The following is a 115,343-nucleotide window of genomic DNA, read 5'->3' as shown; positions in this document are numbered from 1 at the left end:
GGATGAACCTACCAACCATTTAGATATAAAGTCTAAAAACGTTTTAAAACAAGCATTACAAAATTTTGAGGGTACACTAATACTTGTATCACACGATAGAGATTTTTTACAAGGTTTAACTAATAAAGTTTACGAGTTTAAAGATCAAAAAATAAGAGAATATTTAGGAGATATAGACTATTACTTAGACCAACGTAAAGCTGAAAATTTTAGAGCTATTGAAAAAAAGACTAAGGTTAAGCAAGCTGTAAAAAAAGAAGAAGATAAAAAAGTAGATTATAAAGATCAGAAAAAAATAAAGTCCCTTAAAAATAAACTAAGTAATGTAGAAAGTGAAATTTCTACTTTGGAGAGCGACATAAAAAAGATAGATCAGAAGCTTTTATTGGACTATGAAGCTACAATTGCAGAACCAGATTTTTTTGATAAATACGAGGCAAAAAAGAAAAAATTAAAAGAACTAATGTCTACTTGGGAAGAGCTAACCTTAAATTTAGAAGATTTGTAAGTAATGTAGGGTTTTGTAGGCTATTTTGCTAAACCACAGAAAATGCGTGTTTCACAACAAAAACACGCTAACCGCTTGTAGTTCATCTAATAATTTTGCCAGTTATCTATAATTAGCTTCTATTTGTATCGCAATACTTTGATAATCAGTATAGATATGAATAAGAATTTTACTTACACAATCATAGCTTTTTTAGCAGTAGCACTACAAACAGTTGTGGGGCAAATATCTTCTAAAGAAAAAGCAGTGCTTATAGACTTGTACAATGCTACAAACGGAAGCCAATGGACAACTCAGTGGAATTTAGATAAACCAGTTTCTACTTGGAAAGGTGTTAAAGTAGAAGACAATAAAGTTGTTGGACTAAATTTATTTAGAAACAACTTGGAGGGAACTTTGCCACAAACAATTTATAAGCTTAAAAGTTTGCAAGATTTAAACTTAGCGTTTAATAAGATCAGCGGAGAAATACCTGTGACTATTACTAAGTTAAAAGAGTTGAGAAATGTTCATTTAGAGATGAATTTACTAACAGGTGAAATACCTTCTAAAATAGGAGATTTAGCTAATTTAGAGAGTATTGTACTATTTAATAACCTAATGAAAGGAGAAATTCCTAAAAGCGTTGGTAAATTAAAAAAATTAAAAGTATTTAATGTGTCTAGTAACAAACTTTCAGGTATTATACCTGATGAGTTAGGAAGCTTATCTAAATTAGAAAGTTTAGGGCTTTTTGAAAATAATTTGGTTGGTTTTATCCCAAAAGAATTAGGGAACTTAGTAGAGCTTAGAGAGCTTGTAATTGCTAACAACCAGTTAATGGGAGATATACCACAAGAATTTGGACAACTGGTAAACCTACAAGTATTACAATTACAAAATAATAAATTCAATAGCTTTAAAAGTCTAGACTTTATGCAGTCTAAAGAGATTTTAGTTTTTGATTTTGATGGAAAAAAACCAAGCTTAAAGTTTAGAGATTTAAACACAGCTAAAACTGGAGTTGCAGAAACAGAGTTTGAAGAAGATAAAGAAAATTAATTACTATAATAAGTATTTAGTTGGTTAGTTAAAAAGAGTGTCCTAAGGGCACTCTTTTTTTATTTAAAATACTGTTAAGCATTAGGATTGGGGTAGTTGTCTGTCTGGTCTTCTACAGTTTCATCCATACAAACAAAATCTTTTTCAACTAAAATAAAAATTTCTTTACCGTTTTTAGTGATGAAATTATGACTAAAACCAACAGTGTTACTACTAAACCAATTGGTTGTGTAATCTTTAGGAACGTATATGGTTATAGTGTTATTAATGTAATCGGTTTCTAGATTAGTTATATCCTTTTTTGCGTGTATTCTATATGAAAATAAAGTTGATCCAAACTCTGTTTCTTGAGCAAAAGAACCTGTTTTGCAAAATGCCTCTACTTCACTCTTAGTAAGTCTGTATCTAATAGAATTTCCTCTAATTCTTATTTTCATAGCGTTGGTTTTATGGTTGTTTTATCTTTTTTTCGGGCTTGTAATTTATGGTAACTCTAGTTCCTTTTCCTGGAGTAGAGTTAATAAATAGTCTTCCGTTTATATAGTTTATGCGTTCTTTCATATAAAAAAGCCCCATACCGCCCTCACTATTGTTTTTTGGTGTCTTGTGTAAAATAGTATCATCAAAACCTTTACCATCATCATCAATTAAAATGCTTAGTATATTTTGGTCATAATTAATACTAAGTAAAATATAATTGGCATCTGCATACTTAATAGCGTTATTTATAGCCTCTTGTGTTACTCTATAAATATTAGTTTCTACTAAGGAAGAAAACCTAATGTTTTTATCGGTCTTATTTTCAAAAAGAATATTTTTCCCAGTTAGTTTAGCTAATTCTATTGTCATTTTTTGCAGAGCAGGAAAAATACCATGATCTTTTAACTCAGGAGGAGTAAGGTTAAACGTAGCAGTACGTACACCTTTTATTAGGTCTGAGCATAGTGTTTTTAAATATGCTATCTTCTCCTCTGTTTTTTCTTTATTCTCTAAGTTAATAGATTCTATGTTAAATTTAAGAGCAGTAAGCATTTGGCCAATTCCATCATGTATGTCTTTTGCAATACGTTTGCGCTCTTCTTCTTGTCCCTCTACAATTTGGCTTGCTTGTAATTTTCTTTGAAGTATTTTGTCTTCAAAATTTTGCTTTGTTAATTGCTCTAGTTTTTGCTGATTTTCTATTCGTTCTGTAATATCAGAACATAAAATTAAAACACTTTGTTTTTTAGACGATTGATGAAGTGGAATAATAGACATATCTAACCAAACATCCTGTTCTTTTTTAGTCCTTATTTTTATTTCTTCAGTTCTAATGTTTTTTCTACTATTTTTTAAAACTTCTTTAAGGTACTCTTGTTGGCCTTCGTTTGTTGTTAGTATCTCAGACAATGGTTTAGATAAGTCTTGAGTAGAACAACCTAAAAGTTCTTGAAATTTTTTACTGATAAAAACTACGCTTTCATTATTTTTAGTACTAGCAAATAAAGCTGCATTATCTATAACAAAATTTAATTCTTGTAGTTCTTGTAACGAGTTTTCTTTTTCTTGATATAGTTCCTCTATTTTAGCAGTGTTTTTCTCAGATTCTATTTTTCCTTTTAGAAGTTTAGCAATACTATTTCTAATTTGAATAGATAATGGTCTAAAAACAAATAAAATTTCTAAAAGAAGAATTAGTAAGGAAAGCGCAACTAATATGTGCTCTTTTTGTTTTAATTTTTGAAGTTGAGTTTTACTTATACTATCATATTTATTTACAATAGTATCCATCAAATTTAAAAATATGCGTTCGTTTTTAAGTAGAATAGTTATATCTTTTTCTAAACTTATGCTATCTCTTATATTGTTGCTTTTAAGATGAATGGTGTTATTTGCAGCGCTCATCATAGCGGTATGGTGTGGTGTAATTTTTTTTAATAGAGCTAGTATTTCTTTATTCTCTTCTTTAGGTAAACCCATAGAGTCATTACCAAACTGAAGCGCATTGTGCGATATGCGCCAAACATCTAAGGTGTTTTTTGTATTATGTAAAATTTGTTTTTTTTCTTCATTAGATGTGTGTCTATTTAGCAATAGAATATCTTTTACTAATTTTTGACTATAAGCACGTTGCCTACCTGCAACATTTATGACGCGAGAATCATCTAACTGAGAATTTAAATGCATTTGTACTAAAACCTGAGAAAAAACAATAGAAAAAGCAATAGCTAACAATGCTAGTAGGTACCATTTTCTTATTCTAAGAAATGTGGTGGTGTCTAAAGATTTTTCTAATTTATTACCGCTCATATTAGTAGCTTATTGTAAGCATTTTTAAGATAATGCTTTGCCTACTAGTTCTAAAGATGCTTTTGATAAAGGTAGCTTTAAAGCTGCATCTTGGCCTAAATTGGACATTTTGCGCCACGTTTTTTGCAAAATATCAATAAGTTTTTCTTCTGAGTATTTTTTAGCAAATGGCTCAAAATAAAACTCTAAAAATACCAGGCAAATAACATCTTCTAAGGTCTGTGTTTCTTCATTCTTTTTTAACTGTTTCTTCTCAAGTAAAAAAGCAACTTTACTAATTGTTTCTTGGTCATAACCAACAGATTCTAAAATTGAACTTGCTTTTTTTGCATGATATTTTTTAAGGTCTTGTCTCCAAGTTAAATATCCAGTCCTGTTCATTTCATAAGAGTCTCTTGGTATTTCCCATCTGCAAATGTGTTGGCAACGAGCAGTTAACTGTAATACTTCTGATGCATTTGGGGCAAAAGAGTTTAGTTTGTTTGTCATACGTATAGCGTATAGTACTTCTTTTGCGTACTCCTTACCTTGGTATAATTCTTTATTTGGGTCTTGGTTGTTTGCTTTATCAAAAAGATCAAAAGCTTGTTTTAGTTTATTTGTTGTTGCCATATGTGGTAAGGTTTGTTTCAAAGCTATTCAGAAAACCCAATATACACAAAACCATCTTCAATTTTTACAGGATAAGTTGCAATAGCATCTAAAGTGCCGTTTAAATTTTCTCCGGTTTCTAGAGAAAATGTGTTTTTATGCAGCGGACAAGCCACTTTAGGTATTCCCATATCTTCACCAATCATACCTCTAGAAAGTACCATTTCCATTTTATGCGGACATAAATTTTGGCAGGCGTACCATTTACCTTCTCTTGTAAAATTAAAAACAGCAATTTGTTTATTTTTATATTTTACGCAGGCACCACCATTTTTAGGGAACTTAGTAATTTCTGCAGCTTTGTACCAGGTTGTTACTTGTTCTAAAGCTGTTAATGAGTATTCTTTTAAAATTGAAGTTATCATCTTTAATTATTTTAATTAAACATATTCTATTATACCCAAGGAGCCGGCATTTTTTGATCTCTTAATGATACAAATTCTATATTTTCATCTTCCTCGGTAGAGTTTACAAAGTGTGTGTATTTAGCTCTTATTTCAGGGGTTTCAATAGCTTCTTTCCATTCGCATTTATAAGTATCAACCAATCTCTGCATTTCTACGTCTAATTGGTCTACAATACCTAAACAGTCGTTTATAACAACATCCTTAACATAATTTATACCGCCTTCTAGTTTATCTAACCAAGCAGCAGTACGCATTAGTGGTTGGGCTGTTTGTATGTAATACATTAAAAATCTGTCTACATACTTTATAGCAGTTTCTTTATCTACTTTTTCGGCTAATAACAAAGCGTGTTTTGGAGTTGCACCACCATTTCCTGCTATGTATACATTCCAACCTCCTTCTACAGCAATAAAGCCAAAATCTTTACCACGAGCTTCTGCACATTCTCTAATACAGCCAGATACACCACCTTTAAATTTATGAGGAGATCTTATGCCTTTGTATCTGTTTTCTATTTCTATTGCAAAACTCACACTTTCATCCATACCATATCTGCACCACGTAGAGCCAACGCAGCTTTTTACGGTACGTAAAGATTTTCCATAAGCTTGTCCGGTTTCAAAGCCTTCGGCAATTAATTCTCCCCAAATAAGAGGAAGTTCGTGTAATTGTGCGCCAAACATATCTATACGTTGTCCGCCTGTAATTTTGGTATATAAGTCATATTTTTGAGCAATTCTGCCCATAGCAATCATTTGTTTTGGAGATATTTCTCCGCCGGCAACACGTGGCACAACAGAATAGGTTCCGTTACGCTGAATGTTTGCCAAATACCTATCATTGGTATCTTGTATTGTATCTTGTCTGTTTGCTGTTTCATTAAATATACTAGCAAATAATGATGCTGCTAACGGTTTGCAAACTTCGCAGCCATTTCCTTTACCGTGAGTGTCTAGCAGTTCATCATAATCTTTAATGTGTTTCATTTTAACAATGTCATACAGCTCTTGCCTAGAGTAATCAAAATGCTCACAAATACGTTCCTTAACTACTTTACCTAGAGATTTTAAAGTTTCATTTACTAAATCTGTCACCATAGGTTTACAGCCACCACAACCGGTAGTTGCTTTGGTTGCTTTAGCAACATCTTTTACAGTTTCATTGCCATCATCTTTTACCGAGCAACAAACCTGCCCTTTAGTTACGGCTTCGCAAGAACAAACAACAGCAGTATCTGGTAAATCCATAGCACTGCCAAAAGAAGCAGCGCCATCACCAGCAGGCAATATTAACTGTGATGGATCTGAAGGAATAGGCATACCATTTAAATATATTTGATGTAGCATACTATAATCTGTAGCATCACCAACTAAAATTCCGCCTAAAAGTTTTTTTCCGTCCAGACTTACATTTATTCTTTTATACAAATGTTGTGTTTTGTTTTCAAAAATCACAGAATGTCCTTTTGTAGCAGGCATAAAAGGCTCTCCAAAGCTAGCAACATCAACACCAATTAACTTTAGTTTGGTAGACATATCAATCTCTTCTGCCATTTTATTTTCTAAATTCCCTGTAATCTGGTCAACAGCAACAGTAGCCATTTCATAACCAGGAGCAACCAAACCATAAATCATTTGGTTGTATAAGGCAATTTCTCCAATAGCGTATATGTGTTTATCAGAGGTTTGCATTTTGTTATCTACTACTATGCCGCCACGCACACCCATTTTTAAGCCACTAGATTTTCCTAGTTCATCTCGCGGACGTATACCGGCAGAAATAATTAGCATTTCTACATCCAGTACGTCATCTTCGCCAAATTCCATTCCTGTAATAGCTTTGTCTCCTAATATTTGATTTGTTGCTTTACTAAGGTGAATATGTAAACCTATAGATTCTAATTTTAGTTGAAGAACCTGACTGCTTCTAGAGTCTAACTGTCTTGGCATTAATTTAGGAGCAAACTCTACAATGTGTGGCTCTAAACCCATATCCATAACGGCTTTACCGGCTTCAAGACCTAAAAGTCCGCCTCCAAGAACAGCAGCTTTTGCATTAGGATTTTTTGTTTTAAGTAGAGCTGCATAAGCTAGCATACCTTCTAAATCTTCAATAGTTCGGTATACAAAAACCCCTTCTTTTTCTACTCCTTTAATAGGAGGTACAAATGCAGATGATCCTGTGGCTAGTACAAGATTATTATAAGAAAAATCACGGTTTTTAGAAGTTGTAATTGTTTTTTCATCACGATTAATATCTGTAACACGTTCATTAACCATTAATTCTATTCCGTTTTCAGTATACCATTCTGCAGGAGCCATTTCTAATGCCTTTGCATCTTGGTTTTCAAAAAACTCACTTAAATGTACACGGTCATAAGCAGGTCTTGGCTCATCGCCAAAAACAATAAGCTTAAAATCTTTATTTGTTTCTTTGGCCACAAATTTTTCGCAAAACTTATAGCCTACCATTCCATTTCCTACTACAATTACGGTTTTCATACGTACGTGTTTATCAGATTACTTAGCAAACTTACGTATTATTACGTATTTATTATCTGATTTTATCGAAATAAATACGTAGTTTTGTTATTGTATTAATAATTTTTCACTTTAATAATTGTATATTATGATGTTAGCAAGTATGCCAAAAGTTAGTTTAGTTGGCGCAGGACCTGGTAGTAGTGACCTTATTACACGTAGAGGCTTTAAGGTTTTGCAGCAGGCATCTGTAGTTTTGTATGATGCATTGGTAAGTATAGAATTACTTAATGAAATAGATACAGATATACCAAAAATATACGTAGGTAAGCGTTGCGGAGAACATTCTTTATTGCAAGATGATATTAATAAGCTTATAGTAGAAAGTGCATATACATATGGGCACGTAGTACGTTTAAAAGGTGGTGATCCGTTTGTGTTTGGTAGAGCAAGTGAAGAAATAGAATACGTAGAGTCTTTTGGTATACCAGTTGTTGTTATTCCGGGAGTTAGTAGTGCTATTGCTGTTCCGGCAAGTCAAGGTATACCAGTAACTCGTAGAGGTATAAGTAGTAGTTTTTGGGTAATGACAGCTACAAAAAAGGATGGGTCGTTCTCTCAAGATCTTAAATTGGCAGCAAAATCATCAGCAACACTTGTAATATTAATGGGTGTACGTAAGTTTAGAGAAATTGCAACAGAGATTTTAAAATACAGGAGTAAAACAACACCTTTTGCTATAATACAGAACGGAACTTTAGATAAAGAAACCTGTATAACAGGTACTTTATTAAATTATAAAACAGTTAATAAAGATATTAATACTGCGCTCCCTGGTATTATAGTTATTGGTGATGTGGTAGCGGAGCATCCTTCTTTTTTTGAAGAAGAGTTACAGCGTGTACTTAACTCAGGGATGTAAAATTATATATGAGTAACTACGTAGTTATTAAATAATTTAGTCATTTTTTCACCTTTTATTAAACTAATACATTGTGGTTTAGCTTGTTGTTTGTTTTTAAATTTCTTTAAAAATGTCAAATTCTACATTTTAATATTTCTTTTTTTTCATTTTGATTTTTTATAAATACAAATTCTATCATTTTAATAAAAATACGTATTCTGTGTATTGTTTTTATTTACACCTACGTACTTATACGTATTAATACTTATTTTTGAAGTGTAAATAGTTCACTATATAACCTTCTAAAATAATATGATATGATAAACAAGACATCTAACAAGGCTACAAAATTAAATCTACGAGATTTTAAAAGTATTCAAATGAAAACTTTTTGGATTACCTCACTGGCTTTTTTTCTTTGTTTTTTTGCTTGGTTTGGTATAGTTCCTTTTATGCCAGATGTGGTTAGAGATTTAGGATTAACTCCTTCTCAAAAATGGAATTCTATTATTTTAGCGGTTTCAGGAACTGTATTTGCACGTTTAGCAATAGGTAAATTATGTGATAAATATGGTCCACGATTGTGCTATACCTACTTACTAGTATTAGGAGCAATACCAGTAATATTGCTTGGTTTTGTACAAACACCATTACAGTTTTTAATTTGTAGGTTGCTTATTGGTTTTATAGGAGCTTCATTTGTAATTACGCAGTTTCATACTTCTATTATGTTTGCGCCAAATATTGTAGGTACGGCAAATGCTACTTCTGCAGGTTGGGGGAATCTAGGAGGTGGAGCTAACCGTTTGGGAATGCCTTTAATTGCTGCAGCAGTTGTAAGTTTTGGTGTTGCAGATGAAATTGCTTGGCGTTACTCTATGGTTATTGCTGGTGTACTATGTTTTTTAATGGGATTGGTATATTATTTCTTTACAAAAGATACTCCAGAGGGTAATTTTTCAGAATTAAAAGAAAGAGGTGAAATGCCTGTTCTTAAAAAGGACGAAGCATCTTTTGCTAGTGTTTTAAAAGATTATAGGGTTTGGATTTTATTTTTTGTTTATGCTGCTTGCTTTGGAATAGAACTTACGGTGTATGGCACTATGGATGATTATTTGCAAAATAGATTTGGTTTAGAAAGGTCTTTTGCTGGTAACTTGGTTTTGTCTTTTGCTTTAATGAACATTTTTGCCCGAACATTAGGTGGTTATTTTGGTGATAAATTTGGTAACTCTAAAGGCTTACGTGGTCGTGTTATTTTCTTGGCTGTTATTTTAGCTGCAGAGGGTTTAATGTTATCTTTCTTTTCAATGACAACAAGTATAGCAGTAGGAATGTTGTTTTTAATAGCATTTAGCTTAACAGTACAAATGGCAGAAGGAGCTACATTTTCTGTTGTACCGTTTATAAATAAAAAGGCAATTGGGTCTATCTCAGGTATTGTAGGTGCAGGTGGTAATGTAGGTGCATTTTTAGCAGCAATGCTATTAAAGTCTAAGTCTGCAGTAGCAGAAAGCGCAGCAATATCATCTAACAATGGGTTAGGAGAAGAGGCTATAAAAGCGGCACAAACTGTGGCTTCTGCTTCAGCAGTTTCATCTGGTTATTTTGTTATTGGTGGTTGTATTTTGGTAGCAGCATTACTGTCCTTAGCCATCAAATTTGCATCATCAGAAGAGAAAGTGTCTGCTAGACTACAGGTAGCAGATAAATAATATTAGTTCTATTATCAGAAAAAATAAATAATATAAACTTAAGGGAAAATGAAAAAAATACATTTTTTAATAGGTCTGGTATGTCTAATTTCTAATTATACCATAGCACAGTTTAAAATAGATGGCGAGTTTAGGCCAAGAACCGAATACCGTCACGGATACGGAAGTCCAATTGCAGAAGATGCAGATGCAGGTTTTGGTATATCTACTAGAGCACGTGTAAATTTTGGGTACGCAGATGAATCTTACAAGGTATATTTAAGTTTGCAAGATGTAATGACGTGGGGAGAAAATAGGCAACTTTTACCTGCAGATACTAATAATTCTTTTGCTGTTTTTGAAGCTTGGGGAGAACTAACTTTAGGAGAAGGTTTCTCTACAAAAATAGGAAGGCAGACATTAGATTATGACGATCAAAGAATTTTGGGGTCTGTAGGTTGGGCGCAACAAGCCCGTAACCATGATGCGGCTTTGTTACAGTATAAAAAAGATAAATTTTTATTAGATGTAGGTTTAGCATTTAATCAAGATAAAGCAAATTTATCTGGTTTTTCATCTGTAGGAACGGAATATAGTACAACGGGTTTCTTTTCTTATAAAACAATGCAGTACTTATATTTAAAACAAAATTGGGACACTTTTTCAGGTAGTTTGTTGGTGCTAAATAATGGTTTTCAGGAATATGAAGATGATGGTGTTACGGCAGATGGTACTAGTAGTTTGTTAACTCTTGGCACACACTTAGAGTATAAAAAAGGAAAACTGGGTGTTAGCAGTAATTTATTTTTACAAACAGGAAAAAGACAAGGAGAAGTAGATGTAAAAGGTGCTTATTTGGCAAGTTTAGATTTTAGTTTAAAAACATCAGATAAAATTACTTTAGGGGCAGGTATAGAGCTTATTAGTGGTAATGATGCAGATGCAGGTGAAACAGGAGCATTTTTTCCGTTGTACGGAACCAATCATAAATTTAATGGCTTTATGGATTATTTTTATGTAGGCAACCACGCTAATTCTGTTGGACTTTTAGATGTACATTTAAGCGCAAATTTTAAATTAAATGAAACGTCTAATCTTATGGTTAAGGCATTAAACTTTAGTGGTGAGCAAGAATTGCCAAGCGGAGAAAAATCTTTAGGGACAGAAATAGATCTAGTTTTTTCTAAAAAGTTTAAGGGCTACGGCTTGGCAATAGGATATTCACAAATGTTTGCAAATGATGGTATGTATGAGCTAAAAGAAACTACTAAAGATGCTTCTGCCGGAGGTCAAAATTGGGCTTGGGCAATGCTAACCATCAAACCAAAATTTTTAAATACAACAAAATAACAATCAATTTTATAGCCATTCCCCAGTCGCTACAGTATTATGTAGCGACTTTTTTTATAGTATTGCCTAAGTATATTACGTATGTAACTACGTATTTTTAAATTATATTTGTGTAAATATTTAGATGAATGAGTAGTACTATAAGTATTGTATTGGCAGATGATCATTCTTTAGTAAGAGACGGAATACGTTCTTTACTAGAAGAAGAAAAAGATTTAGTTGTAGTAGCAGAGGTAGCTAATGGGGAAGAAGCTATAGCTATTGTAGAAGAAAAAAAGCCAGATCTTTTAATTATAGATATTAGAATGCCAATTATGAATGGTATAGATGCAGTAGATGTTTTAAATAAAAAAGGAACAACTACCAAAACCATTATTTTATCTATGCATGACTCAGAGGAATATATTCTTAAATCTGTAAATGCAGGTGCAAACGGTTATTTGCTAAAAGATACAGGTAAAGTAGAGTTTATAAAAGCAATACACACTGTGCAACAAGGAGGAAAATATTTTAGTGGAGACATATCTAATGTTTTGGTAAATAATTTGCTTCACGGTAATAAATCTATTTCTGAAGCATCAAAGACAACAAAAACCAATAATCCTTTTGATCTTACCAGTAAAGAACTTCAGGTATTAGAGCTTGTACTAACAGGTTTAACAAATAAACAGATTTCAGAAAAACTAGAAAATAGTAAACGTACTGTAGAAACGCATAGGTTTAATTTAATGCGTAAAATGGAAGTTAAAAACCTTATAGACTTGTCTAAAAAAGCACAACAATATAATCTTGTTTAAGGGTATAAATAATACGCTTTTATATTAGTTTCCTAAAATTACCATTCTCTTTCTATAAGCTACCATATTAGATATTAAAAGCTACATAATTTTGTACGTATATTAATTTAATACAAAACAAAATGAAAAAAAGAGCCTTAATTATTGGAGGTAGTAGCGGAATTGGAAGAGCAACTGCAGAAAAATTATTACAAGAAGGGGTAGAAGTACACGTAGTAGGTACAAACCAAAATAAATTAGATGCATTTAAAAAAGAGGCACCTGAAGATTTATTTTGTCACAAAGTAGATATTACAAATTCATCAGAAATAGATAGTTTAAACACAACAATTGGTGGTTGGGATAATCTAGATTATTTGGTAAATGCATCAGGTATATTTGGGCCAAAAGCTTTTTTAGATCATACTTTAGAAGATTACAACTCTTACCAAGATTTAAACCGTGGTTTCTTTTTTATTACACAGAATGTAGCTAAAAAAATGGCATCTACAGGTGGCGGTTCTATTGTAAACGTAGGTTCTATGTGGGCAAAACAAGCGGTAAAGGCAACACCTTCTTCTGCATATTCTATGCAAAAAGCAGGTTTACATTCTTTAACTCAGCATTTGGCTATGGAGCTTGCAGATAAAAAAATTAGAGTAAATGCAGTTTCTCCAGCAGTAGTGCAAACACCAGTTTATGATAGTGTTTTTGGAGATAATGATAAGGCAACCGAAGCCTTAAAAGGTTTTAATGGTTTTCATCCAATAGGGAGAATAGGACAACCAAGTGATATAGCAAAAACCATACACTTTCTGTTGTCTGATAGTGCTTCATGGGTAACAGGTGCTATTTGGGATACAGATGGTGGTGTAATGTCTGGAAGAAATTAATTTTTTAATCTAAATATAATAGTCTTATGTATGATATGAGCAACCTTAAGAAATTAGGGAAATTAGGTAAAAATGCATCTCCGGCAATGCAAGCTTTTCAGGTTTTTGATGAAGCAGCTTTAGCAGATGGTGTAATACCAAAAAAGTATAAAGAATTGATAGCAGTTGCAGTAGCATTAACTACACAGTGCCCTTATTGTTTAGAAATACATAAAAAACAAGCGGAAAATGCAGGGGCAACACAAGAAGAGTTAGCAGAAGTTACATTTGTTGCAGCAGCATTACGTGCAGGAGCCGCAGTTGTTCATGGCACACACTTAATGAATAAATAAAAATGATTAATACTACTAAATATATTATAATTGGTGCCGGACTTTCTGGGCTAACATCTGCATATGAATTGCATAAGTCTGGAGAAAAAGATTTTTTAGTTTTAGATTCCAGAGCCAAAATTGGAGGCAGAATAGTTACTAAAAATCATATAGATTTAGGAGCTACTTGGTTCCAAAGTCACCATACAAATGTAAATGCTATATTGAGGGAATTAAACATTAATAAATTCCCTCAATATACTAGTGGTAATAGTGTTTTGGTTTACAGTTCTATGGCTCCGGCTCATTATTTTAAAAGTGATCCTGATGCACCTTCTGCATCTAGAATTTCTGGTGGGTCTAGTGCTTTAATAACCAAATTAGCACAAGGTTTTACAGGTAAAATAATAACAGATGCTACAGTTTTACAAATTGAAGAAGAAGGTAATTACATAAAAGTTAGTACTAAAGACAAAACTTATATAGCAGAAAAAGTGGTGCTAACTGTTCCGCCACGTATAATTTCTAGAATTAATTTTTTTCCAGAACTACCGACTAACTTAATTGGTACAATGAAAAATACACATACTTGGATGAGTAATGCTATAAAAGTTGGACTAAAATTTAAAGAACCTTTTTGGAAGCAAAAAGACTTATCAGGTACTGTTATAGGTCAAGTTGGTTCGGTTACAGAGTTGTATGATCATTGTAATTCTGATAATAATGATTATAGTTTAATGGGTTTTGTAAATGAAGCATTACGAGATTTAACAGCAAAAGAACGTAAAAACAAAATTCTGTCTTATCTTTCTAAATATTTGGGAGAAGAAATAATGGATTATACGTTTTATTATGAAAAAGACTGGTCTAAAGACGTAAACACATCTTGCAAAACAATTAAGTCTATTTATATGAGTCCAACCTACGGAGATTCTCTTTTTGCCGATACATACTTTAATGGTAAGTTAATTTTTTCGGGAACAGAAACATCTCCTGTTTATGGAGGCTATATGGATGGAGCTATTTACAGTGGAAAATTAGCAGCTAAAAAATTATTAGATAGTTGAAAAATTTTAATAAAATAGAACAATATCATTTACATAAGGCGTACCCAAACAAGCTACAGTTTCAGGTGTACGACTTAAAAGAATACCGTAAAAAAAATCCTGAAAAAGCAGCAATACCGCATTCACATAGTTATTATCAAATAATTTGGTTTTTTAATGAAGGTGGTACACATACTATAGACTTTAAAACGTATGATATAAAAGAAAATAGTGTGCTTTTTACCAATAAAGATCAAATACATTCTTTTGATGATAATTTGGAGGTAGAAGGTTGGTTAATTCATTTTAACGAAAGTTTTTTTATGCATTCTGATGTAGATATATTTTTAAAGTATACTATTTTTAATGTAGAACAAAACTCTTGCTACCACATAGATAAAGAAACAGCAGAAATAGCAGAGCACCATATTAAATTAATACAAAAAGAACTGCCTAAAGAGTTAAAGTTTGGTCACGAGGATACTGTGCGTTTTTTATTAAAATCATTATTAATAAACTTAGAAAGGGTACATCATTTAAATGATGATAAAAAGTTAAGAATTAACAATACATACGAGCGGCAGCTGTTCAATTTTAAAGATCTTATAGAGGTTAACTACAACAAAGGATTATCTATTACTGCGTATGCAGACATTTTAAATATTTCTTCAAGAACATTAACAAGTATAACCAAAACGTTGTTAGGTAAATCACCTTCTCAATTGCTAAAAGAGCGCATTATTTTAGAAGCAAAACGTTTGCTAAAATTTACATCACTGCAGAGTAATGAAATTGCTTTTCGTCTGGGTTTTGAAGACGACTCTTATTTTGTAAAATACTTTAAAAAAAGCGTTGGTATTTTACCAAGTGCATACCGTAGTGGTATTAAGTAAATTAAAATTTATATTAAGCTGTTGTTTTTAAGTAGTTTATTTATAAATATAACAAAATGTTCCCCTTATTATTATGAAATCATCACTACGTATTTATACGTAATTATCTATCTTTCCATAGTAAAAAAATAGTGTTATTATACCTATTATTTAGAGCTATGCAAAAGAATACATCACATAAAACAATTTGTTCCTATTGCGGGGTAGGTTGCGGAATAGTAGTAAGTAAAGATGCTAAAGGAGTTTTAACTGTAGAAGGAGATAAGGAGTACCCAGTTAATAAAGGTATGCTTTGTTCTAAAGGGAAAAATTTAAACTACGTAGCTCAAGATACTACAGATCGTATTTTGTATCCAGAAATGCGTTGGAGTAGAAACCACCCATTACAAAGAGTATCTTGGAATGATGCGTTTAAAAGGGCAGCAGCAGTTTTTAAAAGTATTATAGATAAGCACGGACCCAATAGTGTTGGTTTTTATGTGTCTGGACAATGCTTAACAGAAGAATATTACTTGGCTAATAAATTAATAAAAGGCTTTATTGGTAGTAATAACATAGATACCAACTCGCGCTTATGTATGAGTTCTGCTGTAGTAGGTTACAAAAAAACTGTGGGAGAGGACTCTGTGCCAATTGCCTATGCAGATATAGAGTTGGCAGATTGTTTTTTAATAGCAGGTGCTAACCCAGCGTGGTGTCATCCAATACTATTTAGGCGTCTAGAAAAGCATAAAGAGGAAAACCCTAATGTAAAAATAATAGTAGTAGACCCAAGAAAAACTCAGACTTGTGCTTCTGCAGATTTGCATTTGCAAATTTTACCAGGTACAGATGTAATTCTTTTTAATGCTATTGCACGTGTGCTTATAGAAAAAAAGAAAATAGATAAAAGTTTTATAAAAAAACACACCGTTAATTTTGAAGAATGCAAAGCAAGTGCTTTTCAACTAACGCTAAATGCTGCTGCCAAAAAATGCGGAATAAAAGCAGAGGATATAAAAAAAGCAGCGCTTTATATTGGTAATGCAAAAGGCTTTATTAGTATGTGGACAATGGGGCTTAACCAAAGTATAATTGGTGTTTCTAAAAATGTAGCACTGCTAAATATATCACTACTTACAGGGCAAATAGGCAAACCTGGTGCTGGTCCGTTTTCTTTAACAGGCCAACCAAACGCAATGGGAGGTCGTGAGGTTGGCGGTATGGCAAATTTGTTGGCTGTACATAAAGATCTAAATAATCCTGAACACAGAAAAGAGGTGTCAGATTTTTGGGGAGGAACAGAAATACAAGCCAAACCGGGTTATACAGCAACTGAAATGTTTAACGCTTTAGATGAAGGAAAATTAAAGGCTATTTGGGTTATTTGCACCAATCCTGCGGTGAGTATGCCAAATGTAAATAAAGTAGAACGTGCCTTAAAAAAAGCAAGTTTTGTTGTAGTACAAGATATATCGCACAATTCAGAAACCACAAAGTTTGCAGATTTACTTTTGCCTGCCGCTGGTTGGTTAGAGAAAGAAGGTACAATGACAAATTCTGAAAGACGAATTAGTTACCTGCCTAAAGTTATAGATGCACCAGGAGAGGCTTTGCCAGATGCAGAAATATTATGGCGTTTTGCACAAGAAATGGGGTATTCTGGTTTCAATTATAACAGTGCAAGTGAGGTTTATGATGAGTATTGTTTGTTAACAAAAGGCACAAGTATAGATGTCTCTGGCTTGTCCTACAACAGACTAAAAAACGAAGGAAGTTTTCAATGGCCAGTACCACATAACAATCACCCTGGAACCCAACGTTTATTTAACGACTTTATTTTTAATACTCCAGATACCAAAGCACATTTTAATGCTCCTTCAGAAACATATAATCAATCAGAAGAAACAAATGTAGACTATCCTTTAATTTTAAATACAGGTAGAGTAAGAGACCAATGGCACACTAGAACCAAAACAGGTAAAGTAAAAAGATTACTAACTCATATACCTACGCCTTATTTAGAAATGAATAAAGTAGATGCTTTTTTAAGAAAATTAAAAGAAGGGGATATTGCAGTTGTTAAAAGTAGAAGAGGAGAAGTACAGGTTAAGGTAACTATAAATTTTGATATTAGAGAGCAGGTGGTTTTTTTACCAATGCATTGGGGTAAAATATTAAATAACGATTTTGGTAGGGCTAATAACTTAACTAATGATATTGTAGATCCTGTGTCTAAAGAACCAGATTTTAAATATTGTGCCGTTGAGGTTAAAAAGTATGTAAAGCCTAAGCAAAAGGTAATTGTGGTAGGTGCAGGTGCAGCTGCTTACAGGTTTATACAAACCTACAGAGAAAAAAATACAGTAGATGAGTTGCACGTTTTTTCTAAAGAAAAAGATCCGTTTTATAACAGGGTTTTGTTGCCAGAATATGTTAGTAATGAGCTGTCTTGGCAAGCATTAGAAAAACTTAAAAAAGGCGAATTAAAAAAATTAAATGTGCAACTGTATTCTGGTGTTGGAGTAATTAATGTAAATGATGAAGCTAAAGAAATTGTAGATGCAAATGGCGTTACACATAGTTATAATTTGTTAATTATGGCAACTGGTAGCAGGGCTTTTGTGCCTAGTGACGTGCCTATAAACTTACCAGGCAGATTTACAATGAGGGAACGTGGAGATGCAGATAAATTGAAAAAGTATTTACAAGAAACAGGATTGCCTAATAACGAACAACATGTGGTTATAGTAGGCGGCGGACTTTTAGGCTTAGAGTTAGCGGCTGCATTAAAAAAGATAAACGTAAATATTAGTATTATACAAAGAGCACCAAGATTAATGGAGCGCCAATTAGATAATGTGGCAAGCAGGTTGTTGGCACAAGATGTTTTAGAAAGAGATATAAACTTATATTTTGATAATGAAGTAAGTACTGTTTTTGATGAAAAGACAAGTAGTCATAGTATTTTGGTGAACCTAAAAACAGGAAAAACTATAAAATGTAATGCTATAGTTTACGCCATTGGTACCAGACCAAACATAGAGTTAGCAAAACAAACAAAGTTAAAAACTAGGCGTGGTGTTGTGGTAAATTCTTATATGCAAACAAGCAACTCTTCTATTTTTGCTTTGGGTGAAATAGCAGAGTTTAACAATTCACTTTTTGGTATTACATCGGCAGCAGAACAGCAAGCAGATATAGCAGCTAATTATATTTTAGGAGACTTTAGTAGTATTTATAATGGGTCTGTTTTAATGAATATTTTAAAGTTTGAAAATCTAGATCTGTGCAGTATAGGTATGGTAAACTCTCCTGCAAATGACTCTAGTTATGAAGAAATTATTTTAATGGATGTAAGCAAGCGTTTTTATAAAAAATGTATTGTAAAAGATGATACATTAAAAGGGGCTATTTTAATGGGTGATAAAAATGAATTTGCAGAATTTAAACGTTTAATTGAAGAGGAAATAGAGCTGTCTGAAAAACGAAATGAGCTGTTAAGAGGCGCGTCTAGTTCGGTACCTTTAAAAGGGAAATTAGTGTGCTCATGTAGTCAAGTTGGAGAAGGAAATATTATAGAAACAGTACAAGGTGGCTGTACAGATTTTACAAAATTATGCTCACAAACAGGAGCAGGTTTAGGCTGTGGTAGTTGCAAGCCAGAAATTAAAGAAATACTAAATAGTCAGCTTCAATTAGCAAATTAATAGTTTTATTATGAATGATGATTTACATAGAATTTTAATTAAAGGTGGCGTTACCTCTCCAGGAGAATTAAAAGACAGTATAACAATGTTAGAGGCAGCTGGCCTTAAAGAAGTTTATTTTGGCTCTAGGCAAGATTTGTTATTTCCGTTAGAAAATACCAAAGAAGAACAGTTAGAGCGTATATCAGAATACAACACAGATATTGTAGGTACACGAGCTTATCAAAACATAGTGTCATCTTATGTATGTGCAGATATTTTTGATATGACTTTTTGGTTAAAAGGGTCTACTTTTTTATACATTTTAGAACGTTTTAATTATCTGCCTAAATTAAAAATAAACATAACCGACCCTAAACAACGTCTGGTTCCTATTTTTAGTGGTAATTTAAATTTTATAGCATCAAAGAGTGAAGATTATTGGTATTTAAATGTAAAACTGCCACATTGGAAAAAAGGAGACTATTACCCAGTATTAGTGTATAGTTGGGATATTAATATTATCTCTAAAGCTATTGAAGATATTTATGAAGATGTAGAAAATGTTGAAGAATTATTTTTTGTCCTGAGTAAAAAGTTAGACACCAATAATAAAAGTATAGAAAAAGATTTAGAGGTGCCGTACTTAACTTTTCCGTATTATGAAGGGATGAACCGTATGGGGCTAGACCAATATTGGCTTGGGTTGTATTGGAGAAATAATAAATATGATCTAAAATTTTTAAAAGAGTTTTGTGGCTTTTGTTTAGACAACGGAATAGGTAAAATATGTATTACACCTTGGAAATCTTTTATAGTAAAAGGTATTAAAAAACAAAGTAGACCAAACTTAGAACGCTTTTTAGGGCAAAGAGGAATAAATATTAGGCACTCGCAGTTAGAAATGAATTGGCATTTGCCAGTAGATGACTTAGAAGCTTTAGAGTTAAAAAACTTTTTGGTTTTGAGTTTAAATCAGAATGATATTAGTACTTACGGTTTAACTTTTGGGCTAAGTAATGAGTCTGGTAAAAGATCTCATTTTGCATCAGTAATTATAGAAAAAAATACAACACCAACAATAGCAAAAGACTTTGTAATTAGGCCAACATATAATGTGCTTCATTTTAAAAATTTTGATCCTAATACACATATTTACAAGGCATATGCATTAGATGTAGATAAGATAGAGCTACCCGGACTTTTAATGGAGTTAAGTAAAAAGTATTTTAAACAACTAGGCCGTGCAGATGTAGTTGCTCCAGAGGATAGCAGTAAAGCAGAGCAACTGGTAAAAGCGGTACACCAATGTGTTTCTTGTTTTACGGTTTATGATGAAGAGTACGGAGACACTACTTTTAATATCTCTCCAAATACCGCTTTTGCAGACTTGCCAGAAAACTATAAATGCTCGGTTTGTGATGCTCCAAAATCTAATTACAAGAGTGTAGAATTAACAATTTTATAAGAACGCTAGTTCACTTTTAGGTATATAAATTATGATACAATGCTTATCTTTATAAAGTAAAAGAGGATTTCTTTTTTTAATTCTTTTTTAGTTATTGATAAACAAGTTATTATAAATGAAGGAGAGTAAAAAACCAGACAATGTAGTTTTTAATGTAGAAAACCAAAAGTATGATGCGGCACTTAAGCCATACGCAACATCTGTTGGTGCACCAGTAATTACCACTACAGATAATATAGCCTGGAAAAATAGGAGTATAAATAAAGTAAACCACAAGTTAGAGGCAAGGTATTTAGAGCTTAAAGCACAGTATGATGCTATGCTAGAGCAATACGAGTACAACAAATTAATTTTTGACGCTAAGTTTACTTTTGAGCCTATTGTTGGGCAAACTTATCATTTATACAAAAGAGAAAATAACGAAACTTTTTTATCTATTATAAAACCTAACGAATGTAACTTTAATTATATGGGTAGTTTTTATTTAAATGTAGAGCTAATCTGGGAAAAAATATAAGTAAAGGCTAGCTATGAGCTCATTAATAAATAATACACCAGATGTATTCCCTACAGGTATAAAAGAAATTTACCAACGCGTAAACCAAGTTAATCCTGTAAAATATGCATCTACAAGAAATTATATTAACGGAGCAGTAACCCATTTGTCTCCCTATATTTCTAGAGGTGTAATTTCTACTAAATTTGTATTAAAAGAGGTTTTAGCTAAAGGATACACACCAGCACAAATTGAAAAATTTATACAAGAATTAGCTTGGAGAGATTATTGGCAGCAGGTTTGGATTGCAAAAGGAGAAGAAATTAATTCAGACTTAAAACACAAACAAACACATGTGTCTAACACGCAAATGCCAAAGTCAATTGCAGATGCAAATACGGGAGTAACAGCTGTAGATGATGCAATACGTAAATTGAGGAAAACAGGTTATATACATAATCACTTACGTATGTATGTAGCATCTTTAGTTTGTAATATAGGGCAAAGCCATTGGTTGTTACCTGCCAAATGGATGTATTATAATTTATTAGATGCAGATTGGGCTAGTAATGCGCTAAGTTGGCAATGGGTAGCTGGGGCTAATGCCAATAAAAAATATTATGCAAACCAAGAAAATATTAATAAGTATTGTTTTACAGAACAAAATAATACTTTTTTAGATGTTCCTTATAGTGCTTTTGAGTCTTTAAAAATACCTGAAGAACTAGAAGAAAACATAGATGTAGATTTAACAACTACACTTCCTAAACCTCTGCAAATAAAACTAAATGAGGAATTGCCAACCTGTGTTTATAATTTTTACAATCTAGATCCTAATTGGAGAAAAGAAGAAATTGTAAATAGAGTTTTGTTATTAGAGCCTTCTCATTTTAAAAAGTATCCGGTATCTAAAAAAAGCATAGATTTTATGCTAAAATTAGTAAAAGATAATATTAGTAATGTACAGGTCTACGTAGGAGAATTTTCAGATTTAGTTGCTGAGCATCAGTTAAAAAAAATCTATTTTAAAGAACACCCAACGGTAATACATTACCAAGGAGAGCAAGATGCAAGAGATTGGATGTTTACTGTAAATGGTTACTATCCATCTTTTTTTTCATTCTGGAAAAAATGTAAAAAAGAGCTTAGTTTTTGAAAAAGCAAACCATAAATATAGTTTGGTTAAAAAGAGACATCCGTTCTCAGGATCATAGACCTTTTCAAAAAGCAGAACAGGCTAATGTTCCTTATATAATTATTTATTTGTTTGAGCCAAAATTCATCAATTATCCAGATACTAGTTTAAGGCATTTACAGTTTGTTTATCACTCTTTAAAAACACTAAACAATACTTTAGAGCCATTTAACAAAAAAGTAACTGTGTTATATACTAATGCTGTTACTGCATTTAATTTTTTGAGTGATACTTATGAAATTAAAAATGTTTTTAGTTATCAAGAAAGTGGAGTTTTGGCTACTTGGCAAAGAGATAAAAAGGTAAAGCAAATTTGTAAAATAAATAATATTAATTGGCAAGAGTACCAAAGAGACGGTATTTTACGAGGTATTAAAAACAGACAAGATTGGAGTACGCAATGGCATAAAACAATGCACCAACCTGTAATTAAAAATACATTTACTAACACAGAGAAAGTAGAGGTTTTAGAGCATAAATATTTGTTGCCAAAAGAATTAGAAAGTAAGTTAAAAGTTTACCCCAAACAGTACCAGCCAGCAGGTGAAATTAATACGTGGCGTTATTTAAAATCTTTTGCGGCCAAAAGAGGTTTTAAGTATCAAAAACATATTTCTAAACCAACAGAAAGTAGAATGTCTTGTAGTAGGCTTTCTCCTTATTTAGCTTGGGGTAATATTAGTGTAAAGCAAGCTTTTCAGTTTATAGGGACACACCCAAATGGCACAAAAAATAGTAATGCGTTTTCTGCAATGTTAACAAGGCTACATTGGCACTGTCATTTTATTCAAAAGTTTGAGGTAGAATGTGTTTATGAGACTCATTGTGTAAATAAAGGGTATGAGCTTTTAGAACACCCTATAAATGAAGATTACATTAAGGCTTGGAAAACAGGTACAACTGGCTATCCTTTAATAGATGCTTGTATGCGAGCTGTAACAGAAACTGGTTGGATTAATTTTAGAATGCGTGCTATGTTAGTTTCATTTTTAACTTTAAATCTAGACCAAGATTGGAGAGAAGGTACATACCATTTGGCTCGTTTATTTTTAGATTATGAGCCTGGTATACATTATCCTCAGTTTCAAATGCAAGCTGGTACAACAGGTGTTAATACAGTACGCTTGTACAACCCAGTAAAAAACTCACTAGAGCACGACCCAGAAGGTTTGTTTATAAAAAAGTGGATTCCAGAATTAGCTAACGTACCTGTAAGTTATATTCACGAGCCCTGGAAAATGAGTTTAATGGAGCAAACATTTTGTGGTGTAATTATAGGTGAAGACTATCCGTTGCCTATTGTAGATTTACAAACAAGTGCTAAGGCTGCCAGAGATAAAATTTGGGGACATAAAAAGCACCCTGCTGTAGAGAATGAAAAAGATCGTATATTAAATACACACGTAAAGCCCAGAAAAAAATAATAAAAATGAAAAAGCAGCATCTGCCACAGAAAATATGTATTGTTTGTGAACGGCCATTTACTTGGCGTAAAAAGTGGGAGAAAAATTGGGAAGAGGTTAAGTATTGTAGTCAACGTTGTAAAAGAAATAAATGAAAAGTATAAGTATAGTTTTTCCGCATCAATTATTTAAAAAATCTCCTATGTTAGGTAATGGGGAAACCATTTATTTAATAGAAGAATATTTATTTTTTAAACAGTACTCTTTTCACAAGCAAAAAATTGCTTTTCATAGAGCAACTATGATGAGGTACAGAGATTTTTTAATTGATGAACATAATAGTGACGTTACCTACATAGCATCAACAGATAAAAAATCTGATATTAGAATATTTCTACAAGAGTTAAAAAAGGATAATGTTGAGGATATAAATTATATAGACCCAACAGATAATTGGTTAAAAAAACGAATTGAAGAAAGTGCAGAAAAAGCAGGAATAAAAACCACAGTACACACTTCACCTTTATTTTTAAATTCTGGAGAAGATTTAGCATCATTTTTTACCACAGACAAAAAAAAATACCACCAAACTACTTTTTACAAAGAACAACGTAAAAAATTAGATATTCTTATTGATGAAAACGGAGAACCAGAAGGAGGTAAATGGACTTATGATGCGGAGAATCGTAAAAAATATCCGGCAAAAAAAACACCTCCATCTATTCAGTTTCCAGATGTAGATAAATACTATAAGGAAGCAAAGGAATATGTAAATAAGAATTTTGAAGATAATTTAGGGTCACTAACAGAACATAGTCTATACCCAACTAATTTTAAAGAAACTGAAGATTGGTTACAGCAATTTTTTGAACAAAGATTTATGGGGTTTGGTGTGTATGAAGATGCCATAGTAGCAGAAAACTCTATATTAAACCATAGTGTATTAACACCTATGTTAAATGTGGGGTTAATTACACCAAAAGAAATTGTAGACAGGGCTTTAGATTACGCTAAGGCAAACAACGTGCCTATAAATTCTACAGAGGGGTTTGTACGGCAAATTATTGGTTGGCGAGAGTTTATTAGAGGTATGTATATTACTAAAGGAACAGAGGAGCGTACTACTAATTATTGGAAGTTTACACGTAAAATACCAGCTTCTTTTTATACAGGAACAACAGGTATACCACCAATAGACCAAACTATTAAAAAACTATTACAAACAGGATATAGCCACCATATAGAGCGTTTAATGGTATTAAGTAATTTTATGTTGTTGTGCGAGTTTCATCCGGATGAGGTATACCAATGGTTTATGGAGTTGTTTATAGATTCTTATGATTGGGTTATGGTACCTAATGTGTATGGTATGAGTCAGTTTGCAGATGGCGGTTTAATGGCGACCAAACCCTATATAAGCGGCAGTAATTATTTAATGAAAATGAGTAATTACAAAAAAGGAGAGTGGCAAGACGTTTGGGACGGACTCTTTTGGAGGTTTATGCATACACAAAGAGATTTTTTCTTGTCTAACCCAAGGTTAGGAATGCTTATACGTATGTATGATAAAATGGATAGAGAAAAACAACAAGCTCACTTAACTAATGCAGAAGAGTATTTAGCTACATTAGACTAATTTATTTTAACTATGCCATACCAATTATTAAAGAAAAACTTAAACGGTAATTTAGATCTTTCTAGCAAAGAGCTAGAGAAAATATGCTCTTATTTTACAACAAAAGAGATAAAGAAAAAAGAGTTTTTATTAACTCAAGGAAGCATTTGTAAATTTGAGGGGTTTGTGGTACAGGGATGTTTTAGAGTGTTTTCTTTAGATAAAAACGGTAATGATAATACCTTGTATTTTGCTGCAAAAGACTGGTGGTTAATGGATATAGATAGTTTTATGAACCAAACACCATCAGAACTAAATATACAGGCTTTAGAAGATAGTAAGGTGCTATTAATTAATAAAGAAGATAAAGAACAACTATGTAATTTGCTTCCAATTGTAGAAAAGCTTTTTAAAATAATGTTTCAAAAAGCTGTTGTGTCTTGGCAAAGAAGATTAATACGTAATCATTGTTTAACAGCTAAAGAAAGGTATTTGTATTTTATAAAAACATATCCAGACATTTCTTTAAAACTAACAGATAAACAAATTGCAGGTTATTTGGGTATTAGACACGAGTTTTTAAGCAAGATTAAAAAAAACGAAAAATAATTTTTTACAGTTGAACTTGTTCAACTTTTTTTTCATTTTCATTATAGAGATTTGCATTACATTAATATGTAACAACCAATAATGATGAATTTATATACACCTAAAATTACCTTTAAACCAAAGGGAAAAACTTTAAAACGCAATAGACTTTTATTTGTACTGCTAATTTTTACTTCAACTTTTTTAGTAGCACAAAACACAACAGATATTACAGACAAGGATGCTTTAAGTGCAATTTTAAAGGCAAAGCAAAAAGCAGAAAGTATGGGGGTTTTGGTAAATATTGCTGTGGTAGATGCAGGAGCAAATTTAAAAGCTTTTATACGTATGGACGATTCTTTTTTAGGTAGTATAGATGTAGCTATAAAAAAGGCAAAAACCTCTCGTTATTTTAATATTGCAACTGGCGATTTAGGTAAACTTACCCAGCCAGGTGGTATTATTTACAATATAGAACTCTCTAATAATGGATTGATTAGTTTTCCAGGAGGAGTTCCTATAAAAAACAATGAAGGGAAAATAATAGGAGCCATAGGAGTAAGTGGTGGTACAATAGAAGAAGATCATAAAATAGCGACTTACGGAGCAAAATCTATATTAAAAGAGCAAAAAACAAAGTAAAATGAATTGGATTAAAAGTATATTTTTTATCGTATTTAGTTGTAGTTGCTTCCTTGGTTATACTCAACTTACAAAAAGTAATTATACAGTATTACAACAAACAGATTTTAAAACTACCAAGTACAACACGGTTACAGCTACTACTTACAGTAAAAACGGAGTTAATTATGTATTCTCTGGAGGAGATGGTGCATTTATAAATGTATTTAAACTAAGCGCTACCGGAGAATTAATTCCAGTTGGTGCTTATGAGTTGCAGAACAAAAAAGGACCAGCAAGAGGTTTGGTAGCTCATAATATAAAGGGAACAGATTATTTATTTGTAGGTAATAAAGGAGGCAATAGTGTAGAGGTTTATAGTATAGAAGATAATGGAAGCTTAAAAAGGGTATTTGTATTAAACGATACGCTAAAGACTTATTTAGGTACAGTTATTACTCTTAAAGTTATTCCTATAAAAAACAATTTTTACCTTTTTGTTGGTGGACTAGAGAGCACACCGGGTTTAAGCTGTTTTAAAATACATAAAAACGGAAAACTTAGTCATATACAATCGCTTGCAGATGATGATTTTATACATACAGACGGTATAATTGGTATGTATTCGCATAAAATAAATGGCAAAACATTTCTTATTACAGGTGGTTTTCAAGACAATGGCATTAGTAGTTTTGAGGTTTTTAACAATGGCACTTTTAAAAATATAAATAACATTGCAGACAATACAACCAACCGTTACTTAACAGGCGCATACCCTGTAAACGGAGTTACTTTAGGAGCTAACCATTATATTGTTGTAGGGCATAGACATCATAAATATTATAAAAGAGGTAATTTTATTAAAAAGAAAGATTTTGTTTTTCATGGTGATGGTGTAAGCGTTTTTAAGGTTAATGAGTCAGGAGAACTTATTCCTCATTCTGTTTTAGTTAATAATGCTACCACAAAATTAGCAGGACAAACACGTATTGAAATATTAAAAATTGACGAATCTGAAGCATTAGTTGCAATAGGTACGCGTGATGATAATAGCATACAATTATGTAAATTAAATGCTAATGGCACCTTAAAACCTTCTGGAGTATTAGATACTAGTTACCCTATTTATTATGGGTTAGCATCAATAAAAATTAATAAAAATTTCTTTTTTTTAGCAGGTTCCGTAGATCCTAAAGTAAAAAAGATGTTTGCTTATAAAGTAAGTTTTAAGTCTAAAAATGGCAAAAAACTTAGACATGTTGTAAATTTAAAATATAAAGATGCTGCTACACCAAAAGAGGTGAATAGGGCAGTAGAGAATTTTGTAGCGCTAAAAAATAAAATTCCTGAAATTTTAGATTTTGAATGGGGAATTAACAACAGTAAAGAAGGAAAAAGTAAAGGGTTTACCCATAGCTTTATGCTTACTTTTAAAGACGAAAAAGCGCTAGAGGTGTATTTGGTTCACAAAGAACATTTAGCACTTATAAAAAATATAGGTTCGTTAATAGATGATGTTTTTGTTATGGATTATTATACCACAGAATAAAACAGAATTTCTTGCTAATTTTAGAGTTAAATATAAATAATTGAAGATGAAAAAAACAGCATATATAACAGGTGGTTCTAAAGGAATAGGATTAGGAATAGCAGAAGCATTGCTAAAAGAAGGAGTTAATGTAGCTATTACAGCAAGAACGCAGAATGATTTAGATGAGGCAGAAAAACACTTAAAAACAATTGGGGATGCAGAGGTTTTAGTAATTAAATCTGATGTAAGAAACCTAGCAGATGAAGAAAATGCCATACAACATGTTGTAGACAAGTGGGGACAATTAGATTATTGTATAGCTAACGCAGGCGTAGGAAGATTTTCTCCTGTTGATGAAATGAGTGCAGAGGATTGGAATGCCGTTATAGATATAAATGTAACAGGAGTTTTTAATACCGTAAAGTCTGCAATACCTACCCTTAAAAAGTCTAAAGGTTATATTATTACTATTGCAAGTTTGGCTGGTACTAATTATTTTGAAAAAGGAGCAGCTTATAACGCTAGTAAATTTGCTGTGGTAGGTTTTTCACAAGCTATTATGCTAGACTTAAGACCTTACGATATTAAAGTAACTACTATTATGCCAGGATCTGTAGCCACTTATTTTAACGGACACACACCTACAGATGCAGATGCTTGGAAAATTCAGCCAGAAGATATAGGACAAATGGTGGTAGACTTAACGCAAATGAATCCAAGAACTTTACCAAGTAAAGTAGAGGTAAGGCCAGCTGTACCGCCTTCTGCAAAAAAATAATTTTTATGTAAAAAACTTTTTTAAATTTAAACCCCGTAACTTAAACGGGGTTTTTCTTTTTAGCTATTTTTCTAGTTTAGATTCCGTTTTAATTTTTAGATTGCCACTATATGTTTTATACCATAGGATTTACCTTTTTAATAGCTTTTGCTATTTATGCATTTATAATTACTAGAAATAAAAAAGTAGAAAAATTTCCTTCTAATTGGCACACGTTGTTGGTTTCTAAAGTAAGGTTTTACAAAAAATTGTCATCAAGTGAACAACAAAGATTTCAAAAACGAATAATGCTATTTTTAAGCGAGGTGCATATAGAAAGTGTTGGCTTTAGTGTAGATGATATTGATAAAATTTTAATAGCCTCTAGTGCAGTAATTCCAGTATTTAATTTTACAGAGTGGCATTACAAACATTTAAGTACAGTACTTATTTATCCAGAGCATTTTAATGAAGACCTAAGTTTTACTAAAAAAGATAAAGACAGAAATATTGCAGGTATGGTGGGTAACGGACAGTTTAAAAACCAGATGCTTTTATCTAGAAAAGCGCTGCACAATGGGTTTAAAAATAAGTCTCGTATTCACAATACAGGAATACATGAGTTTATACATTTAATAGATAAACAAGACGGTGTAATAGATGGTATACCAGAACGTTTGCTAAATGAGCCATATATTATTCCCTGGTTAAAAACCATACATAAAAAGATGGAAGATATAAATGATAACAAATCAGATATTAGAAATTATGGAGGTACAAATGAAGCCGAGTTTTTAGCAGTAGCTTCAGAATATTTTTTTGAAAAACCAGAAGTAATGAAAAAAAAGCATCCAGATTTATACCAGATGCTTAAGTCTTGTTTTCAGGCAAAAGATTAATTTTTTTGTAAAAGTTCTGCATTCAACAAAACCTTTGTATAGTAAGTTATTATTTTGATGTTTGGTTTTTTTTAAGGTTATTAACCTGTGCTTGTTCTACTTTTTAATTTTCTTAAATAATAATAATTTTTGAAAATAGGACTTGCAAAATGTAATAATAAGTTGCTTATGGTAACCATTTCTGTTCTTTCTCTGTAGCATCTAAAATATCTAACTTTAAAGTATTTTTAATATCTGTTGCTACTTTAAAAGCATTGTCTTTGTTTTTAGATTGATAAAAAGTAATGTGTTTATTTTTTGAATAAAATAAATTGATAATAAAAATTTGATTTGAAAATGACGCAGATGCACCAAGTGAATTTATACGTTGTGATTGTTTGCCTTTAAAAACAGATATATACTCAAACTCTGGATTTTTATGCCAATTGCCAAAATGAATTGAAAAAATAGACCAAATTTCTCTATAGGTATTGTTGCTTAAATTAATTTGTGAACCTGTGGTAGCACTTAAAAAAATACCCAGCGCACACATAAAAAAACCAAATAAAATGTTGTTAAATAGTACAACGTAAATAGAAAGTAAAATTAAAAGAGCACCAAAAATTCTTTTTAAGATAGAAACTGGCTTTATGTATGTAATAATGTTGTTCAAAATTTTAGCTGGTTTAATTGTTTTGTAATGTTTTGGTTAATTGGCTTTAACTATTTCAAAATATAAATTAAAAGCATCATTAACCTCATATTCTAGTTTAATGTCTTTGTAAGCGTACTTTTTTGTTTTAAGGTTGTAGGTTACAAAATAGTTTTTTGTTAAAAATGTTAGTTCGCCATTTGAAATAAAAATATTAGATAGTATCTTCTCCTTAGGCTGACTAATTTTTAACTGCTTACCATCTGCAGCGTTTAGCATAAAAAATGCATTAGCATCAGCCTTTGTAAAACCATAAATATAGTTGTTGTATTTACTAAAGTACCTAACATCATCACCATCAATATTTAGACTGGTTTTCCATAGTAATTCCCCATTATCACTATTTAAAGCAATAGCATCTAAGGTATCATTATCTGTTTCAGATGTAAAATAATACGTTCCACCGTCTAGTATAGTGTTGCTGTCTATATTGGCATATGTATGTTCGGTTTGGTATTCCCAAGCTATAGACGCCATATCGTCAATATTTAAAGCATATACTTTATTATATTCGTTAGCTACGTAAGCTTTTTTATCATCCATCTGCATTAAAGAATACATAGGGGTATTACCAAAACCTCTTTGCCAAATTGCTTGTCCTGTTTGTGATTTAAAAGAGTACACATAAGGCGCGTTAGATATTACAAGGTTGTCTTTGTTTAAAACAGGCGTATAGTTATTGAAAGGAAAATGTAGCTTGTAGTTCCATACTTTGTCTCCTGTATATTTGTTAAAAGCGTATAGTTGTTTGTTGTTAGATGCTAAAAAAATTAAATTTCCTTGTATTGGTAAATGCTGACCACTAATTACATACCTTTTATCTACGCCAGAATGCATACCAATTTCTGTTTTCCAATACAGACTGCCATCATTTACATTAGCAGCAATAATTTCTTTTTGTGTGCTTGTAGCATATAAAATAGAGTTTTCAATTTTAAACTGATTCCTCATTTTATTGTAAGAGCTATCTGTAAACTTAATATTCCATTTTTGATCTAAACTTTCTAAATCATAAGACGTTATTTCTCCATCGTTTTTTAAAACAATAATAAGGTCTTTTTCTACTTTTTCATTACCTAAAATATCCTTGTTATTTGTTGTGCTTAGGATCTCTTTAATAGATGTAGCAATTTTGTCATTACTATACTGGTTTGTTTCGAGCTCATCACTGCCAAGGCTTATTGTTTGCCCTAATGCAAAAGCACTAATAAGCAGTGTACATATTGTTGTTAGTAAATATCTATTTTTCATTTTTATATAAAAATTAATTCTGTATTGTAGTTATATAGGCTAAGTAATGTAGTTTTTAAGAGTGATGAAATACTCAGTTTTTTTTCGCCCTGTATCAGTATATATTCGTGTCATAAAAAGTAAAAAGCCACAAGTTTATAAATAAACTTGTGGCTTTTTATATCGTTTGTAATTTTAATAAAGTAGCCTTACAAACCGCCAATATAAGCAACAATCTCCTTTACAGTTTGCTTTAGTTATTTTGCTATTTCAATAGCTTTTTCCAATACTTCATCAATACCATTTTTTATTCCTTTAATAGTAGGCTTAACTTCAATATCTGGAACTATACCTATTCTTTGTGTTTCTCTTCCATCAGGGTAAAAAATGCCTATGCCAGAAAAGTAGGTATAAAAATCTCCCGGAAGAGTTACATGATTTACATTGCCATCTGCACCAGCTGTTTGGCTACCTATAATTACTGCTTTTTTAGCTGTTTGTAATACCATTGTAGTAAATTCTCCATGGCTTTGAGTATCTTCATTTACTAAAATAATTACTTTTCCTTTGTAAGCTTTTGGATTATTTGTTCCGCAACTTATAGTTGGCATCCACTTAAATTTTCCGGGGTAACTAAGATCTGGCACTAATGCTTTTACAAACTCTTTAGGTTTTTCTAATAAGAAGTTTGCAATAGTATACATTGTTCCTCTGGGGTAGTTTCTAATGTCAAATATAATAGCCTTAGTATTTATTAAGGTATCCAATACTTTTTGAACATCATTTTTAGTAATTTCACCCATATTTATATAGCCAATATTACTATCAATTATTTTCCATTTTTCTTTTTTGTAAGCAGCTTTATTAAATTGCTTGTATTTTATTTTTTTGATACTTGTTTTACCGTTTCTCTCAAATTTAATTTTTAAAGAGTCGCCTTCTCCATTATAAATTTTACTGGCAGCATTTCTTAATTTTGCAGATGAATTAGAACCATGTATATACTTATCAATATTCTTTAAAATAGATTTTATTTTTTTTCCATTTACTTCTAAAATAACATCACCTATTTTCCATTCATTATTAGTTTCAGGCTCGTTATTCCAAAGCTGAGTAAGTACTACTTTGTTATTTATTATTTTGCTTTTTGCAGGTATTGCATAAGATTTAAAGTATTTATTTGTAAGGTTTGTGTAAAAAAGTGCGTGAGTATCATTAGTATTTCTAAATAGCTCCAATAATGCCAAGTGGTAAGCTGTTTCTGTGTTAGGGTTTAAGAAATTTAAAACTGATTCTTCTAAAACAGTATCCCAGTCTTTATCCATTTGATATTTGTATGGAAAAAAGTACTCTATATAATTCCAATACCTAAATAGTGTTAGTAATCTTAGATTTTGATCTTCCCAATTGTAGCTTGGGTATTCTTTTTCATTATTAATAATTAGGTTTCCTATTCCTTCAATTGCATATATATAATGGTGATCACCTTGGAATCTATTTTTTTCAATAAACTTAAGTTTTTCAATTAATTCTTGAGAAAATTGGTTTGTATCTTCAATCCAATCTAGATCAAAGTTTTTACCAAAGTAATTTTCATTATCTACTGAAGTACAATTTTCACATATTTCAACTTCACCTAATGATGTAATCCAATTTATATAAATTGTAGAAAGTTCTTTTTTGTTTTTACTACTTTGTACTAGTGGTAATATATCTAAAAGTTCTTTATCCCAATCTATTTCTCCTTTTGCTATTTTTGGATGATAATATTTTAAAAATCCCCATATTTTAGCTGTAGTGCTTAGTTTGCTTATATTATTTTGTTTAGTTTGAGAACTACATAGTATAGTAAAACTAGTAACAAATAAGAGTAAAAAATGTTTCATATTAATTTATAGGGTAGCATATTTTTTAGATTTACGTATGTAAAATCTCTTTTAAAAAGCTTATTTTCTTACAATCTAAGATAGAGGTAAAAATAAAATAAGAGAAGTAATTAGCTAATAATTAACATTATAAAACTTAAGATGTTGTTTTACAAACCGCCAACATAAGCAACAATCTCCTTTACAGTTTGTTTAGCAGTTTTTCCAACGCCATAAATAGTAGCAGAGGCAAAACCCGTCCAATTGCCATAGCCAACCAACCACAAGCCATTTATATCTGTAGCTTTTGTACCTGTTGTGTTTATTTTACTGTTTTGGGTAATTTGCAATGCAGACAAATGTTCTAAATTAGCTCTAAAGCCAGTACACCAAATAACTACATCTACAGGTTCTTTAGTGTTGTCTTCCCAGATAACACCATTTTCATAAAAGGATGTAAAAGGCCTATAATCTTTAAAAACACCTCTTTTTAAGGCTTCTTGTACGCTTTTAATTTGTACAATATCACTTAATGATACTTTCTCTGTATAGCTTTTTGTGTCGTTATTAACATAACTTTCTGTGGCCTGTTTAAACAAATAACGACCATCTATCTCCTTAGGTAAAAAATTAGGTTCTTTTAGGGTAACCCATTTTGCTTTAGAAACTTTAGATACTTCTGCTAAAATTTGAGCACCAGAGTTACCGCCGCCAACAACAATAACATTTTTATCTTTTAAATTACTAGCGTTTTTATAATTTACAGAATGTATTTGTTCTCCTTTAAAAATGTCTGCTTTTGGATATGTTGGAATAAAAGGATTTTTAGCAGTACCCGTAGCACTTACTAGTGTTTTGCTATAAAAAACACCTTTGTTTGTAGTTACTTTATAAAAATTATTTTCTTTAACTACCTGCTGCACAGTTGTACTATAGTTTACAGGAAAATTGTATCTTTTTTTATAAGCAGTAATATACTTAATAAACTCGTTTTTAGTAGGGTATTCTTCATCTGTATTGGGCATTTGCCAACCAGATAATGAGCTGTATGCAGCAGTCGAAAATAGCTTTAAACTGTCCCAAGTTTTTAGCCAAGCACCACCAGCGGTATCTTGTTCATCTAAAATAAGATACTCTAATTTAGTTCTTCTAAAAAAATAACCAACAGACAAACCTGCTTGTCCGCCACCAATAATAATACAGTCGTATATTTTATGTTCAGAGTTACTTTTCATTGCTACTAAATTTAGTAATTACAGACTAAAGTTACTCTTATTTTTTAAGCGGAAAAAGAACATAAATCATATTTAAAAACAGCTGTGTAATTAAAATAATAGAGTAGAAGCACCAACTTAAATTTAGCGTATAAAAAAAGCTCATAGAACTTGTTTTTAGAGTTTATGAGCTTACTATAATAAAGCCTTAAAATAACGAAGAATTTGTTTGTTTTTCACCTCAGTTATTTGTAATGACTAGTTTTTTGTTTCGTTCTTTTTGCAATCGGGTGTTCGGGATTTAACTCCAGTAAATCCCATAAATTTCCATATAAATCCTTAAAAACAGCAACAGTTCCGTAATCCGCTTTTTTCGGTTCTCTTATGAATTCAATTCCTCTTGATTTCATTTCATTATAATCTCTCCAAAAATCATCAGAATTTAAGAATAGAAATACTCTTCCTCCTTTTTCGATGCTCTAGCTAATAATATTGTTGTTCCAACAGAGTTTGGTGGTGATATTATAACCCATCTTTTATCTTGTTCTGGTTGATAAATATCTTCTATTAATTCAAAATTCAACTTTTTTGTATAAAATTCAATCGCTTCATCATAATCTTTTACGACTAATGCGATATGCACTATGGATTGTTTGATTGGAAATGGTTTTTAATTGGTTACAACGTTCATTGTAAGAAACACAAGGCTGTTGATAAGCACTTTCGTTTCGGTTTATTACTTAGCTAAATATAAATATTTTTGCTTTTATCTTTTCTACTATAAAAGCCATATTTTATATTTAGCTGACTTTGTTTCTATACACAGACCTCTCAGTTTAACACAAACGCCTTCTATTTTCTTATACATTTTTAGCCACTGGCTTTCTTCGTTAAACTCGGATTGTACACATATAAGTCCATATAACAAACAAGACTTGTAATGGGATTCGAAACCATAAATAGGCAAGACCATTTCCATCAAATGTTCCTTTTTGGTAGTTTACATTATGTATAGAAGCATAAATATTTGCGGGTAACATTAAAAGAAGGAAAATAATTAATGTCCATCCTGATATAACTTTAAGTTTAGGAATTAAAAGGCTTATTGCAAGTAAAATCTCAAAGATTCCTGTTAGGTAAACAAAACTATTTTTAAAAGGAATAAATTGAGGTACCATCATTGACATTCCTTTTGTAAATATAAAATGCCCAATTGCTGTAAACACTAGCATTATAGACATTGCAATCCTAGCAGATCGAGTAAAGTCATATTCTTTCCTCATAAACCCAATTACAAAAAGAGAGATTATAAAAGCTACTAACAGAATAATTAACGGTTTCATATTTTTCTAAATTAGTGAAGCACAAAGGTTAGAAAAGAATAAATAAAACGAATGAACCCAAGTTAATTAATGCGCTTTCTTATTCTACTAAGTGCTTGCGGCGTAATCCCAATATATGAGGCAATATATTTTAGAGGAATTTGCTGTAATAATTTCGGTCTATCAGTGAACAAGTCCAAATATCTCTGTTCTGCCGTTTTATTTAATAAAGAAAGTTCCCTTTTAGATTTTATTAGAAACATTTTCTCTGCCATTTTTTTTCCGATAATATTTCCATTATTTGTGTTGTCATAGACTTCTTGTAAATCTTTTTCCGAAATTTTCCATAAAGTTGTTTCGGTCAACGTTTCTATTTCATACTCGGATGGACTTTGTGTTAAAAAAGAATCATAAGCAGTAACAAATTCATTAGCAAATAAAAAGCCAAAAGTTAAATCAGAAGCCTCTCTAGGAATATACAGTCTAATTATTCCTTTGGAAATAAATGATACATAATTTTCAATTTTACCCATTTCTAATATAGTCGTGTGTTTTTTTAATTTTACTTCTTGTAGTTTAGAAGAGAAAAATTCCCAGTCAGAATCATTCATTGGAGAAATAGTATCAATAAACTTTTTGATTTCGTTCATTTGTGTATTTTTTTGATTGCAGGTAACTTGAGTATGTTCGGAACTTTTTATTCTATATCTTCATTGAATCCACGATTTAGCTCAATTTTTAGTATCAAATGGGTATCAGTAGGATGCTGTAAATTGTGTTTTAGTTGCTTCAAATTGCCAACAGTTTTATATATGAAAGCAGCTGATTTGTATACCTCTATTTTCAGTTTAAAAACAAAGGTAGCAGAAAAGAAATTAACTTTAAATTGGTTCTTAATTACTCTCTTATTATATACATCTTATGCTGTATTGTGAAAATAAAAATTCTTGCAAGCCATATGATGAAACTTACATTTCCATATTGCAGAAATAAATACAATAAAAAAAGCTCAAAGAACTTGTTTTAGAGTTTATGAGCTTACTATAGTAAAGTCTTTAAATAACTAAGAATTTGTTTTAATTTGATTTTTTGTTGGCTACGGTTTTTTAAATTCCATTATAATTTTTCATTCAAATCTTGTCTTCCAATTATTGTCACTATTTCAACAATATTTTCATTGACCTTATAAGAAATACTATCAACGCCACACGTGCAACGTCTGTATCCTTTTTTTATATAGTCAACAGATTCAAAGGAAAAAGGACGTTTAGCGATAATGTCAAAATATTCAAAAAAAGACTCAAAATATTTGTCTGCTTGGGTTATTCCGAATTTTTTAACTCCGTAATGGTGAATCCGAATTAAGTCATTTTTTGCTTCATTTGTAAGTTTGTATTTAGCCATTAAGCATAGACTTTGATTGAGCTAAAATACTTTCTTTACTATCACTCGTAAATCCACTATTTTCAGCTTTTTCAATTTTAGCTCTAACCCAATCAATTTGAACTTGTTGTTTTCGTGCTTGTCTAATTAAATCGTTAACTAATTCGCTTTTGCTAGAATATTCTTTATTGTCTACTTGGGCTTTTAACCATTCATCGTTTGGCTTTGTAAATGATATACTTTGTCTCGACATAATTTATTTATTTGATGTAAAAATACACCAAAAACGAATCACATCCAAATTTTAGCTAGCAGTCTCGACTATGAGTAGTTGCTTGGTTTAGCATTTAACTTTGTAAGTGTGCGAGAACAAGCACAAACTTAAATTTAGCGCATAAAAAAACTCATAGAACTTGTTTTGGAGTCTATGAGCTTACTATAATAATGACTTAAATTAAAAACCGTGAGTAATTGCGAAAGTTTATGACTTTCAGCGTTGGCAATTCCGCTATGCAATTAAATTGTAACTTTCACTTGGCGGAAACAGTAATTCAATTCCTTTCGGTTTAATTTTAAACAATGGACCTTTTTCGACAACTTTACCTTTTGAATTTCGTTTAATTAAATGGTCAAGCGTTATAATGCCTTGTTCAATTAGCAAGTCAAATTGCGATGTAATTGGCTTTTTAGTATGTTCTACCAACTTATATTGAAAATGTTCTCGGTCATTTATTCTGGTACTTTCGGCTTCTACCCAAAAGGTTTCTTTATGTTTTGACTTTAGTCGATTATGAAGTTTGTCTAACGTCCAAACCACAAAATCGCCAACCTCTGGTTTATCAGAGTTTTCAATCAGTTGTTTAATGTCGCTATCGATTCTTAAATTCAAGCCTTGCGAGTTTCTCGTAATTGCCGAAACTGTGCAATAGAGCTTAAAATCCTCTTCTCGTTCATAACCGAAGTTATTAAGAATTTCTGCCGAACTTTTAAATTTACTCAATTTCCAATCTGGAACTTGTGCAAATAGGTTTTTTCGATTTGTTCTGCTGTTTCTAAATGATTTAAGCTCAATTCCTTTGTAGTCTGGTTGTTTAGAGGAATTAATGTCAATTCCGAGTGCTGTTTCAAGTGTTCTTCCAACCGAAGTGTCAGCGTCAACCATTGAAGGAATTGGGCCAGCATTTGCTATTTTTCTTAACATAGCCAAAAGCTCAAAAGCGACTTCGTTCTCAGTTGTGTTAATTGCATTAATTAGCTCTTGAAATGGATTCAGAATTGAAGAATTAATCAATTCTCTGATATCTAATTTTGTTAAGTTGAAAACTTGAAATCGGTTATCAAAGTAAGTTATTCCAATAATATCGTTTGGGTCAGCAACCTTTGTTAGGCTATAAAACCAAATCCTTGGGTCTCCCTTTTTGGTTGAAGGACGATATAAAGATGCTTTTGATTCTATAGTCTTAAAACCAGTATGAATAATTGCTGGAATCATTACTTTACTCTCCGTTCCCTGACTTTGTAATTCGTAATCGTGTATATTCTCACTTTTTAAATAGCTACGAACAGAACCTGTCGCATCCATTATAGATTTTTTTAATCCTGTTTCGGTTGGTTCAATTAAAGTAAGAGAAACTTGGTTTTTAGTCAGTAATTTTATCTTTTCTTGTTCTGCGGTTGTAAGTTTTCTCACTTGATATGTTTTAAAATTTCACTTGCTACTGCTCTTGCTAATAATGGTGGAACAGCATTACCCACTAAAGTGTATTGTGGGACTTCTGTCTTTCTATTATTTCCACCTGTTGAGCGTTTGCCTTGGAATACAAAAGAGTCGTCAAAAGATTGTAAGCGTGCCATTTCTCTAACAGTTAAAGACCTTGGAGAATTGTAATGAATGTAATCATCTGCAATAGTCATTATGGTAGAGCTTTGTTCGTCTGGCTTTAAAACATTGTAATTTCTCTTGTTTGTAGAAAGATTTAATTTTTCAAGCTCTGGTTGTGCTTTTCTGTAGTTTCCATTTTTTAAAATGACACCAAGTCTTTCAATAACGGTTTCGTTTTGGTTACTTGTTTTGTGATTGTTTAGTATGTCAAAATACTTTTCTCCATTTTCAAGTGCTTCGCTATTTCTAACATAAAACGGCTTAGTTTGTGGTTTGAAACGTTCAATCAATCGACCTTTTTTTGACCACTCAGCAAATGATTTTCCACCTTTTGAAATTGGCTTTCCATCAATTCTACGCTTCTTTAAAAGTTTGGCCATTTTTTTGGCTGTTCCATTGTATTGAGCTGAAATGTCAACCAATTCGTAACGGTGAGCTTCTTGATTATTACCTATGAAATCCAAGTCATACAGAGCTTCAAAAATGGTGACTTTTTCTTCTTCTGAAACTGTTGCTGGAATTTCAGAAATATACTTTTGGTCTTTGCGGCAACCTATAAAAAGTACTCTTTCTCTATTTTGTGGAACACCATAATTTGATGCGTTAGCAACAAATGGCTGTTCTATTTTATAAAGCCTAATGCTTTCAAGAATAGTTTCTAACTCTTTATTTTGTTTTGTATTACAATGCGATTTTAATATTTCAATGGATTCATCAAAAGACGTTGTGTAGATTTTTAAGGATGTAATAATGTCTTCGCAATCTTTTTTATAAGTACTTGGTACTTTTAGAATTTTGAAAGCGTCTTCAATTTTTGAAATCACATTTTCAGAACTAATTTCTGTAAGGAAATCTGTGAAAGCATTTGCGAAATTGTCGCTGTCAATATTGCAAAAATCTTTTTCCTTTATAATATCACGTTTTAGCTTTTCCCATTCTTTTGTTCTAGCTAAAAGGTTAAAACCGTGGCGAATTGTATTTATATTTTCGTCAGTTTTACTCGTTTTGTAATCAGCAATTTTAGGCGTTAATTTTCTAAATCTATTTTCTACAAAAGTGATGAAATCAGCTTTTCCAGTTTCTTTATCTTTTTCAAGTAATTTTTCTAGTTCTACTCGCTTTATAATACTGTCAAAAAGAAACGAATTAGATTCTTTTCGTGTTTTTTTAATAAATGAAATTAGTAATGGAATTTCTTTTGTGTCAATAATAGAGTTAATCTCTTTGATGATTAGTTCTTTTATTTTGCCTTTTTCTTTTGTCAAAATTCCCTTGACATTTTCCATAACGAAGTATTTTGGTTGTAAAACCTTTATTACTTCTAGATAATGAGAGAATAAATCATCTTTTTTATCAAACTTTTTTCTTTTCCCTGCAAGACTGAAACTTTGACAAGGTGGTCCACCACAGACAACATCAATTTTTTTACCATCTATTTTCTCTAATAAGTTGTCTAAAAAATCTGGTTCAGTAATATCTTGTTTAAGAAATTCTGCATCCAAACCTAATTGGTGATTATATCGTACTAAGTGAGTTAATTCACAGTTTTCGTTTATATCATTAGCAACAACAAAATCAAAGAACTTATTGTTATGTTCAGCTTGTAAAAATCCTTCGCTAAAACCACCTGCTCCAGCAAATAAATCTACAAAAGTGAACGGTTTACCGTAAAGCGAAACTTGTTCTTTTACAATATTTATGTTATTATTTTCTTTATAATTTTCTATGTGTTCGTTTAAAATTCTTTTAACATCATCTTGAATAAAAGTCTTTTTATTAGAATGGTGTAAAAGTTCATCAGTTCTTTCTCTTAAGAAATCTAAATAATGATTGATTTCGTTTGATTCCACACTTGAACCTATCGCTTTCTGTTCAGACTTGTCAAATTTTTCAGGTTCAATTTTCTGTCCTGTTGAAACTTTAACTTGACTTCCGTTGCAGTTAATTCGAAGGTGAATTGGTGCAAAACCTTTTTTATCAGTTTTATCTAAGTAAAAATTTATTGTTGCCATAATTATTTGCGGACGTTTTTGCGTACACGGACAAATTTACGGACATTTTATTAAATTCCAATTTAATTCGTTTTTTTATTCAGGTAAGGTGTTGGTGAAAAGGCAAGCTCTTTTATTATTATTTTTTTTTTTACTTTGGATTTTGGCCTTGGCAAAAATAATATGATTGACCGTGCAGTGGACTTTTTTTAGTTTGCAGGTAATTAATCAGCTAAAAGTTATTGCTACAATATGGCTAAATAAACGAAAATATTCTGTTATGGTTATTTTTAGCGCTTAATTTTTTTACAATGTAAAACTATTTTGTTTATTGTAATTACGGATATTTGTAAATGGGCATCAATTTTTTATAAATAGTATAAAATTAATGGTGAGTAATTTTTCTATTATAAGTGTAAATAGATAGAATATGTAAACCAAAATAATAGAGTAGAAGCGCCTACTTAAGTTTAGCGTATAAAAAAAGCTTCACATTTCTGTGAAGCTTTTATACTTTGTAGCGGGAACTGGACTCGAACCAGTGACCTTCGGGTTATGAGCCCGACGAGCTACCTACTGCTCTATCCCGCGATTTGCGTTTCCAAAATAAACATCTTAGCTTTTAACTCTCAGATCATAACTGCTGACCGTTATATTTCGGACTGCAAATATACAACCTTTTTTCTATCCGGCAAGCCAAAATCAAAATAATTCTAAAAAATATTTATTTAGCATTTTTTACGTGTGTTTTTTGACGCTTAAAACAGCTAGTATTCTATAAAATCTTACTATTTTGTAACGTTTTATAAAACCTTTACTAAACCTATTTTTTTATGGATAATTACGGCTGGCTATCAATATTACCTCCAATAATTGCAATTGTACTAGCATTACGTACCAAACAAGTATACATAGCTTTGCTTTTTGGTATATGGTTTTCGTGGATTATCATAAACGATTGGAACTTTTTAACGGGTACTTTAAGCGCCATAGAAGGTATGGTTAACGTATTTAAGTCAGAGGGCAATACAAGAACCATAATGTTTAGTGCCTTGGTGGGGGCGTTGCTCTTATTTATTCAGTACTCAAAAGGTGTAGAGGGCTTTATAAATCAGCTTAACAAAGTAATTGTATATTTCGAGAAAAAACAAAAAGGCTACAGCAGAGTAATTGTACAGTTACTAGCATTACTTACAGGTATTTTGTTATTTGTAGAAACCAGTATAAGCTCATTAACAGTAGGTACGTTGTACAGACCTGTTTTTGATAAATTAAAAATACCAAGAGAAAAACTAGCGTATATAGCAGATTCTAGTTCTGCGCCATCATCTATATTAATCCCTTTTAATGCGTGGGGAGCTTTTATTATGGGCTTGTTGGTGACACAAGGATTAGACAATCCGTTTGGATTAATGCTGTCATCCATAGCGTATAATTTTTATCCCATTTTAGCCATTGCAATAGTAATAATTGTAATTGTGTTTAAAAAAGATATTGGTCCTATGGCCAAAGCAGAAAAACGAACACGAGAAACAGGTAAGCTTTTAAACGACAATTCTAAACCTATGCTATCTAGTGAGGTTACTTCGTTAGCACCTAAAGAAGGTATTAAAGCAAAGGCGTATAATATGATTATTCCTTTGGCTACAATGGTGTTTATGATGCCAATAAACTTGGTATACACTGGTTGGGGTAATGTTACAGATGCTGTATCAACATCAGACCATATTTTTAAAGCAATTGGTCAGGGTTCTGGGTCTTCTTCTGTATTATACGCTGTATTAACCGCTATTTTGGTGGCAATGGTGTTGTACAGGTCTCAAAAAATAATGAAAACCAAAGAAATGATAGACTTGGTTTTAAAAGGTATTAGTGAGCTTATGCCATTAGCATTACTTATGTTATTAGCGTTTGCAATTGGCGATGCTTGTAACGAGTTGGGTACAGGTAAATTTGTAGCAGAATGGTCTAAAGACTGGTTGTCTCCAGAGTTTTTACCAGCCATAATATTTGTAATTAGCTCTTTTATAGCATTTTCTACAGGTACATCATGGGGTACATTTGCAATAATGATGGCTATAGCAATACCAATGGCAGAGGTACACCAAGCACCAATAACGTTAGTAATTGCAGCAACTTTAGGTGGTGGTATTTTTGGTGATCATTGTTCACCAATATCAGACACCTCTATAATATCGTCAATGTCTTCTGCAAGTGACCATATAGATCACGTAAATACACAGTTGCCTTATGCCTTAATTGGTGGTATTGCAACCATTATATTATACTTAATTTTAGGGTTTGCATTGTAGTAAAGCCGTACAATAGTGTACCTTTGCATTTTAAATGATAAAATAGTAAAATGACTCATAAAGCCGGATTTGTAAATATTATAGGAAACCCAAATGTGGGTAAATCTACTTTAATGAACGCCTTTGTGGGCGAAAAACTGTCTATTATTACCTCTAAAGCGCAAACTACAAGGCATCGTATTTTGGGTATTGTTAATGGTGATGATTTTCAGGTAATACTTTCTGATACTCCAGGAATTATAAAACCAGCTTATGAATTACAAAGTTCTATGATGGATTTTGTAAAGACTGCTTTTGAAGATGCTGATATTCTTATTTATATGGTAGAAATAGGAGAAAAAGCATTAAAAGATGAAGCGTTTTTTAATAAGTTGAAAAATAGTAAAATACCGGTACTATTATTATTAAATAAAATTGATGCCTCTGAGCAAGAAAAACTAGAGGAGCAAGTACAATATTGGCAAGAGCAATTGCCAACAGCAGAAATACACCCAATCTCTGCCTTAATGAACTTTAATGTAAAAGAGGTTTTTCTTAGAATTATAGAGTTATTGCCACTGTCTCCTGCGTACTACCCTAAAGACCAGTTAACAGATAAGCCAGAACGTTTTTTTGTAAACGAAACTATTAGAGAAAAAATACTTCAATTTTATAAAAAAGAAGTTCCTTACGCTGTAGAAATAGATACAGAAGAATTTTTTGAAGACGAAGATATTATTAGAATGCGTGCCGTAATTATGGTAGAAAGAGATTCGCAAAAAGGTATTATTATTGGTCATAAAGGTTCTGCTTTAAAAAGAGTAGGTGTAGAGGCACGTAAAGACTTAGAAAAGTTTTTTGACAAGCAAGTACACTTAGAGCTTTATGTTAAGGTAAATAAAAATTGGCGTAGCAATGCAAACCAATTAAAACGTTTTGGTTACAATAAAGGCTAAAAGCTAACCTTTCTTTGTTTTTAAGTTTACAATAAAGTTATATTACATCATCATTTTTGGGAGAACTATATAATCAACCTGAAAATGAAAAAATATGTATTAAGCGCTGCATTAGTTGTAGCGCTGTTTGTTTCTTGTGATAAAGACGATAACAGTGGCGGTGAAACTCCTATAGACACATCTGCCTTAACGTTTAATAGAGTTGGTGGTTTTACCAACGGAACCGGAGATGAAGGTTTTGCAGAAATTAGTGCTTATGACAAGGTTTCTAAAAAACTATTTGTGGTTAACCCTAATAATAACGAAGTTTCGGTTTGGGATTTATCTTCACCAGAATCGCCATCTAAACTAACTCCTATAGCGTTAACAGGTACACCAAACAGTGTGGCAACCTATAATGGATTGCTTGCGGTTGCAGTAGAAAATGCAAACAAACAAGCAAATGGTAAAATTGTAACCTATAATACAGATACACAAGTTTTAGAGCAATCTTATGCTGCTGGTGCTTTGCCAGATATGGTAACTTTTAGTCCAGATGGTAAATACATTATTTCTGCTAATGAAGGCGAGCCAAATGATGATTACACTATAGACCCAGAGGGTTCTATAACAGTAGTAGACTTAACTAAAAAAGAAGTTGTACAGTTAAGCTTTGCAGGTTTTAATGGTCAGGATATAGACAATAATTTTAGAGTATTTGGTCCTGGTGCAACTGTTGCGCAAGATATAGAGCCAGAGTATGTAGCGGTTTCTAAAGATAGTAGGTTTGCTTATGTTTCTTTACAAGAGAACAACGGTATGGCTGTAGTTAACTTAAACTCTAAAAGTATTACTCAGGTTTTTGGTTTAGGTGTTAAAGACCATATGCTAACAGATAATATGTTAGATGCTAGTAATAAAGATGATATTGTTGGTAATTTTAAAAACTGGCCAGTAAAAGGTTTTTATATGCCAGATGCTATAACGTATGCATCTATAAACGGAACAGGTTATATTATTTCTGCAAACGAGGGAGACTCTAGAGATTATGATGGCTATTCTGAAGAAGAACGTGTTAAAGATGTAACATTAGACCCTACAGTTTTTCCTAACGCTGCAGACCTTCAATTAAATGAAAACTTAGGTAGACTTAAAATTACTACGGCAAATGGTGACACAGACAATGATGGTGATTTTGACGAGCTGTATTCATACGGAGCAAGATCTTTTACAATTTGGAATACAGACGGATCTTTAGTTTATGACAGCGGAGATGCTATTGGCAAAAAAACATTAGAAGTTAATCCTGCTTATTTTAATGCAGATGAGGGTGAAGCAGATGGCAGAAGTGATGATAAAGGTACAGAACCAGAGTCTGTAGCTACTTTAAAAATAGGAGATGCAACATTATTGTTTGTAGGCTTAGAACGTACAGGTGGTGTAATGGTTTATGATATTACAAACCCTGCAGCTCCAGAATATGTACATTGGATTTTTAATGGTAGTGATGTGGCTCCTGAGGGCTTACTAACTGTATCTGCAGAAGATAGTCCGTCTGGAGAAAATTTAGTTATAATAACTAACGAGGTTTCTAACACTGTATCTATTTACGAAATAAAATAAGTTGTAATTTATATTCTAAAAAAATTCTTAATAGCTACTTATGGTAGTTGTTAGGGATTTTTTTATGCAGTACACTCAGCAATAGTTTGCTGCATAAAAGCATAAAGTTCATTCATTTGTGGCTTTCCTTTTTGTTTTCCTATACGACCAAAAATGTATAAAGACACCCAAATAATACTCATAAAAATTATACTAGTTAGTTGTAAAAAGTAAGATTTGTTTAAAGACCAGTTTGTGTATCCCCAAATGGCAAAAATTAGAAAAGCAATTGCTATAGCAAAATGAATAAACATAAAAAAGGTCCATAATGAAGGGTTGGGACCAAAAACACCATAAATTTTGCAACTTTCTTTATTAATACTATCTAGTTCTAAATGAAGTTGTGGAGACCAAAAATGAATGTTTTTAGGTTTAATTTTTAAAAAGAGATGCTCATCTAATCGTTTGCAAGTAATATCGTTACTGTTTGTGTTTTCAAACTGATGAAGAATTATACTGCTTGGATGGTCTAATTTTAGCTGAAATCTAGGCCTTAAAACAATGTCGTTAGGTAATGTTTTCATTATGTAAATAGATAGTAAACAAAAAGATACTGTTTTTCTTCAGATATTAATAGTACTTTTGCAAAAAAATAAAAGAATGAGTGCTATTGTTGCCATCGTAGGAAGACCAAATGTAGGGAAGTCCACTTTTTTTAATAGATTAATTCAACGTAGAGAAGCAATTGTAGATGCTGTTAGTGGTGTTACAAGAGATCGTCACTACGGTAAAAGTGATTGGAATGGAGTTGAGTTTTCTCTAATAGACACTGGTGGGTACGTATTAGGAAGTGAAGATGTTTTTGAAGCAGAGATTGATAAGCAAGTAGAATTAGCTATAGATGAGGCAGATGCTATTATCTTTATGGTAGACGTAGAGTCTGGCGTAACAGGTATGGATGAAGATGTAGCTAAATTGTTGCGTAGAGTAGATAAGCCAACTTTTTTAGTCGTAAATAAGGTAGATAACTCTAAAAGAGCAGAAGATGCTGTAGAGTTTTATTCACTTGGTTTAGGAGAGTATTATACTATTGCCAGTATTAATGGTAGTGGAACAGGAGATTTGTTAGATGCTGTTGTAAAGGTACTTCCAGAAAAAGAACAAGAAAATGATGATTTACCTAGGTTTGCTGTAGTAGGTAGGCCAAATGCTGGTAAGTCTTCATTTATAAACGCCTTAATTGGTGAAGAAAGATACATTGTAACAGATGTTGCTGGTACTACCAGAGACAGTATAGATACAAAGTACAACAGATTTGGTTTTGAGTTTAACTTGGTAGATACAGCTGGTATCCGTAGAAAAGCTAAAGTAAAAGAAGACTTAGAATTTTATTCTGTAATGCGTTCTGTTAGAGCTATAGAGCACGCAGATGTTTGTATTTTAATGTTAGATGCTACTCGTGGTTTTGATGGTCAGGTAGAGAATATTTTTTGGTTAGCACAACGTAACAATAAAGGTGTTGTTATTTTGGTAAACAAATGGGATTTGGTAGAAGATAAAGAAACCAATTCTATAAAAGAATATACTACACGTATTAAGCAAGCTATAGAGCCTTTTACAGATGTGCCAATTATATTTGTATCTGTACTTACCAAACAACGTATTTTTAAAGCTATAGAAACAGCTGTAGAGGTTTATAATAATAGAGCTAGAAAAATACAGACACGTAAGTTTAATGACGTTATGTTACCTATTATAGAAAACTATCCGCCACCAGCGTATAAAGGTAAGTTTGTTAAAATTAAGTTTTGTACACAATTACCAACTCCTTATCCGCAGTTTGCATTTTTCTGTAATTTACCACAGTATGTACGTGATCCTTATAAGCGTTTCTTAGAAAATAAATTAAGAGAAAATTTTAATTTTGAAGGAGTGCCTATTTCTGTATTTATGCGTAAAAAATAAATATAAGTACAAGTATATTTAAGTTTAGTTGTTAGCGGTTTACCCCTTAAAGGTAGATTCTCTAACAACTAAATTTGTTTTTACCTCTATGGTTTTGGTTTGCATAGTTTCTTTTGGGTTTAATATTTCGTGTAATAAATAATTAACAGCAGTTGCGCCAATTTTACTTCCTGGTTGGTTTATGGTTGTTAAACTTGGAGATATTATAGTAGATTTAACAGAGTTACTAAAACCAACAACCGCAATTTCATTAGGAATATTAATGTTTAAGGTTTTTAGGGTTTGTATAGCTCCAATTGCTGCATTGTCTGTAATGGCAAAAATAGCATCTGGTCTATTTTTCATACTAGCAATTTGTCTTGTTATTCTTTTTCCGCTTTCTAATGATACTCCTTCTGCGCTAAAAATTAAATCTTCATTAATTGGTAAGTTGTTACTAGTTAATGCACGCTTATAGCCAGCTAATCTTGTTCTTGAGTTATAAGAGTTTTCTGTTTCTTTTAAAATAGCAATTCTCTTTTTGCCTAAACCAATTAAATGCTCTACTGCATTAAAAGATGCTTCTTCATCATCTATTACAATTTGTGAGCAAGGTATTTTATCAGAAACTTTATCAAACAAAACAAGTGGTATACGTTCTAATATACTTAATATAGAGTCTACAGATTTTGTTTTTCTGGCTAAAGACATAAGTACGCCGTCTACTCCAAACTGTATCATAGTTTGCAGCATTTCAAACTGTTTCTCTTCGTTGTTTTTAGATTCAGATATAATTACTCTGTATCCTAAAGTTTCTGCTTGGGTTAAAATGCCTTTTAAAATAGTAGCAGTAAAGCTGTGGCAAATATTAGGAACAACAACACCTAATGTATTTGTTTTTTTTGCTCTAAATCCTTTGGCAAAAAGATTGGGAATGTAGTTGAGCTCTTTTGCTAAATCTTTAACTTTTTTAATTGTAGCCGGACTAATATCAGGATGATTGTTTAAAGCTCTGGAAACTGTTGATACAGATACATTTAGTCTTTTTGATAGCTCTTTTAGCGTGATATTTACTTTTTTAGCCATTTACTTTGGGGTTTGTAAGTTAATATACTCAAAAAAAAGTGTTTATGCAATCGATTGCACAAACGTTTGCGTTATTTTATTGCAATAAAACTATTGATTTGTTGAGAATCACCTTATAAATTTACTTCACAATTGTACATTTTATAAATAACTGACAACAAACTTAAACTTATTAAAACTCAACAAAATGAAAAATTTAATTATTGCATTCGCATTAATTTTTAGCATTACAGGAGTGTTTGGACAAACAGATATCTCTGGTACGGTTAAAGATTCAGATGGAGTTCCGGTAGATGGAGCTAATATTATTATAAAAGGAACAAGTGAAGGGACAACATCAGATTTTGATGGTAATTACACATTTAACACTAGTTTAAGTGGCTCGCAAATAATAAGAGTTACTTATATAGGGTATACTACTATAGAAAAAACTGTTAACTTATCTGGTTCTTCAGTTACATTAAATTTTGTTTTAAATGCAGACGGACAACAGTTAGATGAGGTTTTACTAACAGCAACATCAACCAGAAGGTCCCAAAAAGAAACACCTTTATCTGTAACCTCTTTAGGGGCAAAACAATTAGCAAAAGTAAATACAAGTAGCCAGGCAGACGTATTGCGTAGTGTGCCAGGTATCACCGCAGAAGGTGGTGGTGGTGAGGTAGCATCTAACATTTTTGTAAGAGGTTTGCCTTCTGGTGGTCAATACCAGTTTAATCCATTACAAATAGATGGTATGCCAGTATTAAGCACATTTGGTTTAAACTCATCTGCTCATGATGTATATTTTAGGAATGATATAGGCATAAAAAGTTTAGAATTTGTGCGTGGTGGTTCTTCAATTTTATACGGAGTTGGTTCTGTTGCGGGTATTATAAATTATACCAGTATTACAGGAACGGTTCAACAAAAAACAACATTAAGAACCGAGTTTGGTAGCAACTCTAGGTACAAAGCAGATTTTGTTACTAGTGGTCCTTTAGGCGGAGAAGATTCTAAAACCTTTTACGCACTATCTGGATTTTATAGATATGATGAAGGGCCAATTATTACAGGTTTACCAACAGAAGGTTTTCAGTTAAGAGGTAATATTAAGCACGTAACAGAAAAAGGTTCTATTACAATATCTGGTCAGTATATAGATGATCAGGTGCAATTTTTCTTGCCTTACCCATTAGAGGGTGGTTCTAGAGAAAGACCAAATGGAAATAACGGAGATGAAATTTTTACACTGCAAACTGCAGATGCACAAGACATATCTTACAGAACTCCAGATGGTATATACACGTCTCCAATACAAGACGGAGTATCTACAAAGGGGTCTTACATTATGGCAGATTTTAAACATAGGTTTGATGATAGTTTTAAGTTAGATGCAAAATTACGTTACTCTAAATACGCACATCAGTTTAACTTATTTTTAGATGGTAGCGGTGTAGGCGGAGCAAAAGTTGTAGAAACACAACAAGAGTATTTAGATGCAAGAGGCTTAGCAAGCGGAGATTTTACATACTTAAACGGGCAACCTTTAGATGCAGATGCATTACTTTTTGAAAACAGAATTTTAGACAGAGATAGACCGCTACGTGAGTTAATGGCAGACATTAAATTAACAAAGTCTGTAGATATACACAATATTACTTTTGGTACATTCTTTTCTAGATCAGAAGCAGGAGATTTTAATGTTATTACTAGGTATTTAGGAGAATACAACAACAGGCCAAGTTTGGTTAATGTATCAGATTACAGTGTAAACGGTGTTACAAACAGAGGTTTAGCGTATACAAATCGTAATATTTCTAGTAATAAAATAGCTGCATTTATAGCAGATGAAATTAAACTAGATCGTTGGAACTTAGATTTTGGTATTAGATATGAGAGAGCTTCTGGTGATATTGAAAACGAAGGCACAGCATCTTACCTTGTAGATAATACAGGTATTGCTGGTTTAGATAATGTAACCTGGGGAGATGGTAGCTATACTAGAGGTCATGTATACGCAGATGATTTTGCTGTTGCTTTAGCAGCTTTGTATAAAGTAAATGATAACTTAAGTGTATATGGTAACTTTTCTAGAGGATACTTTTTTCCAGAGTTAAGAGGTACAAAGTTTGATGCTTTAGGAAATCCTTCATCATACGACACAGAGAAAATTCTTCAAGGAGAATTAGGTGTTAAATATGGTGTTCCTGGTTTTTCTGCAACTGCAGCGTTATATAATGTTAGTTTAAAAGACAGGCGCTCTGTAAGTTTTGTTAATGCTCCAGGAGGTGGTTTTTTAGAAGAAGTAGATAAGCAAGACTCTAATACATATGGTTTTGAAGGTACTTGGAACTGGAGTTTTGCAGATAACTTTGCTTTTACAGGTTCTTTTACATACCAAGATCATGAGATTACAAAGTCAGAGAACGACCCAACTATAGAAGGTAACGAGTTAAGAAGACAACCAAATGTTATTAGTGCTTTGGGCCTTAGTTATGATGATGCTAAGCTAGATGCTAGTTTTGATTTTAACTACACAGGTAAAAAGTTTACTAATGAAACAAATACAATAGAATTAGACGCAATAGGTATTTCTAATCTTAATTTAGGATATACTTTTAGTTTAAGTGAAGAAGGAGAAACATTAAGAGTAGGTACGCAAGTATTTAATTTGTTTAATTCAGATGGCGTAACAGAAGGCTCACCAAGGTTAGGTAATAACCAAACAGATGAAGAGTTTTTTGTAGGTCGTCCAGTGTTGCCAACAAGAGTATTTTTAAACGCAACATTCAATTTCTAAGTTAGTAGTTTTTTGTTTATAATTATTAAAAACACATTGGCGGCAGTCAGTGCCGCCAGTGTGTTTAATTCAACATTTTTTTATGAAAGAGAGGTTAATATCACAAGCCATTAATGTATTAGAGGAGAATTTTCAACCAGGAGGGTTTACAATTCCGTGTAAAGGATTGTATCCTTTTCAATGGAAATGGGATAGCGGTTTTATAGCCATTGGTCAGGCTTATTATGATGTGTCTAAAGCAAAGCAAGAAATTTCTACTTTGTTAGATGCGCAATGGGATAATGGTTTTATACCACACATTGTTTTTCATAACGAGAGTGATACCTACTTTCCAGGAGCAGATGTGCACAGATCAGATTTAAGTCCTGTGTCATCTAAAAAGTACAAGTCAACAGGAATGACACAACCTCCTGTTACTGGTTTTGTGCTAGAAGAAATGTATAGAATAGCAAAAGACAAAGAAGATATGTTTGGCTATATAAAAAGTCAAATAGACAAGGTTTATGATAACCATAAGTATTTTTATCAAAACAGAGATGTAAATGATGAAGGGTTGGTCTTTATTTACCACAATTGGGAATCTGGAACAGATAACTCTCCTATTTGGGATGATATTTGGAAAACAATGAACCCTCCAGATTATACTTTTGAACGTAGAGACACTACACACGTAGATGCATCACAAAGACCAAGTAAAAGAGAGTATGATCATTATTTATATATCATAGAAATAGCTAAAGAGCATAATTATAACGATGCTAAAATAGCAGAGTTATCTCCTTTTTTAGTAATAGACCCATTATTTAATGCTATGTTAATAAAGTCTAATCAAGCATTAATTAACTTGTATACACTTATTGGTGATAATGATGCTAAAATAGCACAACTTGTAAAATGGCAAGGAAAAAGTATAAAAGGCTTTAACAAAAAGTTGTGGGATAAAGATTTAGGTGCTTATGTACACTATGATTTAAGAAAGGATAAACCAATAAGTTTTGTAACATCATCATCTTTTTCTCCTTTGTTTGCAAACATACCAAGTAAAGAGAGAGCAGATATTTTGGTAAATACAATGATGACAAAATTTGGAGGAGAAGATAAGTACTTATGTGCTTCTTTTGATCCAGAAAGTGATCGTTTTGACCCTAAAAAATACTGGAGAGGTCCTGTTTGGATTAATATGAACTGGATTTTGTTCTACGGATTAAAAAATTACGAGTACAATAATATTGCAGATCGCATAAAAGAAGATTCTATAGAGCTTATTGAAAAATTTGGCTTTTACGAGTATTTTAACTGTAAAAAAGGAACAGAGGATGCTGGTTATGGCGGAGATAATTTTTCATGGAGTGCAGCATTGCTTATAGATTTTTTAAATAATTAATTAAACCAGAGTATGAACTATATAGACTATGCAATTGTTGGGCTTTACCTTTTTGGGTTCTTGGCAATGGGCTATTTTTTTAAGGAAAATAAAGACTCTAAAGACTACTTTTTAGGAGGTAAAAGTCTTGGGTGGTTTCCTTTAAGCCTATCTACCATGGCAACACAATTGTCTGCTATTAGTTTTATTTCTGCACCAGCATTTGTTGGGTTAAAATTAGGAGGAGGGATGAAATGGCTAACGTTTGAGTTTGCCGTTCCATTAGCAATGATATTTATAATGGTCATTATAGTTCCTCCTTTGTTTAGATCTGGAGTTGTTAGTATTTATGAGTTTGTAGAAAGACGTTTTCATTCATCTACACGTATGCTTTTAAGCGTGGTTTTTTTAATAAGCAGAGCTTTAGCAACGGGAGTAATGGTATACACTATTTCTATAATATTGCAAGCTGTTTTAGATATAGATTATGTGTATACAGTATTAATTATAAGTGTTATAACTATAATTTATTCTTGGCAAGGAGGTATGAAAGCCGTTGTTTGGGGAGATGCAATACAAATGATAATACTTTTTGTAGGCTTAATAATATGTTTGTTTTATGGTTGGTCTTTACTAGATAGTCATGGAGGTATAGGACAAGGTTTTGCTCCAGAAAGATTACAGGTAATAGACTTTAATTGGGGAATAGGAGAAGGCCAAGAATATGGTTTATGGCCAATGTTAATTGGTGGTTTCTTTTTATATGTTTCTTATTATGGTTGTGACCAAACACAAGCACAAAGATTGCTGTCTGCAAAAAATGAAAGTACCATACGCAAGTTGTTATTAGCAAACGGACTGTTGCGTTTTCCTGTTGTATTACTGTATTGTACTATAGGTTTGGTTGTAGGTACTTTGGTTATAAAAGCCCCCGATTTTTTAAATGATATTGCTGTAATGACAGAAAAGTATTTTCCTGCAGAATATGCCGCTACTGGCGCTAAAGCAGATTTAATGATACCTATTTTTATTACCAAATATTTACCCCACGGGTTAATTGGTCTGTTAATGGTAGGAATACTTTCTGCAGCAATGTCTACTTTAAGCTCAACAGTAAATTCACTATCTGCAGTTACGGTTGAAGATTTTTTTAATAGAGGAGGTAAAAAAATATCAACAAAAAAATACATGATGGTCTCTAAAATCTCAGTGGTTTTTTGGGGTCTTGTGTGTATGGCTAGCTCGTTTTTGTTTGGTGGCAGTAAAAGTGCAGTAATAGAAATTATAAATGCAATTGGTTCTGTTTTTTATGGGCCAGTTTTAGTAACCTTTTTACTAGCTATGTTTTCAAAAAAGGTAAACTATAAAGGTATAAATGCAGGTATTTTAATAGGTGTTTTGGTTAATCTTATTTTTTCTAAAACAATGCAAAATATTGTAGGCATAGATTTAGGAATACATATTTTTTGGATATGGTTAAACTTTACAGGTGTGCTATTAACTTTGGCTATTAGTTATTTAGTAAGTTATTTAACAGGTTGGCAAAAAGACACTAGTAATTTATTGATAAATGTATTTCCTAAAAAATCAGATTTTTTAATAAAAGAAGTTTATATATTATTAGGCTTTTTTGTTGTTATACTTATTCTAAGTTTTCTAATTCCCCAAATATATAGTTAGCATGAATTATTTAGTTATTCCAGATAAGTTTAAGGGCTCATTAACTGCTAATGAAGTAATACAATCAATTACTAGTGGTTTACAAAGAGCGGACAAATCACCTTCTGTAAAGTCAATTTTAGCATCAGATGGTGGTGACGGTTTTTTAGACGCTGTTGCTTGTAAAATTATGGTGCAAAAAGTATATGTAGATACTATAAATCCAATAGGAGATAAGCTAAGAACATATTACTTACTTAATAAAGATACTAAAACGGCTTACGTAGAGCTTGCTAAAGCATCTGGTTTAGAGTTGTTAAAAGCCAAAGAACGTAGTGCTAAAAAAACATCTACATTTGGTACAGGTCTTTTAATTAAAGATGCCATTAAAAAAGGCGCAACAAGTATTTATTTAGGTCTTGGCGGTAGCGCAACTAATGATGCTGGTATGGGATTGGCTGCGGCTTTAGGGTATTCTTTTTTTAATGAAGACGGTATGGCATTAAACCCAATTGGAGAAAATTTGTCTAAAGTTTTTAAAATAGAGCGCAATGCTACGGTTACTATTTTAAATAGGATAAAATTTTATGCAGTTAATGATGTAGATAACCCTTTGTTTGGTGAAAATGGAGCTGCAAAAGTTTATGCAAAGCAAAAAGGAGCAACTGCAAAAGATATAGAGATTTTAGATAAAGGATTAGAGTACTTTAGTTCTGTTATAAAACACTCTATGTTGTTAGATCATTCATTTTTGCCAGGAGCTGGTGCTGCTGGAGGAACAGCTTTTGGTTTAAAAACTTTTTTTAATGCCGAATTTATTAGCGGTGTAAAATTTTTACTAGAACTAACAGAGGTTCCAAAAATGCTAAAGACTAAAAAAATTGATTGTATAATTACTGGTGAAGGTAAAATAGACAGTCAAACTAATAATGGAAAGCTAGTAAAAGGTGTTGTAGATTTAGCTAGGCATTATAATATTCCTGTAATTGCCATTTGTGGTAAATTAGACGCAGATGAGGAACAGTTAAGTAAAATTGGTTTAAATGAAGCATTAGAAATTTACGATCCTAAAAAAGGAGTAGATTATAGCATAAAAAATGCAGCTATGCTTGTGGAAGAAATTATATATCAGTTTTTTAAAAATGGTAGGCGTAAAGCACAAAAAAAAGTTAACGTAAGTAAAATTCTTTCAAAATTTAATATATTTTAAGATAAACTGTAGGTTTTTTAAGGTTTCTTTAAGAGGTATCGTTTAGGATAAAATTACATTTGCTTGGAACGAACTAAGCAAAACCCAAAATGAAATTATTTTTATCGCTAGTACTAATGCTAACCACATTAGCTAGCTTTTCTCAATCTAAACAGAAACCCTTTAATGTTTCTGGGATTATTATTACAGCAGACGACAACCAACCATTAGAGTCTGCAACTGTTTATTTGCAAAGAGTAAAAGACAGTTCTTTAGTAACATATACAATTACAGATCAGGACGGAGCTTTTACCTTAGAGGGTAAAACCTATGATGCAAGTTTAAATATGTTTATCTCATACATAGGCTATAAAACTTACACTAAAAAAATACAAATATCAAAAGACAAAATTAATTTAGGTCAGGTTAATTTACAAGTAGATGAAAATTTACTAGATGAGGTTGTGGTTAAGGCTACAGCGCCAGTAACTGTAAAAAAAGACACATTAGAGTTTAATGTTAATTCTTTTAAGACTAAAAAAGATGCAAATGTAGAAGATTTGCTAAAAAAGTTACCAGGTGTAGAGGTAGATGAAAATGGAAAAATTACTATAAACGGTAATGATGTTAGTAATATTTACGTAAACGGGAAACCTTTTTTTGGTGACGATCCTACAATTACTACGCGTAATTTAACTAAAGATCTTATAGAAAAAGTACAAATTACAGACACTAAAACAAAATCACAAGCTTTTACAGGTGAGGAGTCTGAGTCTGAAGCTAAAACAATTAACCTTACTATAAAAGAAGAAAAAAACAAAGGTGTTTTTGGTAAAGCCTCTGCCGGTGGTGGTACAGATGAACGGTATGAAGCAGCTGCAATGGTAAACCTTTTTGATAACGACCAAAGATTAAGCTTACTCTTTGGTGGTAATAATATTAATTCTGCTGGCTTTAGTTTTGGAGATTTAAGTAATATGTTTAGCGTTGTTGGTGGCGGAGGTGCTGGCAGTGGAATAACAACTTCTAAAAATGCCGGATTAAATTATACAGATAAGCTAAATGATAAAGTAGATATTTCTGCAGATTACTTTTATAAAGAAAGTAATACAGAGAATGATAATGCAAGTCAGCGAGAAAATATTTTACCAGACTCAAGGTATTTTACAAACTCAAGATCCAATTCTCTTGCAGATAATTTTGAGCACGAAGCAAACTTAGAATTAGAAATAGAGCTAGATTCTACATTGCGTATAGATTTTGAACCAACTTTTACTTATGGAAAAAATATAAGTTCATACACAAGTATGGAGGAGTCTAGAAATGAGGAAAATTTTGTTACCAATGAATCTGCGTCTAATTCTTTTTCTGAAGGTACATCTAGTAATTTTAGAAACGATATAGATATTACTAAAAAAATAGGGTCTAAAGGTTCTTTTTTACGTGTAAGTATTACTAATGGAATTAGAGAATCTAACACAGAAAACTTTCTTAATTCACAAACAGAAATATACGGTGATAATGCAGAGTCTATTAGTAGAGATCAGTTTACAGATGGAGAGCAAAAAACTACAACTTTAAATACAGGACTTACATATAGAATTCCATTAGTTAAAGATGCACTTTCTTTAGATCTTAAATATGATTATAGGTCAGATAAAGATGAAGATGTAAAAAGTACTTTTGACTTAGATAACACATCACAAGAATTTACTAATTTTAATAAAGCTTTAAGTACAGATTTTGAATATAAAAACGATAGAAGCACTCCAGGACTTCGTTTAAATTACAAAAAAGATAAATTAAGTCTAAATTTTAGAGGTAGTTATATTTATAGAACGCTAGAGAATAAAGATGCGTTAAGGCCAGAGCTTAACTTAAAACGTAATTTTGAGGCCTTAGAGTTGTCTTCTAGGTTTACTTATAGGTTTAGTCCTAAGGCTAGAATTTTTGCGCGTTATTCTTTAGACAATAATACACCAAGTTTAAACCAGTTACAACCTTTTGAAAATGTTAACGACCCATTAAATACCGTAGTTGGTAACCCTGGTTTAGAGCCAACCACTACTCATAGGCTAAATTTAGGTTATGGCAAACATAATTTTCAGAAAGGATTAACTATTTGGTCTTATGCAGGTTTTAATATTGATAAAAACCAAATAGTTGCTAAAACTACTATTAATGATGACTTTGTTAGAAGTACAACGTACGCTAACGTAAATGGCGGTTACAGCGCAAGAGGTAATATTTTTGTAAGCAAAACTAAAAGGTTAGATACTTTAAGAACATTAAAATTTGGAGTAGGATTTTTTGGTAACGTTAATAAGTCTATCAATTTTAATAATAATATTAAATATAGCGCAACAAATACTTCTTTAAATCCATCTTTAGAGCTTACGTTTAATTGGAAAGATGTTATGGAAATTATACCTAGGTATTCTGTATCATTTACTAAAAATACTTTTGATTTAGATCAATTCAATAATCAAGATTTTAAATATCAAACTTTAGGTGTAAGAACAGCTACTTTTGTTCCTAAAAAATTAGAGTGGCGTAATGATGTTAACTATACATACAACCCAAATGTAGGGCCAGGTTTTCAAAAAAGTGCTTGGTTTTGGAACACAACTTTAGCGTATTCTATTTTAAAAAATAATGGTACAGTTTCTTTAAAAGCATATGATTTGCTTAACCAAAATACAAATGCAAGGCGTATAGCAACGGGGAACTACATACAAGATAGTCAAAGCACGGTGTTGCAGCGTTATTTTATGTTAAGCTTTAGTTGGAAATTTAATAGCCTTGGAAGTGGTAAAATGCCACAACAAAGAGGCAGAAGAGGATCTTACCGTCACTACGGATAAATATTTTAAAAGAATAGTAGAGCATAAAAAAAACTCCCTTAACTACATTAAAAGTTAAGGGAGTTTTTTGTTTTTTTAATGTTGTTTACCAACCACCAGAAGCGCCACCGCCACCAAAGCCGCCACCACCAAAGCCGCCACCAAAACCTCCTGTGCTGCCTCCGCCAAAGCTACCGCCTCCGCCAAAACCACCAGAAGAACCTCCGCGACCAAGGTTGCTTAATATTATAATGTCTAACAAATCTATTCCTGTAGATCTGTTGCCACCGTTATTATCGCCATTGTTTCTCTTTTTGTTTATCAATATTAAAATTATAATAAAGAAAACAATAAAAGGTAAAAAAGATTCTAAACGAAGCTTAGTAAGATTTCTGTCTTCTTTAAATTCACCTTTTAACGCGCTAAAAATAGCATCTGTACCGTAGTTTAAGCCGCTGTAATAATCTCCGCTTTTAAATTGAGGTATAATTACGTTGTTTATTATTTGGTGGGCTGTAATGTCTGGTAATCTTCCTTCAACTCCGTAACCAGTATTTATGGCAATTTTTCTATCATTCTTAGCTAATAGAATTAAAATACCGTTGTCTTTTCCTTTTTGACCAAGCTCCCATTTTTGTCCCCATTGTGCACCCAAAAAGTTAATGTTTTCACCTTCTGTACTTGGTATAACAGCAATAACTATTTGTGTAGATGTGCTGTCAGAATAACTTATAAGTTTGCGTTCTAAACTACTTTTATCAGTAGGAGATAAAAGATTGGCATAGTCATATACACTAGTTTCTAACTTGGGTTTTTCAGGAATTTTATATTGTGCAAAACTTAAATTTGCTACAACAAAAAATAAGAGTAATAAGTTAACCTTTAGATATTTCATTACTAAGTTCATTGGCATCAGTATGTAACCAAGGAAAATGAGTTTCTAACTCTTTCCCGGCTTTTAAAACACCATTAATAATTCCTTGTTTAAAATTTCCTTTGGTAAATTCAGCTTGAATAGCATCTTTGGTTGTATTCCAAAAATCTTTAGGCACAGCATTATTTATGCCTTTATCACCATAAATAACAAACTTTTTATCAAGTACAGCAATGTAAAGTAATACGCCATTTTCTGCCTTAGTGTTGTCCATTTTTAAATAATGAAAAACTTCTTGAGCTCTTTTGTAGTGTTCAATATTGCTTTTTGCTTCAATATGCACTCTAATTTCACCAGAAGTATTTTTCTCTGCAGCTACAATGGCAGCTACAATTTCTTGTTCTTCAGTAGCAGTTAAAAACTCTTCAACCTTAGACATAGGACTATTATTTAAAGTCAAAACTTGCGTCTGGTGCTTTTTCTGAACCTTCATCAGCACTAAATAAAGCCATTGGTTCAAAATTAGCTATAGAGGCAATAATGTTTGTAGGTATCTTTTTTATATGAATATTATAGTCTCCTGCAATATCATTAAATCTATTACGCTCTACGTTTATTCTGTTTTCTGTGCCTTCTATTTGTGTCTGTAACTCTAAAAAGTTTTTGTTAGATTTAAGATCAGGATAACGTTCTACAGATACCAATAATTTGCTAAGTGCGCCAGTTAACCCACTTTGCACTTTGCTAAATTGCGCTATTTGTTCTGGTGTCATATTAGATGGGTCTATGTTTATAGACGTTGCTTTAGCTCTTGCATTTATAACACCAGTTAAAGTGCTTTTTTCAAAATCTGCTGCACCTTGTACTGTTTTTACTAAGTTACCAATAAGGTCATTTCTTCTTTGGTAAGAGCTTTCTACATTTGCCCATTGCTTAACAGCTTGTCCTTTCATTTCTACTAAGGTATTATTTGCGCTAACATACCAGCCGCCAAGAGCTAGTAGCAGCACAACAAAAAAGGCAAGTACAATTAATAATTTTTTCATAGTTATGTTTTTAGTGTTTAGTTTATATGTAATTAATGGTTATAATTGATCTTTTATTTTTAGAAGCTCTGACTTAACATTCTCTAGTTTTGTAATAATATCAAAATTAGAAAGTGTTTTTTTCTTTTCTTCTTTTAAATGAGTTTTGGCACCATCTAGTGTAAAGCCTCTTTCTTTTACAAGGTGGTAAATTAACTGTAAATTTTTTATGTCTTGCGGAGTAAATTTACGGTTGCCCTTCGCATTTTTTTTTGGTTTTAAAACATCAAACTCCTTTTCCCAAAAACGTATTAAAGACGTATTTACGTTAAAAGCCTTGGCTACTTCGCCAATACCATAATATCTTTTTTCTGGAAGTTGTATATGCATTAATCCAATGATTGATTTTCTTGTGATGCGTGTTTCAGTAAATTTTCAAACTCTATAGCAGAAAGGTTACCGTAGTAGAAATTAATAGGATTAATTCTGTCACCATCTTTCCAAACCTCGTAGTGCAAGTGTGGAGCTTCAGATCTACCAGTACTACCTACAAAACCAATAATATCTCCTCTTTTTACTCTTTGCCCGGCAGTAACATTGTACTTGCTCATATGCGCATAAAGTGACAGGTAGCCATAACCGTGGTCTATGCGTACGTGTTTACCATAACCTGTAGAGCTTGCATCTGCTCTAGTAACTTTACCGTTACCAGATGCGTAAATTGGTGTTCCTCTAGGAGATGTAAAATCCATTCCCCAGTGCATTTTACGTACTTTGGTAAATGGGTCAGATCGCCAACCAAAACCAGATGCCATACGTGTTAAGTCTTCGTTGCTAACTGGTTGTATAGCAGGTATTGCTTCTAAAAATTTTTCTTTTTCTTCGGCAAGTTTGGTAATTTCATCTAAAGATTTAGACTGTATTACCATTTGTTTTTGTATAATTTCTAATCGTTTAGTGGCATCAATAATCATTTCAGAATTGTTAAAGCCTTCTAGAGATTTGTATCTGTTTACACCACCAAAACCTGCACGTCTTTGTTCTTCTGGTATTGGGTTAGCTTCAAAATATAAACGATATATGTTATTATCTCTGTCTTCTATATTAACCAATACTTGTTCCATTTGCTCCATTTTTTTGTTAAGCAATTCAAACTGAAACTCATAATTATGTAGTTCTCTTTGTAAAGAAAGTTCTTTGGGAGTATTAATTAAATTGGTATTTAATAGAAGTAACAACCCTAAAAAACCCAATATTGCAGCACCCATAAACATTAGCGCTACGTTGCGAAATTTTTTAGACTTTTTATGCTCTATCTTTCTGTAAGATAGAGTGTCTGGATCATAATAATATTTAACTTGAGACATAAAGGGAATTTATCCTATTTTTGCACTTTTAATTTATCAAAACAAACAAATATAAAAATTGTTTTGCAGAAATAGTTAATTTTATAAAAAGCTTACCATTTTAGGGTGGTATAAGCTTTGTAATTTAATGTTATTTGCGTTAAATATAACGTTTTTTAACAAACTAGAGCAGCCAATTAAATTTACAAACATAGCAACAGATGAAATCTCAAGAAATAAGATCTCAGTTTTTAGAATTTTTTCAGAATAAAACACACAAAATTGTTTCTTCTGCCCCAATGGTCATTAAAGATGATCCTACTTTAATGTTTACCAATGCTGGGATGGTACAGTTTAAAGAGTTTTTTCTTGGAAATACTGAAGCCAAAAATACTAGAGTTGTAGATACTCAAAAATGTTTGCGTGTTAGTGGTAAGCATAACGATTTAGAGGAAGTTGGTAAAGATACCTACCACCATACAATGTTTGAAATGTTGGGTAACTGGAGCTTTGGAGATTACTTTAAAGAAGAGGCTATTGCTTGGGCTTGGGAATTGCTAACCGAAGTTTTTAAAATTGATAAAACAAGTCTTTATGTTACTGTTTTTGAAGGAAGCAAAGACAGAGATAATTTAGATATGGACCAGGAAGCGTTAGATTTATGGAAAAAAATTATTCCAGAATCTCAAATTCTTTATGGTAATAAAAAAGATAACTTTTGGGAAATGGGAGATCAAGGACCTTGCGGACCTTGTTCAGAAATACACGTAGATATTAGATCTGCAGAAGAAAAAGCAAAAGTTTCTGGTGCAGACTTGGTAAATATGGATCATCCTGAGGTTGTAGAAATATGGAACCTTGTATTTATGCAATACAACCGTAAAGCAAACGGAGAATTAGAAAACTTACCTGCAAAGCACGTAGATACAGGTATGGGATTTGAGCGTTTGTGTATGGTAATGCAAGGTGTGCAGTCTAATTATGATACAGATGTTTTTACGCCTATCATTAGAGAAATAGAGACTATTACCAATGCAGAATATAACAAAAACGAAGAAATAAATATAGCAATACGCGTTATTGCAGATCATATTAGAGCTGTTGCTTTTTCTATAGCAGACGGTCAGTTGCCAAGTAATACAGGTGCTGGTTATGTTATACGTAGAATTTTAAGAAGAGCAATACGTTACGGTTTTACTTTTTTAAATACTAAAGAGCCTTTTATGTATAGGTTGGTAAATGTGCTAACTAATACTATGGGTGATGCTTTCCCAGAACTTAAAGAGCAAAAGCAATTAATAGAGAATGTTGTTAAAGAGGAGGAGCACTCTTTCTTAAAAACATTAGACCAAGGCTTGGTATTGTTAGATAGTGTTATTAACAACGCATCATCTAAAAATATAGATGGTAGAAAAGCATTTGAACTGTATGATACATATGGTTTTCCTATAGATTTAACTGCTCTTATTTTAAGCGAGCGCGGGTATACTTTAGATGAAAAAGGGTTTGAAGCAGCAATGCAAGAACAAAAAAAGCGTTCTAGGTCTGCGTCTGAAGTATCTAAAGAAGATTGGGAAGTTTTATTGCAAGATGCAGAACAAGAATTTGTTGGGTATGATGCTTTAGAAACAAATGTACGTTTGGTAAAATACAGAAAAGTAACGTCTAAAAAAGATGGTGAGCAGTATCAGTTGGTATTTAATATAACTCCTTTTTACGCAGAGGGAGGCGGACAAGTAGGAGATAAAGGGTATTTAGAAGCACAAAACGGAGATGTTGTGTATATAGTAGATACTAAAAAAGAGAATAACGAAATTATTCACTTTGCTAAAAATTTACCTAAAAATACTACAGATACTTTTAAGGCTGTTGTAGATGTTAAACAGCGTCAAAGAACAGCAAGTAACCATACAGCTACACACTTATTGCACCAAGCATTAAGAGAAGTTCTGGGTACACACGTGGAGCAAAAAGGTTCTGCTGTACACTCTAAATACTTACGTTTTGATTTTTCTCACTTTTCTAAAGTTACTGCAGAGCAGTTAAAAGAGGTAGAAGATTTTGTAAACGCAAGAATAGAAGGTAACTTACCTTTAGAAGAAAAACGTAATATACCAATGCAAGAGGCTTTAGATGCTGGTGCAATGGCATTGTTTGGAGAAAAATACGGAGATACGGTTAGACTTATACGTTTTGGGCAGTCAGTAGAACTTTGCGGAGGTACACACGTACAAAACACAGGAGATATTTGGCACTTTAAAATTAAGTCAGAAGGTGCAGTTGCTTCAGGAATACGTAGAATAGAAGCTATTACTTCTGATGCTGTTAAAGATTTTTATGCAGCTAATAGTGAAGTTTTAACAGGTATTAAAGAGGTATTAAATAATGCTAAAGATCCTGTAAAAGCTGTAACTTCTTTGCAAGAAGAAAACAGCAAGCTTAAAAAAGAAATAGAGCAATTATTAAAAGATAAAGCTAAGAACTTAAAAGGCGATTTATTAAACGAGTTACAAGATGTAAATGGCGTGCAATTTTTAGCTAAAAAAGTAGATTTAGATCCTGCAGGGATTAAAGATCTAAGTTTTAATATGGGTGCAAACGCTACTAATATGTTCTTGCTTTTTGGAGCAGAGAACAATGGTAAAGCTACCTTATCTTGTTATATATCTAAAGAATTAGCAGGCGAGAAAGATTTAAACGCGGGTACCATTGTACGCGAACTTGGTAAATACATTCAAGGAGGTGGCGGTGGCCAACCATTTTTTGCAACTGCAGGCGGTAAAAACCCTGGCGGAATTACAGAAGCTTTAGAAAAGGCAGTATCTTATATAAATTAAAATAGTGTATGAAACTACAAACTAAAGTACCACTTAAGCCAAGTACGTTTCAAATAGACTATTCTAGTAAGCTATTGTTATTGGGTTCTTGCTTTGCAGAGCATATTGGCAATAAGTTTGCGTATTATAAAATGCAAACTGCAACCAATCCGTTTGGTATTTTGTTTCATCCGCAAGCAATAACACAGTTGGTAAAAAATGCAGTTTTACAAGAAAAATACACAGAGGAAGATATATTTAAACAGAATGAGCGTTGGCATAGTTTCAACGCTCATTCTAGTTTAAGTACGCCATTAAAACAAGAACTACTACAAAATTTAAATACAGCATTAGTAAAAACTAAGTCTACTTTAGATACCGCTACACACGTGGTAATTACCTTAGGAACTGCTTGGGTGTACAAACATTTGGAGTTAAGTAAAGTAGTTGCAAATTGTCATAAAGTGCCACAAAAAGCCTTTAAAAAGCAATTGTTAACCGTGGCAGAGATAGATAATAGTTTACAAGAGCTTATTACATTGGTAAAAAGTGTAAATGCTAATGCTAAATTTATTTTTACGGTTTCTCCTGTTAGGCATATAAAAGATGGTTTTATAGAAAATCAGCGTAGTAAATCTCATTTGCTAACCGCTGTACATAACACCATAGAATTAGAAAAAAATAGAGGTACTACTTTTTATTTTCCTAGTTATGAAATTATGATGGATGAGTTGCGTGATTATCGATTTTATAAAGAAGATATGGTGCACCCAAGCAAATTAGCTGTAGATTATATTTGGGAGAAGTTCTCTAGTGTCTGGTTAACTAAAAAGGCCTTGGAAACTACTGAAAAAGTAGGCGCTGTACAAAGAGGATTAGAGCATAGACCTTTTAATTCGCAATCAGAGGAGCATCAGAAATTTTTAAAAAATATTCAAGAAAAAATTACGTATCTTCAAAAAGAATATCCTTTTATTTCGTTTTAATTATGAAGAGAATCCTTGTAGGAATTATTATTGTTTTAGTGGCTTTACTTGTATTTAAAACTTGTTCAGATAAAAAAGAAGAACAATCTATTTTACAAGAAAACTCAATGTTAATACAGCAGCAAATACAAAATGTATCTAAGCTTGTGGTAACCGAAGGTCACTTTGCAGAGGTGTATAATTACAAAGATTCTCAGCAGCTTTTTGGACCGTTAATTACAGCAGAAAAAAAAGCATTGGTTGTAGTAAATGCAGATGTTACTGTAGCTTATGATTTAAGTAAAATTGTTTTTAATGTTGATGAAGAAAACAAGGTGTTGCAAATAACAAGCATACCAGAACCAGAAATAAAAATAAGTCCAGATTACGAATATTATGATGTTACAGCTGACTTTTTAAATCAGTTTGATGCTAATGATTATAATAAAATAAAGAAAAACGTAAAAGCATCATTATTTAAAAAAGTTGAAAAATCTACCTTAAAAACAAATGCTAAAAATAGACTTTTAAGTGAGCTGTCTAAGTTTTATGTATTAACAAATTCTTTGGGGTGGACATTACAATACAATGACAACCCAATTAATAAAATTGAAGAGTTAAATTACATTAAAGAGTTAGAGTTACAATAACTTATACAACCAAACTTTTATCTACCAGTTCCAGTCCGTCATCTATTAAATGTCCAACCTTAGGATTGTTTTGTTTTACAGTTTCTAAGTGCTGTATAATTTCGGAAGCAAAATCCTCGTCATTATTAGATTTGGCTAATTCATACAATTCTACAGGCAACAACCAATCTGTTGGGTAGTTGTTTTTTACTTCCTGAAAAACTTTGTTTCTAGAGATTGTAATATTAGTGCCTTCTCTAAACTCACGTACTTGTTTGTATAAATTTTCAAGCAGTGTTTTTGCTTCTGTTTGTTTAGGCTTAATAGTTTCTTCAGTAATACTATGTGTAATTAAATCAAAACTATGCAAATCTGCTGGTCCGTTAAATGCAGAAACAATGTTTTCGCCCACTGCCATATGGTATAATCCCCATTCTGGTTTAAACAGTATAGTTTCTCCTTGTGTAACAGTACAGTTTTCAAAAGTAATAAGAACAATTTCCCCTTTTAGGTTTCGTGTTCCAGTTATAATACTTCCTTTAACTTTAATGCCGCCAACAAATTCTAAGGTAATGGTTTGTCCTTCAAAAATATTATAAGCTTTTAAGTCGCGCGGACTCATATCTTCAATGGCTAAATTAATGCCTTTTAGTTTGCCAATAGGAGAGCCAAAGCCATCTGCGTGGTGTTTTGTACTGTGGCCAACCAATTCTTTTTCTCTGTAAGACAAAGCTGTTTTACCAGTAGTTTGTATGTAGCTAGGTTTTCCTTTATGAGTAATTACATTTGTAAATACACCAGATATTTGCAAGCCTGTACTAAGCTCTACAGTTCCTAAAGCATTAGAGTCTATAAGTTTGTTAACGCCATCTAAACCACCAGTACGTAATGCCATTGTGTTGGCAAACTCTTCTAAAACCTGACTTAAAAAAGCAAAGTCTGGTGTTACAAAAAGCTGAGGTTGAGGTTGTGTTATGTCAAAAGATTTATGAGCAGCTTCACTAGAGTATTCTAGTTTTTTAACTTGGTCTGTCATACACCAAGCACTTTCTCCTATAGAAGAAAGTAAACCAGCACCGTAAATTTTAGGATTTTCAGTAGTGCCTATTAATCCGTACTCTACGGTCCACCAGTGTAAATTACGAATTAACGCCATTTCACTAGGTTCGCCCATATTTTGTTGTAAATCTTCTACGTGTTTCTCTGCTTTTTCTATTTCTTTTTCATCAGATCCAGCAGCTTCCTTTATAATAGATAAATGTCTAACAGCTTCATACAGCTCATAATCTTTTCCGCTAGATATTGCTTTGCATCCTATTTCTCCAAATCGTCTTAAATACTCTGCGTATTCAGGATTTGCAATAATGGGAGCGTGGCCAGCACCTTCATGAATAATATCTGGAGCAGGTGTATATTCTATGTTTTCTAATTGTCTAATATCAGACGCAATAACCAATACATTGTAAGCTTGGAACTCCATAAAAGCAGAAGGAGGTATAAAACCATCTACTGCAACAGCAGCCCACCCTATTTCTTGTAAAATACGGTTCATACCGTACATATTAGGAATTTTTTCTATAGAAATACCTGTCTTTTTTAAACCTTCTAAATAAGATTTATGGGCAACTTTACTTAAATAATCTACATTTTTACGCATAACATAACGCCAAACAGCTTGGTTTACGGGAGTGTAATCCTCATAATTTTGCGGTTTTATATACTGTTTTAAATGCGTTGGTAGTTTATCTAATATGTAATTGCTTGTGTAAGACATTGCACTTTATGTTAGGTATTAACTTAATGGCAATAAAGATACAAAATTGGAAAATGATTTTAGTTTTATTTAGTTGAAATAAGCATTAATAACGAAGAATAAGTTTTGAGTTTTAAGCAAAAAAAACCGCTATAAATAGCGGTTGTAATTTTTATTTAGATGCTAACTCTGGCGGATAAGCTTCTAGTATCTGAGAAACAAACTCTTTAATACGTTGTTCTTTTTTTTCTATGTTACTAGTGTTGTTTAAGGTTCCAATACCACGGCCTTGCCAAACTAGCTCTTTATTTTTAGCGTCAATTAAGTCTATATATAAAGATCCTTCTGTACTTGTAGAAACATTACTTCTGTTAAACCCGTTACCAAAATAATAAGGATTCCAGCCCCAGCCAAAGCCTCCGCCCCAGTAGTTGTTGTAAATATCTACACGTTCTTTTTCTTTGGTAAAAATACTTACTAGAATATCTGGTGTTGCAGATTTTACAAAGCCTCTAGAGCTCATTTCAGCATCAATAGCTTTTAGAATTCTTTTTTTATCTAGGTCAGATATTTGAGCCTTATCTATGCCTGTTTTATAAAAAGCATATGTTTTGTAAGTGTTAAAACTTGCTTCCTTATCGTAGTCAGACAATACGCGTACAGACGTACAAGAGCTAAAAAGAACCAGAGCAAGTACTGGTACTAATGCTAACTTTAATGCTTTCATATTTTTGATGTTTTTAGTTTGTATTAATAGCACAAAAACTGTGCCGTTACTTTATAAACGCCTAATAATAAGCTATTTTAATTTATTTTTGAGTATTTGTTTTAGCATTGTAACCATAAGGACAGTGTCTGCAACCGCTTTCGCAACAGTATCCTCTTCTTTTGTGGTATTGCTCTGTAAATACTCTGTAACCCTCTTCAGATAAATAATAGTCACCTTCTATAGGTTGAAGATTTTTTTTCATATCGGTAAAATTACGAGTTTTTGCGTTAAGTATGTAAAACCGTAATTGTTAAAAGTTAAAAATAGTTGGTAGTCGGTGTTTTCAGTTATTAATCGTTTTAAGTCTTAAAAATGGTATAGTTTCTGTACTAAGTTGTTAAATTTGACAATGTTAATTAATAAGTACGTATGATTTTAGTTTCAAAACTCTTCTTTAGAAAAAATTATGTAGGCCTATCTTTATGGCCTTTTATAATTTTAAAGAGTGATGCGCTAAGGGATGATGACTCTTTAATTAATCACGAAAAAATACACTTAAGGCAGCAATTAGAACTTTTAGTTTTGCCTTTTTATATATTGTATTTGCTAGAGTTTTTAATTCGTTGTTTGTTTTATTGGGATAGTTATAAGGCTTATCAGAATCTTAGTTTTGAAAGAGAGGCTTATTATAATGAGGATAACCCTAATTATTTAAATGAACGTAAACCCTTCAGTTTTATTAAATATCTTTGGCGCTGAAAATTATAAAACGTGAAAGTTTTAAATCAGCAAGTACGACTTCCTATTTTATCAGAAAAAAAGATATCACTCTGTATTAAGAGAGAAGATACGCTACACCCTTTTATCTCCGGTAATAAGTTTAGAAAATTAAAGTATAATTTACTGCACGCTAAAGAAATAAAAGCAACAACACTTTTAACGTTTGGTGGGGCATTTTCTAATCATATTGCAGCAACAGCCTATGCAGGAAAAGAAAACGGTATAAAAACCGTTGGTATAATTAGGGGAGAAGAATTGGTAAGTAAATGGCAACATAACCCAACTTTGGCTTTTGCTAAAGAAAACGGAATGGAGTTTAAATTTATAAGTAGAGAAGCTTACAGACAAAAAAATAATTCTGAATTTTTAACCAATTTGCAGTTAGAGTTTCCTGATAGTTTTGTGTTACCAGAAGGTGGTGCTAATGACTTTGCTGTAAAAGGTTGCGAAGAAATATTGACAGAAAGAGATGCTGATTTTAATGTGGTGTGTAGTGCTGTTGGTACAGGTGGTACAATAGCAGGTATTATAAATTCTGCAAATAAGAATCAATTGGTTTTGGGTTTTCCGGCGTTAAAAGGTGATTTTTTAAAAGAAGATATTTGTAAATTTGCTAATAACACAAATTGGGAGCTTATAAATAGCTATAATTTTGGTGGTTATGCAAAGGTAACATCAGAATTAATAAATTTTATAAACTCTTTTAAAGATGAAACCAGTATACCTTTAGATCCTGTGTATACGGGTAAAATGGTTTATGGTATTTTAGATCTAGTACGTAAAAATTATTTTGCACCTGGCACTAAAATTGTAGCAATACACACTGGCGGATTACAAGGAATAAAAGGAATGAATAGTTTATTACTAAAGAAAAAATTACCTCTTATAAATGAATAATAAGACACAAAAAAATAGTTTAAGGTTAATTTATAAAGCAGGAATAATAGTGTTGCTTGTTTTTTTTGCAAGTTGTAAAGCTAAAAGAAGTGTTACCAAAAGGTCTCATAAAAAAGTATCTACAGTTACGCCTAAAAGTAATTCTAACAATGGTAACGCTCTTTATGGTTTGCCAAAAGATGAAGGTAAATTTGTAAGTTTTGCTATAGAAAATACAGACGATTATATAAATACATTTGCTGCAATAGCTCAAGATGAAATGAAAACTTATGGAATACCCGCAAGTATAACTATTGCACAAGGTATTTTAGAAAGTGGATCTGGAAAAGGAGAGTTGGCACGTAAAACCAACAACCATTTTGGTATAAAATGTCATACTGGTTGGGAAGGAGATTTTGATTATCATGATGATGATGAAAAAGGGGAGTGTTTTAGAAAATACAACCACCCAATGTATTCTTTTAGAGATCATAGCTTGTTTTTAACAACAAGAGGTAGGTATTCTTCTTTGTTTGATTTACGCGCTAATGATTACAAAGGATGGGCTAAGGGATTAAGAAAAGCTGGTTACGCAACAGATCCTAAATACCCGCAAAAGTTAATTTACTTAATTGAAAAATATGACCTTCATAAATATGATGGTAAGCATAAAGCAGTGCGTACAGCTCCAAAAGAATATGTTGTAAAAAAGCATAAGGTAGAGGCAGGTGAAACACTGTATGCAATATCTAGAATGTATTTTATGGGAGTGCCAGAGTTAATGAAACTAAATAATTTAAAAAATACAAACCTAAGCGTAGGTCAAGAACTTATTGTAAAATATACTAAAAATTAAATCTTAAAAATGATTTATAAAAGAAGCAGTGAACTTTTTAACGAAGCTAAAAAATACATTCCAGGTGGTGTAAATTCTCCTGTAAGAGCTTTTAATGCAGTTGGTGGTGAACCAATTTTTGTAAAGGAAGCAAAAGGAGCATATTTGTATGATGAAGACGGAAATAAAATTATAGATTATATAGCATCTTGGGGACCATTAATTTTAGGTCACGCTTATGATCCTGTAATAAATGCAGTAATAGAAAAAGCAAAAAAAGGGACCTCTTTTGGTATGCCAACAGAGATAGAAACAGAGTTAGCAAAACTAGCAGTTTCTATGGTTCCTAATATTGATAAAATTAGATTTGTAAATAGTGGTACAGAAGCTTGTATGAGTGCCGTACGCTTGGCAAGAGGTTTTACTGGTAAGGATAAAATTATAAAGTTTGCAGGTTGTTATCACGGACATTCAGATTCGTTTTTAATACAAGCGGGTAGTGGAGCTGTAACTTTTGGCAGTCCTAATAGCCCTGGAGTAACAGCTGGTACAGCTAAAGATACTCTATTGGCAACGTATAATGATTTGGCAAATGTTGCCTCTTTAGTAGCAGCTAATAAAGGAGAAATAGCAGCAATAATAATAGAGCCAGTGGCAGGTAATATGGGCTGTATAATTCCGTCTAAAGAATTTATTACTGGTTTAAGAGAACTTTGTACAAAAGAAGGTATTTTATTAATTTTTGATGAAGTAATGACGGGCTTTAGACTGGGTAGAGGCGGAGCTCAAGAAGTACTGGGTATAGATGCAGATATTGTAACTTTTGGTAAAGTTATAGGTGGTGGTTTACCTGTTGGTGCATTTGCGGCTCGTAATGAAATTATGGATTATTTAGCGCCTAATGGACCTGTATACCAAGCAGGTACTTTAAGTGGTAATCCTTTAGCAATGAGTGCTGGTTTGGCTATGTTAACAGAGTTAAATAATAATCCTGATATTTTTAGAAGTTTAGCAGACAAAACAGAATATTTACACAAAGGATTAAAAAAAGCTTTGGATAAAAAAGGAATAGCATACCAAATAAATAGGTTTGGAAGTATGATTTCTGTACATTTTACAGATGAACCTGTTGTAGATTTTGCTTCTTCGGCAAAAGGAAATAATGATACGTTTAAAAAGTATTTTCACGGAATGCTAGATAGAGGTGTTTATTTGCCCCCAAGTGCTTTTGAAAGTTATTTTTTAAATGATGCATTATCGTATAAAGATCTAGATGATACTATTGCTGCTCTTGAAGACTTAGAGTTGTAATAAAATAATTATATAATAAAAAAAGGAGCCAATATTGGCTCCTTTTTTTTATTAAGACCTAATGGTCTTATTTCGCTTTAGCATCATTTGTCTTCTGTTTACTTTTCTTTTTTCAGGAGAATGATGTCTTTTTTTATACACTTTATTCCACTGTGCATATTGGTCTTTAGATAAAATTTTCTTCAATGCCTTTTTTTGAGCTATTTGCAGGTCTAACTTTTCGTTAGTCATTGCAAATTTTTCATTAGAAGTTAATTTTTTGTCAGCTTCTTTTCTTGCTTTTCTTTTTTCTGCTTTTTGATGAAATAATTCAGCATTTTTTAAATTTAGCTTTTCAATTTTTGATTGTTGTTCTTCTGATAAATCTAGGGCAAGTGTCATTTTTTTAGTTTGCAAAATAGCTCTTTGTTCAGGAGTAAATTTTGCCATTTTATGCATAGCTCTTTTACCGTCTTTTCTCTTATGCATTTTGTGTTTTGCATCTTTAGTTTTTTTCTTGCTTTCTTGTGCCGATATAGTTAAAATGCCTAGCATTAAAACCATTACAAATGTTATTTTTTTCATATTACTATTTTTTAATGTTTAGTATTTTGACTTTCAATTTTTAAAATAGTTTAATCTAAAATTTGTTTTTGGCAGCATTTTAACATTGGGTTAGGTGTAAAAAAAAAGTCTGAAACCATATGGTTTCAGACTTTTTTTGTATTAAAAATAATACGTTTACTCTTCTTCAGTTAACTGTACAATTAAGTCGTTACTGTTTGTGTTCTCTTCAATATTTTGAAGCTCTACCGTGTTGTTATTTTCTTCTAAAACGTTTTCGTTGTCAACTTGTACATAGGCAAAAATTGCTACAACTAAACAAGAAAAATAAACTAAGCTTTTAAGTTTGTATGACATAAGATTTGGGGTTTTTATATCGGTTCTATAACAAAGATACCTAGGTTAATGAATTAATTATAACTCTTGTTGTATAACAACCGCTTTTTGGTTGTGAAACAATTGTTTTTTGTTGTTTGTCTCTTGCAATATATTAAAAAAAATGGATAAACAAGATAAAGTACATCATTTTATAGATGAAATACACGTTTAATTGTGATTTTTGCTTTATTTGTTGTGTAACTGTTTTTTTAGTGTAGTGTGTTGCTATTAAGTATGTTGCATAAAAAAGGCTGTAATGTAAATTACACTACAGCCCTTTAATAATAAAGATGATTTATTCTTATTTAGGATCTAAAATAGATTCTATTCTCTCTTGTATATCTTTTAAGTGAGCTCTTCTAATACCGCTAGAATTTGAAGCAGCAGATTTTACAGAACGTTGCAGCGTTTGTAATTCAGCTCTTACTACAGCTCTAATATCAGACTGACTGACATTTACAGCTGTACCAAATCTAGATGATTTAGGGTTTGCTGTCATTAGGTACTCCATACGATCTACATAAGCACGTTGTAAATTACGTCTGTATGTATCTATAGATCTTCCTGTGCTTAACTCTTTCCAAATGCCTTTTCTTACGTCAGCCATCATTGTAGTTAAGTTGTAGGCTTTAGATCCGTTTAAAGCTTCGTTTTCTATTATACGAGCCATTCTACCGGTATCTAAAAGATTATTTAACGTTCTAGACTGTGTATTTCTAATACGTTCAACAGCACCAGCATTTTCAATTTTGTTTAAAATATTGTTGTCTAACAACCAAGTAGGTGTAGCAAACAATTGTTTATGTAAAAACTGAATTGCTCTTTTTTGTTTTTCTTTAGCTACGTGAGAGTACACATCGCCTTCTTGATCATATGTTTTGTAATCTTCATATACGCCACCTACGTTGTTAGATACGTGACCCATATATCTGTTATATTGTCCTAAAACTTGTCCATATAATTCATCTAAATCATCATAAGACTTGCCATCTTCTGCTGTCCATTTAATTAAGTTAGGTACAATTCTTTTTAGGTTAGCAATACCATAACTACTAGCTTTCATTGCATCATCACCTAAATCTTCGGTTTGTGAACTTGGATCTATAACCCCAAATTGTTGTCTTCCAAAACGATAAAGAGGATCACCAGCGTGCTTTAAAATCCAGCTATCTAAAGTTTTCTTTTCATCTTTAGCAGATTTGTCTAAAATAGGACGGTAACCCCAACTAATAGAATATTTGTCATAAATACCAATATTTGGCATTAAAGCTACACCTTCATCTCCTGGTTGTGCTATGTAATTAAAACGTGCATAATCCATAATTGATGGTGCAGTACCATATTTTTTTGTGAAAGATGCAGAGCGTAAAGAATCTACAGGGTACGCAGCACTACTTCCCATGTTATGAGGTAAGCCTAAGGTGTGGCCAACTTCATGAGAAGATACAAAGCGTATTAACCTACCCATAACTTCAGTTTTAAACTCAACACCTCTTGCATCTGGATTAATAGCTGCGGTTTGAATAAAAAACCAGTTACGTAATAATGTCATTACGTTGTGGTACCAATTAATATCAGATTCTAAAATTTCACCAGTTCTTGGGTCACTTACGTGAGGACCATTTGCATTTGGAATTGGAGAAGCTAAATACCTTACAACAGAATACCTAACATCTTCTGCAGACCATTCTGGATCTTCTTCTGGAGTAGGTGGTGTTTTTGCAACTATAGCATTTTTAAAACCAGCAGCTTCAAAAGCAACTTGCCAATCTTCTATACCTTGCTTAATAAAAGGTACCCATTCTTCTGGAGTAGCCCTGTCTATGTAATAAACTATTTGCTTTTTAGGCTCTACAAGTTCACCTCTTTTAAATTTTTCTAAATCTTCATCCTTAACTTCTAATCTCCAACGATCTAAATAAGTTACAGATTTACTTTTTTGAGCATCCAAACCATAATCTACTTGACTACGAGCAAACCAGCCTACACGTTCGTCAAAATAACGTCTTTTCATTGGGTTGCTTGGAAGCAAAATCATAGAGTTATTAATCTCTAATGTAATAGACCCTAACGCAGAGTTAGATGGTGGGTTGCCAGCAAAGTATGTTTTTACGTGTCTAGCCTCAATATTTAAAGGGTAACTTTTAACACTTTCAATATAACTTCTGCTATCATCTAAACGACTAACCTTGTATTGTTTTCTGTTACGCTCTGGTAAACCTAATGTTTTTACATCTTTCTGAAAAAAGTCATTAATTTGTATAACAGTTGTAGGGTTTAGAGAATCTTTTTTTATCGCTTTAATATCAAAAGAATATAAAACAGGCTCTAAGTTAGAGTTCATTACAGCTTCATGTACAGGTAGTTTTTCATCTGCAACAATGTTTGTAGACATAATGCGTAGAAGAACTTTTTTGTCTTTTTTCTCCCAACGTAACATTTGAGTGTTAATTTTTCCGCCGCCAAAACCTAATCCGGTTGCTGTTTTTGCTATTCTGCTAACCATTAACATTTCTTTGTTAAACAAAGAATCTGGAATTTCATAATAACGTTTGTCATCTACAGTGTGTACATTAAACAAACCAGTGTCTGTTTTAGCATCTTTGGTAATTACCTTGCTGTAAGGTAAAATAGCTCCTTTTTTTGGTTTTGAAGCTGGAGCTTCTGTTTTAGCTTTTTTCTTGCTTTTCTTGTTCTTCTTTTTAGATTGAGCTTCTAAATTGGTAAGAGAACCAAATAGAAAAACAGCTAATAGAAGTTTGGTGAGTAAACTTTTAATCATTGTTAGTTTGAGTTAATTTTTTTGAATAAAAACAAATAACCGCAAAAAAATCCTAATTCTATGTTAATAATATCATAACAATATAATAGGTAGAGTAAACTTATTTTTATTTTAAGTCAATGATAATCAATTGTTTATGTGATATATTAACATAACTTAACATTTGTTAATTAAATTACGATTTAATGATTATTATGTTAAAATTTTACATTTATTGTAACTTTTGAAGATTTTTTTCGTCTATTTATATAACAATCAACAACAAATAGGAATTACAATATCTCTTTGTAGGATTGAATTAGTCGATTGAATAGCCTTTGCTTTGCAGAGGCTATTCTATTTTTAAAAAAGTATTGGTAGTATAAATTGATAAAGTAAAATTAATAAGCCTACAGCAATTAAATTTAAAATAATACCTACTCTTGCCATTTGTTTAACTTTAATATAACCGCTAGCAAAAACTATAGCATTTGGTGGTGTAGCCATTGGTAACATAAAAGCACAGCTACTGGCCATTGTAACAGGTATAAGTATATTTAGCATTGGAATGTTTAACCCAATTGCAATACCAGCAACAATTGGTGCTAAAACTGTTATTAAAGCTACGTTGCTCATAAGCTCTGTCATAAATAACATTAATAATATTAAAAGCGATACAGTAAAAAAGATATTTATATTACTACTAGATATAGCCTCTGTTACTGTGGTTACAATACCTGTGGTAGCCATACCATTTGCAAGAGCTAAGCCTCCACCAAATAATACTAAAATTCCCCAAGCAAGTTTTTCTGTGTCTTTCCAATTTAAAATAAAATCTCCTTTTTTTAAATTATAGGGTACTGCAAATAAAGATACGGCAGCTATCATACTAATTCCAGTATCAGACAATCCTAAATTGGGAAAAATGGAGTTTATTAATGTTCTAAAAATCCATAGAAAAACAGTAACGCCAAATATTATAAGAACCATTTTTTCTCTTTTATTAATAGATCCAAGTTTTTCTAATTCTAAATTAATAACATCTTTAGATGCAGAAAACTCTAGTTGCTTGTTAGGAAACATCCATTTTACAAGCACAAAGTAGATCACGGTTAGTAATACAATTGAAAATGGCAAGCCAATAATCATCCATTTTAAAAATGATATTTCTATATTATATTGTTCTTCTAACAACCCTATTAAAACCGAATTTGGAGGTGTGCCAATAATGGTTGCAATACCACCGGCATTGGCAGAAAAAGCAATGCCAAGCATTACACTTAGGGCAAAGTTTTTATCACTTTTTGTAAAACCATCTTCATCATTAACAAGTAATTTTATAACAGATACTGCTATGGGGAGCATTACAACTGTACTAGCGGTATTGCTAATCCACATACTTAATGTAGCAGTAGCAATCATAAAACCTAAAACAACTTTATTAGGTGTTGTACCTGTAATTTTAATAATATTTAAAGCAATACGTTTATGTAGGTTTACTTTTTCTAACGCAAGCGCTAAAATAAAACCACCAAAGAATAAAAAAATAATTTTATTGCCATAGTTAGCACCTACTGTGTTTAATGGCATTACATTAAGTATAGGAAATAAAATTAAAGGTAATAGTGCAGTTACAGAAATAGATACCGCTTCTGTAATCCACCAAATAACCATCCAGGCAGCAACTGCTAATACAGCATCTGCTTTTATAGATAGTATTGTTATTGGAAAAAAAAGAATACAGATAAATACCAAAGGACCTGCTATAAGTCCTATTTTTTTGCTAATTGCCATAGTTTACCATACTTATAAGTATACAAATATAGAGTTTGAGAACAAACCTGAAAGAAAAGTGAGTACTAGCTGATACATTATCAATATAAAATTAATTTTCTTTAGCTAATTGCACCATTTCTAAAGTTGTTTGGTAAAGTGGTTTTTTTTCCATTTTACTCTTTAACCAAGCGTAAAAACTCATTACAAAAATGTCTTCTTTTTCTTTTCCTACCCACTCAAAAGAACTTTGCACTTTTTCTTTAAACTTATCTGTTAATAATTGTGATGGGTCTTTATAATACAGTTCTATAAAAGATAAATATGTAATTGCTCGGTGCTGATTTATTTGTTTTAAATATTTAAAGTAATTTCTTTTAAAGCTAAGCAATCTAGATTCTACTAGGTTAATGTTATTTAGCTCTATGTGTAAAATAATTTCTATTAAATTCTTTTTAATAACCCAGTCTTTACCAGCCTTACTCTCGTAATAATTATCTGTATGGTAAAATTTAGAAAAAATTTGTTGAGCCTCTTTAAGTTTTTCTGCTTGTATGTAAAATGTACTTAACCCTAAATGAATTTTAAGCAATGAGTCTAAATCACTGTGTTTACTATTTATATGCTGCTCTAAAATGCTAATGGCTTTATTTTGTTGGTTGGTATAATTGGTATTTAGGGCAAGTAAAAATTGATATTTTAATTTAAAAGCATTGTAATATTTTTTTTTATTGGCTAACATTTGTGTTTCCATCAGCTTTAAATAGTGTAATGAGTCGTTAAACTTTTTGTTTCTAAACAAGGTGTTAGCAATTAAAAATAATACTTCTATATGGTAATACAGTTGTTTGCTAGCGCTTTTGTGTGTTTTTAAAATAGCGTAGGTTTTTATGATAAAGGGTTCTGTTTTTAAATAATCATTAGTAACAAAAGCAGGTATGCTAACTAAGGTTATTAATTGGTATAAAGATTTAAAAGATAAAGACTCAGTTATAGTTATTTGGTGATCTTGCAGTGTATTTTTTAATAAGGTTTCAATATCTATAACATCTCCTTTATAAGTGATGTTGTTTAATGTTTGCCTCATTTTGGCATACACTATATTTAATTGGTCCTCTAGCAATAGGTTTTTTTGGTTGATTTTAAATTTAGTGATTAAGCTATCAATATTTAGATCTGGTATTGCATAAGCATATTGGATTTTAGTATGATATATTTCGTTTAAAATTGCAAACAAATAATGAGTCTCTGCTAAAACCTCTGCTTTGTGCAATATTTTATAGGCAAGCTTGTATTGCTTGTTATGTAAAAAAGACCTAGACGCCAATATGTATTTAATAATTTGCATATCAACAGAGTTTTCTTCTTCTAAATTAATATTAGCTATAAAATCTATTAAAGAGTTGTATAAGCGTTTTCTTAAAGCGTGATAGGCATTTTTTTTATTTGTTTGGTATAACTGCAAGCAAATTTCTGTAGAGGATAAGTTGTTTTGCTGAAGAAGCTTAAATAACTGAATGTTTTTAATGTCGCTACGTTTGTTCTTTTTTTTCAAATAAAGTACAAATTGTTGTTGCTCTTCTGCAGTTAATGTAGTTATTATTAAATTTAAATCTGTCATTTAATCGTCATTAAAAATATATATGTATACAATAAATATAGTCTATTTAATTGTTTTAATATAAAATATATCGTCAGTTTTTTGTGTAAGTTGTGTTGTTGTAGGTTTTAAACCGTCACATATTTGTACCGTAATCAAAACACAAAAATTATGGATTATCAAACAAATGTTTCAGTAGAAAAAGAATTAAAATTAAAAAAGAAGAAAGATAAAAAAGTGTATGACCAAAAACCAACCTCTGCTTTTATAGGAGCCGCTTGGACATCTTTACTTGTTGGTATGGTTGCCTTTTGTATAGGTTTATGGAACGCAGATATGCTTTTAAATGAAAAAGGATACTACTTTACAATTTTACTTTTTGGATTATTCTCTGTTATATCTGTGCAAAAAGCAGTGAGAGATAAGTTAGAAGACGTACCAGTAACAGATATTTATTATGGAATTAGTTGGTTTGCAGCAGTGGCATCTATAGTATTATTAGTTGTAGGTTTATGGAACGCAGATTTGCAATTAAGTGAAAAAGGATTTTACGGAATGTCTTTTTTATTAAGTTTATTTTCTGCCATTGCAGTGCAAAAAAATACAAGAGATGTGCAGTATATAAACCGTAATGATAAAAATGAAGACTAATTAAACAATACTTAAAAATTAAAACAAACAAGGTTATTTGTTTTGATGACGGTTATTATTTAACCAAAAACAGCGTTACTGTAAAAGTAACGCTGTTTTAAATTTATAGGTAAATGGATTTTAAGCTATTTCTACAAATAAACCATCATCTGTTTTGTTGACTTTAGCAACACCATTTTTGGTTAATTCTTTAATAGTTTTATCCCATTTTTTATTACTTAAACCAGAAGTAGACTTTAATTCTTCTAACGGTAATTTTTCGGCTTTTTTAAGAACAGCTAAAACTGCTTTTCCTTCATCACTTAAAGCAACAGCTTTGCGCTCTGGCTTCATTTGAGGAAAAAACAATACCTCTTGTATAGATTGGTTGTTGGTTAAAAACATAATTAACCTATCCATTCCTATTCCCATACCAGATGTAGGAGGCATACCGTATTCTAATGCACGTAAAAAGTCCTCGTCAATAAACTCAGTAGCTTCATCATCACCTTTTGCAGCAAGTTTTAATTGGTGCTCAAAACGCTCTCTTTGGTCTATTGGGTCGTTAAGTTCAGAATAAGCATTTGCAATTTCTTTACCACAAACCATAAGCTCAAAACGCTCTGTAAGTTCTGGGTTATCTCTATGCTCTTTACATAACGGACTCATTTCTTTAGGATAGTCAGTAATAAATGTAGGTTGTATGTAGTTGCCTTCACATTTTTCACCAAAAATTTCATCAATAAGTTTTCCTTTACCCATTGTAGCATCAACCTCTATTCCCATACCTTTAGCGGCTTCAAAAATTTCGGTTTCAGTTTTGCCAGTAATATCAAAACCAGTAAAATGCTTAATAGAGTCTGCCATTGTTACACGTGCATAAGGAGCTTTAAAATTAATTTTATGCTCGCCAAATGTAGCTTCGCTTGTACCGTTAACGGCAATTGCACAATGTTCTAGCAATTTCTCGCAAAAATCCATCATCCAATTATAATCCTTGTAAGACACATAAATTTCCATAGCTGTAAACTCAGGATTATGTGTTTTGTCCATTCCTTCGTTTCTAAAGTTTTTAGAAAATTCATAAACACCATCAAAACCACCAACAATTAATCGCTTTAAATAAAGCTCGTTAGCAATTCTCATATACAACGGAATGTCTAAACTGTTGTGGTGTGTAATAAATGGTCTTGCCGCAGCACCACCAGGAATAGGCTGTAAAATTGGAGTTTCCACTTCAAAATAACCAGACTCATTAAAAAAGCTACGCATTGCGTTAAACAATTTGGTACGCTTAACAAAAACCTCTTTAACGTGTGGGTTTACAACTAAATCTGCATATCTACGACGGTAACGTAATTCTGGGTCGTTAAACTCATCAAAAACTTTACCTTCAGAATCTACCTTTGGTAATGGTAATGGTCTTAAAGACTTACTAAGTAGTGTAAATTTTTTAACCATTACTGTTTTTTCTCCAACTTGTGTTGTAAACAAATCGCCTTCTATACCAATAATATCCCCAATGTCTAGTAATTTTTTGTATACATCATTATACAAAGTTTTGTCATCACCAGTACAAATTTCATCTCTGTTAAAATATACTTGTATTCTGCCTTCACCATCTTGTAGCTCTGCAAAAGAAGCTTTTCCTTGAATCCTACGAGACATTAATCTACCAGAAATTACCACCTGTTTACCCTCTTCAAAATTCTCTTTAACTTGTTTAGAGGTAGTGTTTACTGGGTATAAGTCTGCAGGATATGGGTTAATGCCCATTTCTCTAAGCTTGCCTAATTTTTCCCTTCTGATGATTTCTTGTTCCGAAAGCTGCATATATCTATAATTAAGGCTGCAAATATAGTTACAAACTAGTAATCTATCAAAGTAGAAAGTACATTAGCATACAAAGGTTTTTAATTTTTTACATTTTGATGTTAGTATATTGTAAATCATTAGTAATAAATGTGTTGTTTTAGGTTGATGAGCATTAGGTTATCAACCTAAAAACTAACTTTAAATAGTGTTTTATAATAAAATTGAAGAAAAACAGTAACAAATAGTGTTTTGATGCGTCTTATAAATACATCAATCAAAATATTAATAAATGAGTTTTTGGAGAGTTTTATTGGCTATTTTATGTCCGCCTTTGTCTGTAATTGGTAAAGGATGCGGGTCTATAGTTATTGTATTTTTACTGTGGTTATGTGGTTGGGTTCCTGGCACAATTGCAGCACTTATAATCTTGAATAATCCGGACAGATAATTGTATCTTTGTAGAATGAATAAAGAAGTATTTCTACAAGATTTAGGACAAAAGGATTATAAAGAAACTTGGGACTACCAAGAAGATCTTTTTAAAGAAACTTTAGATATAAAGATTAAAAACAGGCGAGAAGATGCAGGTTTAAAAACACCTAATCACTTTTTGTTTGTAGAGCATCCGCATGTGTATACCTTAGGAAAAAGTGGGGATATGGCTAATTTGCTAATAGATGAAGAGCAACTGGCTAAAAAAAACGCTACTTTTTATAAAATAAATAGGGGGGGAGATATTACGTATCACGGTCCTGGACAAATAGTTGGTTACCCAATTTTAGATTTGGATAACTTTTTTACAGATATACATAAGTATTTACGCCTACTAGAAGAAATGGTAATTTTAACCTTAGCGGAGTATGGACTAAAAGCAGAGCGCTCTAACGGAGAAACAGGAGTTTGGTTAGATGTAGGAACGCCTTTTGCGCGTAAAATTTGTGCAATGGGTGTGCGCGCTAGTAGATGGGTAACAATGCACGGTTTTGCTTTAAATGTAAATGCAGATTTAGGGTATTTTGATCTTATGATTCCGTGTGGAATAAAAGACAAAGCAGTAACATCTTTAAATGTAGAGCTAGGTAAAACTACAATTGACGAAGCAGAAGTAAAAAGTAAATTACTAAAGCATTTTACAGCATTGTTTGAGGCAGAAATGATTGCAAAGTAAGCAACTAATTTATTTTATACACAATTAAAGAGTTGTCTAAGTCTTTAGCAACCAGTTCTAGCTTTTTATCATTGTCTATATCGGCTAAGTCAATTAATGAACTCCCATAAACCGGAAAGTTCTGTATAGTTGCTGCATTGCTGTCAAACAAATATATTTTCTGGTTCTGTAAATCTGTAACGCTAACGTATATTTTATTGTTAATGTAAAATATTTTTGGTTTACTGTACATACCTAGGTCTAGGGTTACTTTTTTACCTTTTATAGTAATTGTATTTTGGTCCATTAGTACCAATGTATTTGTGGTAGCATCTAAGCCGTGTTCTTTAATTAGATTAAATTTAGAAGCAGAAGTTTTGCCGTTAGTTGCTATTTGGTGTAAAACAGCAGTAGTATCTGTAACTGTAAATTTGTTTTTAAATAAAACTACATCGTTGTTAGAAAATGGAATTTTATTATTTGTTTTAACTCGGACTTTACCAACTCGGTTTAAAATTTTAAGAGAACCATCTTCAAGCATAAAAACGAGGTAATCTTTATTGCCAACAACAAAGTGGTTTGGCTTTTTTATAATAGAACTACTTGCTTCTGTGTATTTAAAACCTGTTACAATTTCTGCTTTGGCATTGTACATAAATACTTTTTTGTCTTGGGTAACAACAAATCTGTAATTTTTGTTGTTTTCATAATCAAATACAGCAAGGGCATTTAAATTTCCACCATCATAAGTTATAGAAAATGGCTCTACCGTTTCTCCATTTCTATCTAAAATTAAAAACTGATTACTTGTCGTAAATGCAAATTGTAAACGTCCATTTTTGTACAGGTCTACTTGTGCTATTTTTCCTTGTATTTTACCTTCCAATTGTTTTTTCCACAATACTTTTCCGTCTGTAGAAATTAGATATAAATTATTTTCTATATCCTGTACTATAATTTCTTTTTTATTATTTCTGTGGTTTTCTACAAATTGTGGTTCTGTTGCTAAATCATTATCTAATTGTACTGTAAAAATAGGAACAGTAGTATTAGCCTTAGTTGCTTTATTTATTTTTTGAATAGTTATGTTGGTGTGGTAAAAGTTAGCGTCTGCAACCAACTGACGAGCATAAAAGTAATTGTCTAAATTAGGTTTATTATTGCCTTTTGAAAATTTTGAAATAATAGTTTTCTCTAGCTTTTTAGAATTACCAATTTCTAAAATTGAAGATTGTTTTGCCATAGTTTCTGTAGCAGATGTGTAAAGAGGTGTTTTGTTAAACGTAGTGCCTGCTTTGTAATTGCTAATAATGTCTTGTAGAGTTTCAATTTCTTCAGTAAAAATAAAAGCATTGCCTAAAATTGTGTAATAATTGGCGCTAAACTCCTGTATTAAAGGATTAAAAATATCTATTAAAACAGTGTTGTTATTTAATGTAATTATAGGATTGTCTTTGTTGCTAGCTTTTTTATAGGTACTTAGGTATTCATCAATATTATCAGCACCAAAAGTTTGTAATAAAATAGCTTTTTTAGATTTTATGGTAATAATGGCTATTTCTTCTACTGTATTAAAAACAGAATCTATTTTAATGTCCTTGCTTAGGTAGTTTTTTCTGTTTTTAGCAAATATGTTATAGTTTGTAAAAGTATAAGATGTAATAGCCTCTGTTTGCTGCGGAGCGTATTCTTGTGCTCTGTTGGCAACAGCGGTTGTGTTTTTAAATAGGCTTAAAAAATTTAAAATTGAATCGTTAGACATTGTAACACCTGCTAAATTTAACTGGTCTTGTTTAGCGTTAATATCTAAAGATACCCAAGTAGTATTTTTTCTTTCTTTTAAGCTATCTTTTTGTATTGTGTTTTTTAGAAAAGGACTATTTTTTTGTTGTAAAAATAAGGTAGCAGTTTTGTTATTATTGGAAGCTTGGTATAGCTTGCGAACATCTTTGTTTTTGTTGGTGTTACTTTTGTTTAAGGTACTTTCTATTAGATTTTTATCTGAAGAGAAAATAGTAAATTTATTATCCTTAACACTATAATAAGGTATACTATCTAATTTATACTCTTTATATGTTCTGTTATTTGCAGAAATGTTGGTACTTGTAGAGATGCTATCTAAACTGGCTAAGTTTATAGAATCTTTAGTAACAAAATAAAAGTCTGTAGTTGTACTGTCATTTGTTATAAACGCTAAAAGACCTTTTGTATTTGGTTTTATATGGTTTAAGACGTTAGTAGCTCTTTTAAAACCTTTTAATTGGTTAGAATTGGTAAAAAAACTTAGAAGCTCATTGTTTTTAATGTTGCTAGTTAAGCTGTTATAGTCGTTAATTTTTAACACAGTGTTTGTGTTAGCTGGTAAATAGTCTAAAATAGAGGTTTTAGTTTGTTGTATGTTGGTACAGCCAATACAACATATAATTAGGAATAGAGCAGCAATTTTTAACTTCATACAAATACGACTTATAATAACAAAGTTAAATTAATTTACTTACAGCGGAAATTTTAATTGTTCCGGTAATTGTTTAAAGCTTTTACGGTGGTATTTGGTGAGTCCAAATTCTCTAATAGCTTCTCTATGTTCTTTAGTTGGGTATCCTTTATTTTTTTTCCAATTATACATAGGGAATTCCTTATGTATTTTTTCCATATACGCATCTCTGTATGTTTTGGCTAAAACAGAAGCAGCAGCAATACTCATATATTTAGAGTCACCTTTAACAATACACTCGTGCTCAATTTTTTTATACTGTTTAAACCGGTTACCATCTACAATTATAAACTCTGGTTTAGTAGTTAGTTTGCCAATGCTTTTATGCATAGCAAGTATAGATGCGTTTAAAATATTTATTTCATCAATTTTTTTAGGATAAATATGAGCAACGCCAAAGCAAATGACTTGTTCTTCTATAATTGGCTTTAAAAGTTCTCTTTTCTTTTCAGAAAGGAGTTTAGAGTCGTTTAATATCTCATTCTTAAAATCTTCAGGTAAAATAATTGCAGCAGCAGTAACAGGGCCGGCTAAGCATCCACGGCCAGCTTCATCGGTACCGGCTTCATTTATTAATTTGTAATAAGCTTTTAGCATAAAAGATCTAAATATTGAGAAGGTAAAATTAAGAATTTTTCACAGTTAGGCCTTAAATGCTTAATTATAGAGTGGTTTTAATTGAGTTAAATATATCTTTAACATTTAAAAGTTACTTAAAGTGTATATTTTGTTAATTTTTAAAATATTTTAAATACGTAATAAGTGAACATCTGATATTTTTTGTGTTTTTTTTTGTTCTTTTTGTAGGATTTTATTCTCATTTTTTATGAAATAAATTTTATATTTTTCTTATGAATCAGCTGTTATTTGATATTAAAATTAAATTTTTGTTTATTTATTTATCATTTTTTTATTTATTATTCATTTTTAATCTTTTTTTTAACATAAGTAGGCTCCGTTAACGGTAATTTCTTGGAATCTTAACCATTAATTAAGAGTTTTGTTGGGTACTAACTCAAAAAATAATAATAAATGAGAACGAAAGTAACGTGGATTTTAACACCCTTGTTGGTGTTATTGATGAGCTTTTCTTATGGACAAGAAAAGACAATTACAGGTATTGTTACAGATCATGAAGGTCTAACATTGCCAGGGGTAACTGTTTTAGTTGTGGGTACAACGACAGGTACTCAAACAGACTTTGATGGTAACTATACTATTAAAGCAAAAGTAGGGCAGGTATTGCGTTACAGCTACGTTGGTCAAAAAACAACGGAGCGAAAAGTAGGTGCTTCAAGTACTATTAGTCTTCAGATGGAAGAAGATGCAGAAGCTTTGGATGAAGTTGTAGTAGTTGCATACGGTTCTCAAAAAAAGAAGTCTATAGTTGGTTCTGTAACTTCTTTAGGAGTTGAGGAAATAGGAAACCAGCAATTAACTACTGTAACTAGTGCTATACAAGGTACTGTTGCAGGTGTAAACGTAATTACATCAGGTGGTCAGCCAGGATCTAACCCAACAATTAGAATTCGTGGTGTGGGTTCCATTAATGCTAGTGCTGATCCACTAATTATATTAGACGGTGTTCCTTTTAACGGAAATATTAATAGTATTAGTGGGGATCAGATTGAATCTATGAACATTCTTAAAGATGCATCTTCTACTGCATTATACGGTTCTAGGGCGGCTAATGGTGTTGTTTTAATAACTACAAAAAAAGGTAGTTATAATTCAGAAGCTAAAATTACTGTATCTGCTGTTTCTGGTTTTTCTACTCCAGCTGTAGCTTTACATGATCGTATTGGTAATGATGACATGATGAGGTATTCATGGGAAGCAGAAAGAAATAAAAATATATATGTTGCAGGTCAATCTGCTGCAGATGCTGGTGCAAATGCATCTAGAGATTTAATTTTAAATTTGGGTTATAACCCTTATAATGTCGCGCAACCTGTAGATCAGAATGGAAACCTAGTAGCCGGAGCTAATTCTCTTTGGGAAACTGACTGGGAAGATGCAATGTTAAGAAGTGCTGCTCAGCGTAATGAGTATACAGTAAGTATTTCTGGAGGAGGAGAGTCATCAAGATATTTTTTATCTGCTAATTACTTAAATCAAGAAGGGGCAGTTAGAGAATCTGATTTTGAAAGATTTACTACGCGTTTAAATTTAGAGTCTAGTGTTAAAGATTGGTTAACTGTTGGTTTAAATACTTCATTATCTACATCTAAGCAACAATTTCCAACCCAGTCGGGTAGTACTTTTGCTAGTACTTACCAGTGGATATATAGTATGTCTTCAATTTATCCATTGTACAGAAGAGGTAATAATGGAGGTTTAGTTTTAGATAACTTTGGTAACCCTATTTATGATTACGGTTCTACAACTGGGCAGACAGTAAACGGTAGTAGACCTTTATTGGCTAATGAAAATGCGGTGGGTACATTATATAACAATGATGATGTAAATAAAAGAACAAGTGCTATAATAAATGGTTTTGCTAAAATTAAGTTGTCTGACAACTTATCTTTTAAGACAAACTTATCTTATGAAAATTACCTATATGATAGTAATTCATATAGTGCATATAATGTTGGTGCAGCTTCAGGTGTTGGTGGTCGTGTAGACCAAGATAGGGATATTACTACAACTTTTAACTTTACAAATTCTCTTAATTACGATAAAAATTTTGGAGATCATAATATTCAAGCAACCGCAATTTTTGAAGCTTATAAGCTTAAGGTAGATGCGTTAGGTGCGCAAGCAACAGGTTTTTTACCAGGCGTAAAAGTTTTAAATGGTAGTACGCTTCCTGAAAGTGTTAGAGGGTTTATAAATGAAAATAGGTTAACTTCTTACTTAGGTCGTTTGGCTTATAGCTACAAGGATAGATATTTTATTGAAGGGTCTTACCGTAGAGATGGTTCTTCAAGGTTTTCTGAGGACACGAGATGGGGTAACTTTTTCTCTATTGGTGGTTCGTGGGTTATATCTGATGAGAACTTTTTAGCAGGCAATAATACTATAAACTTATTAAAGTTAAGGTCTTCTTATGGAGAATTAGGGAACCAAGGTACTACATCATACTTTCCTTATGTACAGGGATTTGAGACAGGATTTAATGAGTTAGGTAATACGGGTGTTATATTAGGCAATGTAACTGACCCTCAATTAACTTGGGAAAATCAAGCAATTTTTAATGTTGGTTTAGATTTTTCTTTGCTTAATGATAGATTGGATGGTAGTGTTGAGTACTACAGTAAAGAGTCAATAGATTTAATTTATACTCAGCCATTACCAATTTCTACAGGTAATGATGGTATTACAACAAATGTTGGTTCTATAAAAAACTCTGGTTATGAGTTTTCTTTAGCAGGAAGAGTTATACAAACTAATAATGTTACTTGGTCTGTTGGGGTTAATGCTGCAATTAACAAGAATGAAATTACAGAGTTAACTCAAGATGAATTCATTAATGGAACAAAGAAATGGAAAGAAGGAAAATCTTTATATGATTTCTTTATTCAAGACTGGGCAGGAGTAGATTCTGCAGACGGTTATGGTATGTGGTATAAAGACGTATTGGATGTAGATGGTAACCCAACAGGAGAGAGAGAAACTACAAAGGATTATTCGGAAGCAACTAGATATTACAAAGGTTCATCTTTACCAGATGTTACAGGTGGTTTGACAACAGATCTTAAGGTTGGTGGTTTTGACTTTAATATGTTGTTTAACTTTAGTTTTGGATCTCAAGTATATGATAGTTCTTATGCAGGTTTAATGGATGGTTTTTCTAGACCAGGTTACAATGCTTCTCCAGATGTTGCTAACAGATGGACTCAACCAGGAGACATTACTGATGTACCACTTTTATTAAACTCTCAAAATGATTTTAATGGTACGTCAACAAGATTCTTATTTGATAACGATTACCTTAGATTAAGAGCTATTACTTTAGGGTATACTTTACCAAAAGATATAACAAACAAAATGACATTGGATAATGTTAGAATCTATTTAAGAGGTGATAACTTATTTACATGGCAAAGTCATAAAGGTATAGATCCAGAACAAAGTTTGGCAGGTACTACAGATAGTAGATCTTCTTTGTTAAAAACGATTAGTTTAGGTCTTAATGTTCAATTTTAATATTTATTATAAATGAAAAATTATATAAAAACAGGATTTTTATCCTTAATGATAATAACTTCTTTCATATTTGTTGGTTGTTCAGAGGATTATTTAAGTGATCCAGAACCAACAGAAGTTGTTGCGGAAAGCGTTATTTTTGGAACAAGAGAAGGTGTTGAAGCCTTTTTGTCAGGAATAAATAGAAGAGCAAGAGGTCAATTTACCAGAACAGATTCAGGAGGTTTAAATTCAATGTATTTTGCACGAACTGTAAAAGGAAATGATTTAATTCATGCGCGTTCTTGGTTTAGTTTTGATTACGATAATGACAATAGGGAGCCAACGTATACTAGAACTGTATTTAGTTGGGAGTTTCCTTATTACATGATTAATCAACTTAATTCATGTATAAATGGAGTTGAGGCTTCTGCTTTGTCTGAAATAGATAAAACAGAGTTAATTGGTCAAGCAAAAGCGTTAAGAGGTTTTTATTACTTTCAGTTAGCTTTGGAGTTTCAAGAAGGATATACTGCTTCGAATAGAGATTTGCCTGCACCTCCAATTTATACAGAACTTTCATTAGAGGGTAAGCCAATGGGTACATTGGGTGAACTTTATGACTTTATAGTTGATGATTTGACTACGGCTGTTTCCACTTTGCCAAAAGATAGGTTAGGAAAGTCTTACATAAATGTAGATGTAGCTAATGGTATACTAGCAAGAGTTTACTTAACTATGGGGAACTGGAAAGGTGCTGAAGATGCTGCAAATGCTGCTTATGGTGGTGATGTAGCTTCTGTGTTGGATTCTAAAAGTTATGGTAATGGTTTTGATGACATCAACAATAAAGAATGGATATGGGGATTGCCTCAGACGGGTGATCAAACTAATTATTATTATAATGCACCATCTGCATTTATAGATAATGTTAATGATGCATATAATAATATGTATATTAATGAATTCTTTTCAAATGAATTTACAGCTACAGATGCACGTAACACTTTTGTTGTTGGTACAGCTCCTAATTACACTAAAGTTACTAGTACTAAGTTTATTTTTGCTTTCTCTAGTGATATAGTTATTATGAGAACGGCAGAGATGATTTTGATTGAGGCTGAAGCTAAATTTAGGCAAGGAGATGAAATTGGAGCAAGAGATTTGATGTATGAATTACAAAGTGATAGAGATCCGTTGGCTGTTAAGTCTACTAATACTGGTTCTGCTTTAGAGGAAGAAATTCTTTTAGAAAGAAGAAAAGAATTGTACGGTGAAATAGGTGTTGAATGGTTTGATGCAAAGAGACTTCAAAGAGGAATTGTTAGAACTCCAAACCATAGAATTGTAAAAACCTTGGAACCTAACGATAAAAGATTTTATTTAAAGATTCCACAAGTAGAAATAGATGCTAATGAAAACATAGATGATTCTGTGAATTCAGGTAGATAATCATAGAATAAATATTTTTTATTTAACCGCTATGAGCAATTGCTCATAGCGGTTTTTTCGTTTTATAAAATTAACAATTAAGAGTATCAAATTACTTAAATACTAATTCTAGAGGTTACTTTATACCCATAATAACTCTTTTTATTATTGATTTTATGTTTTCAACTTTATATAATTCTCTATACTTTATTAATTGTTTCTAAGTAATACTTTTCTTAACAATTGACACTCAAAATTAATGAACGGTTGTTTTTATAAAATTAACAATTAAGTAGGTATTTACTTATAATGTACACTTTTTGGTTTTTAACTGTTAATTTAATTAACAATTAATGTTTGTTTCTTTAACTTAAATTTAAGAGTTTTGTTGAACTAACTCAAAAATTGAAAATAAATGAGAGCAAAAGTAACTTGGATTTTAACACCCTTGTTGGTGTTATTAATGAGTTTCTCTTACGGACAAGAGAAAACAATTACAGGTAATGTTACAGATCAAGATGGTCTTCCATTACCAGGAGTTTCTGTTTTAGTTGTTGGAACAACAACAGGGACCCAATCAGACTTTGATGGTAATTATACTATTAAAGCAAAAGTAGGGCAAACTTTGCGTTACACTTATATTGGTCAAAAAGCAACTGATAGAAAAGTTGGATCAAGTAACACAATTAACATTCAAATGGAGCAGGATGCTGAGGCATTGGACGAGGTAATTGTTACTGGATTTGGTAATGTTTCTAAAACATCTTTTGCTGGTTCTGCAAAAGTAGTGGCAGGAGAAAACATTTCTCAAAAGTCTTTCACAAACGTATCTCAAGCATTAGCAGGTGAGGCAGCAGGTGTTTCTGTTTTTAATACCAGTGGTCAACCAGGTAGTACTTCTACAGTAAGGATTAGAGGTTTTGGTTCTGTAAATGGTAGTCAAGCTCCGTTATACATCGTAGATGATGCGCCATTTAGAGGTAGTTTAAATGATATCAATCCAAATGATATTAAATCTGTAACTGTTCTTAAAGATGCATCTGCAACATCTTTGTACGGTGCAAGAGGTGCTAATGGTGTAATTGTTATTACAACAAAAAGAGGTTCTGATACTGGTAATGAAATAAGTGTATCTATTAAAACTGGTGCCAATTTTCAAGGTATTGGTAGATACGAGACTATTGATTCTCCAGAAGAGTATATTGGTATTGCTTGGGAAGGTACTTACCAAAGAGGTTTATTGGAAAATAATGGAGATCAAGTAGCAGCAGTAGATTATGCTAATGCAAACTTATTTGAAGGTGCAAATGCAGATGTTTCAGATATTTCTCCAGTATACAATATGTGGAACACTAGTGATAGTGGAGCTATTGGAGTGTCAGAATTAATAGACCCTGCAACAGGTATGGTTAGACCAGGTGTAACTAGAAAGTATTCGCCAGAAGATTGGGAAGATTTTGCTTTTCAAAGTGCAAATAGAATTGAAGGAAATGTTTCTTTAGCTAACACAGGAGAAAACTCTTCAGTATATACTTCAGTAGGTTTCATAGATGATCAAGGTTATGCAAGTAATACAGATTATCAAAGATTAAATGCTCGTATCTCAGCAACAAATAAGTATAAAGATTTCATAAAAATGAATACTTCTTTAAACTATGCGCAGAGTGAGACTAATAACAATGGTACAGGAAGTTCTTCTTCTTCACAGTTTTGGTGGATAGACAACATTCCATCAATTTACCCATTATTTACTAGAGATGCTAATGGAAATAAAATTGACGATCCTATATATGGTGGTTCTCTTTATGACTATGGTTTAGAAGATGGTCGTGGTTTTGGTTTTGCTACAAATGGTGTTGCAGATTCTCAAATTAACATTAGTAGATCTAAAGACAACTCGGTAAACTTTACAAATGACTTAAAAATTACATTGGTAGAAGGTTTAACTTTAGATAACAACTTTTCATATCAATACTTTATGAGTGATGATATAGATTTAAATGAGCCTTTTTATAGTCCTGCTAAAGGTCAAGGTGGGGTAATTAACAGATCTAGATCTGAAGTTAAAAACTATTCATTAAGAACAGGTCTTAGATATAATAAATCTTTTGGAGCAACAAATTTATCAGCTTTTGTATCTCACGTAGCTACATCTTATAAGTTTAACTATTTAGAAGCAGAGCGTTCTAAGTTAGTAACACCTTTTGGAACTGATATTTCTAACGGTGTTGTAAATGCACCTAGTGATGGTTTTACTAGAGATGAAACAACAGAAAGTTATATAGCAAACGCTACTTTAGATTTTTCTAGTAAGTATTTTTTAAACGCTACATTTAACAGAGATGCCTCTTCAAGATTTTTGAATGAAAAATGGGGTAATTTTTATTCTGTTGGTGCAGCATGGGTGTTATCTCAAGAAGATTTTATGTCTGGCTCAAACTTTGTAGATTTCTTAAAAGTCAAGGGTAGCTATGGTGTTCTAGGTAATTCTGGTGTATTAACAGGTACTGCTAACAACTATTATCCAGGGTACAACTTATATTCTGTAAATAATTTAAATGATAACATATCATTAGCTTTTGCTACTAAAGGAAATCCAGACCTTACTTGGGAAAGTTCTAATCAGTTTAATGTTGGTGTAGAGTTTGAGCTTGGTGGTTTTGTAGATGGTTCTGTAGAAGCATATAGTAAATCTACTACAGATATGTTTTTTGATAGAAGAGTTGGTCCTTCTGTAGGCTATGCTTTAATTTCTGTTAATGATGGTGAGATGGTTAATTCAGGTGTAGAATTTGATTTAGATTTTAAATTGGTTCAAAATGATAAATTTAGCCTGTCATTAGGTATTAACGGTTCTACTTTTAAAAATGAATTAAAAGCAATGCCAATAGATCCATCAACAGGTGAACAACAAAAGCTTGATATAAGTGGAAATTACGGTCGTACAGTTGGTCGTTCTTTATATGATTACTATATGCCAGTGTATGCAGGTGTTAATGTAGATACAGGTGCAGCACAATGGGAGCGTAGCTTTAATGATTTAGATGGTGATGGTGTTTTTGGAACAGGTGACGAGATCATAACAAATTTAACATCTTATACTAACGATAATCCTGATGCTAATGTAGTTCAAGATATTACTGAGGTATATTCTGAAGCTGCTGATAAATTTATCAATAAAACTGCTATACCAGATGTAACTGGTTCTTTTAGATTAAATGCTAGATATGGTAACTTTACATTAAGTACCTTGTTTAATTACTCTTTAGGTGGATATGCTTATGATACTGCTTATGCCAACTTAATGGATAACGATTATGCAGGTACAAATAATTTTCACGTAGACATTAGAGATCGTTGGATGCAACCTGGTGATGTTACAGATATTCCAAGGCAAGATGCTAGATTTCAAATACAGCAAAGTGCTACATCTACTAGATTTTTAGTTAAATCTGATTATTTAGCATTAAACAATGTTAGACTAGGGTATACATTACCAAGTGACATTAGTAAGCAAATTGGACTTAAAAACTTAGATTTTTACATAACAGGAGATAATCTTGCATTTTTCTCTAAAAGACAAGGTTTTAACCCATCTACATCTATAACTGGTGGATCTTCAATTTACCGTTACAATCCATTATCAACTGTTGTTTTAGGTGTTAATTTAAAATTATAAAACTATGAAAACTTTAAATAAAATAATATACGCAGCAGGAGCTTTGTTGTTTATGAGCTCGTGTAGTGAAGACTTTTTAGAAGTGTTTCCAACAGAAACGTTGTCTCAAGAGCAAGTGAGTGAAGCTTCAAAAATTAATCCAGATGTTTCTAAGGCTACATTATTGGGTATTTATGAAAACTTATACCGTAGAGGTAGTGGAGGAACAGACAGCCAAGAAGATTTTGGTATTACAACACAGTACATACAGTTAGATATGTTATCTACAGATATGGCTCATTTAGGTAAGAGTTACAATCGTCAAACACAAATTTCAGAATTAACAGCTACTGTAGATCCTGATGCAGATTACAATTATAGACCTTGGAGGTTTCTTTTTAGAGTTGTAAATCTTTCAAACCTGGTTATAGATGGTGCTGGTGGTAATGATGTTGTTCCAGAAACAGAAAATCTTAGGTATACTGTTGGTCAAGCAAAAGCTTTAAGGGGTTATGCATATTTCTTTTTAGCACATGTTTTTGTAAATGATATTTCAAACTTGTCTCAAGAAGCGCTTCCTATTTATACTAGTGCAGAAGACATAGATCAGCCTAAATCTACTTTACAAGAAGTTTTTGATTTAGTTATAAAAGATTTAACAGATGCTGAAACATTATTAGAAGGTTTTGTTAGAGAAGATAAAATTGAAATTAACCAAGATATAGTAAGAGGGTTATTAGCTAAAACATATGGAGCATTAAATAATTGGCCAATGGCTGAAGATTATGCAGAGTTAGTAGTTAACTCTGGTAATTACCCAATAATGACTGCAGATGAAGTAGCTTTATTGCCAGATGAAAGCGGTGCTGTTGGAGGTTTTAATGATATTAACTCTATCCCAGGTGTTATGTGGGGTATTGATATTACACCAACAGGTCAAGGTTTAGCATCTTTGTTTTCATGGTGGGGCTTTATGGATGTCTATAGCTATAGCTATGCAGCTGTAGGTAACTCTAAAGGGATGGATGCTGATTTACATGCTAATTTTAGAGATGATGATATAAGATTAAATCAATTTTCTGGAAGTTTACAGCCTTCAGGTAAGTTTTATTATAAAGGAGCAGAGCTTAATGGTTTTGCAGCTTTCTCTGGTCCACAATCTAATATAGATTCAGATTCTCATTATATGAGAATAGCAGAAATGTATTTATTACATGCAGAGGCAGCAGCAGAAAATGGTAACGATGCAGCGGCTAGAACTAGCTTAAAAGCATTACTAGATTTAAGATTAGATGATAGTTCTTATATTGATGGTTTATCTGGTGCTGCATTAGCAGAAGAGGCAGCTTTACAAGCACGTTTGGAATTATTTGCAGAAGGGCAATCTTATTTTATTATGAAAAGAAGACGTGAAACAAGAACAAGAGGATCTAACTGGTTAGATTTATCAGGAGATTCTTTTAATCATGATGATGAGCGTTTAACTTATGAAATTCCACAAGAGGAAATTTTATTTAATCCAAATATTAATACTCAAAATTAATAGTTTTTTATTATTAAAATATTTTTAACCGCCAAGAGCAATTGCTCTTGGCGGTTTTTTTATTAAGTAACTTATGGTTTCTTCTTTTTCTGTGTGTTTTGAAGATTTTTAAAAATAGATTTAAATATGGTATAGGCAATTTTTCTAGCTCTAGTATCTAATTTTTTTTCTGTTAACAGTTCGTTAATTTTGGTGTATGCCGAGTTTAAAGGTATTGCTAAAGATGATATTAGGTGTTAAGTGTTAATATTTGATAAAACTTATGAATCTTTAGCTTAATTTATGTTTTTTTTATACGAAAACAAGGACTTCTTTGTGTTAACTGCATCACTTGCTTTTTTTTAATGTTCTTTTAAAGAGTTTTGATTGGTAATTTTTTAAACATCAAAAGTTAATATTAAAAATAACATAAGTTTGTTTTTAGATATACAAAACTTAATAATTGTCCTTTTTAAGTATATTTAAAATGTTTTTTTTTAGTTATTTTTTTAGATTTATATCAATTAAACAGTTAATAAATTTAATTTAATTGATTTTATACGGTTTTATTTTGATTAATATTTAAATTTAACTTTTTTTTTAACATTAAATAATTTCGTTAACAATATTTCCTTTGATTCTTAACTATTAATTAAGAGTTTTGTGGAGTACTAACTCAAAAATTATATTAAATGAGAACGAAAGTAGCTTGGATTTTAACACCTTTGCTGGTGTTATTAATGAGTTTCTCTTATGGACAAGAGAAAACAATTACTGGTAATGTTAAAGACCATAATGGTTTGCCATTGCCAGGTGTTTCTGTTTTAGTTGTAGGTACAACAACAGGAACTCAAACTGATTTTGATGGGAATTATTCTATCAATGCCAATGTAGGCCAAATTTTAAGGTTTAGCTATATTGGACAAAAATCAACTGATAAGACAGTTGGTGCTTCTAATACTATTAATCTTCAAATGGAAGAAGATGCAGAATCTTTAAACGAGGTTGTTGTTACGGCTTTAGGTATTGAGAGAAAACCTAAAGAGTTATCTTACGCCGTACAAACAGTAAAAGGAGATGATGTTACCAAAACTAAAGCGGTTAATGTTGCAACAGCTATGGTTGGTAAAGTATCAGGTATGCAGATTAATACTATAAATAACAGTGTTAATCCGTCAACAAGAGTTGTTTTAAGAGGTAATAGATCTCTTTTAGGAAACAACGAAGCACTGGTTGTTGTAGATGGTTTTCCATCAAGCAGAGGGGTTTTAGATAGAATTAACCCTAATGATATTGATGATATTAGTGTTTTAAAAGGCGCAAATGCAGCAGCATTATACGGTTCTGATGCAGCTAATGGTGTTTTAGTTATTACAACTAAAAAAGGAAAAGGTAAATTAAAAGTTACTTATGATACATCTTACCAATTAGAAAGTGTTGCTTATTTACCAGAATTGCAAGATGAGTTTGGTGCAGGTGGTTTTCCAGATGGAACTCTTTATCCATTAGAAAACGTAAACTGGGGTCCAAGATATGATGGTAGATTAGTAGATGCTAGTGAAACTTATGAAGATGGTAGAGTTTGGCAAGTACCTTTTACACCAATAAAAAATAATCATAAAAACTTTTTTAACACAGGTAGTACTATGCGTCATGGTGTTACTTTAAGTGGAGGTGATGATAAAGGTGGTATTTTGATGTCATTGGATCAAACCAATACAGAAGGTACAGTTCCAAAAGATCGCTATAATAGAACAAACTTTAGATTAAAAGCTAATAGAACTTTTGATAAATTAGAATTAGGTGGTAATATTTCTTTTTACAGATCTTTTTCAGATAAAGTAGGTAGTGGTGGTCGCCAAGATAGACCTGTATATTGGAATGTATTAAACACTCCATTGCATATTCCTTTATCTGAAATGAAAAATTGGCAAACAGGTGAATTTACAAGAAATGAAGTTTCTTATTACCGTTTTTATGAAAATCCATATTTTATCATAGATACACAAAGAGAAGAATCTGATTATACTGAGTTTAATGTTTTAGCAAATGCTAGTTACCATTTTAATGATTGGATTACTGCTACTGTTATATCTGGATATACTGGCGGATTCTCTAACTTTAAAAGAAAGTTTGGAGCTTACTCTTATGCCTTTCAGTTAGATGATGCTTATGCTAATATGGATCCTTATGGAGCACGAACTTTAGATGAAACATCAAATAGTACAAGATTTAATAATGATTTTATGTTAAATTTTGACAAAGAACTTAATGATGATTTGTCTTTAAACTTAACTGTTGGTCATAACGTTAGAATACAAAGCTCTAAGAGAGTACAGGTTAGTGGGACAAACTTAATAATCCCAGATTTCTATAATGTTTCTACAAGAACAGGAGAATTAGGAGGGGAAGAAGAAACGGAAGAATATAGAAGATTTGGTGTATATGGAGATATGACTTTGGGTTATAAAGATTTCTTATTTTTAAATGCTACAGCACGTAACGACTGGTCTTCTACATTACCAAAGGACAGTAATTCTTTCTTTTACCCGAGTGTTGGTGTGTCGTTTGTAGCATCTGATGCTTTTCCTGAAATTAAAGGAGATAGTGGCTTAAGTTATTTAAAGTTAAGTACAAGTTATTCTAAAACAGGAAATGATCCTGATAGTTATGCTATTAATAATACATTCGCAGCTCCTTCTAATTTCCCTTATGGTTCAACAGCTGGTTTGTCTTTATCAGGTAGTGAGGCAGATCCAAATTTAAACCCTGAGTTTACTAAGTCTATAGAGGCTAGTTTGGAGTTTGGTTTGTTTAGAAGCCGTTTAAACGGTAGTGTTACAATGTACAAGTCTAATTCAACAGATCAAATAGTTCCTATTAGTGTTTCATTAGCTTCAGGTTCTACACAAAATCTTAGAAACATTGGAGAAATTGAAAACATTGGTTTAGAAATAGACTTAAGTGGTACAATTATAAAGTCAGAAAATTTTAGCTGGCAAATGGGAGTTAACTTTTCTGACATAGATACTGAAGTTGTTTCTTTGGCAGATGGTGTTGATGAACTTACTATTGGAGGTTTTAATGATAACTCTGTATCTGTAGTTGCAAAAGTTGGTCAGCCTTATCCTTTACTAAGAACAACTGCATATTTAAGAGATGATTTAGGTAGAGTGATAGTAGATGATAATGGAGATCCATTACAAGATTCAGATCCACAGACTCAAGGGCAAACTACACCGGATTATACTTTAGGTGTTAATACAACTTTTACTTTGTTTAAGAACTTAACTTTATATGCTGTTGCTGATTATAGAACAGGACACGTTTTCTTTAACGATTTGGTAAATGCACTGGAATTTACAGGTTTAACACAACATGGTGTAACTGCAGGTAGACAGCCGTTTGTATTCCCTAATTCTTCATATTCAGATGGTTCTGGAGGTTATGTAGCTAACGATAACAGATTAACATCTGGTGGTGGAAATGCTTTTTGGGATAAATACGGAGAAGTTAAGGAGAATTATGTTACAGACGCTACAACTTTAAAGTTAAGAGAAGTTGCATTGTCTTATAAGTTTGACGGAGATGTATTGGACAGAATGGGTATTTCTAGCTTAAACTTAGGTGTCTTTGGTAGAAATTTACTTACTTGGAGACCAAAGGATAATGTTTATACAGATCCTGAATTTAACTTTACTGACGGTAATGCAGTTGGTATAGGAACACAATCACAAACACCACCTACAAGATTATACGGTGTAAACTTAAGTGTAACATTCTAAAAATAAAATGATGAAAAGAAAAAATATATTTAAATCTATTACACTAATGTTATCCCTAGCGGTAATGACTACTAGTTGTAATGATTTTCTAGATGTAAACGATAACCCTAATGACCCTTCGGTTTCAGCTCCAAGGTTAACTTTACCTGTAGCTCAGCAATCTTTTGCTAGTTTAAACGCTATCTCAAGTGTTAATTTAGGCCAGTATATGGTATACAACTGGACTACTCCTTCTAACTGGTCTGCAAACCAGAACTTGATTAGGTATAATGTGACTACTGATTTTAGTAGTACTTTATTTGAAACTCCATATTCTTCAATTTTTAAAAACTTACAGTATATTGAAGATTACGAGGATGCTTCTGGAGCAGTAGATTATAGTGTTTATGATGTTATTTCGGCAACTATTAAAGGTTTTCAGTACCAATACTTAGTGGATTTGTATGGTGATGTGCCTTATTCTGAAGCAAACTTAAGGAGTTTGAATACAACTCCTAAATATGATGATGCTGAAACAGTTTACAAAGCAAATATTGAAAACTTGACTAATGCAGCAATTTTAGCTTTAGACTTACCAGAAAATGCGGAGAATCCAGAGTCTCAAGATATTATTTTTGGTGGAGATATGGATAAGTGGGCAGCTTTTGCTAATACTATTAAATTAAGAATGTTAATTAGACTTAGTAATACTGGTCAAGATACATACATTAATGAGCAGATAGCATTAATAAATGCTAATGGGGCTGGTTACATAACAGAAGATGTAGTTGCAAATCCTGGGTATTCTGACGATGATGGAAAACAAAGCCCATTTTATGGTTCTTTTGTACAGGCAGCAACTGGTGAGCAAGAAAATAGAAAAGATTATACAGTAGCTACTGATTACACTATGGATTATTTAACTAATACAAATGATCCTAGAATGGAAAGATTGTATGAAGAGGCTGCTAATGGCGGTTACCATGGTGCAGAGCAATCTACTATATTACCTGGTACTGGTTTTACTTCTAATGATTTATCAAAAGTTGGTCCTGGTCTATTAAAAAGTTCAGAACAAGATCAACCAATAATGATGCTGTCAGAGGCTCTGTTTTTACAGGCGGAAGCTGCTGTTAGAGGATACTTGCCAGGTGGTGATGCCGCAGCAGAGGTTTTCTTTAAAAGTGCTATAGAAGCTTCTTTTGTCTTTTTAGGTGTTGATGATGCAGTAGCTGAAGCGCAAACATACTATGCACAGCCATTGACTAATATAGATTGGGCTTCATCTCCAGATAAGATCAGAGCTATTATTACTCAAAAGTGGATTGCTTTAAACGGTACATCTTCATTAGAGTCATGGATAGAGTTAACAAGAACAGGTTTTCCTTCAGGATTACCTATACCAGCAGAATCTGGAGGAGTTAGACCTGTAAGGTTATTATATCCTACTTCAGAGAGAACTAATAATTCAAATAATGTTCCTGCTCAAGTTGCAGCAGATGCATTTACACAAAATCCTTTTTGGAAATAAAATCAGAGAAAAAATGAAAAAGAATATATTTAAATTTAATTTTATCACAGCTATTTTAAGCTTGTTCTTAATAGTTTCTTGTGATTCCATCTTAGATCAAGATGAGACAGATTTTGGAAAAGGCCCAATTGTGGTTCAGTTTTCGGCTAAAACAGCAACAGGGAATTTTTTGCAGGATGAAAATAATGTTGTTTACGACTATTCTATTCCGATTGAATATCAAGGTAAAGATGGTTTGCCTTTAGAAGAAGATGTAACAATTACTATTGCAGTTGCTGCTACTAGTGAAGCAACAGAAGGAGTAGAGTTTAGTTTATCAGAAACTAATTTTACAATACCTGCGGGAGAAAAAATTGCTACTGCGTCAATACAAGTTATTTCAGAGAATTTAGATTCAGCTGATCCAAAGACTTTAGTATTAGAGATAGTATCATCATCTCAAACTGTTTCAGATAAAAATGAAACAGCTATTGTTTTGCAAGCGATTTGTCCTTCAGAACTTGAGGGAGCTTACACTTACAGTGATGGTAATGGTAGGTCAGTAACAGTAGATGTAACTGGTGCAGGTACATATAGTGTAAGTGCTGATAATGCTTTTACAGGTGAATATCCTTTGTATATATCTGATGTATGTGGTGATATTACAATTACGGGTGGTTATTTACAAGACAACTTTGGAATTGCAGTTAGTGGTTCAGGAAGTGTTGATGAGGCTACTGGTGTTATTACATTAGTTTATACTGCTGATGGTTATTTTGATAATAGAACAATGACTTTAGTACCTAACTAATTATTTTAAAAAAGTATATTTTAACCGCCAAGAGCAATTGCTCTTGGCGGTTTTTTTATGCTTAAAATTCACCTCTTCTTATTGCTTGTTTTTTAATGAATTAACTAAATAAAATACAAGTGTACGTGTTAAATTAACGTTGGTTCTTCTTACTTCTTGTTTTAATTTTATTTACATTAAACTGCATATCGTTGTTGATTTAATAAGAAATACGTTCTTTTTGTTTTGATTATTTAATAAAAATCAACTTTTTTTAAACTTTATTGTAATTAGCAAAGTTTTTGTACGACAAAATTCGGCATAGATACTTTTTAGGTTACTGTTTTTCTTATTTAAAAAGATTTTTGGGTAGTACTATTTCTTTGTAAGACAATGAATTTACTAAGTATCTATATTTTTTATTAAATAATTTTTAGCTAGTGATCATTATTTGTTTTTCAATTTAAAAGATTAATTAAATGTTAATCTTAGATAATCTGCTAAACAAAAGATTGGGTATTAGTTAAAGCTAACTCAAAACTAAATTAAATGAGAAAAAAAGTAACTTGGATTTTAACTCCCTTATTGGTGATGTTAATGAACTTCTCTTATGCACAAGAGAAAACAATTACAGGTAATGTAACAGACCAAGATGGTTTACCTTTACCTGGAGTTTCAGTACTAGTAGTAGGTACAGCAATTGGGACACAATCTGACTTTGATGGTAATTATACCATAAGTGCAAAAGTAGGTCAGGTTTTGCGTTACAGTTATATTGGTCAAAAAACCACAGATAGAACTGTAGGTGTATCAAGTACAATTAATCTTCAAATGGAGGAAGATGCAGAAGCGCTAGAGGAAGTTGTGGTAACCGCCTATGGTGTTCAAAAAAAAGAATCGCTTACTGGGTCAATTGCAGAAATTAAGTCTGAAGAAATTGCAAAAGTAGCTTCTGGTAATGCAGTAACTGGTTTAACAGGTAAGGTTTCTGGTGTTCAAATTTTTTCAAATTCTGGACAGCCTGGTACTGCTCCAACCGTAAGGTTTAGAGGTATTGGTTCTTTAAACGGATCTTCTGCTCCTTTATATGTTGTAGATGGTGTTCCATATAACGAATCTATAACTTCGTTAAATCCTAATGATATAGAATCAATATCATTTTTAAAAGACGCTGCCGCTGCTGCTTTGTACGGTAATAGAGGTGCAAACGGTGTTATTATTGTAACGACTAAAAAAGGTAAGGCGGGTAAAGTAAGCGTGACTTTAGACGTTAGAACTAGTTTTACTAGCAGAGCAACCAAAGATTATGATGTTTTTGATGATGCTGGTGAGTATTTAGAAGCGTACCACAAAATGCTAAAAAATAATGATATTGTAGAGAATGGTACAGATGTAGCTACAGCAGGGCTTAATGCTTCTGCAAATTTATTTGATGGGCCTCAAGGTTTAGTGTATAACCCTTTTGGTGGAGATAGAGCTACGGTTATAGATCCTAATACTGGAAAATTAAGATCGGGCAATCAATTATGGACATCAGATTGGGAAGATGAGTTATTTAATGACGGTAGTGGTATACAAACTTTATATGCAAGTATAGCTGGTGGAACAGAAAAGGCAACTTATTTCTTTTCGGTAGGTAATGAAGATAATACTGGTTATAACGTTAATACAGGATTTAAAAGGTTAACACTAAATATGAACCTTAGTTCTCAAGTTAGTGACAACATTAGATTGGGAATGTCTGCAAATTATGCAAACAGAGAGCAAACAGGTACTTTAACTAATAATATTACAGGTAATTTTGCTTGGGTTAGAAATATTGCTCCTATATATCCTGTTTTTGCAGTGGATCATGCAACAGGTGCTACAGTTTTAGATGACAAGGGAAATCCTCTTTGGGATTGGGCAGATGTTACTTCTCCTAATGCTACAGCCGGAAGACCATTTAATGGTTTTTCTAATCCTCATGCGTTACAAACTTTAAATGTTAATAAATCTGTTAGAGACAATTTAACATCTAGAGCATTTGCAGAGATCAAATTTTTAAAAGACTTTACATTCACGTATAATTTTGGTTTAGACTTAGCTTTTTATAATACTACTAATTATACAAATAAAATTGTTGGTAGTTCTGCTTCTTCAGATGTTAATGGTAGGTTGTCAGAGCAATTTGGTAGAGGAACAACATACACAAACCAGCAACTATTAGGTTGGAAAAAAACAATTGCAGATGATCATCATTTAGATATTTTGTTAGGACATGAAAACTCAGATTATAATTTTAAGTTTTTAGACGCTAATAAAAAGAATCAATTTATTTCTAATGATATTTCTGCTAGTCTTTTTGCAGAAAATGACGGTGCTGGTAATGTAACTGGCGGACCAACAGAATATTTGTTAGAAGGTTTTTTTGCTAGAATGTTATATGATTTTGATAATAAATACTACATAAATGGTAGTTTCCGTAGAGATGGCTCTTCTGTTTTTTCTGAAGATAATAGATGGGGTAACTTTTGGGGTGCTGGTGTTGCTTGGAGAATATCTAAAGAATCTTTTATGGATAATGTAGATTGGATTTCTGAGTTAAAATTAAAGTCTAGTATTGGTCAACAGGGTAATGACTATGTGGGTTATCCAGATAATACAGCTGTTAGAAATTATGCTCCTTATTTAGATCAGTGGGATGTTACTACAGATGGTGAAGAGTTTAACTTAAGTAAAACTGTTTTAGGTAACAAAGATTTAAAATGGGAAACATCTACCAACTTTAATGCTGGTTTTGAGTTAAATATGTTTGATAATAGATTAAGAATAGAATCAGAATATTTTCAACGTAAAATAACAGATCTAATTTTTAATAGACCATTACCAAATTCATCTGGCTTACCGTCTATCCCAGAAAATGTTATGGATATGCAAAACGTAGGTGTAGAGGCTAGTATTGCTTATGATATAATTAGAAGCAAAAATTTAAATTGGACTGTAGATCTTAATGCTACTCATTATAAAAATGAAATTACAAAATTAGCTCCAGGAAGAGATTTTATAGATCCAGGTACAGTGTACAGGTGGGAAAAAGGTAGTAGTGCTTTTGATTATTATATTAGAGATTTTGTTGGCGTAAACCCTACAAATGGTAACGCAATATGGTATACATCTAGTGAGTTTGAGGCAGATGGTACAACACCTATAATTAATAACCAAACTGAAGATTATTCAGTAGCATCAGAAACTAATTTAGGAAAATCTGCTTTGCCAGATGTTAATGGTGGTTTTACATCGTCACTTACATATAAAAATTTAGATTTTAGCTTTGCGCTTTCTTACCAGTTTGGAGGATATGCTTTTGACGCTATTTATAATGATGCTTTTGGTGGCGGAATTGGAGAAAATCTTAGTAGAGATTTTTATAAGACTTGGACTTATGATAATACTACAGCTAGTTTACCTAGAGTTATAGATGGTTCTAGAAATTATAATACATCAGATTTACTTTTAGAAAAATCAGATTTTATTAGTCTTAACGATGTTTCTATTGGGTATACTTTACCTAATGATGTTGTAGAAAAAATAGGTTTATCTAAAGTTAGAATATATGGTTTGGGTAATAACTTGGCCTTATGGACAGCTTCTGGTAGAGATGGTTTTGATCCAAGAGCAAGTGTTACTGGTGGTAACAACTCTGTTAGGTATGCAACGTTAAAGACGTTTTCATTAGGTTTAAATGTTAATTTTTAAAAGTATTAAAATGAAAAAAATAGTATTAATAACTGCAGTTTTAGCTGTTATGGTTAGTTGTAGTAAAGATCAGTTAGAGTCTGATTTAGAAAACATAGTTACAGATGCTACTATATCTGAATTAGCAGAAGAATCTCCAGAGGCATTATTGTCTACAGCTAGTTCTTTTGATGCTGGAACAATAAATAACATGCGTACTTTTGATGTAGCTGGTACAGGAGGTGATCATAACGATTACGGTCAAAAATCTATTGATGTTATGATGGATATTATGTCTAACGATATGATAGACTCTAACAACGGTTGGTGGTATGACGATTTGTATAAGTACATTGGTAGAACACAAGAATCTGGTACAGAAACTAATTTAATTTGGGACTATTACTACGAGATTATAAAAGGAGCTAACCAAACAATTACATTAATTGGTGGTTTAGACGAGTCTGTTTTAACAGAAGATTTATCTTATGTTTTATCTAGATCTAAGGTTGTTAGAGGTTTGGCATATTTACAGTTGATACAAATTTACCAAAAAGGGCAACCTGCATTGTCTGATGCTGGTGTACCTATAATAGATCCAACGGCAGATTTAATTAATGGTCCAGGTTTTGGAAGATTAACGGTTGGTGATGTCTATGGTCAAATTGAAACAGATTTAAAAGAAGGTTATGATGGGTTAGAAGGCTTTTCTAGACCAGATAAAACAGTTATTAACCAGAATATTGCTGCAGGTTATTTAGCAAGATTTTATTTGTTATCTAAAGATTATAATAAGGCAGTTCAGTTTGCAGAAATTGCAAAGTCTGAAGGAGCTTTAGCTGCAGATCAATTGTTAGATGGTTTCCAATTTATCTCTAATACAGAATGGTTATGGGGTGCAGATATTAATGGTGATACATCATCTTTATTTGCTTCTTTCTTTTCGCAGATGCAATCTTATTCTCCTGTACAAAAAGCGGCTGGTGGTGTGACTCCAGGATACACGGGGCAATTAGGACATCATAGAACAGTAGATGTTAGGTTGTATAATGCAGTATCATCTACAGATATTCGTAGCAATTGGTTTGGTCCAGATAATGGTCAAATAGATCAGCCAAAAGAAGGTCAAATCTATAATTATAAATTTTATGATGATACTTTTTTTGAAGCAGATTATGTTTATATGAGAGTTTCAGAAATGTACTTAATTATTGCAGAGGCTAAAGCAGCTGCGGGAGATGATTCTGGTGCGGCTCAAGAATTATTTAATTTAATTTCTACAAGAGACCCAGAATATACATTATCTACAAATTCTGGTTCTAGTTTAATGGATGAAATTAGGTTACACAGGCGTATAGAATTATGGGGAGAAGGTTTTGGTTTGTTAGATATGAAGAGATGGAATGTAGGTCTTGTGCGTGATTTTGAAGGAACAACACACCCTAACAACCCAGCATCTTTTTATAATATTCCTGCTGGGGACGCAAGGTTTACTTTTCAGATTCCAGAAACTGAAATTAATTTAAATGATGCAATTACTCCTGCAGATCAAAATCAATAATTTAAAACAAGCATAGTTAATTGTTTTAAATAAAAAATAGTCCAAATATTGTTTTGTATTAGGACTTTTAATTTGAATTAGTCAATAAAAAAAGCTCTTAGATTTTTATCTAAGAGCTTTTTCATTATAAAAACTAAAAATTAGTTATTCAACTTTAAATTCAAACACTTCAGAGGACGATGTGTTGTCTTGACTATCTTTTGTTATTACTTTCCAATAATAAACTGTATTAGCAGTAACTGTTGCGTCTAAAGTTGTTTCTGTTGTAACTCCAATGCTGGTAGTTGGGGTGTTATTTGTTCCAAATAATATTTCATAATCAACTATATCATCATCTACATCTTCACCAGACCATTTTAAAGATACTGTAGTTGTTGTTGCAATAGTTGCGCCTCTATTAGGGCTTATAACATCAGCAGGAAAAGGAGCGTAGTTTTCCGTTCCAACTCCTTGGTTATAAAACTTCCAAGTTGCACTTGTAGCTGTTTCTGTTGTGCCATTAGCTTTAGATACAATAAACCATTCATAAGGTGTTCCTCTATCAATAGTTATAGCATCAGAAGTAGTGGTAACTGTTTTAGACGAGCTATTACCGGTAGCTAGGTTTTTAATGTTAATTTCATAACTATCTGTATCGGCAGCTGCACTCCAGCTAAATTCAACAGAGCTACGAGTATCGCTTATAATAGCACCTTCATTACACTCGGTGTTGTTTTCAGGAAAAACAAGAGTGGTTGCTTTAGGTGTTGTAATTGGGTCTGGTTCTGTGCCTTCATCATCACTACCGCCGCCACAAGAGGCTAAAAGCAAGGAGCTAATGCAAGTAATTTTATATATTGTTTTCATTTATTTTCTAATTATTTTATAAGTAAGTATTGTTTGGTCAGTTTTTATATTTAACACATATATACCTCTTGCAAGAGAATCTACACTAAATTTTATAGCGCCATTATTAGTTTTATGATCTTTTTTATAAACCTTAGTGCCGCTAATTGTAAATAAAGAAATTTCTACTTGCTCAATATTTGGTTTATTTAACTCTATGGTTAAATCACCTCCAGACACAGGGTTTGGGTAAATAAATATATCTGAGCTAGAAATAATTCGTTCTTCGTATATACCTTGGCAATCTTTGTTAGTCTTAATACTAATTTTGTTTTCTATTTTATCTAAAGGCAATGTTATGTTGCTTTTAGTAGTGCTGTATGTTTTATCGTTAATATTGATGTTATAAACACTGCCGCCAGTTAAATTAAAAGTTACCTTATTTGATATAGAATTTACAGCAGTAGAAACACCTAAAGGTTCTGGTTCTAATATTGAAACTGAAAAACAATTTTCATATCCTGTTTGCCCTTCAACAGTAATACAAACAGTATAAGTGCCTAGTGATAGGTTGTTAAAAGAAACTGTATTAGTAAAAGATTTAGTTTCATTTATGTTACCAGTTATAGTTGCTGTATAATTAAGTTGTGTTTCAGCAGTAATATCAATAGATCCATTGTTGCTAGATATACAGCTTTCTGCAATTGTTTTTATTCTAAAGTTAGAAGATGGTAAAGAAAATACTTCACATCCATTTACATTTACAACTGTATCTATTGGTGTATTAGGGCAAAGGTCTACACTATCTATAACGCCATCATTATCATTGTCATTATCACAAACATCGCCAATGTTATCATTGTCTGCATCTGCCTGGTCTGGATTTGCAATTAAATTACAATTATCGTCTACATCTAAAATTCCATCATTATCATCATCAGTGTCGCAAACATCACCTATGCCATCACCATCTGTATCTAGCTGGTCTGCATTTGCAATAGTTGGGCAGTTATCATCTACATCTAAAATACCATCGTTGTCATCGTCATCGTCATCTGTTTCTCCGTCTAAAATAAAATCATCAATAACTACACCTTCTTGACTAACTCCTGGGTCAGAATGAAAAACAATTCTAAAAATTATATTTTCTTCAATACTTAAATTAACTTCTCCTAAAGCCGCATTAGCATTAAAATCGTAACTATATTCTGTAAAAGTAGTATTAGTACCTGTCCATTGTTTACCAGGACAATTTTGACAATCATCAGCAACTCCAGATATAGCATTTGTTCTGTCGCTATTATACCAGTTAGGCTGGCTATTGATATTACCTAGTACTTTCCACTCTTCACCTTGGTCTGTAGAATATTCAACATAAACAATATCCCAGTTTTCTTCTAGGTCATAAGCCATTTTAAACTTTAATACTGGATTTGCTATTGTAGCTATGTTGTAACAGTTACTAACTAAAAATGCTTTAGTGTTATTTGGATGTTCACCATCTAAATTTGTTGCATATACATCTGTTCCAGAACTAGCGGTATTTAATAGCGTTCCTGTAGGTGTACCTTTTTCCCATAATGAAAGATCGCTAGACTCGTTAAAACTGATTAAAGCTTCCTCATTACTATCAAATGTGTTTAAAATACTTCCGTTACCCTCCTTATTAATATATATAGTTTTATTTTTTGAATTGTTTGTATTAAAAGTGTCATCAGTAACTGTGGCGGTAACCTGTAATGAGCTTTTGCCAAAACCTAAAGATGCAATACTTGGTAGATCTATAGTTGTAGATTCTTCAAAATTTAAAGTACCCGTCCAAATAAAATTTTTATCGGTATTGTTTAACCCATAACTAAAAGTTACTTCTGTTATGGTGTTTGTCCCAATGTTTTTTATAGTTGCTGTTGGTGTAACGTCTCCGCAAATAATAGCGTTTACATTTGGAGTTATAGAAGTTAAACTAACGTCATTTTCAGGATCTTTTGTTGGTATAGGGGATTGCCAAACACCTCTTCCGTAAGTGGCCGCTGTAATAATGTTATCTAAGCTGTTAATATCTATGTCTCCAATTGCAACGTTGGGCAGGTTTGTATCATATTCTTCCCATTCTGTAAGTGTATCATCTAACCTGTATATACCTAAACTAGTACCAATAAAAATAGGATTGTCTTGGTGTAATCCTTGGTGAGCAATACTAAAGTAAGCTTGGTCTGTTGGTAGGTTTAGAGTAATATTCTCTGATGTAGCATCTGTGCCGTCGTTAGTAATTTTGTACACACCACGATTAAATGGTTGGCTAGCTAATTCTATACCCACTCTATTAGATGTTGTTGCGTAAAGTATAGAGCTGTCTGAGTTGTTAATTGCTAAATCAGATATAGCACCTGGTAAAGTTATGTAACTTGAGAAGTTGATGCCATTGTCATCACTTTTATAAATAACGTTGTTGTTTACAGCATAAAGAATATCCGGATTTAAAGGATCTGCTTCTAAATCTTCAATTTTACCAAAGCCTGCCGAAGTGCTTATTTTTACCCAACTAGTACCTTCTAATTTATAAATTGCATCAAAACCAGCAAAAACTTCACCTCTGCTGTTAATTGTAATTGGGGTAATCCAATTTCCTTCAATATCTTTAGTTTCTCCATTAGTTGTAGTTTGTGGAGGTCCAATTTGCGCTATATTTTCTCCTGAGTTAGAAGATATATTTAAAGATCCGCCAAATTGAGTAAAACCGTATATTAAATTGTTGTTATTTGGGTCAATAGCATTGTCCATACCATCACCTCCATGATAATTATTCCATTGGCTGTTATTAAATACATTGCCGCCATTATCTTGTAATCCGCCTATCATTTTAGACGAGTCATCTTTAGCAACAGATATTCTGTAAAACTGACTTATAGACATTCCGTTTGTTACATCTGTAAATGTTGTTGCACTGTTTTCAGATACATATAGTCCGCCATCACTACCACAAAAAAGTTTGCTTCCAAACATTTTAAGGGTATGTATATCTGCATGCGTATATGAGCTATTATTAGAGCTCCAATTATTTCGCCTGCTAAAACTATTTCCTCCATTGGTGCTTCTCCATATATTTAAACAGCCTGTAAATAAAGTGTTTTCATCTGTAGGAGATACTTCTAAAGCTAAATCAAACCAAGCTTGTTTAGATTCTAAAATATCTACAGTGTTAGATGTTTTTGTAAATACAGTTCCGCTATCTGTAGATTTGTAAAATCCTTGAAAAGAATAATCAGTATTGGCACTTAAAACATATACAAGGCTCTCATTTGCAGGTGTAACACCTAAAACTAGTCTTCCAGAGCTAGTAGGTAAATTGCTGGTTACTTGTGCAAAAGTGTTTCCGCCATCGGTAGATTTGTAAAAATTATTAAAATCAACAGCATAAATAGTATTACTTTCTCCAGGTTTAAGCTTAAAGTCAGTAATATTCTCTTCTAATTTATTGGTCCAAGTTGTGCCACCATCTGTAGTTTGGTAAAGTCCGTTGCTAGAGCCAACCCAAACAATATTACTATTTGTAGGGTCTATTGTAATTTCATTTGTAGTAAAAGAATTTCCAGAAGGGGTTGTACTTGGGTTTAAGCCTGTTTCGTTCCAGGTTGTGCCACCATCAGTAGATTTAAAAACACCAATGCTGTATGAGTCTCTGGCATCATCATCACCTGTAGAAATATATATAATATTAGAGTTGTTAGGGTCTACAGCAATACCAGAAACACCAATTTGCAAGAAGTCAGAAAAAAGGTTTGTCCAGCTAGTGCCAGCATTTGTAGATTTCCAAATTCCACCAGCAGGAGCTCCTGCGTACCAAACGTTTTCGTTATTAGGGTCTACTGTTATGGCGTTAATTCTACCATTTCCAGGTAATCTACCAGGAAAAACATTGCTGGTAGATGGCCCTACTGTTGTCCAGCTACTTGTAGGGTTTACTTTGTTTGCAGTATTGTTTTTAGCTAACCAAGAGTTGTATATTTCTTTAGCGTTAGGTAAGGTTCCGTTAGAGTTTTGGTAATAGCTCCAGTAGTTTTGCCACCTCATAAAAGGTTTGTATCCACTACCTTTTTCATTTTTGTTTCTACTTTCCCAGTAAGTGTCAAAAGAAATTTTTAAATCGTCAATAGACAAATTAGAATTATTTCCTTTTAATGATGTGCTTGTTTTTCCTTTTTTTAAATTTTTCATCCAAGGTGCTGCTTCATTAAATTGAGCAAAAGCAAAGGAGAAACTTAGTAGAAAAAGCAGGAATAGTTTTTTTGTCATTTTGATTTATTTGGTCTGTGTTATTTTATATGGGTAAACAATTTTAGTTTTCTTTAACATTTTAATATGCTATAAAAAGCTAAATATCCTAATTAATAGTGCTGTCTACAAGCTAATACGTGTTTATTCGTTAAAAGAATCTTAAAATTGAGTAAATCTCTAAACAAAACGCTTGTTAATAATCAGTATATTTTTGTTAGTTGTTCTTTGGTCAGTAAAACGTAACAAAACTTTCACAGATAATTAAATGTAAAAAATTACCTTTGCTTATATTTTTTTATAAATGAGATATATTATACTTGTATTTTTACTTTGGGGAACTGTAGTTTTTGCTCAAGATCCAACTTTGTCTAATAAAGATTTAGGTAAAAAACCTGGTAAAGTTTTAAAAGAGGGAGAAGAGGAAAAACCTAGTGTAGAGGAGTATAAAATTTTTACAATTAAGAGGGATACTACTTTTTTAGACACAACACTTACAATACAAAAGGAGTATAAATACAACTACCTAAGAAAAGATGGGTTTGAGTTAATGCCATTTGCAAACATTGGTAAGCCAGCTAATGAGTTAGGTTTTGATTTTGATAACGAATCTATGTATCCTGCTTTGAGTACATCAGCATTAAATGCCAATTATTGGAGTGTTAATGAAATTAAATATTATAATGTTCCTACGCCTTTAACAGAGTTAATGTTTAAAACTACAATGGCTCAAGGTCAATTGTTAGACGCTATGTTAACTTTTAATATGTCGCCTCAGTTAAATATATCATTAGGTTACAAAGGCTTTAGGTCTTTAGGTAAGTACAATTATGATCAAGCTTCTTCAGGTAATTTTACCTTTACATCTAATTATACCTCTAAAAATAATAGATATTTATTGTTAGCACATATAGCGGCACAAGATGCAACGTATCAAGAAAATGGAGGGCTAATAGACGGTGAAACTCAATTTGAAACTGGAGATGATGAATTTACTAGTAGAGATAGGTTAGATGTAGCTTTTATAGATGCGGAAAGTGTTGTTTTAGGAAAAAGATATTTTTTAGATCATCAGTACAAGTTGATTAAAAAAGCAGAAGACTCAACAACCAGTTCTATTGCTACGTCTATAGCAGTAGGACACCAGTTTAGTTATGAAACTAAATTTTCAAAATTTAATCAAGATGATCAGTACGATTATTTTGGAGATTCATTTCTAAAAGAAACTAATGATAAGGCTCATTTACAAACCACATACAATCAGTTAAACGCAACATTTTCTAATAGATTACTGGGAAAACTAAAAGGTTACGTAGGTCTTTATAATTACAATTATTTTTTTAAGAGTCTGCTTATCACCCCAACGGGTACTATAAGTAATCAATTAAAAGGTACAGAAGTTTCTTTAGGAGCTGCTTATAGTAAACAAATAGGGGAGTTTAACTTAAAAGGAGATGCGGCGTATAATATTTCTGGTGATTTAGGAGGTAGTTTAATTAATGCAGAAGCTACCTATATATACAAGGATAAACATCGTTTTACCGCAACCCTGCATAACGAGTCTAAAATGCCCGATTTTAATTTTCTGCTCTACCAAAGTAATTACCAAAACTACAACTGGCAAAATACATCAAACTTTGATAAGCAAAATATAAACAGTTTAGCTTTCAAGTATAGTTCCAAGGCGTATGGTACATTGTCTGCAAAATATACCAATATAGATAAGTATACTTATTTTAAATCTACGGCCACACAAGAACAGATAGATGCTGGTCAGGAAAATGCATATATTAAACCTTTTCAAGAGAGTGCATCTGTTGGTTATTTAAAATTAAAATATGGAAAAGAGTTTAAATTTGGTCGTTGGGCTTTAGATAATACAGTAATGTATCAAAATGTAACCCAGTCCAATTCCGTTATAAATGTGCCAGACTTTGTAACCAGAAATACACTTTATTTCTCTAAAGATGTATTTAAGGGGGCAATGTTTTTACAAACAGGAGTTACGTTTAAGTATTTTACTGCTTATAATATGAATGCCTACAATCCTGCTTTAGGGGAATTTTACATTCAAGATCAAGAAAAGTTAGGTGCATATCCTATGTTAGACTTCTTTATAAATGGAAAAGTAAAGCAAACAAGAATCTATTTAAAGGCAGAACACTTTAATTCGTCCTTTACGGGCTACGATTTTTATTCGGCTCCAAATTACCCTTATCGTGACTTTGTTATACGTTTTGGGTTGGTATGGAACTTCTTTTCTTAATCCAATATTAGAAAAACTCCCATTTATTACCCATTATACAAATAATTCTATAGGTTGATAATCGCCATTCAATAATTAAA

Annotated in this window: 86 protein-coding genes, 1 tRNA gene and 1 pseudogene (1 of these 88 running past the window's edge); 51 read left to right on the top strand and 37 right to left on the bottom strand. The window is 32.0% G+C overall.

The genetic code is table 11. The features are described from left to right. Together Q4487_RS11785 and Q4487_RS11780 are read left to right on the top strand one after the other, a co-directional pair. Positions 1 to 508 carry the 3' end of an ABC-F family ATP-binding cassette domain-containing protein gene (locus Q4487_RS11785; protein WP_303543145.1) on the top strand. Its footprint begins 1,403 nt before the window's first position, so only the last 508 of its 1,911 coding nucleotides appear in the window; its start codon lies beyond the left edge, outside the window; its stop codon occupies positions 506 to 508. Positions 509 to 664: 156 nt separating this feature from the next. Beyond that, positions 665 to 1,549 carry a hypothetical protein gene (locus tag Q4487_RS11780; protein WP_100894937.1) on the top strand — a complete coding sequence of 295 codons (885 nt, stop codon included), beginning with the start codon at positions 665 to 667 and terminating at the stop codon, positions 1,547 to 1,549. Positions 1,550 to 1,623: 74 nt separating this feature from the next. Here Q4487_RS11780 and Q4487_RS11775 read toward each other — a convergent pair whose 3' ends face one another. Genes Q4487_RS11775 through nirB form a run of 5 tightly spaced genes read right to left on the bottom strand, consistent with a single transcriptional unit; the run spans position 1,624 to position 7,397 of the window. Then, entirely contained in the window at positions 1,624 to 1,986 is a 363-nt protein-coding gene (locus Q4487_RS11775) for a hypothetical protein (RefSeq protein WP_303543148.1), read from the bottom strand. Positions 1,987 to 1,996: 10 nt separating this feature from the next. Next, on the bottom strand, positions 1,997 to 3,838 hold the full coding sequence (locus Q4487_RS11770) for an ATP-binding protein (protein ID WP_303543150.1): 1,842 nt from the start codon (positions 3,836 to 3,838) through the stop codon (positions 1,997 to 1,999). A gap of 24 nt (positions 3,839 to 3,862) precedes the next feature. Then, entirely contained in the window at positions 3,863 to 4,450 is a 588-nt protein-coding gene (locus Q4487_RS11765; RefSeq protein ID WP_100896816.1) for a DUF4202 domain-containing protein, read from the bottom strand. A gap of 23 nt (positions 4,451 to 4,473) precedes the next feature. Then, on the bottom strand, positions 4,474 to 4,851 hold the full coding sequence (gene nirD / locus Q4487_RS11760) for a nitrite reductase small subunit NirD (RefSeq protein WP_303543293.1): 378 nt from the start codon (positions 4,849 to 4,851) through the stop codon (positions 4,474 to 4,476). Positions 4,852 to 4,883: 32 nt separating this feature from the next. After that, positions 4,884 to 7,397, bottom strand: coding sequence for a nitrite reductase large subunit NirB (gene nirB, locus Q4487_RS11755; RefSeq protein WP_303543154.1), 2,514 nt, complete (start codon positions 7,395 to 7,397; stop codon positions 4,884 to 4,886). A 127-nt stretch (positions 7,398 to 7,524) separates the two neighbouring features. On the opposite strand from nirB, the gene cobA reads away from it, so the two are divergent. The 20 genes from cobA to Q4487_RS11655 all read left to right on the top strand — a co-directional run bounded on the left by cobA (position 7,525) and on the right by Q4487_RS11655 (position 29,484). Then, positions 7,525 to 8,298, top strand: a complete 774-nt coding sequence (gene cobA, locus Q4487_RS11750) for a uroporphyrinogen-III C-methyltransferase (protein ID WP_336622667.1) — start codon at positions 7,525 to 7,527, stop codon at positions 8,296 to 8,298. Between the two features lie 299 nt (positions 8,299 to 8,597). Next, entirely contained in the window at positions 8,598 to 9,995 is a 1,398-nt protein-coding gene (locus Q4487_RS11745) for an MFS transporter (protein WP_303543156.1), read from the top strand. Positions 9,996 to 10,043: 48 nt separating this feature from the next. Further along, positions 10,044 to 11,324 carry an alginate export family protein gene (locus Q4487_RS11740; protein WP_303543158.1) on the top strand — a complete coding sequence of 427 codons (1,281 nt, stop codon included), beginning with the start codon at positions 10,044 to 10,046 and terminating at the stop codon, positions 11,322 to 11,324. 128 nt (positions 11,325 to 11,452) lie between these two features. Further along, positions 11,453 to 12,121, top strand: a complete 669-nt coding sequence (locus tag Q4487_RS11735; protein WP_303543161.1) for a response regulator transcription factor — start codon at positions 11,453 to 11,455, stop codon at positions 12,119 to 12,121. Between the two features lie 122 nt (positions 12,122 to 12,243). Next, on the top strand, positions 12,244 to 12,993 hold the full coding sequence (locus Q4487_RS11730; protein WP_100894944.1) for an SDR family NAD(P)-dependent oxidoreductase: 750 nt from the start codon (positions 12,244 to 12,246) through the stop codon (positions 12,991 to 12,993). Positions 12,994 to 13,028: 35 nt separating this feature from the next. After that, positions 13,029 to 13,325: a carboxymuconolactone decarboxylase family protein gene (locus Q4487_RS11725; RefSeq protein ID WP_232732605.1), complete on the top strand. Its 297-nt coding sequence runs from the start codon at positions 13,029 to 13,031 to the stop codon at positions 13,323 to 13,325. A 2-nt stretch (positions 13,326 to 13,327) separates the two neighbouring features. Continuing rightward, a complete protein-coding gene (locus tag Q4487_RS11720) occupies positions 13,328 to 14,371 on the top strand; it encodes an FAD-dependent oxidoreductase (protein ID WP_303543165.1) in 1,044 nt (347 codons plus the stop codon). Beyond that, positions 14,368 to 15,243, top strand: a complete 876-nt coding sequence (locus tag Q4487_RS11715; protein WP_100894947.1) for an AraC family transcriptional regulator — start codon at positions 14,368 to 14,370, stop codon at positions 15,241 to 15,243. The genes Q4487_RS11720 and Q4487_RS11715 overlap by 4 nt, the downstream gene beginning before the upstream one ends. A gap of 158 nt (positions 15,244 to 15,401) precedes the next feature. Beyond that, entirely contained in the window at positions 15,402 to 18,932 is a 3,531-nt protein-coding gene (locus Q4487_RS11710) for a nitrate reductase (protein WP_303543167.1), read from the top strand. Between the two features lie 10 nt (positions 18,933 to 18,942). Further along, positions 18,943 to 20,379, top strand: a complete 1,437-nt coding sequence (locus Q4487_RS11705; protein WP_303543169.1) for a rubredoxin — start codon at positions 18,943 to 18,945, stop codon at positions 20,377 to 20,379. A 115-nt stretch (positions 20,380 to 20,494) separates the two neighbouring features. Further along, a complete protein-coding gene (locus Q4487_RS11700) occupies positions 20,495 to 20,896 on the top strand; it encodes a DUF2452 domain-containing protein (RefSeq protein ID WP_100894949.1) in 402 nt (133 codons plus the stop codon). A 13-nt stretch (positions 20,897 to 20,909) separates the two neighbouring features. Beyond that, the gene (locus Q4487_RS11695) at positions 20,910 to 22,031 is read left to right on the top strand and encodes an FAD-binding domain-containing protein (RefSeq protein WP_303543172.1); all 1,122 of its coding nucleotides are present in this window, start codon (positions 20,910 to 20,912) and stop codon (positions 22,029 to 22,031) included. After that, positions 22,028 to 23,494 carry a cryptochrome/deoxyribodipyrimidine photo-lyase family protein gene (locus Q4487_RS11690; protein WP_303543175.1) on the top strand — a complete coding sequence of 489 codons (1,467 nt, stop codon included), beginning with the start codon at positions 22,028 to 22,030 and terminating at the stop codon, positions 23,492 to 23,494. Before Q4487_RS11695 ends, Q4487_RS11690 begins: the two co-directional genes overlap by 4 nt. 5 nt (positions 23,495 to 23,499) lie before the next feature. Continuing rightward, positions 23,500 to 23,628, top strand: a complete 129-nt coding sequence (locus Q4487_RS11685) for a DUF2256 domain-containing protein (protein WP_013620306.1) — start codon at positions 23,500 to 23,502, stop codon at positions 23,626 to 23,628. Next, the gene (locus Q4487_RS11680) at positions 23,625 to 25,109 is read left to right on the top strand and encodes a cryptochrome/photolyase family protein (RefSeq protein ID WP_303543178.1); all 1,485 of its coding nucleotides are present in this window, start codon (positions 23,625 to 23,627) and stop codon (positions 25,107 to 25,109) included. The genes Q4487_RS11685 and Q4487_RS11680 overlap by 4 nt, the downstream gene beginning before the upstream one ends. 12 nt (positions 25,110 to 25,121) lie before the next feature. Continuing rightward, on the top strand, positions 25,122 to 25,697 hold the full coding sequence (locus Q4487_RS11675) for a Crp/Fnr family transcriptional regulator (RefSeq protein WP_100894953.1): 576 nt from the start codon (positions 25,122 to 25,124) through the stop codon (positions 25,695 to 25,697). Between the two features lie 81 nt (positions 25,698 to 25,778). Further along, on the top strand, positions 25,779 to 26,318 hold the full coding sequence (locus Q4487_RS11670) for a heme-binding protein (RefSeq protein WP_336622669.1): 540 nt from the start codon (positions 25,779 to 25,781) through the stop codon (positions 26,316 to 26,318). Position 26,319: 1 nt separating this feature from the next. After that, positions 26,320 to 27,846, top strand: coding sequence for a Dabb family protein (locus Q4487_RS11665; protein WP_303543181.1), 1,527 nt, complete (start codon positions 26,320 to 26,322; stop codon positions 27,844 to 27,846). A 46-nt stretch (positions 27,847 to 27,892) separates the two neighbouring features. Then, positions 27,893 to 28,606, top strand: coding sequence for an SDR family oxidoreductase (locus Q4487_RS11660; protein WP_303543184.1), 714 nt, complete (start codon positions 27,893 to 27,895; stop codon positions 28,604 to 28,606). A 110-nt stretch (positions 28,607 to 28,716) separates the two neighbouring features. Beyond that, the gene (locus Q4487_RS11655; RefSeq protein ID WP_303543186.1) at positions 28,717 to 29,484 is read left to right on the top strand and encodes a zinc-dependent peptidase; all 768 of its coding nucleotides are present in this window, start codon (positions 28,717 to 28,719) and stop codon (positions 29,482 to 29,484) included. A 166-nt stretch (positions 29,485 to 29,650) separates the two neighbouring features. Here the strand turns inward: Q4487_RS11655 and Q4487_RS11650 are convergent, their stop codons facing one another. From Q4487_RS11650 to Q4487_RS11590, 12 genes and pseudogenes are all read right to left on the bottom strand, one after another. Continuing rightward, on the bottom strand, positions 29,651 to 30,136 hold the full coding sequence (locus Q4487_RS11650) for a hypothetical protein (protein ID WP_303543189.1): 486 nt from the start codon (positions 30,134 to 30,136) through the stop codon (positions 29,651 to 29,653). Between the two features lie 36 nt (positions 30,137 to 30,172). Continuing rightward, positions 30,173 to 31,426 carry a PQQ-binding-like beta-propeller repeat protein gene (locus tag Q4487_RS11645; protein ID WP_303543191.1) on the bottom strand — a complete coding sequence of 418 codons (1,254 nt, stop codon included), beginning with the start codon at positions 31,424 to 31,426 and terminating at the stop codon, positions 30,173 to 30,175. Positions 31,427 to 31,662: 236 nt separating this feature from the next. Further along, entirely contained in the window at positions 31,663 to 33,291 is a 1,629-nt protein-coding gene (locus tag Q4487_RS11640) for a S41 family peptidase (RefSeq protein ID WP_303543194.1), read from the bottom strand. A 149-nt stretch (positions 33,292 to 33,440) separates the two neighbouring features. Next, positions 33,441 to 34,505 (bottom strand): ArsO family NAD(P)H-dependent flavin-containing monooxygenase, encoded by a 1,065-nt coding sequence (locus tag Q4487_RS11635; protein WP_303543196.1) that lies wholly within the window; start codon positions 34,503 to 34,505, stop codon positions 33,441 to 33,443. A 224-nt stretch (positions 34,506 to 34,729) separates the two neighbouring features. Further along, positions 34,730 to 35,142 (bottom strand): annotated as a pseudogene (locus tag Q4487_RS17060) (VOC family protein). Between the two features lie 232 nt (positions 35,143 to 35,374). After that, on the bottom strand, positions 35,375 to 35,827 hold the full coding sequence (locus Q4487_RS11620) for a hypothetical protein (protein WP_303543202.1): 453 nt from the start codon (positions 35,825 to 35,827) through the stop codon (positions 35,375 to 35,377). Positions 35,828 to 35,889: 62 nt separating this feature from the next. Then, the gene (locus Q4487_RS11615) at positions 35,890 to 36,456 is read right to left on the bottom strand and encodes a Crp/Fnr family transcriptional regulator (protein ID WP_303543204.1); all 567 of its coding nucleotides are present in this window, start codon (positions 36,454 to 36,456) and stop codon (positions 35,890 to 35,892) included. A gap of 466 nt (positions 36,457 to 36,922) precedes the next feature. Continuing rightward, a complete protein-coding gene (locus Q4487_RS11610) occupies positions 36,923 to 37,210 on the bottom strand; it encodes a type II toxin-antitoxin system RelE/ParE family toxin (RefSeq protein WP_303543205.1) in 288 nt (95 codons plus the stop codon). Next, a complete protein-coding gene (locus Q4487_RS11605) occupies positions 37,203 to 37,442 on the bottom strand; it encodes a CopG family transcriptional regulator (RefSeq protein WP_100894965.1) in 240 nt (79 codons plus the stop codon). The genes Q4487_RS11610 and Q4487_RS11605 overlap by 8 nt, the downstream gene beginning before the upstream one ends. 255 nt (positions 37,443 to 37,697) lie before the next feature. Then, positions 37,698 to 38,879 (bottom strand): MvaI/BcnI restriction endonuclease family protein, encoded by a 1,182-nt coding sequence (locus Q4487_RS11600; protein ID WP_303543209.1) that lies wholly within the window; start codon positions 38,877 to 38,879, stop codon positions 37,698 to 37,700. After that, entirely contained in the window at positions 38,876 to 41,083 is a 2,208-nt protein-coding gene (locus Q4487_RS11595) for a DNA cytosine methyltransferase (RefSeq protein WP_303543211.1), read from the bottom strand. Before Q4487_RS11595 ends, Q4487_RS11600 begins: the two co-directional genes overlap by 4 nt. 497 nt (positions 41,084 to 41,580) lie before the next feature. Continuing rightward, positions 41,581 to 41,653: transfer RNA gene (locus Q4487_RS11590), tRNA-Met, on the bottom strand. Positions 41,654 to 41,895: 242 nt separating this feature from the next. On the opposite strand from Q4487_RS11590, the gene Q4487_RS11585 reads away from it, so the two are divergent. From Q4487_RS11585 to Q4487_RS11575, 3 genes are all read left to right on the top strand, one after another. Further along, complete coding sequence (locus Q4487_RS11585; protein ID WP_303543213.1) at positions 41,896 to 43,374, top strand: Na+/H+ antiporter NhaC family protein; 1,479 nt, start codon at positions 41,896 to 41,898, stop codon at positions 43,372 to 43,374. Between the two features lie 50 nt (positions 43,375 to 43,424). Continuing rightward, positions 43,425 to 44,309: a GTPase Era gene (era, locus tag Q4487_RS11580; protein ID WP_013620291.1), complete on the top strand. Its 885-nt coding sequence runs from the start codon at positions 43,425 to 43,427 to the stop codon at positions 44,307 to 44,309. A gap of 84 nt (positions 44,310 to 44,393) precedes the next feature. Continuing rightward, on the top strand, positions 44,394 to 45,911 hold the full coding sequence (locus Q4487_RS11575; protein ID WP_303543215.1) for a choice-of-anchor I family protein: 1,518 nt from the start codon (positions 44,394 to 44,396) through the stop codon (positions 45,909 to 45,911). Positions 45,912 to 45,973: 62 nt separating this feature from the next. Here the strand turns inward: Q4487_RS11575 and Q4487_RS11570 are convergent, their stop codons facing one another. Next, a complete protein-coding gene (locus Q4487_RS11570) occupies positions 45,974 to 46,474 on the bottom strand; it encodes a GTP-binding protein (protein WP_303543217.1) in 501 nt (166 codons plus the stop codon). Between the two features lie 76 nt (positions 46,475 to 46,550). On the opposite strand from Q4487_RS11570, the gene der reads away from it, so the two are divergent. Continuing rightward, entirely contained in the window at positions 46,551 to 47,855 is a 1,305-nt protein-coding gene (der, locus tag Q4487_RS11565; RefSeq protein WP_100894971.1) for a ribosome biogenesis GTPase Der, read from the top strand. 39 nt (positions 47,856 to 47,894) lie between these two features. Here the strand turns inward: der and Q4487_RS11560 are convergent, their stop codons facing one another. Next, on the bottom strand, positions 47,895 to 48,920 hold the full coding sequence (locus Q4487_RS11560; RefSeq protein WP_303543220.1) for a LacI family DNA-binding transcriptional regulator: 1,026 nt from the start codon (positions 48,918 to 48,920) through the stop codon (positions 47,895 to 47,897). Between the two features lie 187 nt (positions 48,921 to 49,107). Between Q4487_RS11560 and Q4487_RS11555 the strand changes: the two genes are divergently transcribed. The 5 genes from Q4487_RS11555 to Q4487_RS11535 all read left to right on the top strand — a co-directional run bounded on the left by Q4487_RS11555 (position 49,108) and on the right by Q4487_RS11535 (position 58,777). After that, positions 49,108 to 51,702 (top strand): TonB-dependent siderophore receptor, encoded by a 2,595-nt coding sequence (locus tag Q4487_RS11555; protein WP_303543222.1) that lies wholly within the window; start codon positions 49,108 to 49,110, stop codon positions 51,700 to 51,702. An 82-nt stretch (positions 51,703 to 51,784) separates the two neighbouring features. After that, on the top strand, positions 51,785 to 53,086 hold the full coding sequence (locus tag Q4487_RS11550; protein ID WP_303543224.1) for a trehalase family glycosidase: 1,302 nt from the start codon (positions 51,785 to 51,787) through the stop codon (positions 53,084 to 53,086). Between the two features lie 12 nt (positions 53,087 to 53,098). Continuing rightward, on the top strand, positions 53,099 to 54,745 hold the full coding sequence (locus tag Q4487_RS11545) for a sodium/solute symporter (RefSeq protein ID WP_100894975.1): 1,647 nt from the start codon (positions 53,099 to 53,101) through the stop codon (positions 54,743 to 54,745). Position 54,746: 1 nt separating this feature from the next. Next, entirely contained in the window at positions 54,747 to 55,934 is a 1,188-nt protein-coding gene (locus Q4487_RS11540) for a glycerate kinase (RefSeq protein WP_100894976.1), read from the top strand. 89 nt (positions 55,935 to 56,023) lie between these two features. Beyond that, positions 56,024 to 58,777 carry a TonB-dependent receptor gene (locus Q4487_RS11535; protein WP_303543227.1) on the top strand — a complete coding sequence of 918 codons (2,754 nt, stop codon included), beginning with the start codon at positions 56,024 to 56,026 and terminating at the stop codon, positions 58,775 to 58,777. A gap of 85 nt (positions 58,778 to 58,862) precedes the next feature. On the opposite strand, the gene Q4487_RS11530 is transcribed toward Q4487_RS11535, so the two are convergent. From Q4487_RS11530 to Q4487_RS11510, 5 genes are read right to left on the bottom strand one after another with little or no spacing between them, the layout of a single operon-like run. Then, positions 58,863 to 59,651 (bottom strand): YgcG family protein, encoded by a 789-nt coding sequence (locus Q4487_RS11530; protein WP_303543229.1) that lies wholly within the window; start codon positions 59,649 to 59,651, stop codon positions 58,863 to 58,865. Continuing rightward, positions 59,632 to 60,069 carry a TPM domain-containing protein gene (locus Q4487_RS11525; protein ID WP_100896820.1) on the bottom strand — a complete coding sequence of 146 codons (438 nt, stop codon included), beginning with the start codon at positions 60,067 to 60,069 and terminating at the stop codon, positions 59,632 to 59,634. Before Q4487_RS11525 ends, Q4487_RS11530 begins: the two co-directional genes overlap by 20 nt. 7 nt (positions 60,070 to 60,076) lie before the next feature. After that, a complete protein-coding gene (locus Q4487_RS11520) occupies positions 60,077 to 60,676 on the bottom strand; it encodes a LemA family protein (protein WP_303543233.1) in 600 nt (199 codons plus the stop codon). Between the two features lie 39 nt (positions 60,677 to 60,715). Then, a complete protein-coding gene (locus Q4487_RS11515) occupies positions 60,716 to 61,045 on the bottom strand; it encodes a MerR family transcriptional regulator (RefSeq protein ID WP_100894980.1) in 330 nt (109 codons plus the stop codon). Further along, the gene (locus Q4487_RS11510) at positions 61,045 to 62,022 is read right to left on the bottom strand and encodes a M23 family metallopeptidase (protein ID WP_303543235.1); all 978 of its coding nucleotides are present in this window, start codon (positions 62,020 to 62,022) and stop codon (positions 61,045 to 61,047) included. The genes Q4487_RS11515 and Q4487_RS11510 overlap by 1 nt, the downstream gene beginning before the upstream one ends. Before the next feature lie 200 nt (positions 62,023 to 62,222). On the opposite strand from Q4487_RS11510, the gene alaS reads away from it, so the two are divergent. From alaS to Q4487_RS11495, 3 genes are read left to right on the top strand one after another with little or no spacing between them, the layout of a single operon-like run. Further along, positions 62,223 to 64,838 (top strand): alanine--tRNA ligase, encoded by a 2,616-nt coding sequence (gene alaS / locus Q4487_RS11505; RefSeq protein ID WP_303543237.1) that lies wholly within the window; start codon positions 62,223 to 62,225, stop codon positions 64,836 to 64,838. A gap of 8 nt (positions 64,839 to 64,846) precedes the next feature. After that, positions 64,847 to 65,803, top strand: coding sequence for a GSCFA domain-containing protein (locus tag Q4487_RS11500; protein ID WP_303543239.1), 957 nt, complete (start codon positions 64,847 to 64,849; stop codon positions 65,801 to 65,803). A gap of 2 nt (positions 65,804 to 65,805) precedes the next feature. Continuing rightward, entirely contained in the window at positions 65,806 to 66,432 is a 627-nt protein-coding gene (locus Q4487_RS11495; protein WP_303543241.1) for a DUF4230 domain-containing protein, read from the top strand. A 1-nt stretch (position 66,433) separates the two neighbouring features. On the opposite strand, the gene Q4487_RS11490 is transcribed toward Q4487_RS11495, so the two are convergent. The 3 genes from Q4487_RS11490 to Q4487_RS11480 all read right to left on the bottom strand — a co-directional run bounded on the left by Q4487_RS11490 (position 66,434) and on the right by Q4487_RS11480 (position 69,135). Continuing rightward, a complete protein-coding gene (locus Q4487_RS11490) occupies positions 66,434 to 68,185 on the bottom strand; it encodes an aromatic amino acid hydroxylase (RefSeq protein WP_303543243.1) in 1,752 nt (583 codons plus the stop codon). Positions 68,186 to 68,336: 151 nt separating this feature from the next. After that, positions 68,337 to 68,891, bottom strand: coding sequence for a DUF4136 domain-containing protein (locus tag Q4487_RS11485; protein WP_303543245.1), 555 nt, complete (start codon positions 68,889 to 68,891; stop codon positions 68,337 to 68,339). A gap of 82 nt (positions 68,892 to 68,973) precedes the next feature. Then, entirely contained in the window at positions 68,974 to 69,135 is a 162-nt protein-coding gene (locus Q4487_RS11480) for a DUF5522 domain-containing protein (protein WP_198519413.1), read from the bottom strand. Between the two features lie 167 nt (positions 69,136 to 69,302). On the opposite strand from Q4487_RS11480, the gene Q4487_RS11475 reads away from it, so the two are divergent. From Q4487_RS11475 to hemL, 4 genes are read left to right on the top strand one after another with little or no spacing between them, the layout of a single operon-like run. Continuing rightward, positions 69,303 to 69,632 (top strand): hypothetical protein, encoded by a 330-nt coding sequence (locus Q4487_RS11475; protein WP_100894987.1) that lies wholly within the window; start codon positions 69,303 to 69,305, stop codon positions 69,630 to 69,632. 12 nt (positions 69,633 to 69,644) lie between these two features. Beyond that, the gene (locus Q4487_RS11470) at positions 69,645 to 70,550 is read left to right on the top strand and encodes a 1-aminocyclopropane-1-carboxylate deaminase/D-cysteine desulfhydrase (protein WP_303543249.1); all 906 of its coding nucleotides are present in this window, start codon (positions 69,645 to 69,647) and stop codon (positions 70,548 to 70,550) included. Beyond that, a complete protein-coding gene (locus Q4487_RS11465) occupies positions 70,543 to 71,385 on the top strand; it encodes a glucosaminidase domain-containing protein (RefSeq protein ID WP_303543251.1) in 843 nt (280 codons plus the stop codon). The genes Q4487_RS11470 and Q4487_RS11465 overlap by 8 nt, the downstream gene beginning before the upstream one ends. A gap of 9 nt (positions 71,386 to 71,394) precedes the next feature. Then, positions 71,395 to 72,675: a glutamate-1-semialdehyde 2,1-aminomutase gene (gene hemL, locus Q4487_RS11460; RefSeq protein ID WP_303543253.1), complete on the top strand. Its 1,281-nt coding sequence runs from the start codon at positions 71,395 to 71,397 to the stop codon at positions 72,673 to 72,675. A gap of 51 nt (positions 72,676 to 72,726) precedes the next feature. Here the strand turns inward: hemL and Q4487_RS11455 are convergent, their stop codons facing one another. From Q4487_RS11455 to Q4487_RS11435, 5 genes are all read right to left on the bottom strand, one after another. Next, on the bottom strand, positions 72,727 to 73,239 hold the full coding sequence (locus tag Q4487_RS11455; protein ID WP_303543256.1) for a hypothetical protein: 513 nt from the start codon (positions 73,237 to 73,239) through the stop codon (positions 72,727 to 72,729). Positions 73,240 to 73,395: 156 nt separating this feature from the next. Continuing rightward, positions 73,396 to 73,575 carry a hypothetical protein gene (locus Q4487_RS11450; protein ID WP_100894992.1) on the bottom strand — a complete coding sequence of 60 codons (180 nt, stop codon included), beginning with the start codon at positions 73,573 to 73,575 and terminating at the stop codon, positions 73,396 to 73,398. A gap of 322 nt (positions 73,576 to 73,897) precedes the next feature. Next, positions 73,898 to 76,378, bottom strand: coding sequence for a zinc-dependent metalloprotease (locus Q4487_RS11445; protein ID WP_303543257.1), 2,481 nt, complete (start codon positions 76,376 to 76,378; stop codon positions 73,898 to 73,900). 342 nt (positions 76,379 to 76,720) lie between these two features. After that, a complete protein-coding gene (locus Q4487_RS11440) occupies positions 76,721 to 78,151 on the bottom strand; it encodes a DASS family sodium-coupled anion symporter (protein WP_303543259.1) in 1,431 nt (476 codons plus the stop codon). 91 nt (positions 78,152 to 78,242) lie between these two features. Beyond that, on the bottom strand, positions 78,243 to 79,751 hold the full coding sequence (locus Q4487_RS11435; RefSeq protein ID WP_303543261.1) for a hypothetical protein: 1,509 nt from the start codon (positions 79,749 to 79,751) through the stop codon (positions 78,243 to 78,245). Positions 79,752 to 79,901: 150 nt separating this feature from the next. Between Q4487_RS11435 and yiaA the strand changes: the two genes are divergently transcribed. Further along, on the top strand, positions 79,902 to 80,381 hold the full coding sequence (gene yiaA / locus Q4487_RS11430) for an inner membrane protein YiaA (protein WP_303543263.1): 480 nt from the start codon (positions 79,902 to 79,904) through the stop codon (positions 80,379 to 80,381). Between the two features lie 120 nt (positions 80,382 to 80,501). Here yiaA and lysS read toward each other — a convergent pair whose 3' ends face one another. After that, positions 80,502 to 82,193, bottom strand: coding sequence for a lysine--tRNA ligase (gene lysS / locus Q4487_RS11425; RefSeq protein ID WP_303543265.1), 1,692 nt, complete (start codon positions 82,191 to 82,193; stop codon positions 80,502 to 80,504). Between the two features lie 271 nt (positions 82,194 to 82,464). Between lysS and Q4487_RS11420 the strand changes: the two genes are divergently transcribed. After that, complete coding sequence (locus Q4487_RS11420) at positions 82,465 to 82,623, top strand: YqaE/Pmp3 family membrane protein (RefSeq protein WP_013620258.1); 159 nt, start codon at positions 82,465 to 82,467, stop codon at positions 82,621 to 82,623. Between the two features lie 15 nt (positions 82,624 to 82,638). Continuing rightward, complete coding sequence (lipB, locus tag Q4487_RS11415) at positions 82,639 to 83,343, top strand: lipoyl(octanoyl) transferase LipB (RefSeq protein ID WP_100894998.1); 705 nt, start codon at positions 82,639 to 82,641, stop codon at positions 83,341 to 83,343. Positions 83,344 to 83,347: 4 nt separating this feature from the next. On the opposite strand, the gene Q4487_RS11410 is transcribed toward lipB, so the two are convergent. Beyond that, positions 83,348 to 85,777, bottom strand: coding sequence for a ribonuclease HII (locus Q4487_RS11410; protein ID WP_303543267.1), 2,430 nt, complete (start codon positions 85,775 to 85,777; stop codon positions 83,348 to 83,350). Between the two features lie 39 nt (positions 85,778 to 85,816). Continuing rightward, positions 85,817 to 86,413 carry a ribonuclease HII gene (locus tag Q4487_RS11405; RefSeq protein WP_303543269.1) on the bottom strand — a complete coding sequence of 199 codons (597 nt, stop codon included), beginning with the start codon at positions 86,411 to 86,413 and terminating at the stop codon, positions 85,817 to 85,819. A 435-nt stretch (positions 86,414 to 86,848) separates the two neighbouring features. Here Q4487_RS11405 and Q4487_RS11400 point away from each other — a divergent pair, with 435 nt between their 5' ends. From Q4487_RS11400 to Q4487_RS11360, 9 genes are all read left to right on the top strand, one after another. Beyond that, on the top strand, positions 86,849 to 89,968 hold the full coding sequence (locus tag Q4487_RS11400; RefSeq protein WP_303543271.1) for a TonB-dependent receptor: 3,120 nt from the start codon (positions 86,849 to 86,851) through the stop codon (positions 89,966 to 89,968). Between the two features lie 12 nt (positions 89,969 to 89,980). Next, positions 89,981 to 91,399 (top strand): RagB/SusD family nutrient uptake outer membrane protein, encoded by a 1,419-nt coding sequence (locus Q4487_RS11395; RefSeq protein ID WP_303543273.1) that lies wholly within the window; start codon positions 89,981 to 89,983, stop codon positions 91,397 to 91,399. 394 nt (positions 91,400 to 91,793) lie between these two features. Beyond that, on the top strand, positions 91,794 to 95,057 hold the full coding sequence (locus Q4487_RS11390; protein WP_303543275.1) for a SusC/RagA family TonB-linked outer membrane protein: 3,264 nt from the start codon (positions 91,794 to 91,796) through the stop codon (positions 95,055 to 95,057). Between the two features lie 4 nt (positions 95,058 to 95,061). Beyond that, positions 95,062 to 96,579, top strand: a complete 1,518-nt coding sequence (locus Q4487_RS11385) for a RagB/SusD family nutrient uptake outer membrane protein (RefSeq protein ID WP_303543276.1) — start codon at positions 95,062 to 95,064, stop codon at positions 96,577 to 96,579. Between the two features lie 671 nt (positions 96,580 to 97,250). Further along, on the top strand, positions 97,251 to 100,343 hold the full coding sequence (locus Q4487_RS11380) for a SusC/RagA family TonB-linked outer membrane protein (RefSeq protein ID WP_303543278.1): 3,093 nt from the start codon (positions 97,251 to 97,253) through the stop codon (positions 100,341 to 100,343). A 7-nt stretch (positions 100,344 to 100,350) separates the two neighbouring features. Then, positions 100,351 to 101,853: a SusD/RagB family nutrient-binding outer membrane lipoprotein gene (locus tag Q4487_RS11375; RefSeq protein WP_303543280.1), complete on the top strand. Its 1,503-nt coding sequence runs from the start codon at positions 100,351 to 100,353 to the stop codon at positions 101,851 to 101,853. 13 nt (positions 101,854 to 101,866) lie between these two features. Next, positions 101,867 to 102,643 (top strand): hypothetical protein, encoded by a 777-nt coding sequence (locus Q4487_RS11370; protein ID WP_303543282.1) that lies wholly within the window; start codon positions 101,867 to 101,869, stop codon positions 102,641 to 102,643. Between the two features lie 528 nt (positions 102,644 to 103,171). After that, positions 103,172 to 106,360, top strand: a complete 3,189-nt coding sequence (locus Q4487_RS11365) for a TonB-dependent receptor (RefSeq protein ID WP_303543284.1) — start codon at positions 103,172 to 103,174, stop codon at positions 106,358 to 106,360. Between the two features lie 10 nt (positions 106,361 to 106,370). After that, positions 106,371 to 107,900: a RagB/SusD family nutrient uptake outer membrane protein gene (locus tag Q4487_RS11360; protein ID WP_198519414.1), complete on the top strand. Its 1,530-nt coding sequence runs from the start codon at positions 106,371 to 106,373 to the stop codon at positions 107,898 to 107,900. A 144-nt stretch (positions 107,901 to 108,044) separates the two neighbouring features. Here the strand turns inward: Q4487_RS11360 and Q4487_RS11355 are convergent, their stop codons facing one another. Then, on the bottom strand, positions 108,045 to 108,746 hold the full coding sequence (locus Q4487_RS11355; RefSeq protein WP_303543286.1) for a hypothetical protein: 702 nt from the start codon (positions 108,744 to 108,746) through the stop codon (positions 108,045 to 108,047). Further along, the gene (locus Q4487_RS11350) at positions 108,747 to 113,018 is read right to left on the bottom strand and encodes a thrombospondin type 3 repeat-containing protein (RefSeq protein ID WP_303543288.1); all 4,272 of its coding nucleotides are present in this window, start codon (positions 113,016 to 113,018) and stop codon (positions 108,747 to 108,749) included. Positions 113,019 to 113,301: 283 nt separating this feature from the next. On the opposite strand from Q4487_RS11350, the gene Q4487_RS11345 reads away from it, so the two are divergent. Further along, entirely contained in the window at positions 113,302 to 115,263 is a 1,962-nt protein-coding gene (locus Q4487_RS11345) for a putative porin (protein WP_303543290.1), read from the top strand. Positions 115,264 to 115,343: the final 80 nt, after the last annotated feature.

It is taken from the genome of Cellulophaga sp. 3_MG-2023 (assembly GCF_030546975.1).
Taxonomy (GTDB): domain Bacteria; phylum Bacteroidota; class Bacteroidia; order Flavobacteriales; family Flavobacteriaceae; genus Cellulophaga.
The sequence above is the reverse complement of the archived record's forward strand: the minus strand, read 5'-3'. Positions and strand labels throughout refer to the sequence as shown.

Coding starts and splice junctions, on each gene's coding strand:
- Q4487_RS11780 (WP_100894937.1), top strand. CDS start 665: ATGAATAAGAATTTTACTTACACAATCATAGCTTTTTTAGCAGTAGCA.
- Q4487_RS11775 (WP_303543148.1), bottom strand. CDS start 1,986: ATGAAAATAAGAATTAGAGGAAATTCTATTAGATACAGACTTACTAAG.
- Q4487_RS11770 (WP_303543150.1), bottom strand. CDS start 3,838: ATGAGCGGTAATAAATTAGAAAAATCTTTAGACACCACCACATTTCTT.
- Q4487_RS11765 (WP_100896816.1), bottom strand. CDS start 4,450: ATGGCAACAACAAATAAACTAAAACAAGCTTTTGATCTTTTTGATAAA.
- nirB (WP_303543154.1), bottom strand. CDS start 7,397: ATGAAAACCGTAATTGTAGTAGGAAATGGAATGGTAGGCTATAAGTTT.
- cobA (WP_336622667.1), top strand. CDS start 7,525: ATGATGTTAGCAAGTATGCCAAAAGTTAGTTTAGTTGGCGCAGGACCT.
- Q4487_RS11745 (WP_303543156.1), top strand. CDS start 8,598: ATGATAAACAAGACATCTAACAAGGCTACAAAATTAAATCTACGAGAT.
- Q4487_RS11740 (WP_303543158.1), top strand. CDS start 10,044: ATGAAAAAAATACATTTTTTAATAGGTCTGGTATGTCTAATTTCTAAT.
- Q4487_RS11735 (WP_303543161.1), top strand. CDS start 11,453: ATGAGTAGTACTATAAGTATTGTATTGGCAGATGATCATTCTTTAGTA.
- Q4487_RS11730 (WP_100894944.1), top strand. CDS start 12,244: ATGAAAAAAAGAGCCTTAATTATTGGAGGTAGTAGCGGAATTGGAAGA.
- Q4487_RS11725 (WP_232732605.1), top strand. CDS start 13,029: ATGAGCAACCTTAAGAAATTAGGGAAATTAGGTAAAAATGCATCTCCG.
- Q4487_RS11720 (WP_303543165.1), top strand. CDS start 13,328: ATGATTAATACTACTAAATATATTATAATTGGTGCCGGACTTTCTGGG.
- Q4487_RS11710 (WP_303543167.1), top strand. CDS start 15,402: ATGCAAAAGAATACATCACATAAAACAATTTGTTCCTATTGCGGGGTA.
- Q4487_RS11705 (WP_303543169.1), top strand. CDS start 18,943: ATGAATGATGATTTACATAGAATTTTAATTAAAGGTGGCGTTACCTCT.
- Q4487_RS11700 (WP_100894949.1), top strand. CDS start 20,495: ATGAAGGAGAGTAAAAAACCAGACAATGTAGTTTTTAATGTAGAAAAC.
- Q4487_RS11695 (WP_303543172.1), top strand. CDS start 20,910: ATGAGCTCATTAATAAATAATACACCAGATGTATTCCCTACAGGTATA.
- Q4487_RS11685 (WP_013620306.1), top strand. CDS start 23,500: ATGAAAAAGCAGCATCTGCCACAGAAAATATGTATTGTTTGTGAACGG.
- Q4487_RS11680 (WP_303543178.1), top strand. CDS start 23,625: ATGAAAAGTATAAGTATAGTTTTTCCGCATCAATTATTTAAAAAATCT.
- Q4487_RS11675 (WP_100894953.1), top strand. CDS start 25,122: ATGCCATACCAATTATTAAAGAAAAACTTAAACGGTAATTTAGATCTT.
- Q4487_RS11670 (WP_336622669.1), top strand. CDS start 25,779: ATGATGAATTTATATACACCTAAAATTACCTTTAAACCAAAGGGAAAA.
- Q4487_RS11665 (WP_303543181.1), top strand. CDS start 26,320: ATGAATTGGATTAAAAGTATATTTTTTATCGTATTTAGTTGTAGTTGC.
- Q4487_RS11660 (WP_303543184.1), top strand. CDS start 27,893: ATGAAAAAAACAGCATATATAACAGGTGGTTCTAAAGGAATAGGATTA.
- Q4487_RS11655 (WP_303543186.1), top strand. CDS start 28,717: ATGTTTTATACCATAGGATTTACCTTTTTAATAGCTTTTGCTATTTAT.
- Q4487_RS11645 (WP_303543191.1), bottom strand. CDS start 31,426: ATGAAAAATAGATATTTACTAACAACAATATGTACACTGCTTATTAGT.
- Q4487_RS11640 (WP_303543194.1), bottom strand. CDS start 33,291: ATGAAACATTTTTTACTCTTATTTGTTACTAGTTTTACTATACTATGT.
- Q4487_RS11635 (WP_303543196.1), bottom strand. CDS start 34,505: ATGAAAAGTAACTCTGAACATAAAATATACGACTGTATTATTATTGGT.
- Q4487_RS11620 (WP_303543202.1), bottom strand. CDS start 35,827: ATGAAACCGTTAATTATTCTGTTAGTAGCTTTTATAATCTCTCTTTTT.
- Q4487_RS11615 (WP_303543204.1), bottom strand. CDS start 36,456: ATGAACGAAATCAAAAAGTTTATTGATACTATTTCTCCAATGAATGAT.
- Q4487_RS11610 (WP_303543205.1), bottom strand. CDS start 37,210: ATGGCTAAATACAAACTTACAAATGAAGCAAAAAATGACTTAATTCGG.
- Q4487_RS11605 (WP_100894965.1), bottom strand. CDS start 37,442: ATGTCGAGACAAAGTATATCATTTACAAAGCCAAACGATGAATGGTTA.
- Q4487_RS11595 (WP_303543211.1), bottom strand. CDS start 41,083: ATGGCAACAATAAATTTTTACTTAGATAAAACTGATAAAAAAGGTTTT.
- Q4487_RS11585 (WP_303543213.1), top strand. CDS start 41,896: ATGGATAATTACGGCTGGCTATCAATATTACCTCCAATAATTGCAATT.
- era (WP_013620291.1), top strand. CDS start 43,425: ATGACTCATAAAGCCGGATTTGTAAATATTATAGGAAACCCAAATGTG.
- Q4487_RS11575 (WP_303543215.1), top strand. CDS start 44,394: ATGAAAAAATATGTATTAAGCGCTGCATTAGTTGTAGCGCTGTTTGTT.
- Q4487_RS11570 (WP_303543217.1), bottom strand. CDS start 46,474: ATGAAAACATTACCTAACGACATTGTTTTAAGGCCTAGATTTCAGCTA.
- der (WP_100894971.1), top strand. CDS start 46,551: ATGAGTGCTATTGTTGCCATCGTAGGAAGACCAAATGTAGGGAAGTCC.
- Q4487_RS11560 (WP_303543220.1), bottom strand. CDS start 48,920: ATGGCTAAAAAAGTAAATATCACGCTAAAAGAGCTATCAAAAAGACTA.
- Q4487_RS11555 (WP_303543222.1), top strand. CDS start 49,108: ATGAAAAATTTAATTATTGCATTCGCATTAATTTTTAGCATTACAGGA.
- Q4487_RS11550 (WP_303543224.1), top strand. CDS start 51,785: ATGAAAGAGAGGTTAATATCACAAGCCATTAATGTATTAGAGGAGAAT.
- Q4487_RS11545 (WP_100894975.1), top strand. CDS start 53,099: ATGAACTATATAGACTATGCAATTGTTGGGCTTTACCTTTTTGGGTTC.
- Q4487_RS11540 (WP_100894976.1), top strand. CDS start 54,747: ATGAATTATTTAGTTATTCCAGATAAGTTTAAGGGCTCATTAACTGCT.
- Q4487_RS11535 (WP_303543227.1), top strand. CDS start 56,024: ATGAAATTATTTTTATCGCTAGTACTAATGCTAACCACATTAGCTAGC.
- Q4487_RS11530 (WP_303543229.1), bottom strand. CDS start 59,651: ATGAAATATCTAAAGGTTAACTTATTACTCTTATTTTTTGTTGTAGCA.
- Q4487_RS11525 (WP_100896820.1), bottom strand. CDS start 60,069: ATGTCTAAGGTTGAAGAGTTTTTAACTGCTACTGAAGAACAAGAAATT.
- Q4487_RS11520 (WP_303543233.1), bottom strand. CDS start 60,676: ATGAAAAAATTATTAATTGTACTTGCCTTTTTTGTTGTGCTGCTACTA.
- Q4487_RS11515 (WP_100894980.1), bottom strand. CDS start 61,045: ATGCATATACAACTTCCAGAAAAAAGATATTATGGTATTGGCGAAGTA.
- Q4487_RS11510 (WP_303543235.1), bottom strand. CDS start 62,022: ATGTCTCAAGTTAAATATTATTATGATCCAGACACTCTATCTTACAGA.
- alaS (WP_303543237.1), top strand. CDS start 62,223: ATGAAATCTCAAGAAATAAGATCTCAGTTTTTAGAATTTTTTCAGAAT.
- Q4487_RS11500 (WP_303543239.1), top strand. CDS start 64,847: ATGAAACTACAAACTAAAGTACCACTTAAGCCAAGTACGTTTCAAATA.
- Q4487_RS11495 (WP_303543241.1), top strand. CDS start 65,806: ATGAAGAGAATCCTTGTAGGAATTATTATTGTTTTAGTGGCTTTACTT.
- Q4487_RS11490 (WP_303543243.1), bottom strand. CDS start 68,185: ATGTCTTACACAAGCAATTACATATTAGATAAACTACCAACGCATTTA.
- Q4487_RS11485 (WP_303543245.1), bottom strand. CDS start 68,891: ATGAAAGCATTAAAGTTAGCATTAGTACCAGTACTTGCTCTGGTTCTT.
- Q4487_RS11480 (WP_198519413.1), bottom strand. CDS start 69,135: ATGAAAAAAAATCTTCAACCTATAGAAGGTGACTATTATTTATCTGAA.
- Q4487_RS11475 (WP_100894987.1), top strand. CDS start 69,303: ATGATTTTAGTTTCAAAACTCTTCTTTAGAAAAAATTATGTAGGCCTA.
- Q4487_RS11465 (WP_303543251.1), top strand. CDS start 70,543: ATGAATAATAAGACACAAAAAAATAGTTTAAGGTTAATTTATAAAGCA.
- hemL (WP_303543253.1), top strand. CDS start 71,395: ATGATTTATAAAAGAAGCAGTGAACTTTTTAACGAAGCTAAAAAATAC.
- Q4487_RS11455 (WP_303543256.1), bottom strand. CDS start 73,239: ATGAAAAAAATAACATTTGTAATGGTTTTAATGCTAGGCATTTTAACT.
- Q4487_RS11450 (WP_100894992.1), bottom strand. CDS start 73,575: ATGTCATACAAACTTAAAAGCTTAGTTTATTTTTCTTGTTTAGTTGTA.
- Q4487_RS11445 (WP_303543257.1), bottom strand. CDS start 76,378: ATGATTAAAAGTTTACTCACCAAACTTCTATTAGCTGTTTTTCTATTT.
- Q4487_RS11440 (WP_303543259.1), bottom strand. CDS start 78,151: ATGGCAATTAGCAAAAAAATAGGACTTATAGCAGGTCCTTTGGTATTT.
- Q4487_RS11435 (WP_303543261.1), bottom strand. CDS start 79,751: ATGACAGATTTAAATTTAATAATAACTACATTAACTGCAGAAGAGCAA.
- yiaA (WP_303543263.1), top strand. CDS start 79,902: ATGGATTATCAAACAAATGTTTCAGTAGAAAAAGAATTAAAATTAAAA.
- lysS (WP_303543265.1), bottom strand. CDS start 82,193: ATGCAGCTTTCGGAACAAGAAATCATCAGAAGGGAAAAATTAGGCAAG.
- Q4487_RS11420 (WP_013620258.1), top strand. CDS start 82,465: ATGAGTTTTTGGAGAGTTTTATTGGCTATTTTATGTCCGCCTTTGTCT.
- lipB (WP_100894998.1), top strand. CDS start 82,639: ATGAATAAAGAAGTATTTCTACAAGATTTAGGACAAAAGGATTATAAA.
- Q4487_RS11410 (WP_303543267.1), bottom strand. CDS start 85,777: ATGAAGTTAAAAATTGCTGCTCTATTCCTAATTATATGTTGTATTGGC.
- Q4487_RS11405 (WP_303543269.1), bottom strand. CDS start 86,413: ATGCTAAAAGCTTATTACAAATTAATAAATGAAGCCGGTACCGATGAA.
- Q4487_RS11400 (WP_303543271.1), top strand. CDS start 86,849: ATGAGAACGAAAGTAACGTGGATTTTAACACCCTTGTTGGTGTTATTG.
- Q4487_RS11395 (WP_303543273.1), top strand. CDS start 89,981: ATGAAAAATTATATAAAAACAGGATTTTTATCCTTAATGATAATAACT.
- Q4487_RS11390 (WP_303543275.1), top strand. CDS start 91,794: ATGAGAGCAAAAGTAACTTGGATTTTAACACCCTTGTTGGTGTTATTA.
- Q4487_RS11385 (WP_303543276.1), top strand. CDS start 95,062: ATGAAAACTTTAAATAAAATAATATACGCAGCAGGAGCTTTGTTGTTT.
- Q4487_RS11380 (WP_303543278.1), top strand. CDS start 97,251: ATGAGAACGAAAGTAGCTTGGATTTTAACACCTTTGCTGGTGTTATTA.
- Q4487_RS11375 (WP_303543280.1), top strand. CDS start 100,351: ATGATGAAAAGAAAAAATATATTTAAATCTATTACACTAATGTTATCC.
- Q4487_RS11370 (WP_303543282.1), top strand. CDS start 101,867: ATGAAAAAGAATATATTTAAATTTAATTTTATCACAGCTATTTTAAGC.
- Q4487_RS11365 (WP_303543284.1), top strand. CDS start 103,172: ATGAGAAAAAAAGTAACTTGGATTTTAACTCCCTTATTGGTGATGTTA.
- Q4487_RS11360 (WP_198519414.1), top strand. CDS start 106,371: ATGAAAAAAATAGTATTAATAACTGCAGTTTTAGCTGTTATGGTTAGT.
- Q4487_RS11355 (WP_303543286.1), bottom strand. CDS start 108,746: ATGAAAACAATATATAAAATTACTTGCATTAGCTCCTTGCTTTTAGCC.
- Q4487_RS11350 (WP_303543288.1), bottom strand. CDS start 113,018: ATGACAAAAAAACTATTCCTGCTTTTTCTACTAAGTTTCTCCTTTGCT.
- Q4487_RS11345 (WP_303543290.1), top strand. CDS start 113,302: ATGAGATATATTATACTTGTATTTTTACTTTGGGGAACTGTAGTTTTT.